The organism is Kitasatospora sp. NPDC042419 (assembly GCF_056437345.1).
Genome location: NZ_JBWKAW010000006.1, coordinates 1 through 114,886, shown reverse-complemented (window position 1 = coordinate 114,886; position 114,886 = coordinate 1). Strand labels below are relative to the sequence as shown.

The window sequence follows — 114,886 nt, the reverse complement described above, 5'->3', positions numbered from 1 at the left end:
AAGCTGTACGCCTGGATCATGTACGGCATCGACACCGACAACGGCGGCATGTACGAGGAGGGCAACCCGGCCCAGGCCGGCAACCAGGCCCGCTTCATCGCCCACGAGGCCGACTGGCTGCGCCCGAGCTTCCAGATCTGGAACCTCAACCACGAGTACACCCACTACCTCGACGGCCGCTACAACATGGCCGGTGACTTCGAGGCCGGCATGACCACCCCGACCATCTGGTGGGTCGAGGGCGTCGCCGAGTACATCTCGTACCACTACCGCAACGAGCGCAACGCCGGTGCCATCGCCGAGGCCGGCAAGAAGACCTACAAGCTCAGCGAGCTGTTCGACACCGTCTACGACCAGACCCCCGACGCCGACGTCAACTCGACCCGGGTCTACAAGTGGGGCTACCTGGCGGTCCGCTACATGCTCCAGTCGCACCCGGCGGACGTCGACGCGGTGCTCGCCAAGTACCGCGCCGGTGACTGGAACGGTGCCCGCACCCTCCTCAAGAGCACCATCGGCACCCGCTACGACGCCGACTTCTCCACCTGGCTGACCGCCTGCGCGGCCGACAACTGCGGCACCCTGCCGACCTCCCAGGCCCCGCTCTGCACCATCGCCGACGCGCGCCAGTTCGACAAGAACTGCCGCCGGGACAACCTCGCGGCCGCCACCGGCAACTACAGCTACCACTTCCTGAACCTGCCGGCCGGCGTCAAGCAGCTGACCGTCACCACCACCGGCGGCACCGGCAACGCCGACCTGTACTACGGCGGCAGCAACTGGGCCACCACCGGCTCCTACCAGGCCAAGTCCACCAACGCCGGCAACAACGAGACCCTGACGATCAACAACCCGCCGTCCGGCTGGGTGTACTTCAGCCTCGCCGCGGCCCAGACCTTCGGCGGCGTCAGCGCCACCGTCACCTACCAGTAGACCGCCCCACCGGACCTCCGTGGTCCGCGTGACCACGGAGGGCCCCGCCGAACCGGCGGGGCCCTCCGTGCATGTGATCTGACAACGTTTCGGTTGCGGCGGCCGACAATCCGGTCCAAGGCCTTCCGGCGCGATGCGACATGTGCCATTTTACATGTCACACATCGATTGGCCGCGTGCCCCAACACGCGGTCACAACGGCCCCGGAGGCCCCCACAGATGCGTCCCTCCCGGATATCAACGGCCAACGTGCGCAGAATCCCTGCGCTCGGCGCGGCCTTCTTCATCGCGCTAGGCCTGTTCGCACCGCAGAGCCAGGCCGCTCCCGTCGGCGCCACGGCCCCGGCCGGTGCGAGCGCCGGCGGTCCGGCCGCCTCGACACCGCGGTCGATCCCGGTCCCCAAGTCCCCCGACGCCAGGAACAACACCCCCTACGAGCTCTCCTCGCAGGACTACGGCAAGCAGTCCACCGTGCCGGCGCCGCCGGTCGCCGCGCCCTCCAAGGCGGGCAAGCAGTTCTCCGCCGCCGCCGGCGAGGACCCCTGTACGGCCTGGCCCGACTTGATCAACGCCACGGGCAGCGCGTTGGTCCAGAAGCTCAAGGCACTTCCGTACGTCGACTGCACCTACTCCCTGTTCAACCTCAGGGGGGAGAACGCGGCGAAGGCCTTCACCGAGGCCAAGATGGTGACCGTCGCAAACGCGCTGCGCGACGCCTCCGCCACCTACCCGGGCGACAACAGCACCTCCGTCGGACAGCTGGTGCTCTTCCTGCGCGCCGGCTACTACGTCCACGAGGTCGACCAGGCCTCCGTCGGCACCTACGGCCCGACGCTGGAGAGCGCGTCCCACGCCGCGCTGGACGCCTTCTTCGCCGCCCCGCACAGCAAGGACGTCACCGACGCCAACGGCGCCACCCTCCAGGAGGCCGTCACGGTGATCGGCCAGGTCAAGGGCCTCGGCCGGTACCAGGGCGTCCTCAAGTGGATGCTGGCCAGCTACAACGACAGCTGGACCCCGCAGATGGACAAGTCGTTCAAGCACTTCAACTGGATCATCGAGGACGGCCTCGACCCCAAGACGGTCGACAACCAGGGCTGGAAGGCCGCCCTGCGGGCCGACTCCAGCATCCTCGACACCTGGTCCGACTTCATCACCCGTAACGAGGACCTGCTCAACCGTTCGGACATGGTCAGCAACCAGGGCCGCTACCTCGGCTACGCCCTCGCCGTGCCCGAGCTCAAGGCCAAGGTCCGGCCGATGCTCAAGGACCTGATCAACCGTTACCCGAACGTCGGCCCCACCGCCGCGATCACGATGAACCTGGCCTGGGCCACCCGCAAGTTCGACAAGGGCAACTGCGCGGCCTACGCCATCTGCGACCTGAACGCCCGTCTGATGCCGGTGATCCTGCCGATCCAGCACACCTGCAACCCGGACCTGAAGATCCGCGCCCAGGACATGTCGGCCGCCCAGCTGGCCTCCACCTGCAAGAGCCTGATCAACCAGGACGCCTACTTCCACAAGGTGATCGGTGACAAGGGCGCCGTCCCCGGCGACGTGAACACCAACCTTGAGGTCGTCGCCTTCGACGACTACTACAACTACTCGCTGTACGCCTGGTCCTTCTACGACATCGACGTGGACAACGGCGGCATGTACGAGGAGGGCAACCCGGCCCTGCCCGGCAACCAGGCCCGCTTCATCGCCCACGAGGCCGACTGGATGCGCCCGACCTTCCACATCTGGAACCTCAACCACGAGTACACCCACTTCCTCGACGGCCGCTACAACATGGCCGGCGACTTCGAGTCCAACATCGTCACGCCGACCATCTGGTGGGTCGAGGGCATCGCGGAGAACATCTCCTTCGGCTACCGCAACCTGCGCAACACCGACGCGATCAACGAGGCCGCCAAGAAGACCTACAAGCTCAGCGAGCTGTTCGACACCGTCTACGAGGAGGACGGCGACCCCGACGTCAACTCGACCCGGGTCTACAAGTGGGGCTGGCTCGCCGTCCGCTACATGCTCCAGGAGCACCGCGCCGACGTCGAGGCCGTGCTCACCAAGTACCGCGCCGGTGACTGGAACGGTGCCCGCACCATCCTGAAGCAGACCATCGGCACCCGCTACGACGCCGGCTTCGACGCCTGGCTGACCGCCTGCGCGAGCAACGACTGCGGCCCGCTGCCGGAGGCCCCGGTCGCCCCGACCACCCCGGTCTGCACCATCGCCGACCCGCGCCAGTTCGACAAGAACTGCCGCCGGGACAACCTCACCGCCACCGCCGGCAACTACAGCTACCACTTCCTGAACCTGCCGGCCGGCGTCCAGCAGCTGACCATCACCACCACCGGCGGCACCGGCAACGCCGACCTGTACTACGGCGGCAGCAGCTGGGCCACCACCGGCAACGCCCTGGCGAAGTCCACCAACGCCGGCAACAACGAGACCCTGACGATCAGCAACCCGCCGTCCGGCTGGGTCTACTTCAGCCTCGCCGCCGGGCAGCAGGCCTTCGACGGCGTCAGCGCCACCGTGCAGTACCAGTAGGCCCGTTCACCGGAACCCGATGAGGCCTTCGAGGACTCCTGAGGTCCCCGAGGTCCCTGAGGTCCGCTGAACGAGGAGGGCCCCGCCGCACCGGCGGGGCCCTCCGTCATGCCACGGCTCAGGTCCCGGCTCCGGCCCCGGCTCCGGGTCCGGCCGCGTCCCCGGCCGACCAGGCGATCACCGGCGGTCGGACCGCCCCGCAGAGCGGGTGCCCCTCGACGTCGGTCAGGCCGAGCCGGCCCACCAGCAGCCCGCCGGCCACCGCCGCCTCGGCGGTCGCGGGCGGGACGGCGTCCAGGAACAGCTTGGCGCGGCGGAGCAGTTCGGGGCCCTCCGGCCCCGGGGTGAGCCAGGAGAGGTAGACGAACCGGGCGCCCGGACCGCCCTGCACGAACGGGCCCAGCAGGTCCGGGCCGGCCGGCCCGGTCTTCACGGTGCACTCCACCGTCCAGACCGCCCCGGCCGCGTCGCCGGCCACCGGGTCGAGCAGCTCCCCCGGCCTGCCCCTGCGCTGGACTCCCACCAGGACGGCGGTGTAGCCGGGGAACCCGGGGACCGGGGCGCAGCTGCGGCCCGGCAGGTCGGTGGCCTCGATGCGGAGGCGGACGGTGCTCGTGGTCGGCATGGCCCCATCCTGCCCGCGCTCACCGACAGCGGCGGCTCACGGTTCCGGAACACACCGCCCGCGGCTCACCCGGCACGGCCGAACGGCCTCCGGCTCACCCGGCACGCCCGAACGCCCGCGGCTCACAGCTCCGCCTCCGGGGGGAGGCGGTGGACGCCCGGAAGGTGGGTGTCGAGCTCACCGGGCTCGAAGCGGCACATGCCGACGGCGTGCCAGAACTCGCCGGCCACGTCGCCCTCGCACTTGTAGGCGCCGGAGGGCAGCAGCGCCGCCCAGCCGTCGGGGGCGCCGAGCAGGGTGGCGAGGGCGGCGGGCCGGCCGTCGGCGTGGATGCGCCAGAGCCGGACGGTGCCGTCCTCGCCGCCGCTGGCCAGCAGCGAGCCGTCCGGGCTGAAGGCGACGGCGAGGATCCGGCCGGTGTGGCCGCGCAGCCGGGCCGCCTCCTCGCCGGTGCGCGGGTCCCAGAGCCGGACCAGCCGGTCGTCGCCGGCGGTGGCGAGCAGCGGCCGGGTCGGGTGGGCGGCGGCCGTCCAGAGCCGCCCGACGTGTCCGGTCAGCCGGTGCCGGACGATGCCGTCGCCCCAGATGAGCGCGGTGCCGTCCCAGGAGGCACTGGCCAGCCAGCTGCCGTCCGGGGCCGGCGAGACGGCGTACACCCGGTCGGTGTGGCCGTCGAGTTCGGCCTCGACCCGGCCGGTCCCGATGTCGGAGATCCGGACCCGACTGTCGTCGCAGCCGGTGAACAGCCGCCGCCCGTCCGGGCTGAACGCGATGGAGCGGACCCGGCCGCGGTGCTCGCGCAGGGTGGTGAGGTGGGCTCCGGTGCGGCGGTACCAGATGCGGACGGTGTCGTCGTCGTTGGCGGTGGCCACGAGGACGCCGTCGGTGCTGAACGCCTCGGCCCAGACGTGCTCGGTCTCGACGTCCATCTCCCGCAGGTACTCGCCGGTCCGGGCGTTCCAGAGGCAGAGGTCGCCGTCGTTGGTGGCGGTGGCCAGGATCGCCTCCTCCGGACTGAACTCGGCGGAGACCAGCCGGCTGCTGCGGCCGGAGAGTTCGCGCACCCGGCGGCCGGTGGACGGCTCCCAGAGCCGGATCACGCCGTCGTTGCCGCCGGCCGCCAGCAGGGTGCCGTCCCCGCTGAAGCTGAGCGAGCCGATCCGGCGGCCGTGGCCGCGCAGGAGCTGGCGGCTGCGGCCGGAGGCCGGGTCCCAGAGCCGGACCAGGCCGTCGTTGCCGCCGGTGACGAGCAGCGCGTCGGTCTCGGCGCTGCCCCGTCCGGCGCCGGGGCGGAACCGGCAGGCCCAGACCGAGCCGCGGTGCTCGGGCGGCTGACGGCGCAGCGGCACCACCTCGTGGCCGGGGCCGCGCACGGCCGGCCCGCCGCTCTCCGGCCGGCCTCCGCTCTCCGACCGCCCGCCGCTCTCCGTCCGTGCGCCGTTCTCCGGCCGCCCGTCGGGCTCCGTCCATCCGTCGGGCTCCGTGCGAGCGCCGCCGTCGGCCCTCGGGATCCGGGAGACCCGCCAGACCCGGACCCCGCCGTCGCTGTCGCTGGCGGCGAGCCTGGTCCCGGCCTCGTCGAAGGTGACCTGGTAGATCTTGCCGGTGGAGTCCTCGGGCCGGCCGGCGGGCGTGCCGTCGAGCGGGTTCCAGAGCCGGACCTGGCCCTCGGTGTCGCCGCTGGCGAGCAGGTCGCCGTCCGGGTGGAAGGCCAGCGTGTAGATCCGCCCGGCATGCCCGGACAGGGTGTGCAGCAGCCGACGGCCGGCGGCCTCCCAGATCCGCACCGTGCCGCCGCCCCCGTCCTCCCCGCCGCCGTCGCCGGTGGCGATCAGGGTGCCGTCCGGGCTGAACGCGGACCGGTAGACGGTGCCGCGGTGGCCGGGGAAGTCGGCGATCCGGCGGCCGGTGGCGGTGGACCAGAGCCGTGCCCCGCCGCCCTGGTCGCCGGTGACCAGCAGGGCGCCGTCCGGGCTGAAGACCGCCGTGTAGACGGGCGCGTCGTGGCCGGGCAGGCGGTGCAGCGGCAGGCCGGTGTCGGTGTCCCAGAGGGTGACGACCCCGTTCGGGTCGCCGGTGGCGACCAGCCGGCCGGCCGGCCCGAGCGAGACCGGCCAGACGCCGCCGGGGTGGACGTCCAGACGGTGCCGGCACTCTCCGGAGACCTGGTCCCAGAGCCGGACGGTGCCGTCGGCGCTGCCGGTGGCCAGCACGTCACCGGCGAACTTGACCGCGTAGACCCGGCCGATGTGGTCCTTGAGGGTCCGCAGGGCGACCCCGGTGACGGCGTCGCAGACCAGCACGCTGCCGTCCTCGCTGCCGACCGCGAGGAGCCGGCCGTCCGGGCTGAACGCGACCGGCTCGGGCAGCCGGGTGGAGCGCACGTCGAACCCGTACGGGACGCCGACCTCGGAGGGGCTGAACCCGGCCTCGACGGGCAGCCCGGGGGCGATCGCGGCGGCCCGCAGCTCGGGCGCGGCCAGCACCTCCGGGTCGGTGACGGCGGAGATCAGCGCGGCCCGCTGCCAGCGGCTGCCGCGCAGCCGGGCGGCGCGCAGGTCGGTGCGGACCAGGCGGGCGCCGCGCAGGTCCGCGGACCGCAGGTCGGCGCCGGAGAGGTCGGCGGCGTCCAGCCGGGCGCCGGCCAGGGTCGCGCCGCGCAGGTCGGCGCCGGACAGGTCGGTGCCGAGCAGGCGGGCGTCGGTCAGGTCGGCGCCGGACAGGTCGACGCCGGACAGGTCGCGGTGCGAGAGGTCCTCGCCGGCCAGGGTCGCGCCGCGCAGGTCGGTGTGGGCGGGCACCCGCAGCCGGTCCAGCACCTTGACGGCGTTGAGCCGGGCCGCCTCGCCGGTGTCGTGGGCGCCGTCCAGGACGGACCGGGCCCAGCGCTGGCAGACCTGGTGGTCGGCGAGGTCGCAGAGGAACTCGACGGCCAGCCGGCTGAGCGGGCCGCGGCCGAGCAGGTCGGTCTCGCCGCGCTCCAGCGCGGCCGCGGCGGCCCGGGCGACCAGCCACTCGACGACCGAGCCGTGGATGAAGTGGAACATGCCCTCGTCGGAGCGGATCAGCAGGCTGCCGGAGCCGACCGCGTGCGCGAACTGCGAGGTGGGCATCCGGTTCTCCGCCAGACCGCTCAGCACCCCGGCGATGTCCACGATCTCGTCCAGCGGCATGGCGGTCCGGCCGCTCTCCCAGAGGCGCAGCGCGAGCAGCGTGACGGCCTGCCAGAGCTGGTCCAGGTGCAGGCCGGGGGCGGCGCCCGGGCCGCCCTGGCCGCGCTGCTCCTCGAACCGCAGCCAGGAGGTGAAGACCTCCTGGTAGAGGCCGGCGGCGCTGAGCGCCCGGCCGGCGCCCGCCACGGAGCGCAGCCGGTCGTGGTCGAGGTCGGCGACGAAGCTGAGCAGGCGGGGGTTGCTGCAGAGCGCGAGCAGGTCCGGGATGGCCTCCAGCAGCCGCATCCGGCGGGCGGCGGCGTCCGGGTCCCCGTACCGGTTGGCGAGGTAGCCGCGGATCTGGTGCGGGGTGAAGTCCTGGACGGCGATCAGCCGGCGCTGCGGGAGCAGGCCGACCCGCTCGCCGAGCGCGGTGAGCACCTGCTCGTGCGAACTGAAGTGCTGGGTGCGGCTGGTGACGACGATCTTGGCGTTGTCGACGGCGGCGTCCAGCAGCACCTGGAGGTGGTCGGCGGCGCGCTCGTAGCTGACCCGGTTGACGAGCTCGTCGAAGCCGTCGAAGAGCAGCACGACGCGGCCCTGGCGGAGCATGTAGCGGAACGCCCGCAGGTCGAGGGTGTCGATGCCGTGCTCGGTCAGGTGGGCGGCGACCAAGCCGTCCAGCGAGTGCGCCTTGTCGAGTGCGTTCAGCTCGATGAACAGTGGTGCCAGGTGCGGGAGTTCGGCGGGGATGCGGCGGGCCAGCTCACGCAGGGCGAAGGTCTTGCCGCGGCCGAAGTCGCCGAGCAGCAGCACGAACCGGCCGTGGTCGGAGTCGAGCAGCCGGAGCAGTTCGTCGACCAGGCCGTCCCGTTCCCGGACGCCGGGGCGCTCGGCGTCGCGGTAGCGCTGCGGCAGGTAGAGGCCGGGCAGGTACTGGCTGTCGGCGCTGAGCCGCTCGCTCTGGGCGGCGACGTAGCCGCGCAGGTCCAGCAGGCCCTGGAACTCCAGGAAGCTGCGCAGCCGCACGCCCCGGCGCCGGGCCCGCTCGCGCAGGGCGCGGGGCGGCGGCGGGCCTTCGTGGACCAGCTCGGCGTCCAGGTTGGTGCCGTCGGCGTGCACCTCGTCGACGAAGCGGTCGACGTCCTCGACGGTCGGGGTGTGCACGCTGACGGCCACCCGCTGCTGGCGGACCAGGCCGGACTCGGCCCAGGTGACGAAGAGCTGCGGCGGGGTGCCGTCCACCGCGCGGATCTGGGCCCCCTGGTGGCGGGTGCGGCAGACCTCGGAGACCCGGGCCAGCAGGGCGTCCAGCGGCGAGGCCAGCGCCCGGGTCTCGCGCTCCGGCCCGGCGGCCGGGCGGGCCTCGTCCACCTGCGGCGGCTCGACGGTCGGGCCGGGGGCGGCCGGCTCGGGCACCGGGAACGCGCGTCCGGCCCGGCGCCAGGTGGCGGCCACCCGCTGGAGGGCGGCGTCCGGGGCGGACCAGCGGGTCAGGCCGTCGCGGGTGAGCTGGAGCAACTGGTGGCCGCCGGCGGCCGGGGCGCCGACCACGGTCACCTCGCCGGCCGCGGTGACCAGCTCCCCGACGGCGGTGCGGGCGGCGGCCGGACCGTGCAGCAGCAGGTGCAGCCGGGGCGCGGTGAGCCGGGTGAACCGGTCGACGTCGTGCAGCGGCTCGCCGTCCGGGCCGCCGCGGGCCGGGCGGGCGGCCGTCGACCGGGAGCCGGCGGCACGGCCGCCGGCGGTGTGCGGGGCACCCTGGTGGGCGCCTCCGGGCCCTGCTCCCGGGGAGGCGGCGACCGGGTGGCGCAGCGCCCCGATCCGCAGCCAGCCGTCGCTCTCGTAGGGGCGCAGCGCCTGGGCGAACCAGGCGGCCTGCTCGGGGCCCAGCCAGCCGTACCGGTCCTCGGGCCGGTGGGACCAGGCGATCGAGGAGTTGAGGCCCGCGACGACGGTGCCCAGCTCCGGGACGGGGAAGAGCGTCCAGGGCTGGGCGCTGTCGAAGACGACGTCCAGGCCCTGGTAGAACTCCTGGAACAGCCGGGCGTAGTGCCGCCACTTCGGCCAGTACGGCGGGGTGGGCCGCAGCTCGTCGGCCTCGCAGGTGGCGAAGTAGGCGCGCGAGGCGGCCTGGTTGACGTCCTTCCCGCCGGGGACGATCGCCACCCGGTGCGGCTCCAGGCCGAGCAGGGCGCGCATCGAGGTGAGGAAGGAGAGCGCCTGCTCGCACTCGCGGGGGCTGCCGGAGGCGGTCAGGTCGCCGGTGACGACGACCAGTTCGGGGGCGGGGGCGCCGGAGTCGGCCAGCTCCACCAGGTCGCCCCAGATGGCGGCCTGCAGGTCGACCGGGTCGTTCCCGCGGCCGAACTCGGGGCCGGCCAGGTGCAGCACGGTCACCGCCTCGCGTCCGCCGGACCGGGCCGCGGCGTGCGGGTAGTCGGGCTGGACGGCCGGCCTGCGCCGGCCCGCCCAGCCGGTGTCGCCGACCGCCCGGGGCCCGGGGACCTGCGTCCGGGCGGTCGGCGGGAGGACGCCGGGGGCGGGCGGGGCGCCGCCCGGGTAGCCGGGGCGCAGCTCGGGCCGGGACCGGCCGTCCATGGCGGCCGCGACCCGGGTGAGCAGCAGTTGCCGGGCGCGGGCGGGCTCGTCGACGCCGACCAGGTCGATGTAGGTGAGGGTGGCGAGCAGGCCGTCCACCGGGATGTCCTCGATCCGCACCGTCACCAGCCGGCGGTCCGGCGCGTCCGGGTCCGCGCGCAGGGCGGCCTGCCACTCCATCCGGCCGTAGCGCGAGCGCTCGTAGTTGCGCGAGAGCAGCGCGATGACGGCCGCCGACTCGGTGACCCCGCGGTCCATGAAGTCGACGAAGTTGGTGCCGGGGACGAAGTCCCAGGCCTGGAGGAACGCCCGGTAGCCGGCTTCCTCCAGCGTCCAGGCGATCCAGGCCGCCCAGCGTTCGTCGGCCGGCGAGTAGCTGATGAAGAAGTCGATCGGCCCGGGGCCACCCGGGGTCGCGTCAAGAGCCCCCATGGAGAGAGCTTATGACCGATCCGGACGTGCTGAACCCTCTTTGCCCGCAACGGTTTCGGGTGAGATCCGGCCGGATTCCCCGAACCCGTGACCGATCGCCGGCCGGGCGTTCGAGCGGCAGTCTCGACCCACGACGCCTCGTGTGCGACCCTGACGTCCGTGTTTGCGTACTGGCCCGCCGTCCGGCGACTCCACCCGCTCGACCTGCTCGCCGGCGGCCTGCTCGTCCTCGGCCTGCTCTTCCTCGCCACCGGGCTGCTCCCGGCGGACTCCGCCGGCGCGGCCGTGGAACGGGTCGCACCGCTGCTGGCCTTCCTGGGCTCGGTCGTCGTGCTGGCCGAGCTGACCAGCGCCGCCGAGGTGTTCGACGTGCTCGCCGCCTGGGTGGCGCGGGCCGGCCGGGGCAGCTACCCGGTGCTGTTCCTGCTCTGCGTGGGCTTCGCCGCGCTCACCACGACCGTGCTCAACCTGGACACCACCGCCGTGCTGCTCACCCCGGTGATGCTGGCGCTGGCCACCCGGGTGGGCATCGCGCCGCTGCCGCTGGCGATGACCACGGTCTGGCTGGCCAACACGGCCAGCCTGCTGCTGCCGGTGTCCAACCTGACCAACCTGCTGGCCGCCGACCGGGTCGCGCTCTCCCCCGCCGGGCTGGCCCGGGCGATGTGGGCGCCGCAGCTGGCCGCCCTGCTCGCCACCATGGCCTGCCTGTGGGGGTTCTACTGGCGGCGCGGGCGACGGGGCGCGGACGGCTACCGGCCGCCGGAGGCCCACCGGCCGAAGGACGGGGTGCTGTTCCGGATCTGCGCGCTCGCCTGCGCCGGGTTTCTGGTCGCCAGCCTGGCGGCCGTCGTGCCGCTCTGGGCGGCCTCGGGCGCGGCGGCCGCGGTGGTCGTGGCGGCCTTCGCCGTACGACGGCCGGAGGGGCTGCAGGCCTCGTTGATACCGTGGCGGCTGCTGGTCATGGTGCCCGGGATGTTCCTGGTGGTGCAGACCGTCGACGCGCACGGGCTGCACCGGCTGCTCTCCGAGGCGATCGGCACCGACGGCGGGGTGCTCGGCCTGTTCCGGGCCTCGGCGGTCGGCGCGGGCCTCTCCAACCTGCTCAACAACCTGCCGGTCTACCTGGCCGGGGAGGCCGCGGTGCCGGCCGGCAACCACCAGCAGCTGCTGGCCCTGCTGATCGGCACCAACATCGGCCCGCTGATCACTCCGTGGGCCTCGCTGGCCACCCTGCTCTGGTACGAGCGCTGCCGGTCGGCGGGGTTGCGGGTGCCGCTGCGGAGCGTGGCCGGGACCAGCGCCGTGCTCGCCGTCGGCGGCGTGGCGCTGGCCACCGCGGCACTCGCGGTGGCGGGCGGCTCCTGAGGCGTTCCGGTGGGGCGGGGGGCTTCCGGTGGGGGGCGTTCCCGTACGGCGGCGGGCGGCTACCCGGGAGGCGTCCCGGGTCCGGGCGGCTCGGGCGGGCCGCCCGGGAGACCCGCGCGGGCGACCAGGTCGAGCAGGTACGGCACCATCTCCGGGCGGCCCGCGACGTAGCTGCGGGCGGTGTCCGGCTGCCCGATCCGCGCGCTGAACGCGCTGCCGTCCAGCGCGCGGACCACCAGACCCGCCTCCGTCGCCAGCAGGCTGCCGGCGGGCAGGTCGATCTCCTCGGCCCGGTAGCCGACGAAGCCGTCGATCAGCCCGCAGGCCAGCAGCGACCAGGTGAGCAGCGGCGCCCACAGCTGGAGCACCCGGCGGGCGCCGCCCTCCAGCCCGTCCTTGAGCGCCCGGGCCACCGGGTCGTCACCCGCCACGCCGTGCCCCTGCGTCCAGCCGAGCACCGGCCGGACCGCGCCCGGCGGGCGGACCGGACTGCTCAGCCGCCCGCCCGGGCCGTACGCCCCGCCGCCGTGCACCGCCCGCCAGGTCCGGCCCGCCACCGGGTCGTGGACCACTCCGAGCACCGGCTCGTCGTCCACGCACAGCGCGATGCCCACCACGTAGGCGGGCAGGCCGATCACCACGTTGTTGCTGCCGTCCAGCGGGTCGACCAGCCAGGTGCGGCGGCTGCCCGGCCCGCCGGCCGTGGCCCCGCCCTCCTCCGCCAGGATGCGGTCGGCCGGGAAGCGCTCGGCGAGCCTCCGGGTGACCAGCTCCTCCGCGAGCAGGTCGAGTTCGGTGACGACGTCACCGTCCTCGCCCTTGACGTCCACCCGGAACGCGTCCAGGAATCGGGCGCGCAGCATGGCGCCCGCCTCCTCGGCGGCCCGCACCGCGACCTCGCACTCCTCCGCGAAGGCGGGCGGTCCGGAGCCCTCACCCGGTTCTCTCGTGTCCACTGATCCTCCTGGCTGCCTCTTCGGCGATCCGGGCCGTCCGGTCCGCGTCGCAGAGCCGCCGCACCACGCGGCGGGCGGTGCCGTCCACCGGCCCCAGCACCACGTCCACCGGCCCCGGCACGGTCCGGCCGAGGACGACGGTGGCGGCCGGCGCGCCGTCCGGCAGCACCGTGGCGTGGAACTCGCCGGCACCCAGGGTGTACGTCTCGCCGCGCGCGCTGGTCTGCTCGGCCAGCGGCTCCCAGCGGACCAGCCGCGGGGTCGGCCGGATCTCGTCCGTCCCCCCGGTGCTGTACACCTCGAACGCCCGGTGGGTCGGCCGGCCGGGCTCGTCGTACACCCCGACCCGCAGGTTGCCGACCCGGCCGTAGAGCACGCTGCTCTTCAGCTCCCAGCTGTGGCAGTGGATCTCGCGCTCGACCCCGGCCGCGACCGGGTCGAAGACGTGCACGCACACACCGTACGCGCCGTCGCGCAGCACCGGCAGGCAGTAGAAGCCCAGCGGGTGGGCGACCGCGCGCAGCGCCCGCGCGCCGGAGGCCACCTCGGCCAGGAGTCCGCCGACCAGGCCGTCCAGCCCCGGCTCGGCGGCGGTGCGCCCGGCGGCCCGTTCGAGTGTCGTGAAGAGGTTCATGGTCTCCCCCTGATCTCCCGCGCGGGCGCGGCGCGGCTACCGGCGGTACGGGTTCTCCGCGTGCAGCGCCCGGTCGATGATGTCGCTGACGTCCCGGTCCGAGAAGGCCGTCGGCAGTGGGATGCGCAGGTGCTCGAAGAGCCGCCGGGCCTCGTCCACCGTCGGGTCGTCGCCGAGCGGTTCGGTGTCCCGGAGGTCGAGCTTGACCGCCTGCTCCCGGTAGTGGTGCAGCTCGGTGACGTAGTAGTCGTACAGCGGGCGGCCGCGTTCGACGTAGATGCTGACCCGCCTCGGGTCGTCCTGGGTGATGATGAGGCAGGACGCGGAGACGTCGAACCGCAGCGAAGGGGCCACCTCCGAGAGGTGGACGTCGATCTCCAGGGTGTCCAGCCGCTGCCGGTACCAGGCGGCGGCCAGCACCGTCGCGTACGACTCCTTGCGAGTGCGCTCGACGCTCCAGCCGGCGTCGTGCGTGCCGTCCGGCGCCCGGCTGCCGAAGGTGCCCCGGAAGCGCGCGTACGCGGCGCAGGCCGCCTCGTCGCCCGGGTGCACGATGTCGATCTTGACGGTGAGCGCGCGGCGCCGCCGCCGCGCCTCCCGGACGCACTCGGGCAGGGTGACGGCCCGCAGGTACGTGCCGGTGCCGCCCTTGAACATCCACCGGTCGGTGTCCTGGCGGGCCTGCTCCAGCGCCCGCTCCAGGTCGACGCCGGCCAGCTCGCGCACCGACGCCAGGTTCTCCAGCGCCTGCCGGGCGCCGGCGGTCGCCTCCCGGATGTCCACGACCCGCCGCCGGCGCTCGGCCAGCGAGCCGTACACCACCGCGGCCAGCACCAGCAGCGTGGCGCCGGAGACGATGTTGTCGTCCAGGCCGCCGCCGAACAGGTCGAGCAGACCGACGGCCAGCGCCCCGAGCAGGGCCACCACACCGTCGGAGTTCCTGAGCACCCACGCGATCGCGCTCTCCAGCCGTCGGCCGGACCCCGCACCCCCGTACACCACGCCGGAACCTCCTTCGACCGTCAACATGTTAGGGGCGGTGAGAAGTTGACGGCCAGCAGGTTGCCGGTCGGGTTCGGGTCGTGAACCGGTCGCATCCCGGCAGCCCCCGGGCGCACGGGGGCGGTCCGGCGGCCGGCCACCAGGTCACCCCGCCACCTCACCACCAGGCCGCCCGGCCACCCGGCCGATCAGCGGAACAGCTCCGCGTGCTCCGCGGCCCACGCGCCCAGCGTGCGCGCCGGGGCACCGGTGACGTCCCGGACGGTGGTGGTCACCGGCTCGGGGTCGCCGATCCGGGCCTCGACGAAGTCCAGCGCCCCGTCCGCGACACCGGACGGCCACCTTCCGGCGAGCATCCGCACGAGGGCGTCCTCCCTGAGAATCTCCTCCCACCGGCCCGGGCGGCCGACCGCCTCCCCGATGATCCGCACCTGCTCGGCCTGGGTCGGCGAGGCCGGGCCGGTGAGGCCGTACCGGGCCCCGTCGTGCCCGTCCTCGGTGAGCGCGCGGACGGCGACGGCCCGTCTTCATCGCCCGCGGCGACGGCCACGCCCTCGCCGACCACCCGTCCACCCCGCTACTCGAACCCTCCTGCGACCCGCCGGACGACTCGCGCCGCGAACAGCGCTACGCCGCCCCGCCCGCGGGCCGGGAACGGCCGGGCGAGCAACCCGCCGCCGTCACCCTGTGCGGTGCCTACCAGCTCGACCCGGCGCGCGCCCACCCCATGCTCGGCGACCTACCGGACATCCTCCACCTGCCGGCCCGCCCGGGGCGGCACCCCGAGATCCAGGCGGCGGTCCGGCTCCTCGACGACGAACTGGAGCACCCCCGCCCGGGCGCGGACGCAGTCGTCCCCGCCCTGCTGGACATGCTGCTGCTCTTCGTCCTCCGGGCCTGGGCCCTCCCGCGGCAGCCCCCGGAAGGCGCCACCGACGGCCCGCCCCACGAGACCGCCGCCCACGGCGGGTCCCGCACCCCGGCCGACGGCCCACCCCGCGGATGGGCCGCCGCCCTCGGCGACCCGGCGATCAGCCGCGCCCTCGACGGCATCCACCGGCGACCGGCCCACCCCTGGACGGTGGCGGGCCTCGCCGCCCACGGCGGGCTGTCCCGCGCGGCGTTCGCCCGGCGCTTCACCGCCCTGGTCGGCCGGCCGCCGCTCGGCTACCTGACCTGGTGGCGGATGACCACGGCGGCCCGGCTGCTCCGCGGGACCGACGGACCGCTCAACGCCATTGCGGCACAGGTCGGTTACGGCTCGGAGTACGCCTTCGCGCACGCCTTCCGGCGCGAGTTCGGGCTCGCCCCGGGCCGCTACCGCCGGCAGGAGCGGACCGCCCGTCCGAGGGCCTCCCTAGACTGACGTCCACCGCCCCCGTCGACAGGAGAGTTCCGTGCCACCTGCAAGGATCGCAGTCGTGACCGCCCGCGCCGCCGCGGACTACGACGCCGACCTGCCACTGATCGTCGACGCCCTGCGGGCCGAGGGCCTCGCCGCCGAGGCGGTCGACTGGGACGCCGGGGACGCGGGGTGGGAGCGGTTCGACCTCGCGGTGATCCGCTCCACCTGGGACTACGCGGAGCGGATCGACGAGTTCCTGACCTGGGCGGACACCGCCGCGGACGCCACCCGGCTGTGGAACCCGGCGCCCGTGGTGCGCTGGAACAGCGACAAGCGCTACCTGTCGGCGCTCGCCGAACGCGGCGTCCCGGTCGTGCCGACCAGGTTCCTCGAACCGGGCGGGCCGTGCGACGAGGCGGACTTCGACCTCGCCGAGGGCGTCGTCGTCAAACCCGCCGTCTCGGCGGGCTCCCGGGACACCGCCCGCTACGAGGCCGGCCGGACCGCCGACGCCCTGCGCCACGCCCGCCTGCTGCTCGACCAGGGCCGCACCGTGATGGTCCAGCCCTACCTCCGGCGCGTGGTGGAGGGGGAACGCGCACTGGTCTTCGTCGACGGCGACTTCAGCCACGCCATCCGCAAGGGACCGGTCCTGACCGAGCCGGGAGTGATAGACAACCTCCGGGTGGCCCACCCCGACGTCACCCCCCACGACCCGACCGAGGCGGAACTCCGCACCGCCCGCGCGGCCCTCGCGGCCGTCCCCGCCACCGGGCCCCTGCTGTTCGCGCGAGTGGACCTCGCACTCGACGAGTCCGGCGCACCGGTGGTCATGGAGCTCGAACTGATCGAGCCGAACATCTTCCTCACCCACAGCCCGCAGGGGCTGGAACGTTTCGTCAAAGCCGTGACGGCGAAGGCCGCCGAGGCCGCGCGGGCTTCCTGAGAGGCCGGGCGGCACGGACGAGGCCGAACACCCGGAGCTCCGGAGCTCCGGAGCCTCCCGAAGCGGTTCCCGTACGGCTCGCGCACGGCTCGCGCACGGCTGACCCCCGGTGGCCGGGGCCCCGGCCGGGCGAAGTGCCCGGCCAGGGGGCCGGCCGGGAGTCGGGCCCGGTCCTGCCCCTGCCGCACCACCGCACCACCGCCGCGCGCCCGCCGCGCCCGGCGCCGGCGGTCAGGCCAGCCAGCGGCCGTCCCGCATCAGGGTGCGGTCGGACAGCTCGTCCACCTCGCGCCAGGCCTGGACGCGGCGCGGGGTGATGCGGAACCAGCGGTACGGCGTGGCCAGGGTGCGCGGGTCGAAGCCGGTGCGCTCGGCGAAGCGGTCACCCCGCTCCGGTGGCAGGGCGTCGATCTCCAGGACCTCGACGTCGCCCTCGATCATCGACACGTCGCGGGTGAGGCCCAGCCCCAGCCGGGCGACCCGGCCGGCGGCCAGGTTCCGGCCGGTGGGACTGTCCGCCGGGGTCGCGACCAGCAGCGCCCCACCGTCCCAGTCGAAGGACAGCGGCACCAGGTACGGCGTACCGTCCGCCGAGGCACTGGCCACCCAGACGTCGACGTCGTGGGCGAGCCGGTGCTCGGTGTCCCGACGGCGCCGGTCACGGGGACGCGGGCCGGCACCCGTCGGAGCAGTACCCGCCACTGCGGCACCCACCTCTGCGCTGCGCGTCTCCGCGGTACTCACCTCTGCGGTACTCACCTCTGCGGTCCTCGTCTCCGCGGTCCTCGTCTCCGCGGTCATCAGTCCTGGAGCAGACCGATGAGGTTGCCGTCGGGGTCGATGAGGGTGGCCACCAGGCGGCCGCCGCCGACGTCGTGCACGGGCTCCTTCACGACGGCGCCCGCGGCGCTCACCTCGGCCACCTTCGCCTCGATGTCCGCCACGTGCCAGTAGGCCAGCGACGCGGTCAAGCCCTGCGGCCCGCCGGCCGGCACCAGCCCGATGTGCTGGCCCCCGGCCTCGAAGCCGACGTAGTAGGGCGCGTCGGTCTGCGGCGGGACACCGAGCAGCGCGGCGTACACCGTCTTGGCCGCCGCGATGTCCGACACCGGGTGCAGCACGGTCTTGATTCCCTGGGTGGACGAGCCGGTCATGGTCACTCCCGTGGTCGCGGGCCGTGGTCGGCCCGGGCATTCCTTCGGCGTGTTCGCCGTGGTCACAGACTCTCCTGACCGGGGGTCGGCGCACCTCCGTGCTCACCACGGAAGGCACCACGGATAATGAGTGCGTGTCCAGTCCCGTGGTACCCGTGGTGTCGGCCCGTGAGGCCGAGGTGCTCGCACTGCTCGGTGAGCACCTGAGCAACGCGGAGATCGCCGCCCGGATGTTCATCTCCGTCCGCACCGTCGAGTCGCACGTCTCCTCGCTGCTGCGGAAGTCGGAGCTGGCGGACCGTCGGGCGCTCTCCCGCTGGGCACTGTCCCGGCGGGAGGCCGAGGCCGCCGCCGAGGGGAGCCCGGCACCGGCGCCCCGCCCGCCCGCACCCCGCCTCCCCGGCAGGCTCCCGGCGCCGCTGACGGCGTTCGTCGGCCGGGCGCGGGAGCGCGGCGAGCTGACCGAGGCGCTGAGGTCGCGCCGCCTGGTGACCGCCGTCGGTCCGGGCGGGGTGGGGAAGACCCGGCTCGCGCTGGCGGTGGCGGCGGAGCTGGCGGGCGAGTTCGCCGACGGGGCGTGGTTCGTCGACCTCGTCCCGGTCACGGATCCGGGGCGGCTGGCGGCGGCGGTCGCGGCGGCCGTCGGCGTGGGCGAGCAACCCGGACTCGGTGTCGACGAGGCCCTGGTGGCCGCACTGGCGGACCGTCAGGCCCTGCTGGTGCTGGACAACTGCGAGCAGGTGCGCGGCGGCGTGGCCCCCTTCCTGGAGCGGCTGTTGGCGGCCTGCCCCGGGTTGCGGGTGCTCGCGACCAGCCGGGCCCGGCTGATGGTGCCGTTCGAGTGGGTCTTCCCGGTCCCGCCGCTGTCGCGGGTCGGCGGCGCCGAGTCGGACGCGGTGGCGCTGTTCATGGACCGGGCGGCGGCGGTCGGCCGTCCGCCGGATCCGGCGGTGCGCGACCGGGTCGTGGCCGTCTGCGAACGGCTCGACGGCATGGCGCTGGCGATCGAACTGGCGGCGGCGCGCTGCCCCACCCTCGGGTTGGACGGACTCACCGCCGGGCTCTCCGACCAGCTGCGGATCCTGGCCGGCGGCCCCCGCGCCGACGACCGCCACCGGTCGGTGCGGGCGGTGCTGGACTGGAGCCACGAGCTGCTGGAACCGGAGGACCGGGCGCTGCTGCGGCGGGTGTCGGTGTTCGTCGTGCCGTTCACCGCCGAGGCGGCGGCCGAGGTCGCCGGGTTCGGCCCGCTGGACCCGGCCGCCGTCGCGGACGGGCTCGGCCGGCTCGCCGAGCAGAGCCTGCTCTCCGTGGTGCCGTCCGCGACCGGGACCCGGTACCAGGCGCTGGAGACCATCCGCCAGTACGGGACGGAGCGGCTCGCCGACGCGGGCGAGCCGGCGGACGTCCGCTCCCGCCACGTGGCGTGGTGCACGGCCGGTGCGACCGCCCTCGCGGCGGCCGACTCCGCAGGTGGCTACTCCGCAGGTGGCCATTCCGCAGGTGGTGGCCGAGCCGTCGGTGGCCCGGCCGGTGACGGCCCGGCCGGCGAGGGCGCGCCCGACCGGAACGCCCGGTTCGACGCGGTCGCCGAGGAGTTCCGCTCCGCCCTCGCCTGGGCCGCCGACCGTCCGGAGCTGCGGGCCGAGGCCCACCGCCTCGCCCTGCGCACGGCCGGACCGGCCTTCGGCCGCAACCTGCTCGGCGAGGCCCAGCAGCGGTACGAGCAGGCGGCCGCCCTCGCCGACGACCCCGCCGTCGGCGCCGACGCGCTCCGTCAGGCCGCCGGGGTGGCCGGTTGCCGCAGGCTCGGTGACGACATGTACCGCCTGCACCGCGCCGCCGCCGAGGCCGCCCGCCGGGCCGGGGACTCCGCCGGAGCCGCCCGCGACCTGGCGGCCGCCGCCACCGTCGCGTACCGCTTCTCCAGCACGTTCGCGCTGCTTCCCCCGGTGGACGAGGTGGCCGCCCTGCTCGCCTCGGCACGGGAGTCGACCGCGGGCACCGCACCGGGCGCCGCCGCACCTGGCGCCGCCCCCACCGGACCGACAGCCCCCACCCCCACCGCGCCACCCGCCGCCGACCCCGGCGCCGTGGCGGCGCTCGCGCTCGCCGAGGCGGCGGTCGTCGCCGACGCGTTCGGCGCGGTCCAGGGAGCCACGGACAACACCGTGGAGGAGACGGTCGCCTACGCCGAGCGGGCCGTCGAACTCGCCCGGCGCGCAGGCGATCCGGTCGCCGAGTCCGCCGCACTCGACGCGCTCTCCGGCGCCCGCAGCTGGGCCGGCGAACCCTTCGCCGCCGCGGCCGCCGCCCGCCGCCGGACCGAGATCCTGGCCTCGGCCCCGCCGACCCCGGCCACCACGCACGAGCGGGTCGACGCCCTCGCCATGGCCGCCGGAACCGCCCTCGGCGCGGGCGAGCTGCCCCGGGCCCGCCGGTGGGCCGGACAGCTCGCCGACCACCCGCTGCTCGCCGAGACGGGCCACCACGCCACGTCCTGGCTCCTCGTCACGGACGCGTTCGCCGGCCGTGCCGACGACGTGCTCGACGGCAGCGCCCGGTTCCTCGACGCCTGGGAGCGGAGCGGTCGGCCGCGGTCGTTCTCGCTCGGCCCGGCCGCCGCCTCGGTCGCGATGATCCACGGCCTGCGCGGCGACCACGACGCCCGGGCGGCCTGGCTCGCCGTGGTCGGCCGGGCGGGCACCGAGCCGGAGCACCGCCACGGCTACGGCGCCGTCCTCGACGCCCTGGTGCTGCTCCACCACGGGGACGCGGACGCGGCCCTGGCCCGGGTCGCACCGGAGCCGGAACAGGTGTGGAAGTGGGTCAGCTGGGTCTGGCTGCACTGGTACGCTGCACTCCGGGCGGAGTCCTCGGCGCTCGCCGGGCACCCCGACGCCCGGGCCCGGATCGACGCCGCCCGGGCCCTGGTCGCGGGCAATCCGGTCGCCACGGCCCAGGTGCACCGCGCCGAGGCGCTGCTCGACGGCGACCTGCCCCGACTGCTCGCCACCGCCGAGGCGTTCGCCGCCGCCGGCTGCCCCTACCAGTCGGCCCGCACCCTCCTCCTCGCCGGAGGCGACCACACCGCCGCGGGCGAGACCGCGCTCACCGCCCTCGGCCTCACCCCCTGAACGGGCCGGTGGCCCAGCTGTTCTGATAGCGTGTCGAACCTCGATCCGCAGCCGCCTTGCGTCCGTCGGGTACGGCGACTGCCGTCCGGCGCCAAGGGTCAGGTGCAAGATCTCCGCTCACGCGTTGGAGGTTCTTGCCATGGACAGGTTCGAACGGTTTGAAGAGGCACCGGAAGCCGGCGGCGTCTGCCTGCTCACCGTCGTCAGCCCGCGCAAGGGCGAAGGCACCAGCCCGACGGGGATCGTCGGCCGCCACCTCGCCCGGCAACTGCTCGCCGAGGGGCGGCGGGTGCGGGTGCTCGCCGAGCCGGACCAGTGCGCCGGCTGGCCGGACGCCGTCGAGGTCGTGACGGGGTCGATCACCCGGCCGCTGGAGTGCGCCCGGGCCTTCGACGGCCTCGGTGCCGTGTTCCTCGCCGGTGCCGACCCGCTGAGTGTCCAGGACGCCCTCCGCCTCGCACGGGACGGTGGCGCCGGGAAGATCGTCCTCCTGTCGTCCCACGGCCCGGAGTACGAGGTGGCGTACCCGCCGGAGACCTGGTTCTGGCTGGCGATCGAGAAGGCGGTGGAGGGTTCGGGCATCGCCTGGACGCACATCCGGCCGTCGGCCGTGATGGGATCCGTCATCGAGGGCACCTACCCGGCGACGGGAGCGGACTGGGCCGACACCGTCCGCGCCGACGGGACGGTCCGCGAGGCCTTCCTCGACGCGGGCCACTACCCCTTCATCCACGAGGCGGACCTCGCCGCCGTCGCGGCCGCGGCCCTGACCGGCGACGACCACACCGGGACGATCCTCGAAGCCGTGGGCCTGCCGCTGAGCACGCGCTCACGGATCCGGAGCATCGCCACCGCGCTCGGCCGCGACATCAGCACGGAGGAGCTGACGCCGGACGGGAGCCGGGCCGTCTGGCGGAGCCGGGGTTGGCCCGCCGGCGGGATCGACGTGACGCTGTTCGCACTGGAGGAGTACGGCACCCGCTTCGACGAGCTCGTCCGGTGGACCCTCGACCAGCGGCCGACCGTACGCGACATCATCGGCCGCCCGCTCCGCAGCTACGACGACTGGGTCCGCGAGAACATCCACCACTTCCGCTGACCGAGCCGGTCCTGGCGTGTGCGTCCGGGCGGAATCCACCTCCCGACCCGGGCACCGGCCGCGTGCCGCCCCGAGCCGGCCCCGCAGCGACAGCGAGGCCCCGCCGGTCACCGGCGGGGCCCCTTGACGTGCTGGCGGCTCAGGCGCTGCGTTCGGCCCGGAGGGTCCAGCGCTGGTTGTCCTGCAGGCCAGCGCAGTCCCAGATGCCCAGGCGGGTGCCCTGGGCCGTGGCCCAGCCCGGGAGTTCGAGGCACTTCCCCCCTGGGCTGTCCGCCGTGACGGTGGCAGGTATGAACAGGCGCCCGTCGGAACGCATGCTCCACTTCTGGCCGCTGTTGCCCGCACAACGGGTGAGGACGGTGCGAGTACCGTTGTCGAGCGAGTTGTCCCTGGTGGAGAGGCACAGACTTCCGCTGCGAACGGTCCCGTCACTGGCGAAGTTGAAGCGCTGATTGCCGGTTTCCCAGCAGCTGTAGGCAGCCAGTTCGGCACCCTCGCGAACACCGCCTTCAGCATCCGCGCACAGCCAGCCGACCAGGTTGGAGTGTATCGAGACGCTGGCATCGGCGTACCCGGCGAACGCCCAGGGACCGAAGCCGTCCACCTTCCCGACCGTCCCGCTGCTACTCATGCCGGGGAAGATAGCGAGCGCGTTGGTGCTGTCGACAGTCCAGAGGTCTGCGTAGCCGTCGTTGTTCAGGTCACCGGCCCCGACCAGCGGGTGGCTGCCGGAAGGCAGTTGGGCGCCGACGGAAAGGCGGATTCCCCCACCGGGATTGGTGAGCGCGGAGTAGTCGACGGTGCGATCGGCCTTCCACCCGAGCGGGTAACTGTAGAACTCGCCGGTGGAACGGTTACGGGCCCACAGGGTCGGCTGAGTGACTTCCTTGCCGTTGTTGGGGTTGACCGTCTTGCCGTTGGCAGCACCGGGGTTGATCAGTTCGAGGCCGGACCAGCTACCGGAGGACGTCGGGATGAGTGTCGCGGTGGCAACGTCGTTGGCCAAGCCGTTGGGCTGGAAGAGGTAGAGGTTGCCGCCTTCGAGGGTCAGCAGGGAGGTCTGCGTGGTGATGACCTGACGGTTGGGGTCCTTCGGATCGGAACCGACGGCCTCGCCCTTGGGTGTGCCGAGCGCTATCACCTGGTCGACGCCCGCCCAGTTCGCGCTGCTGTAGTCGGGGCAGGGGGCATTGGTGCCCCAGGTGGTGCACGAAAGGGGACGGGTGAGGACGCTCGGCGTGAGATCGTCGTAGCGGCCAGTGCCGTCGTTGGGGATCAGGTACACGTTGTTCCGCAGTTCTGCGGCGTTCGGCTTGGCCGGATTGGCGAAGTGGGCGACGATCTGGTCCACTGACTGGCCAAAGTTCAACGTGCCGTGATGGCTGAGCTGGAAGTCGGACCACGTCGTGCCGTACTCCCGGCTTCCGGGTGCGGCCGAGGCCGGTGCGGCGAGTGAGGTCGCCGGGTCGGCGCCACCCGCGGTGATGCGCAGGTTTCCGCTCCCGTCAGTGGTGACGATGTCGGCCTTCTGGTCATTGTCGACGTCACCGAAGATCGGCTGGGTTCCAGGCCGCCAGGGAACGTAGAAGTTGTAGACGGCGGGCTGGCTGTAGTTGCCGGCCACGTCCATCGCCCAGGCGTAGAGGGTGTTGATGCCCCACTTGCGCGGCTGGTGATAGTAGGGCTGCCCGGGAGCGATGGTGTCGGCGTCCTTGCAGCGCCAACCGACAACCGGGGTCGGATCGGTGCTGACTCGCACGCAGGCGACGCCCGAGGCCTGCAGGCCGCTGGCAGGGGCGGGATCCTCGGCGTTGATCCAGAACGTACTCCACTCGTTCATGTAGACGATCGGGTTGGGGTTCGGGGTGCCGGCAGGCGGATAGTCAGTGGAGCTGATGCCGACTCGCGGGTTCGTGCGGTCCACGCGGAGGTAGCACCATGCGCTTCCGTCCGACGTGAGAATCCCGTCGGCCGCCCCGGCATACCAGCCGTACTGGTGGCCGTCACTCAGTGGGCCGGGCGTTACGGCTTCAGCCGGGGAGTTGTAGCTCCCGCCCCAATTGCCGTACTTGAAAGAGAAGTTCGGGTCATTGTCGTCCCACATGTGGAATCCGGTGTACAGCGGAAGCCCGGTCGGCGACCAGCTGTTGCTGACGAGGTAGACGTTCTGGTTGCTGCCGATCCAGCCGGGGTTGTCCCAGGGGTTGGCACCACCCGTGTTGCACTCCGCACTTCCTCCGTCGCTGGAGAAGCTCTTCGCGAATCCGGGGGCCGGAGACGTACGCGGATGCCAGACGGTGGGAGTGATGTCGTACGTGGTGGTGATACTGGGTCGGCTGTCCAGATGGTGCCGATAGAGCTTTTCGCCCTCACCGCCCGTCGGCGCGATGCCGATCGTCCAGGTGGCCCACTTTCCGGCGGCCGCACGCTTCATCATGTCAGTGACATCGACGGCCAGTGGGCCGCCGTTGCCGGTAATGAGCTGACTGCCCACGAACGGGCAGCCTTCCATGACCACGCCCGGGTTCCGATAGCCGCAGGGCTGATCCTTCCAGTGACTGCGCTCGTGGATCGCCGTGGGAGCCGAGTAGATTCCGAGCTCGGTCGGCGTACTCGGGCTGGCCGAACTGGTCACCTGTCCGTTGACTGTGGAGCCGAACAGCACAGGCGGCGAGTTCGTGCCACTGACAACCGTGTAGATGGCGGGATTGACGGCGAACTGGAAGTAGGCACGCTGCCGGCCTTCCTTTCCGCAGTCCTGGTTCGGGTCGGGATTGTGGTAACCACAGAATCCGGTCGCGAGGCTGGTCTTCTTGTTGAAGTACTTGCTGTCCTCGTTGTTCTCCTGGACCTCGACCGAGCCCTGGATCCCGCTCGTCACTGCGGTGAGCGACGGGTCGATGTACCAGGGTCCCGTGCCGGACCCCAGGAGACTCTGATTTGGCGTCAGCTCGATCGCACCCCCGATGACCTTCGTGCCGACGGCGGCGACGTACGCACCGTCGCCCGGCGCCTCGGCGGTGGACGGCGCACCTTCACCGGCCGGCGAACCGGCGCTCTGCACACCGGCGGCTGAAGACGTCTTGGCGTTGACGGTCTGCGCGGTCACCGGGGATCGGGACGAGTCCCACTGGAGGGCGGCAGGCGAACGGAACCGCGCGGCTCCGTGATCGTCCTTGACGTCGATACCGCCCTGCGCATCCGTGCTGACGGTCAGCCCCTTGGCGCCGATCGGAAAGCGCAGGGACTTCAACTCGGGGAGGGCAGCGGCTTCGGCGGTGTGAACCACGAGAACATCGCGCCAGCCACCGACTGCCAGCGCGGTGAGCTGGAGATCGACACCGGGCAACACGTCCGGGTAGGTCGCGGTCGGACCGTTCAACCTGGGCTTCGGCAGCGGGAAGGGCGCGCTGACGGCCAGTTCCCTGCCGTCAGCGGTGGCCACCGTCGCCATCGGACCGCTGCCGCCGCCGGAGAACGTCAGCGGAGTCGAGGCGACCGCCGGACTGAGCGTCCCGTCGGAATTGGTCCGCAGGGCGGAGTCGATGTCGACCCACGCACCCCCGCGCTTCACGCGGACCACCTGCGCGTCGTCGGTGGTGCTCAGCTTTCCGTCCGGGCTCGCGACGGTCTTCGACACCTCGCTGGTCATGGCTTCCACGACGACGGACTTGCCGGTGGCCTTCGCCTTGGCCAGGGCATCGAACGCAGCCTGCTGTTCAGGCGTGCGCGGGGGCGCCGGCGTCCGGGCCTCGATCGGAGCGACGCCGCCCACGGGCCCGTGGGAAGGCCCGGCCGCAGGGCCGGACGCGAGCGCCGGCGGTGCGACCAGCAGACCCAGCCCCAGTGCACAGCTCGCTCCGAGCGCGGTCAACAGCACCGCACGACTGCGGGTGGATGAAGGTGGCGGTGGTGATGTGTGTACAAATGTGCGTGAGTTGGCGGACATGTCTCTTCTGTGTTCCCCTCCCCGGCCGAGCTCCCCTTCGGAGCGATGTTCGGGTCGGAACGATGCTGCCTCACAGCAGTGACGGTCAACTCCGTTTGAGGGCCCGGGTCGACATGTCCGGAAAGAGGCCGATCCCGTGGTCAAGAGTCTGTAAACATCGCGCGCACGGCGGAAGAACTCGCTGGCGGCGTGTCAGACCCATCACTTATCGTCACCTCGATCATGGGAGCACTCCGCTCATATGACGTTCTGTCGGCGCTGAACAAGGGGTGGCACGGTGGGGGTTCTACCTGCCCGCAAACGGGCTGGAAGATCGACCGGAGGCCGGTGGCGGTCACCGGCGACAGCGGCAGTCGCCGCGTTGATGCTGACGGGGGTGACGGTGCCGCCGGCAGCGGCGTGGACCTACCCGGAGCCGAAGGGCAAGGTCTGGACTCCGCCAGGCGCTCCCCCTGGCGACGGGGCGTTGTCGGTCGAGGGCCGCGACGTCCTTCCGCCCGGGCAGCCGGCGGCCTCCAAGCCTGCCGCGTGGCGACCTCTGACAGCACCTGCGGTTGTGACCGGAACCGAGACCGTGAAGCTCGGATCCGACAGTGTCGAGGCGCTGGCCGCCCGATCCGCGACAGGCGGGGCTTCGCCCGCCTCGGGCGGCGCAACCGGTGCCAAGGCCGGAAAGCTGGCCGTACGAGTCGCCCCCGGCAGCGCCGAAGGGGAGAGCGCTCGCACGGTCCAGGTTCGGGTGACCGGGCAGGACCAGGGCCGGGCGGCGGGCGTGACCGGCCCGTTGGTCGCGTTCTCGGATGCGGAGCCTCCGACATCCGACAGCGGTCGCAAGGCCAACATCTCCCTGGACCTCGAGGCCCTCCAAGCCGGCGGCTGGTCGGACCGTGCCGTACTGGTCGCACTGCCTCCGTGCGCGCTGACGACCCCGGAGCGACCCGAGTGCCGGACCCAGACGCCACTGCCGTCCCACCTGGACGGGCGCGGCTCGCTGACCGCCGAGGTGACTCTTCCGGCCAGTGCTTCGACGGTCGGCACAGCGAAGGCGAACAACCAGGCTCCGGGAGTCGGATCAGCTCCGGCCGCCACGCAGCCGCTGGTCCTGGCACCGGCGGCGGCGCCGTCGGGTGCCGGCGGGAGCTACGCCGCGACCTCGCTCTCGCCGTCCTCCGCCTGGAGTGCCGGTTCCCACACCGGCAGTTTCACCTACTCCTACCCCATCGCGGTCCCGCCGGCCCTCGGCGGCTCGGCACCGGCCGTCAACCTCGGCTACAACTCGGCTGCCGTCGACGGCAAGACGTCGGCGACCAACTCCCAGTCCTCGTGGATCGGCGACGGCTGGGTGTACGAGCCCGGCTTCATCGAGCGCTCCTACCGGAACTGTGCGAAGTCCGGTATCACCGGCTCGGGCGATCAGTGCTGGGGCGGTCAGAATGCCACCCTCGCCCTCGGCGGCCGGTCCGGCACCATCGTCCGGGACGACGCCACCGGGTCCTGGCACCTCCAGGACGACGACGGCTCCAAGGTCGAGCAGCTCAGCGGCGCGCCCAGGTACACCGGTGACACCGACTACCAGGGCATGGAGTACTGGCGGATCACCACCTCCGACGGTACTCAGTACTACTTCGGCCACAACCACCTGCCTGGCGGAGACGGTGCCGACCCGGCGGCAAACTCGGTGCTGACAACGCCGGTCTACTCGCCGAAGAGTGGCGACCCTTGCTACAAGCCGGCCACCGGGAACAACTCGTGGTGCCAGATGGCGTGGCGCTGGCAGCTCGACTACGTGGTCGACACGCACGGCAACCTCACCACGTACAGGTACGGCACTGAGGGCAACCGGTACAGCCGCGGCGGCGGCCAGAACGACCTCAACGGCACCCTCACCGACTACCAGCGCGCGGCCTACCTCAAGGAGATCGGTTACGGCCAGCGCCTCGACGAGCAACGGGCCGCGGGGGGTTCGCTGAACCCGGCTGCCAAGGTGGTGTTCAGCACCCAGGAGCGCTGCACGCCCTCCGAGTCGGTCAGTTGTGCCGAGGACCAGCGGACCGCGGCGAACGCGGCAGCCTGGCCGGACGTGCCGATCGACCAGATATGCGCGGGCTCCGGAGCCTGCACGAACTACGCACCGACCTTCTTCTCCACCAAGCGGCTGACCGCCATCACCACCCACGTCGTGGTGGGCGGCTCCTACCGCGAGGTCGACAGCTGGTCGCTGAACCAGTCCCTCGCTGACCCGGGCGACGGCACCAAGCGCACGCTGCAGTTGGACTCCATCCAGCGGACCGGTTCCAACGGACAGACACCGCTGAGCCTGCCCCCGGTGGCCTTCACGTACCGGATGATGGCCAACCGGGTGGACGGACTGGTCCCGCCGTCTCCGATGTTCATGCGCCCCCGGCTGCAGGGCATCACCAACGAGACCGGCGGGCGGATCAACGTCATCTACTCCGACCCGGAGTGCTCCCGGATCAACAACCGCATGCCGGCCTCCGAAGACGCCAACACCATGGCATGCATGCCCGTGAAGTGGTACCTACCGGGCCAGTCCTCCGAGACCCCCGTCAACGACTGGTTCAACAAACCGCTCGTCCGCACGGTCACCGAGCAGGACCTCGTCAGCACCCCGTCCATCGGCCGGACCACCGAGTACACCTACGGCGGCGGCGCGGCCTGGCACCGCAACGACGCCGAGTTCATCGACCCCAAGACCCGTACCTGGGACGGCTTCCGCGGCTACCAGACGGTGACCACCACGACCGGAAGCGGCTCCGCGGGCGAAGCGCCCAAGACCCAGCGGAAGGTCACCTACCTCCGTGGGATGCACGGCGACTACCTGGCCAACGGCAGCACCCAGCGCAACGTGCAGGTCGCCAGCCCCTTGGGTGGCACCGTCACGGACGAGGACTGGCTGACCGGCCGCGCCATCGCCACCGAGATCTACGACCGCGCCGGCGGCATCGTCCAGACGATCAGTGGCAGCACCTTCAGCGGACAGAAGGTCACCGCTACTCACGTCCAGAGCGCGGGCGCGCCGGAGATCAAGTCCCGCTACCCGGACTCACAGGTCACCTCGATCACCAAGGCCAGGCTGGCGGACGGAAGCTGGCGTACAGCCACGTCCACGACCACGACCGACCCGGCCCACGGCAACCGCGTCACCCATCTGAACGACAAGGGCGACGGCACCGCCGCCACTCCCGAGACCTGCACCATCACCAACTACGCCACCAGCACCGCTCCTCAGCTCCTGACGCTCCCGTCCGAGCAGGTCACCGTCCAGGGCCCCTGTTCCGATCCCACGGCGGCGAACACGCTGAGCGGCAACCGCACCCTCTACGACGGCAAGCCGTTCGGGCAGGCCGGAGCGGTCGGCGACGCGACGAGCAGCCAGGTCCTCGACCACTTCGACCAGTCCGGCAAGCCCGTCTACGCCCACAGCGCGAGCGCAGGCTTCGACGCGTACGGGCGAGGTCGGACCGGCACCACCACCGACGGGTCGACGTACGACTGGACCGGCACCCAGCTGACCGGCCCGTCCGTGACGCCCGCCGCCACATCCGTCGCCGTCACCCCGGCTTCCGGGGCACTGCCGACCGAAGTGGTCACGACGGGCCCGATGGGCGCGGACTGGACCACCACGGTCACCCTCGACCCGGCGCGCAGCCTTCCTCTGACCAGCCGGGACGCCAACAACAGGGTGGCCACGACGAAGTACGACGCGCTCGGTCGGCTCACAGCCGTCTGGGCGCCGGACCGGCCGACCGCCGGGCATCCGAGCCAGAAGTTCGGGTACTCGGTCAAGGGTCAAGCAGGACCGAGCGCCGTCACTACGGAGACACTCACCGACGACGGTGTCACCAACTCGGCGGTCATCGACATCGTCGACGGCCTCGGCCGGTCCAGGCAGAGCCAGAGCACGAGCGCCGCCAGGCCGAACGGTCGGCTGATCACCGACACCTTGTACGACACGCACGGCTGGGCGATCAAGACCTCCAACCCCTACTACGAGAAGACCTCGTTCCCGAGCGAGTCGATCTTCGTTCCGGTCGCCGACGGGCAGATACCCGGTCAGACCTGGAACTCCTATGACGGCAACGGGCGCGTGGTGCGTTCGGAGTTCCGTTCGTACGGCAACCTCCAGTGGGCATCCACCACCGCCTACCCCGGTGCGGACCGGACGGACGCGACCCCGCCCGACGGCGCGACGCCGATGTCCGTCGTGACCGATGCACGCGGCCGAACGACCGCGACCTGGCAGTACCGGACCACCACGGCCACCGGCAACCCGGCCGATGCCGACGTCACCGCCTACGCCTACACGGCGTCCGGGCAGTCCGCCGGTCACAGTGACAGCAGCGGCAACTCCTGGAGCTACACCTACGACCTGCGCGGGCGGCAGGTATCCGCATCCGACCCCGACACCGGGGTGACCCGGACCTCCTACGACGTGAACGACCGGGTCGATCACACGGTCGACGCCAAGGGCGGCGTCCTGGCCTACACCTACGACCTGCTCGGCCGTCGGACCGGCAGCTACAAGGACAGCGTCAGCCCCTCCAACCAGTTGGCGGGCTGGAGCTTCGACACCCTGGCCAAGGGACAGCCGACTTCCTCGACCCGCTACGTCGGCGGCGCCGGGGGCGCCGCGTACACCAAGGCCGTGACCGGCTACGACGCCGCGTACCGGCCCATCGGAACCTCGGTCACGATTCCCTCCGCCGAGGGAGCGCTGGCCGGCACCTACACGACCAGCAACACGTACAGTCCGGTCCTCGGCGCGCTGAAGTCCGTCAGCATCCCGGCGGCAGGCGGTCTACCTGCCGAGACGGTGTCCTTCGGGTACACGATCACCGGTCTCCTGGTCTCGTCCGCGAGTCTCGACGAGGCTGTGATCGCCAAGGTCTCGTACGACCCCCTCTCCCGGCCCCTGGAAGCCGTCGTCGGTGCGTACGGGAGCCAGGTGGCCTCGCTCCAGCAGCGCGACTGGGCGACCGGACGGTTGATCAACCGTTTCGTCTACCGGCAGACCGGCACGGTGGCCACCGACCAGACGAGCTACACCTACGCCCCGTCAGGCCGCATCACCTCGATCAACACGATCCAGGACGCCGCGGCCACCGATACCCAGTGCTTCACCTACGACTTCCAGGGCCGACTCACCAACGCCTGGACCGACACCGACGGTACCTCCACCACCGCCGACTGGACCGACTCCTCCGGGCAGGTCCACGGCACGGGCAGTTCCACCACCGTGCCGGGCATCGGCGGGTGCCGGAACACCAACGGCCCCGCCACGCTGAGCCCCGGCGGCCGCACGGTCGGCGGCCCGGCACCGTACTGGAACACGTACAGCTACGACGCCACCGGCAACCGTACGAGCCTCGTTCAGCACGACATCACCGGCAACAGCCTCAACGACACCACCACCACGCAGACCTTCGGAGCCGCGAAGAGCCGCAACACCCCCACCACGGCGCCCAACACCGGCGGCGGAACCGGCGGGCCGCACGCGCTGCTCACGTCGACCACGACCGGCCCTGGCGGAACCAAGGCCGTGAGCTACCAGTACGACGCCAAGGGCAGCACTACCGCCATCACCGACACCGCCGGCACGACGACGTTGACCTGGAACGGCGAGGACAAGCTGGACTCGCTGACCCAGACGGCCGGCGGCACCACCAGCTACCTCTACGACGCGGACGGCAACCAGCTGATCCGCCGCAACCCGGGCCGGACGACACTCAACCTGCCCACCGACGAGCTGACCCTCGACACCGGCACCGGTGCCACGAGCAACGTCCGCACCGTCGCCTCCACAAGCGGCCTGGCCTACACCCGGGTCACCGCACCCATCGGCGGGGGCACCGTCGTCATCCAGGCCGGCGACCACCACGGCACCGGCAGCCTGCAGATCAGCAACGGCGACGGCCAACCCGTCACCCGGCGCCCCACCGACCCCTTCGGCAACCCGCGCGGCGGCCAACCCGCGGCCTCGGACTGGGCCGGCACCAAGGGCTTCGTCGGCGGCAGCAAGGACGATGCCACCGGCCTCACCAACCTCGGGGCCCGCCAGTACGATCCGTCGACCGGCCGCTTCATCAGCGCGGACCCGATCCTCAACACCGCGAACCCGCAGCAGTGGAACGGGTACGCGTACAGCGAGAACGACCCGATCAACCGCAGCGACCCCAGCGGCCTCGCGACACCCGAATGCGGCACCCTCTACGACTGCACGGGCACCGGCGGCACCATCACGATGTCCAACACCCAGCAGACGAGCGAGTATCGCGACTACCGGGCGCAGGAGCGGTACTACGAGACCCAGGTAAACACCAGCTACGTCGCTAACAGGAACTACGTCCACGACCAGGTCTACAAGAACTACGGCCAGAAACCTCCGAAGGGCGGCGCCCGCGAGCTCCTCAAGAACCTCGTCAGGGCATCCAAGACGGCGGCCGTCGAGCTGACTCCCGTCGGCGACGTCGTGGCCTGTGCCGACAAGCCCGGAGCGATGTCCTGCGGCCTCGCTGCCACTTCGTTCGTCAAGACCAAGTGGATCAAACTCATCGGCGAGAAGGTCCTGAAGGACCTCCGCAAGGCTCCCGACACCCCACAGCCGAACACCACACCCCAGATCCCCAAGATCCCGTGCGAGCACAGCTTCCTCCCGAGCACCAAGGTGCTGATGGCAGACGGAAGCACCAAGGAGATCGGCGAGATCAAGCCCGGCGATGAAGTCCGGGCCACCGACCCCCAGACGGGCGAGACCTCGGCGAAGGCCGTCACCGAGAAGATCGTCACTCCGAACGACACCGATTTCACGGAGCTGACCCTCGCCCTCCCGAACGGGGACAGCACCTCCCTGGTCTCCACCTCGCACCACCCCTATTGGGACGAAACCGCCCAGCGATGGACGGAAGCCGCAGACCTACAGCCCGGCCACAACCTGACCTCCCCCGACCGCGGCCCCCTACTCCTCCTCGCCACACGCACCTACAAGACCACCCCCCAACGCGCAGACAACCTGACCGTCGACGGCATCCACACGTACTATGTCGTGGCCGGGGATACTCCGGTATTGGTTCACAATTCCAACTGCTTCGATCCTGCCGGGGCAGGTGCGGGGCTTCCTGAATATGCAGGCGGTGCAACATCCGGCACCGGAGTTGCAGCCGATGGGCGCGTCTACAATATTGTGAGCGGAAATAAGACTGCCGACGCCGACTTGCTCAAGATAGTCAACGACAGGCTCCGAGCTGCTGGGCGCCTGCCGGGAACAGTGACTTCGGCTCGCGCCAGCGATGCCGAACAGAAATTCGCGGCCACCATGATCCGGGATGGAGTCAATAACGCGGATATCGTAATTAACAACCCGGCAGGCCCATGCACGGTGATGCTCGGGTGTGACGATGTGTTGAGTACCATCCTCGGCGATAGGACGCTTACCGTACACTGGCCCGACGGAAGCGGGGGCTGGACGTCGCAGACATACGGAGGAGCCAGGTGATGAAGCATCGTATAGAGGCGCGGTATCGACGAGAGCATGGCAAGGAGCCGGTTGTGCTCAGTACCAGCGATGACGTCGATGCGCTAATCGAGGCGCTCCTTACGGGGCCGGCGTACCACAACCTCGCTCAACTGCATTCTTTGGAGCGCCCTCTTCTCCCGTCCGGATATCCTGATCATGAACTCCTGGTTGGGGTCGACAGAAATCTTCCCGTAGGTGTTCTCGCGTTCATGGATGCCGAATCAGGGAATCTGGTGACCCTCGGCTCATCGGAAGGACGAGGAGAGGTGCCCTATCTGATCATGGGCCAGATGACGGAATTTCCGGATGGCTCGGAACTGCCGATCGAACTTGTGCGCCAGGCTGTTACGGAGTTTCTGACTAGTGGGGGCGAGCGCCCGGCATGCGTTCAATGGCAGGTGCCAGAAGTTTGGTGAACCCGCGAGCCGTGTGAGCTTTCTTGGGATCGTCCATAGTATTCAATGGATTCTCGGATACGTGAACGAAGATCGCTTCCCTGAAGGCTTAGCGGAAAAATAGAAGTGGCCCCACCGGATCGTTTCCGGTGGGGCCATTTGGCGTCTTGACGGCAGTACTTGACGGCAACGTCAGCGGACGGGTGCTGCACAAAGCGGTGGATCGTCGCTGGCGTCGGGGTTGGTGGCGGTCTCCGAGGGCTTGCCGAGAGTGCGGCCGAGGAGGTCGATGGCGTCGCGCTGGAGGCGGAGGCGGACGTGTGCGTAGACGGTAGCGGTGACCCCGATGTGGGCGTGGCCGAGGAGTTCCTTGATGACGACGAGTTCGACGCCCTGTTCCAACAGGAGGGTCGCGGTCGAGTGCCGCAGGTCGTGGAAACGGATCTGCCGGAGGCGTGCTCGGCGGAGGAGTGCGTTGAAGTGGCGGGTGAGGGTGGCGGGTTCGATGGGGTGCCCGTCGGGCCGGGTGACGACGTGGCCGCTGTTCACCCAGGCCGCGCCAGCTTTCTCCTTCTCTTGGGCCTGCTCCTTGCGGTGGGCGCGGAGTGCGAGCAGGCAGGGGGCCGGGAGGGCGATGTGGCGCTCGGAGCTGACCGTCTTGATGGGAAGGGTGGTCAGGCCGCCGGTGCGGGTGCTCTGGAGGGTGCGGCGGATGCTGGCGGCTCCGCTGCCGTGGTCAAGGTCTTCCCAGAAAAGGCCGAGGAGTTCGCCCTTGCGCAGTCCGGTGCGGAGGGCGAGTTCGAACAGGGCGTGGAGGCGGTGGCCCTGGGCGGCGGCGAGGAAGGCGCGGGCCTCGTCGGCGGTGAGGGGTTCGAAGCGGCGAGGCCGGGGTGTGCCGGTGCGGACGTTGCGGGCGATGGTGCGCGGGTCTCTTCCTCACGGACGGCGTGCTCCAGGGCGGACTTGAGCGCAGAGTGGATGAAGGCAAGGCCAACGGGGGGAGTCGCTCGTGGCAGCACTTCCCGACGGCACAGGACTGCGGCTGGTCACAGGTGGCGTCGAGGCCGCTTGCGCAACACTGGCAGGTCGTGCGGAGTTGGTCGAGCCAGGTGCGGACGTCTTTGGTGGTGAGCTTGGCGAGCTTCTTCTTGCCGAGGCCTGGGATGAGGTAGTGGCGGGGGCAGGCGGTGGAGCGGATGTGGGTGTTCTCGAGGAGCCAGTGGACGGCGGCGGTCTCCAGCCAGTACGTCAGGTACGCCTCCAGGCTGCCCTGTGCGGTGGGTATGGGGACGCCGCGGTTGCTCGCGGCGATCTTCTCCGTGAGCTTGGACAGCGACTCATTGCGGGTGCCCCAGGCCGCGTTTCCGGTACTCGGCGACTTTTGCGAAGGAGACGCTCAGCGCCGTGCGGGCCGCCTTCTGGGTCAGGCCGGGCCGGGCGGCGATCTCACGGCGAAGGTAGATCGTGAAGCGCGCCCCCAGGGCTCCGGCGTAGGCGTCGAACAGCACCGCGCGCGGGTAGTCGTAGCTCCTCAGGGCCAGCGGCTCGCCGAGCGGCGCGTCCACGGGTTCGCGGAGCTTGCCGCAGCGGCAGGGCCGGAGGTCACCGCCCACGTCGGACTTCGGGCGATTGGGAAATCGCCCGAGTGGGAAAGTCGCAGAAACTGCAAAGCGCAAAGAATATCACCCGCGCCCTGGATGCAATGGAGGATAGTATTATTTACCTGAGGCCGAGCGCAATCATCTCTCAGCGGATGGATATCCGCGAGAGGCTGCCGTAGGCGGTATCGGAATGCCGATGCTCTGGCGCTGAAATTGCAGGCGCACCTGTCGATGTCCCTGCACACCAAGCCAACACCTGCCCCATTCCTGTCTCCGCTCCGCCCAGCGACGACCCCGCCGGACGGAGCACGCAGCACCAACGACCGCAAGGCAGCCTGCCTCTGGCGCCTTGTTCAGCGCAGGTCGAAGACCAGGCGGGCGGAGACCTTGCCGGAGAGGACCTCGTCGAAGCAGGTGTTGACGTCCTCCAGGCGGCGGGTCTCGCGGATGACGCGGGTGCGGCCGAGGGCGTGGAGGCGGAAGACCTCGGCGAGGTCCTCGCGGGTGCCGACGATGGAGCCGATCACCTTCGTCCCGTTCAGGACGGTGTCGAAGACCGGCAGTTCGAGCTTGCCCTCCGCCGGGAGGGCGACCAGGACGAGGGTGCCGCCGCGGCGCAGCGCGCCGTAGGCGGCCTCGAAGGAGGCGTTGCTGACGGCGAGGGCGATGGCCGCGTGGGCGCCGCCGAGCTTCCGGACCTCGGCGGCGACGTCCTGGGTGCGGGCGTCGAGGACGTGGTCGGCGCCGAGTTCGCGGGCCAGGGCGAGCTTGTCGTCGGTGACGTCGACGGCGATGGTCTCGGCGCCGCTGATCCGCGCGTACTGGAGGGCGAGGTGGCCGAGGCCGCCGATGCCGGAGACGAGGACCCGGGTCCCCGGGCGGGCGCCGGACACCTTGAGGGCCTTGTAGGTGGTGACGCCGGCGCAGGAGAGCGGTGCGGCGTCCAGCGGGTCGATGCCGTCCGGGACGGGCACGACGTAGTCGCCGTGGGCGAGGGCGTGTTCGGCGTAGGCGCCGTCGACGGAGTAGCCGCTGTTGTGCTGCCGCAGGCAGAGCGTCTCCCAGCCGGACACGCACTGGTCGCAGCGCCCGCAGGCGTCCGCGAGCCACGGGATGGCGACCCGCTCGCCGACTCCGACGTGCCGGACCTCCGCGCCGGCCGCCTCGACGATGCCGACGCCCTCGTGGCCGGGCACGAACGGCGGGGTGGGCCTGACCGGCCAGTCGCCGTGCGCGGCGTGGATGTCGGTGTGGCAGAGCCCCGACGCCTCCAGCCGGACCCGGACCTGGTGCGGCCCCGGCTCGGGGACCGGGCGGTCCTCGATGACGAGCGGCTGGGTGAAGTCGTGGACGACGGCGGCCTTCATCTCTGTGCTCCTGCCCCTTGGCGGTGCTTTCGGCTGACGGGCGCGGGTGCGGCCCCGGCCCGTCCACCTCCATCCCACGCCCGCCGCCCGGCACGCGACAGGGCCGGAGGGGCGGGCCTGCCGGGCCGATGGTCCCGCCCGCGCCGGGCCTTCCGGGCCGTTTCACCCCGGTGTCGCCGGAATTCGACCGAATGCGCCCACCCGGTGCTCCGTGGAGGACCCCGGTGGCGCCTGCGGACCGGCACTGCGCGGACGAGGCGGCCGGGGCCTCCGGTTCAGGGCTTCCCGGTGGCCGTCGCGAAGGCGCACACCACATTGGGGCGGTAGCAGTCGGCCGGCAGCTGGTACGGGCTCCCGGAGGGCGTGGGGGTCGTCTCCGACCAGAACGGCCCCGGGCCGCCCGGGCCGCCGCCGCCTTCGTCCCGGCCGTCACCGATCATCAGCACCACCGCCGAACCCACGACGACGAGGACCGCCCACACGGCCACGACGACGCGCTGCCACCGCTTCACTGCATCCCCCGGTTCCGCCCCACGACGCAGCCCGGCACGCCGCGCGCCCGCGCCACTTTATCCGGAGAGTTCGTCCACGTGGAGATCACACCGGCGATCCCGCAACTGCCCCTCCACCGAAGGGTTTCCCGGCGCCTACACTGCCCGCATGCCGAACACGAATCCCGTGGCCGATCCGATGGAGCGCCGATGGCCGTCGACGGCGGCCGATGACGAACTCCGGTTGCAGTGGGAGTTCCTGTCCTTCCTCCGCACCACAGCCGTCAACAAGATCGCAGGCCTGGACGCCGACCGGGCCGCGGCCACCCCGCTCCCGACGTCTCCGCTCATGAGCCTGACCGGCGTCGTCAAGCACCTCACCGCGGTCGAGCGCTTCTGGCTGTCGATCGTCGGCGGCGGATCGGACCTTCCCTCCCTTTGGGTGCCGGAGGACGTCGACGCGGGTTGGCGGCTGGGCGAACACGACACCCCGGCCCGCGTCGTCGCCGACTACCGGGAGGAGTGGTCCCGGTCGGAGCGGGCGTTGGCCCACAGGACCGCCGACGACCGCGCGGCGCGGAGCGTCGACGGCCAGGAGTTCACCGTGCGGTGGCTGCTCGGCCACGTCGTCCAGGAGACGGCCCGTCACGTCGGCCACATGGACGTGCTGCGGGAGACGGCCGACGGTGAGCGGGGCGAGTGAACCGCCCGCCGGGGCCCCTGGCCGCCCGGGCAGGCGGCGTCTCCGCCCGGACGGAGACGCCGCGGTGCGGTGCGCCGGTCAGTGGATGGGGAACTCGTCGGCGCGGACGGAGTCGACGAACGACTGCCAGGACGCGGCGGGGAAGGAGAGGACGGGACCTTCGGGGTCCTTGGAGTCCCGGACGAGCCGGCCGGGGCGACCGTCGGCCACCTCGACGCAGTTGCCACCGTTGTTGCCGCTGTAACTCGACTTTCGCCACGGCTCGGTCATGTTGCTGGGCATGGTATTGAGAAGTCCTTCCCTCACGCTGCGGATCAGGTCGGCACTCTCGCGCGGGGAGAGCGCATCCGCCTGGAGCAGATCATAGGTCCGCTGCTTGCGCTGGACTTCCCTCGGATCCTCGATGAAATGCCCTTGGTTCAGGCTTTCGGAGTAGATCCGCGTCTTGCCTTCCGGTGAGGTGACGAGGGACACGATCGTGCCGAACGGCACTCGTTCACCGAGACTGAACGGCGCCACCTGGAGAACGACGTTGGGCGACCGGCCCATCGTCAGCAGGTGCCCCAGTTGCTCGTACATCACCTCCGGGCCGCCCACCACGGAACGGATGGCCGCTTCCGAGTGCACCGCCATGAGGAGCAGCCCGTCCGGCGCCGTCAGTCGGTGCTGCCGCGCGAGCCTGGACGCGACGCGTTCCTCGATCAGGTCGTGGTTGCCGGCCGCGTCACCCGACGCGAGAAGTGCCCGCGCATAGGCCTCGGTCTGCAGGAGTCCCGAGACGTTGGCGATCTGGAACTCACGGATCTGCGAGGCCCGCTCCTCGAATCCCGCGTAGCGGCGGAACCAGTCCGGGTGTTCGACGCGTGCGTACCAGTCGATCTCCTTCCACAGGTCCATCAGCGCCCCGCCCGTGTTCAGCAGGGTGTCGACCCTGAGGACGAAGTCCTCCTGCGGGTTGCGGGTGCCTGCCTCGATGCGGGAGATGTGCGGGCGGCTGCACGGGACCAGGGTGGACAGTTCACCCTGGGAGATCCCGTGCGCTTCGCGGTGGCGCTTCAGCACGCCACCGAACACGGCGCTCGCGCTCGATCGCAGGTTCGGACTGGCGGACTTCTTCCGGGTCATGGCGCGTTCCCCCTGTGTCAGGACGTTCCCTGGAACCGGCCGATTCCTCGTCACCGGATTCGGAATGGCCGATGCTCAATCCTGAAACCGACCGGGCGTTCGCGCTAGTGAGTGCACGAAGCGCTGCGCCCGGCGTGCGACGACTCCCTTCACACCACGAGGTGGCGCAGCCATGCCCGGATCCCTTGACAACTCCCCGTCCGACCGGCTCGCCTCTCTTCCGCGCCACCTCTCCTCCGCCACCGCCGCCCGGATCCTCCTCCGGGGCTTCCTCGGTGACCTCAAGGACGGCGAACGGTACGCCGAGGCAGCCGAGTTGATCGTCACTGAGCTGGTCACCCACGCCGTACTGCGGCCGCGCGGACCCGAACACCTCCTCCTCGACGTGCTGTTCGAGCACTCCCCGCCCACCGGGCTGCGGATCGCCGTCCATGACACCGGGCTCCGTGATTCCCTTCGGACAGGGGATCCGGCGGGAGGTTCGGCGCTGTCTCTCGCCCTGGTCCGCACTCTCGCCTCCGCCTGGGGGCAGGAGTTCACCGAGGGCGACCTCACTGTCCTGAACCTCTGGGCGCATCTCGACCCACCGCCCTTCGGCGGAGCGTAGGGTGACGCACATTCAGCCGATCGGGAGGACGGTCACGGTGCCCGCCAGCGAGCGACTCGGGCGACGGATCCGGCGCGACTTCCCCTCCCCCGGGTCGGCGCCCGAGATCATGCGGCTGATCGACGCCTTGCCGGACACCGCCGGGTACGACCGGGAGTCGTTCCGGCAGGAGCGTCTGCAGGCGGCCGTCATCCTGCTCGCCGCAGGGAGCGTCGCACGCTTCCGCCAAGCCGTCGAACTCGCCCGTACCGACTGGCGGGACCTGCTGGTCGCGGCCGAACTCGCGCACGCCGACTGGCCGGACCGCCTGGACGCCGAACTCGGCCCCGCCGGGCCGGGCTCCGAGGAACCGGGCTCCGAGAGCTAGTGGCGTCTCCTACGGAGCCTGCCGGAACGTCCATGTGTACGCGCGGCCTTTGACGCCCAGGTGAGAACACGTGTCTGTCCGACGTGCCTGGCGCCGCACTGCGCGCCATGACCCCACCTGAGCTCGGCGACCTGGATCACCTCCGGGAGGTCGGGCTGGAGTCGGATGTGCCGCAGGCCTCGGCGGAGAGTGCGGGTGAGGCGGTCGTGGTCGGCCGCGTGCCGCTTCATGTCGATGGCCCGGTGGGTGTAGAGGTCGCCCCGGACCGGTACGACCGGCCCGCCGCGTTGGATCTGCGCTCGGACCGTGAGGCCGCGGTAGTCGGTCCGGGCGAAGCCCTTACGTGCGCCTTTCGACTGGCGTGTGGATGCGGCGACGAAAGCCTCAGTGACGGTGGGGTGTGCGCAGGGTGACCCAACTGCTGGCAGCGGCCGCGAGGATGACGACGGCGACGCCGGCTCCCGCCGCGAGGAGGTAAGGCAGGCTGCTGTCGAGGTGGTCCCCGTTGATCCGCAGATAGGCGATGCCGACAGCCGTGGAGGCGAGGGTGGCCAGGGCTGCGGTGACGGCTGCGGTGACGAGGGCTTCGGTGAGCTGGACGGCTGTCAGCCGGTTGCGGGGCATGCCGAGGGCGCGCAGGGCGAACCACTCCCGGCGGCGTCCGCCGTCCTCGGCAACGGCCAGCAGGGCGCCGAGGACGGTGACGGCGGCAGCGACGGTCAGCCCGAGTAGGACCCAGTTGCCGGTGCTGTCGAGGACTTCCGACAGCTGGTAGGAATTCTCCAGTCGGTAGGCGGGCGAAAAGGACACCACCCAGGTCCTGGCCTCCTCCCAGGCCGGTGCGTCCACGGCGATCCGCATGTAGGCGGCGCTCTTGAACGGGTCGCCCAGTTCGGCGAGGGCGGGGTCGTCGGGCGGCAGCACCATGACGGCCCCGACCGGCGTGTCCAGGTCGGCCGGCAGGTCGAGCGTTGCCGCGACGGGCGGGACGCCCGTCTGTCGGGTCCGGTCCGCAGAGCGTAGGAACAGGCCCCCGACCGCCTTCGGCGGCCCGCCCACGGCCGGTCCCCCGTCCGCTGTCGGCAGGCCGCCGGCCCGCAGCATCATCCGGCCGCCGACGCAGTCGGGAAGCGGCCGGGCGAAGAGCTCCTCCAGCTGACGGCAGTCGGCGACGAGCGCGGCATGAGCGGGCCGGGCGACCGGGTCCTGGCCTGGGGACCACAGGCCCACGGCGGGAACCAGGCCGTGCACGGCCGCCGGAGGATCCGCCAACCGCAGGGGGACGGCTTCCAAGGTTTCGGCCCTGGCCAGAAGGTCGGCGTGGCCGGCGGCGCGTGCCTGCGCGACCCAGGACAGGTTGGGCTGGGCCATGACCTGGGAGACCGGTTGGGCGGCGCCGACGGCGAAAACGGCGATTCCGACCATCCCGGCGACCCGGAAGCGCGACTGAGGGTCTGCCGCCAGCCGCCGCATCGCCAGCAGCCACACCACCCCCGCCTCCACAATCCCGAGCACCCGGGCCAGCCGCTGGCCCGCCCACGCGGCGGCGCTGGGCAGGCCCGCCCCGAGCAGCACGATCGCCGCCCACAGCAGCGGGTCACGCGGCTTCTGCCGGGAGTACGCCACGACCAGGAGCAGCAAGCCGACGCCGAACAGCAGAGCCACCCACGGACTCGTGAGCCGGACCGGCCGCAGGAAGCGCACCTCGCGCGAGGCACGGTCGGCACCCGAGGCAGTGGCCGCGCCGAGCACTCCGGCAAGGACGGCGACACCTCCGACGACCAGAGCCGCCTGCCCGGTCGGTACCCGCAGGTCGGCACCGAACAGCCAACGGCCGGTCACCGGGAGGGCGAACATGTCCGGCAGCAGGAACGGCCAGGCGAGCGCGGCCACCGACGCGCCCGCCGCAACCGGCGCGGCCGTCTCCACTGCACCGGCCAGCCTGGCGTGGGCGGCGGGCAGGCCGAGCAGGCGCAGTGCCTGGTAGCGGGTTGTGCGGACCTGGCGGCCGAAGCGGCTGGCGGTCAGTACGAGCGCGAAGGCGGGCATGACCAGGAAGAGCATTGAGCCGAGTGCCGGGTACCAGCCGAACCGGGGGCCGCCGGCCCCGCCGAAGCCCGTCAGCGGGCCCTGCTGGGTGCCCAGTTCCTCGGGCGTGACGCCGATGTAGGCGATCAGTTGGCCGGCACTGCCGACGGCGCTTGCGGGGAGGACCTCGGTGTCCGTCCGGGCGAACCAGTGTCCGAGGGAGGCGGGGGCGCTCCGGGTCAGCCGGTCGAGTGCGGGGCTGACCAGGGCGTGCCCGGGACGCGGCCAGGCGGTGATACCGGGCGGGAGCGGACCGCGGGCGTGCGGGTCGGCAACCCGCACGATCTTGATCCGGTGACCGCGGTAGTCGTGCTCCAGCTCGCTCCAGCCGGTCTCGACCACGCCGGGCCGGCTGAACACCGGGACCCCGCCGAAGCCGGCCTGCGGGCCGAACACCGGCACCATCGCGCCGGAGCGGGCGCGCTCGCGCTCCTTCACTGCCGCCGCGCCGGCCGTGGCGAGGATCCCGAGTGCGGCGACCGCCCCGACCAGGGCGAGCAGGACGACCCGCCGCCGCGCCTGACGGGACAGCACCGCTTTCCACGCGACCACCAACGCCGCCGGCACCGTGACTGTCGGGTTCACGCCGACTCCACCACCCGTCCGCCGGCCAGCACCACGGTGCGGTCGGTACGCGCCGCCAACTGCCGGTCGTGGGTGACCAGCACCACAGCCGCCGCGTGCTCCCGGGCCTGTTCCAGCAGCAGGCCGAACACCACCTCGGAGTTGCGGTCGTCAAGGGCCCCCGTCGGCTCGTCCGCGAACACCACGTCCGGACGGTGCACCAGCGCACGCGCGATCGCCGCCCGCTGCAACTCGCCCCCGGACACCTCCCCGACCGTCCGGAGCCCCAGCCCCCCGATCCCCAAGGCCTCCAACTGCTCGCCCGCCCGCCGCCGGGCCTCCGCGGCCCGCAGCCCCTGCAGGCGCAACGGCAGGGACACGTTCTCCAGCAGGGTCAACTCCGGTACCAGATCGCCGAACTGGAAGACGAAGCCGAAGTGCGAGCGGCGCAGTTCGTCGCGCTGGCGCACGGTCATCCCCTCGACCGGCCGGTCACGGAAGAGGACGCTGCCGGTGTCGGCGAGCAGGAGCCCGGAGAGGCAGTGCAGCAGGGTGGTCTTCCCTGATCCGGAGGCCCCCACCACTCCCACCACCTCTCCGGGATCGACGCTCAGATCGACGCCCGCCACCGCGGCCGCCGGGCCGTAGCTCAGTTGCAGGGCCCGGGCTTGCAGTACTGGTGGCACGCGTTCGCTCCTTGCGAGGACTGGCGAAGTGGTCGGTCAGCCGTTGGTGGTGGCAGTGACCCATCCGGAGCAGATGTCCGGGTCGTCCTGGCGTTCCTTGCAGACGTGGAAGTAGATGTACTGTCCGGTCACCGTGACACCGTAGTAGCCCCAGTTGGTGTTGACGTCCTGCTGGCGGGAGATCCGGCTGGTGCCCGAGTGGTTCGAGTTGAACGAGTAGTCGACGTAGCAGTAGTCACTGTCGTTGTTGTCTGCGTCGCGGATGCCGAACCAGTTGTTGCCATCGAGCCACTGGGCCTGGCACTGGCCGCTGGAGGCGTTGATGACGCCGCTGTCGGCGGCGACCGCCTGACCGGGCATCATCCCCAGCCCCAGGACCAGTGCAGCCGCTCCGACGGCACCTCGCCGCATCCAGCGGCCGGCTCGCTTAGCGCTCTTCATGTACACCCCTCCGAAAGTCGCCCATGTGGTTCATGGGTGTGTACACACGCTATGCAGCAGCAAGGGCAACTACAGGCGGCCTTCAGGACGTTACGCAAAGTTATTTCGAATGCGGATGAAGCATGCATAAGAGGGATTCATCCGGTCCGAATCACTTACTGGAACCCCCCTGGCCGTTCGAAAGGATGCTCCCTGGACCTGGCCACGGCAGCGGACCCGGCAGGTTCCGAGCAGTGCCGCCTATGGCTTGAATCCGTAGTCTTCGCGCAGCGGCCGCCGATCGGCAACCGCCGCGGGCAGGGTCCGAACCTGGTGTCGCTGTCGAAGGCGGGAGTCGTCCGCCGTCACAGCCCTTGCGGTTGCGGTTGGCGATCCGGTCGACGGACTGCGGGATCGCAACCCGAGTGCCCCGCCACCGAAGACGGCCGCGGATGCCCTTCGACGAGTAGGGCTTGCCGGCCAGGACCACGACGGGGCGTGTGCGTGGTCGGCCGACCGCCCCGGGGGCTCGAATGTCGGCCGAGACGTGCTCGAAGTCGGGTGCGTCGTCGGCTTGGCCTGGCACGAGGCGGAAGCACAGCGGCCGCCGCCGGCCGGGCCTTCTACCGCTGGGGGCGTGACTCCGCAGCCGGGCCCGCGACGAGTGGCCCGGCGACCGTGAGCGTTCCCACCCACTGCGGCCGTTCAGCCCGTTGCCCCGTCGCCGACCCGTCGCCGGCGGGGCTGTGGGCGGTCAGGCGGTGGCGGGAACCGGGGTCTCGGCGGGCCGGTCGTGTGCGGCGGGCTCCGGGGTGGGGTTCGGGCGGCGGGTGCGCTCCGCCCATGCGGCGACCGGCGGACCGCTCGGCGCCGACGAGCCGGACATCCGCAGCCCGGCACTCATCCTGATCATGCCAAATAGGCTGACAGCGGCCCTCCGGGCACCCCCTGCACGGCCCGGACCTGCACAGGTGCTCGCGCCCGGCAGCTCGGAAGCGCGGCGGCCCGGCGGCCCGGCCGTGGGACGGTCCCGTTCGTGGGCACCGGGTGCGGCGGACTCGCAGGCCGCCACGAGGTCACCGTTCTTTTGACGGTCCGTCAACCAGCGGCCGTGGCGTACTGGTCCGACGTCAGCTCGAAGACCCGCACCCGCCGACCGCAGGTGGGGTTGACGGTCTCGCGGACCGGACGCATCCCCAGTTTGGTCATGATCCGTTCGGAGGCGTCGTTGCCCACCTGGGCGATGCTGACGATCCGCTCCAGCCCTCGCTCCTCGAACCCGAACCGCACGGCGGCCGCAGCGGCCTCGGTGGCCAGACCCCGCCCCCAGTGGGAGCGTCCCAGCCGCCAGCCGACCTCGACCGCCGGCAGTACCTCCGGCAGGAAGCCGGGCACCGAGAGGCCGGTGAACCCGGCCAGTTCGCCGGTGGACCGGATCTCCACGGCGAACAGGCCGAAGCCCCGCGACTCCCACTCGCTCTCCCATGCCCGGATCCCGCCGCGGGTCTGCTGCTCGTCACGGACGCTGCCGTCGCGGATCCACCGCATGACCTCGGGGTCGGCATGGACGGCGGCCATGGGCGCGACGTCCTCCTCACGCCAGCGGCGCAGGATCAGACGGGGAGTCTCAAGCGTGACCATCCGATCATTCTGGACCGCCGGTGGGCTCGCCGCCATCCCCGCCGGACCGGATCCCGCCGACGGCCGCGCGCTGCCCACCTGCCCGCACCCGACCTGCCTGCACCCGACCTGCCCGCAACTAGCTTGAGGGCTCGCGGTGGACGATCCGCCGGACCAGGTCCGGCACCCACTCCACGTACTCGACCTCGGCGCCGTCGGCGTGCCGGGCGTAGAGGAACCGGCCGGTCGGGGAGGCGGTCTCCGGTGTGGTGACGACGGCTCCGGCGGCGAGCAGGGTCTCCGTCAGCTCGTCGAGGTCGGAGACGACCACCGTCGCCGAGGCGTGCGCGTACCTGGCCCGTTCGGCGGGCGGGCCGGCGATGACCAGGAAGTCGCCGATGGCGGCCAACTCGATCTCGTGGAACCGGAAGAGGAGGTCGGGTTCGGCCCCGGTCAGGGTGCGCAGCAGGGGAAGGGCCTGGTCGAGGCCGTCGGCCCAGAGTCGGGCGTAGGTCTTGAGGATGGTCATCGGTGATCCCTGGTAGCCGGCGGTTACCGGATCACCGTATGCGGGTGAACTCCCGGGCAGAAGAACGCACTTTGGGGTGCGTGGGGTGCCGTCCGGGGACCGGGCCGGGCCGGCCCTGCCTCGGACCGGCCCTGCTGGTGGTCCTCGCCTACGGATTCGGCCTGATGTCGTCCTCAGGCCGACGGACGCGGGCGCGGTCACGGGCGCGGTCACGGGCGCGGGCGCGGACGTCGGCCTGGGACGCCGTCGCCGCCGCCGCCGGGCCCTCGGCCACGGGCCGGTCCAGGCTCAGCTCCCGGTCGGCGTTCCAGGCGATCAGCATCCGCAGCGCGTCGTCGGACGGGCTGCCCCGCTCGGCCGTGTACGTCACCAGCGCCTGGTCCTGGTCGTCCGCCGAGCGCAGCGTCTCGTAGACCAGCTCCATCCGGCCGACCAGCGGGTGGCGGAACCCCTTCAGGCCGGAGGTCTTGTCGCGTACCGGGTGCTCCGCCCACCAGCGGCGGAACTCCGGGCTGCGCATGGACAGTTCTCCGATCAGCTCGGCGAGCTTGGGGTCGTCGGGCCGGCGTCCGGCCTCCAGGTGCAGGAAGGCCGCGTTCTCCCGCGCGCAGCCGACCCAGTCCTCGTACAGCTCGCGGGAGGCCGGATCGAGGTAGGTGATGCGGGCGATGTTCCGCTCGGCCGGGTCGAGTGCGCCGTAGTCGCCGAACAGGGCGACGGCGGGCCGGTTCCAGGCCAGGATGTCCATCCGCCGGCCCATCACCACCGCCGGGACGTCGATCATCGCGTCGAGCAGCCGGGCGAGCGTCGGCCGGACCCGCTGCGGGGCCGCGGCGGCGCTGGCCGCCGACGCGCGGGCCGCCGGTGCGCCGCCGGTGCGGGAGCCGCCCGGCCTGGTCCGGGCGAGGCGGTGGAGGTGGCGGGCCTCCTCCTGGTCCAGGAGGAGTGCCCGGGCCACCGCGTCGAGCACGGCGTCCGAGGGGTTGCCGACCCGGCCCTGTTCGAGCCGGGTGTAGTAGTCGACGCTCACCCCGGCGAGCTGGGCGAGCTCCTCGCGGCGCAGCCCGGACACCCGGCGGCGGCCGCCGAAGTCCGGCAGGCCGACGTCCTCGGGCCGGAGCCGGGAGCGGCGGGTCCGCAGGAACTCGTTGAGGCTGATCGCTGGGCTGCTCATACGACGATTCTCTCCGCTCGGGGCCCCGCCAGCCTGGCCCTGGCAGGACCAGGCAGGCGGAGGCGGCAGGACCGGCCCCGCCGGGCGGCCGGCGCCGGGCTCACCAGCTGCCCGCGACCGCCACCACGCCGCCGTCCACCACGAAGTCCTGCCCGGTGATGTAGGAGGAGCGCGGGGAGAGCAGGAAGGCCACCGTCTCGGCGACGTCCTCGGCCTCGCCCAGCCGGCCGAGCGGCACCTGCGCCAGCACGGCGTCCCGCTCCGACTGCTCGGTGATGACCTCGTCGAACATCTCGGTGACGATGTAGCCCGGGCTCACCGAGTTGACCCGGATGGCGCGCCGGGCGAACTCGTTGCCCAGGGTGCGGGCCAGGTTGTGGACGGCCGCCTTGGTCGCCGCGTACACCGGGGCGTTGGGCAGGCCGCGGTGGAGCGTCCAGGAGGCGTTCAGGACGACGGACCCGCCGCCCGCGGCCTCCAGCAGCGGCAGGGCGTGCTGGACGGTGAAGAAGACGCCCTTGAAGTTGACGTCCACGGTGTGGTCGAAGGACTTCTCGGTCACCTCGGCCGGCAGCTCGAAGACGCCGACGCCGGCGTTGGCGAACACCCCGTCCAGCCGCCCGTGCCGCTCCCCCACCAGCTCGGCGAGGCGGGCGAGGTCGGCCGGCTTCGCCGAATCGGCGCGCACCGCGAACACCCGGTCGCCGGCGTCGAGCGTGGCCTCGGCGCGGCGCAGCCTGGCGTCGTCGCGGCCGGTGATCACCACCTCGGCGCCGGAGGCGAGGAGGCGGCGGGCGGTGGCGAGGCCCATCCCGCTGGTTCCGCCGGTGACGAGCACGGTCTTCCCGGCGAACTCACCGGTGAATTCGGCGCCGAGGCCGGCGGTCCGGGCGGCGTTGCGGTCGGCGTTGCGGTCGGTCTTGGTCACGTTGTTCTCGGTCATGGGTCAACCTTCGCGGCCGCCCGCAGGCGCCAACCAGGCCCGATCCGACCCTGGGTCCGGCAGGACCCCCCTCGGCCGCCGGGCCGCCGCGCACCACCCCTCCCCGGCTCCCCGGCCGGTCCGTTCGCATCCACCCCCAGGCCCCAGGGCGTGTCTTGTGGATCAGGTCGGACCCGGGCTGATCCACAAGACACGCCCTAAGGGGAGCCCCCACGCCGGCCCTCCGGGGCCGTTCGTCCGCGCGGACGGTTTGCGCGCGGTCCGGCGGGCCGCCGGAACCCGGGGCCCCCGCCGGCCGTCGACCTGTCCAGGGGCGGGGGACGAGGGCTACGGACCTCAGGAGATGCACATGGCTGGGCGAAAGGCGCTTCGGCGCGGCGTCGGCGCCGCGGTGGTGGCCTCGGCGGTGGTGGTGGGGACGGCACTCCCGGCGATGGCCACCGGCGCCGGACCGGGCGGGCCGGGCGGGCCGGGTGGGCCGGGGCACTCCGGTACGAGGGCGGCGATGGACGCGGCCCTCCGGACGGAGGGCCTGCCCGGGATGATCGCCACCGTAAGCGGAGCACACGGCAGTTGGACGGCCGCGACCGGGACGGCCGACACCGCCACCGGGCAGCCGCGATCACCCCGGGAACGGTTCCGGATCGGGAGCGTGACGAAGATGTTCGTCGCGACCGTGGTCCTCCAACTCCAGGCCGAGGGACGGCTCGACCTGGACGACACGGTGGAGAAGTGGCTGCCCGGGGTGGTGAGCGGGAACGGGAACGACGGCTCGGCGATCACCGTCCGGCAGCTGCTGAACCACACCAGCGGGCTGACCGCCTACGACGACGATCCCGGCATGGCGGCCCTGCTGTTCACGCCACAGTTCCTGAGTCATCGTCATGACACCTACACACCCGACCAGTTGGTCCGGATCGCCGTCTCGCACCCACCGGCCTTCACGCCGGGCGCGAAGCGCGAGTACTCCAACACCAACTACATCCTGGCCGGGATGATCGTCGCCGAGGTGACCGGGCACCCGTACGGCGCGGAGATCGAGCGGCGGATCATCCGGCCGCTGGGCCTGGACGGCACCAGCGTGCCCGGCACAGCCACCACGATGCCCCGGCCGCACGCGCGCGGCTACTCGAAGCTGTTCGGCGGTTCGCCGACGCCCGTGGACACCACCGAGCTCAACCCGTCGATGGCCGGCGCGGCCGGGGAGGTCATCTCCACGACCGACGACCTCACCCGGTTCCTGTCCGCGCTGATGCGCGGACGGCTGCTCCCGCAGGCCGAGTCGGACGAGATGCTCACCACGGAGGGCCCCGGCGGGCTCGGCATCGGCGGCGGGACGCTCTCCTGCGGGGTCACCGTCTGGGGCCACGACGGCGGCATCCACGGGTCGTCGACGCTCGCGCTGACCACCCGGGACGGCCGGCACGCCGCCGCGTTCAACACCAACGGCGACTGGTTCACCGGCAAACTCAAGCTCGCCGAAGCCGAGTTCTGCGGCTGACCCGCGTACGGGACGGCCGGTCGGCCGGCGGACCGGGGCGGCCCGGCCAGCCGGCCGACTGCGCGGCGGACGACCCGGCGCCGGACAACCGGGCGCCGGACAACCGGGCGGCCGGGGTGACGCACGTGGTCGCCGCCCCGGCTGTCCGGTCGCCCGGCGCCCCGGCCTCACGCCACCCGGCGAGCCCCCTCCGAGGGGATCGCGGTGTGGATGTGCGGCTCGGCGTACCCGGCGGCCGCGAACGCCGCGGTGACCTCCTTGGCCACCGCCTCCGCGGCGCCCGTCTCCACCAGCGCGATCACCGAGCCGCCGAAGCCGCCACCGGTCATCCGCGCCCCGAGCGCCCCGGCGGCGACGGCCGTGGCGGCGGCGAGGTCGGTCTCGGCGCAGGAGACCCGGTAGTCGTCGCGCAGCGACGCGTGGCCGGCGGTGAGGATCGGGCCGAGGGCGGCCGGGCCGTGGCGGCCCAGCTCGGTGACGGCCTGCTCGACCCGCTCGTTCTCGGTCACCACGTGGCGGACCAACGGGCGCAGCTCCTCCGGGAGTTCCGGCAGCGTGACCGGCAGCTCGGCGACCGAGAGGTCGCGCAGGGCCGGCACCCCGAGCAGGACGGCCGCCCGCTCGCAGCCCGCCCGCAGCGCGGCGTAGGCGCCGTCGGCGAGGTCGTGCTGGACGCGGGTGTCGATGACGAGCAGGGCCAGGCCCGCGCCCGCGAGGTCGAGCGGGACGTACCGCGCGGACAGGTCGCGGGCGTCCAGGTGGAGGGCGGTCCCGGCCCGGCAGGCCATCGAGGCCATCTGGTCCATGATCCCGCAGGGCACCCCGACGAACGCGTTCTCCGCGCGCTGGGCGAGCAGGGCGAGGCCGGGCGCGTCCAGGCCGAGCGCGTACAGGTCGTTGTAGGCGATGGCGACGGCGCACTCCAGCGCGGCGGAGGAGGAGAGGCCCGCACCCGCGGGCACGTCGCTGTCGACCGTCAGGTCGGCGCCGCCGACGGGGTGGCCGGCCTGCCGCAGGGTCCAGACGACGGCGGCGGGGTACGCGGCCCAGCCCTCCACCCGGCCGGGGGCGAGCTCGGCCACGTCCAGCTCGACGACCTCGCCGGGGGTCCGGGAGGAGTGCAGGCGGAGCACGGTGTCGGAACGGCGGCGGGCCTGGACGCGGACGGTCTGCGGCAGGGCGATCGGCAGGACGAACCCGTCGTTGTAGTCGGTGTGTTCGCCGATCAGATTGACCCGGCCGGGGGCCGCCCAGACGCCGTCGGGGGCGTGGCCGTACAGCTCGGTGAAGGTGGTGGCGGTCGTGGTCATCACTGCTCCCTGCCTGCGGTGGTCGCGACCTCGCGCAGGCGCCGGGCGGCGTCCTCCGGGGCGACGTCGTTCATGAAGGCCTCCATGCCGGACTCGGTGCCGGCCAGGTACTTGAGCTTGTCGGCGGTCCGCCGCACGGTGAACAGCTCCAGGTGCAGGGCGAGTTCACCGCCGTCGACCGCCGGGGCCTGGTGCCAGGCCGAGATGTACGGGGCCGGGACGCGCCGTTCCCCGTCGTCGAAGAGGCGGTCGAAGCGGCGCAGCAGCTCCAGGTAGAGGCCGGGGAGTTCGGCGCGCTCGTCCTCGCTCAGGCGGGTCAGGTCGGGGACGCGGCGGTGCGGGTGGAGGTGGACCTCGTAGGGCCAGCGGGCGGCGAAGGGGACGAAGGCCGTCCAGTGCTCGCCGGCGAGCACGACCCGTTCGCCGTCGGCGCGTTCGGCGGCGAGCAGGTCCTCGAAGAGGTTGCGGCCGGTGGCGGCGCGGTGCCGGGCGGCCTGGTCGATCATGCGGGCGGTCCGCGGGGTGGTGAACGGCAGGGCGTAGATCTGGCCGTGCGGGTGGGCGAGGGTGACGCCGATCTCGGCGCCGCGGTTCTCGAAGCAGTAGACCTGCCGGACGCCGTCCAGCGCGGAGAGTTCGGCGGTGCGGTCGGTCCAGGCGTCGAGCACCAGCCGGGCGCGGTCCTCGTCGAGGTCGGCGAAGGAGGCGTCGTGGTCGGCGGTGAAGCAGACCACCTCGCACCGGCCGGTCCCGGGGCGGGTGGTGTGCAACGGGTCACCGGAGCTCGGCTGCACGGGGTGCGTGGCGGGGTGTCCGGCGAGCGAGGGGAAGCGGTTCTCGAAGACCGCGACCTGGTAGTCGGAGGCCGGGATCTCGCTGAGCCGGCCGTCCTGCGAGGGGCAGAGCGGGCACTGGTCGGCGGGCGGGTGGTAGGTGCGGACCTGGCGGTGCGCGGCGACGGTCACCCAGGCGCCGGTCAGCGGATCGAGCCGCACCTCCGAGGACGGCTCGGCGGCGTCCAGCGGCCGCAGGTCGACCGCGTCCCGGCCGGCGGGGGCCGGGCCGCGGTCGAAGTAGATCAGTTCACGGCCGTCGGCCAGCTTCGCAGCGGTCCTGGTCGTCGAGCCGGCCAGGCCGGCCGCCGTGGTCACCGTTCCGGCCATGTCCTGCTCCCTTGCATGGTACTCCCTCTCAACAACATGAACAAACAATATCGAACATTTACCAACACGGCTGCCACTCATCGTCGCACGGCCCGCCCGGCGCCCGTCAGTACGCCGGAACGGCGACCGGCGGACGGGACACCCGGCACCACCGGAGACCATGGCGGAGATGTTCGGCCCGAGAAGGCGTCGGGGAAGAGACGTCCGGCCCGACGAAGGCCTCGACAGCGAGACGCTCAGCGCGGCAGGGACGCCCCGGATGCGGACCGGCGACGACGCACCGGACGCGCGGGCGCGGCGGCGTGGACTCCCTCGACGGGACGAGCCGCCACCGCGGGGCGCGAGGCCGGGCCGGGACGGGAAGCCGCGTCGGGGCGCGAGGCCGCGTCGGGACGCCAGGCGCGGGTCGCCAGGAGCGCCGAGCCGAAGGCCAGGACCCCGAGGGCGACGGTGGCGGCCGGGAGGCCCGCGGTCGCGCCGAGCCAGCCCGCCAGGGGGTAGGCGAGCAGCCAGCAGCCGTGCGAGAGCGAGAACTGGGCGGTGAACGCGGCGGGCAGCTCCGCCGCCGGCACCGCGGCCCGCAGCAGCCGGCCGCCGGGGGTGAGGATCAGCGAACCCGCCGCACCGAGGCCCGCCCAGACGGCGAGCAGCGCGGGCCACCGCCAGCCACCGCCCCCCGTCAGCGTGAGGACGGCCAGGGCGGCGAGCAGCGCGGCGATGCCGAAGGCCGCGGGGAGCATGACGCCGCGGTCGGCCACCCGCTCCAGGACGCGGGGCAGCAGCAGCGCGACCACCATGGAGCCGCCGCCGTACGCGCCGAGCGCGAGCGGCACGTCCGCGGCGGGGCGGCCCAGCTGGTCGCGGACGTAGACGACGGTGTTGACGATCACCATGGCGCCGCCGGCGGCGACGGCGAGGTCCAGGGCGAGCAGTGCGCGCAGGCGCGGGACGGACAGGAACAGCCGCAGTCCGTCGAGCGACCGGGCCGCGACGGACGGCGTCCGCGCCCCGCCCGCCGCCACTCGGGCCGCTGCTCGGGCCGTGGCGGTCGGCAGGACCACCGAGACCACCAGGACCGCCGAGGCGAGGAATCCGACCACCGTCCCCCAGAACAGCCAGCGGTAGCCGACCAGGGCGAGCAGCCCGGCGGCGAGCGCCGGGCTGACCAGGCTCTCGGTGTCGTAGGCGAGTCGGGACAGCGAGAGCGCCCGGGTGTAGTCGCGCTCCTCGGGCAGCACCTCGGGGATCACCGACTGGAACGCCGGGGTGAACGTCGCCGAGGCCGCCTGCAGGACGAAGATCAGCAGGTAGACCTGCCAGACGCTGCCGACGAAGGGGAGTCCGAGCGCCACCCCGGCGCGGGCCAGGTCGGCGGCGACCAGCAGCCGGCGGCGCGGGATCCGGTGGGCGAGCGCGGCGACGACCGGGGCGATTCCCACGTACGCGACCATCTTGATCGCCAGGGCGGTGCCGAGCACCGAACCGGCCGCGGGACCGGCCAGGTCGTAGGCGAGCAGGCCGAGCGCCACGGTGGCCAGGCCGGTCCCGGCGAGGGCGACCACCTGGGCGGCGAAGAGGTGGCGGTAGGTGCGGTCACGGAGCACGGAGAGCATGGGGACTCCGATCGACTCGGCGCGCGGTGGGCGCGAACCAGGGACGTCCCCTTCAGGGTAGGACAATATGTGCATACGTGTGCACCTATTGAGCCTGGATATCCGCAGCGCACACCGACCTGGCCGGTACCCCGCACCGGCGCCGGGCCGCCCGACTGCGCGGCGGGGCAGCTCAGCCGTGCGGGACAGCTCAGCCGTGCGAGATCACCCGGAAGCGCCGGGCCACCCGACTGCGCCGGGTCGTTCAGCCGGCCCGGGTCGCCCAGCCGGCCCGGGTCGTTCAGTCGTGCGGGGGCAGCCCGCTGATCTGGTGGTCGGCGACGTTCAGCGCCTCGTGCACCAGTCGACGCAGGTGGCCGTGGCGCAGCGTGTACACCACCCGCCGGCCGTCCTTGCGGGTGCTCACCAGACCGGCCAGCCGCAGCTTGCTCAGGTGCTGGCTCACCGACGGCCGGGCGGCGCCGCAGAACTCGGTCAGCGTCGTCACGTCGGCCTCGCCGTCGCTCAGCCGCTGCATCAGGGCGAGCCGGGTCCGGTCGGCGAGCAGGGCCAGGATCCCGGCGGCCACATCCAGCCGCTCGTCCGCACCGGACTGCTGCGAGATGTGTGCACCTGATACCTGGAGGCTCCCGCTCATGGCCTCATCGTAAGGGGCGCACGCCCCACACTCACCCGCCGGGAACCCACCGATTCGCGCCGTACGACACCATTGCACCCCGGCTGCCCGCCGGACTCGCACCGGCCTCGCGCCGGATCCCACACCGGGCTCCGCACCGGCCTCGCGCCGGGCTCCGCACCGGACGCCGCGCCGGACCTCGCACCGGCCTCGCGCCGGACGCCGCACCGGACGCCGCGCCGGACCGGCCGACGAGGCCGGGGCCCTCCCCCGCAGGCCCCCGACCAGCACGGGAGCCCGCCGGGCTGATTGGATGCGTGGATGGAAGACGACCTCCACCCGGAATCGGGCCTCGCCAAGAGCGTCTGGGGCGACGCAGACTTCGAGGACATGGGCTGGCACGACGCCACCGTCCACGGCCTGTACCTCCAGCCGACCGACCTCCTGCCGCGGCTCCTGCTCGACCTCGACTACATCGTCCGCTGGGTCCACCCGGACCGGTCCTCGAAGCCCTTCTCCTTCTGGGTGGCCCCGGCGACGCTCGTCTTCGAGGAGGTCTGGGACTTCGAGGGCGGCCTCGACCTCAAGGGGGCGATCCCGGAGCTGGAGATCGCCGACCTGCACCGGCTGGCGCCGGACGACGGCCGGGAGGACTCTCCGCTCTGGCACGTCGAAGGCCAGGGGTTCGACCTGAGGTTCCGGGCGGACGGCTACCGCCAGTACTTCCGGCAGGCCCCGCGGCACGTCCCCGGTCAGGCGCTGTCGCCGGCGGAACGCGGCGGGTGCGCGTTCACCGAGGCCGGTTTCGGCGGACGGTGACGCGGCGGCCCGCTCACCCCTCCCGGAGGTCGGCGATCCGGCGGATCTTGCCGACCGACCGTTCCAGGCCGTACGGGTCCACCACCTCGACGTCCACGCTCACCCCGACCCCGTCCTTGACGCCGCGCGCGATCGCCGCGACCGCAGCCTCCCGCTGCGCGGGCCCGGCGTCCGGCCGCGCCTCGACGCGGACGGTCATGTGGTCCAGACGGCCCCGGCGGGTCAGCCGGAGCTGGAAGTGCGGCGCGACGGCCGGGGTCCGCAGGACGATCTCCTCGATCTGGGTCGGGAAGACGTTGACCCCGCGCAGGATGATCATGTCGTCGCAGCGCCCGGTGACCTTGGCGATCCGGCGGAAGGCGGGGCGGGCGGTGCCGGGCAGCAGTCGGGTGAGGTCGCGCGTGCGGTAGCGGATGACCGGTAGCGCCTCCTTGGTGAGCGTGGTGAGGACCAGTTCACCGCTCTCGCCGTCCGGCAGCACCCGGTCCGTGAACGGGTCCACCACCTCCGGGTGGAAGTGGTCCTCCCAGACGTGCAGGCCGTCCTTGGTCTCCACGCACTCCTGGGCGACGCCGGGGCCCATCACCTCGGAGAGGCCGTATATGTCGACGGCGTGGATGTCCATCCGCCGCTCGATCTCCGCGCGCATCTCCTCCGTCCACGGCTCGGCGCCGAAGATGCCGACCCGCAGCGAGGTGGTGCGCGGATCGACGCCCTGGCGCTCGAACTCGTCGAGGAGGGTGAGCAGATAGGACGGGGTGACCATGATGATCTCGGGCCGGAGGTCCTGGATCAGCTGGACCTGACGGGCCGTCATGCCGCCCGAGGCGGGGATCACCGTGCAGCCGGCCCGTTCGGCGCCCGCGTGCGCGCCCAGTCCGCCGGTGAACAGCCCGTAGCCGTAGGCGATGTGCACCGTCTGGCCGCGCCTTCCGCCGGCCGCCCGGATCGAACGGGCGACCAGTTCGGCCCAGACGTCGAGGTCGTGCTCGGTGTAGCCGACCACGGTAGGGCGGCCGGTGGTGCCGCTGGAGGCGTGGATCCGGCGCACCCGCTCCTTCGGGACGGCGAACATGCCGAACGGGTAGGTGTCGCGCAGGTCGGCCTTGGTGGTGAACGGGAACCGCGCGAGGTCGGCGAGGGTCCGGCAGTCCTCGGGGGCCACACCGGCGGCGTCGAACTTCAGGCGGTAGAGCTCGACGTTGTCGTAGGCGTGGCGCAGCGTGGCCCGGAGGTGCTCGATCTGATGCTCCCTCAGTTCTCCGACGGTCATCCGCTCGCCGGAGTCCAGCAGTTCGGCCGGGAGCGGATCCCCCGTGCGCGGGCGCGGGGCACCTTGTCCGGTCGCACTGCTGCTGCTCATCGAGGCTCCTTCGCACCGTGACGCCCACCCGCCCGGACCACCGACCGATCATTCGGTTCCCGCCGGGCAGGGCCATTGACTCAGTACCCGAACCACCTGTCAAGGCCCGCCGCGCAGGTCGGCCGGGACGGCAGAGACGGCAGAGACGGCAGAGGTGGCTAGGACAACAGGGACAGCAGCAAGTGCGACGGACAGGGCAGGCGGCCGGGGCGAGGCGGCAGGGCGGGCCGGGAGCTTTCGCGCGCCGATCTCTGCCGAACGGCAGATGGCAGCGGCCCGCCGGTCCGGAAGGCTCGACCCCGTCACCTTCCACCCCTCGCACCGGCCGGGAGAGCGGAGCCCATGCCCCACCTCGAAACCGAACCAGCACTCGACCTGATCGACGTCACCAAGGTCTACCGGGGCGGCAAACGCGCCGTCGACGGCCTCTCGCTCCGGCTCCGCCCCGGACTGCTCGGCCTGCTCGGGCCGAACGGCGCGGGCAAGTCCTCGCTGATGCGGATCGTCGCCACCGTCACCCGGCCCACCAGCGGCCGCGTGCTCTACCAGGGCGCCGACGTGCTCGCCGAGCCCGACCTGCTACGCCGCGAACTCGGCTTCCTGCCGCAGGACTTCGGTACCCACCCGAACCTCACCGCGCCCGCGTTCCTGGCCTACCTGGCCGCCGCCAAGGGCCTCCCGGCCCGCGCCGCGCGGACCCGGATCGACGAACTGCTCGCCCTGGTGAACCTCACCGAGGCGGTCCGGCGGCCGCTCGGCGCGTACTCCGGGGGCATGCTGCGCCGCGTCGGCATCGCCCAGGCGCTGCTCGGCGACCCCCGGGTCATCGTGGTCGACGAGCCCACCGCCGGGCTCGACCCGGAGGAGCGGGTCCGGTTCCGGAACCTGCTGAGCACGCTCGCCACCGACCGGGTGGTGCTGCTCTCCACCCACATCGTCTCGGACGTCGAGTCGGTCGCCGGGGACATCGCGGTCGTCGCGGGTGGCCGGCTGCTGCGCCGGGGCACCCCCGAGGAGCTGCTGGGCGACCAGGCCGGCCGGGTCTGGGAGGTGGTCGCCGACCCGGCGGCGGTGCCCGCCGTCCAGGAGCGGTACGTGGTGAGCCGGATGGTGCGGACGGGCGACGGCCGCCTCCGGCTGCGGCTGCTCGCGGACGGCGCGCCGTCCGCCGACGCCGTGCCGGTCGCGCCGGACCTGGAGGACGCGTACCTGGCCCTGGTCCGGTCCCCGGGCGGCGCGGGCGCTTCGGTCGCGGGCCGGGGTGCGGTCGCGGGCCCGAGCGGCTGGGAGGTGCGGCGGTGACGGGGCGCGTGCCCGCCCGGGGCCGGTCGGCGCTCACGGCACGGACCGCGCCCAGCGGGCCGGACGGACGCGAGAGCCCGGACGGGCGCGGAAACCCGAACGGTGCCGGCGGGCGCGGCGGGCCCGCCGGACGGAACCATCGCCGCCGGCGGAGTGGCCCGGCCGGTCCCGGCACGCTCGCCCGGCTGGCCCTGGGCGACTTCCGGGACCGGGTCCGGCGCCCCGCCTACGCGGTGACCCTGCTCGCCGCGGTCGGCCTCGGCCTGCTGGCCGTCCCGGCCGCCGACGGGCACTGGGCGATCCTCGCCCTCGGCCGGTACCGGGGCACGTACAACAGCGCGTACGTCGGCACGGCGACCGCGCTGGCCGGCGCGCTCTGGCTCACCCTCGGCGGGTTCCACGTCGTCCGCAAGGGCCTCGGCCGCGACGAGGAGACCGGGGTCGGCCGGATCCTCGCGGCCACCCCGCTGCGGACCGCCGACCTGCTGCTGGCGAAGTTCCTCGGCAACCTGCTCGTCCTCGGCTCGATGCTCGGGGTGCTCGCGCTCACCGCGCCCGCCCTGCAACTGATCCGGGGCGAGGACCGGACCGTCGATCCGGTCGCCCTGCTGACGCCGTTCCTGGTGCTGACGCTGCCGCTGCTGGCGGTGACGGCGGCCGTGGCCGTCCTCTTCGAGACCGTGCCACTGCTGCGGGGCGGTCTGGGGAACGTCGCCTGGTTCGTCGTCGCACCGACGCTGCTGATCGCCGGCGAGGCCCCCGGTGCGCCGTTCGGCGGGCTCGGCCTCGGCCCGGCCGCCGCCTCGCTGAGCGACGGCCTGGCCGCGCGCGGCGTCGAACTCGGCGGCGAGGAGTTCAGCCTCGGCCTGACCAGGGTGGACTCGCCGCTGGAGCCGTTCCCGTGGGACGGCACGGCGTTCGGGGCCGGGTTCCTGCTGCAGCGGCTGCTGCTGGTCCTGCTGGCGGTCGGGCTGGCGGCGCTGCCGGCGCTCTGGTTCCACCGGTTCGACCCGGCGCGGGCCGCGGGCGGAGGGGCGGACCGGGGCGGGTGGCGGACCGTCGGCACGGAGCCGGCCCCGGTCGCCCCGGCCGTGCTCGCGGCGGCTCCGGCCGTGTTCCCCGCCGCCCCGGCCCCGCTCCCCCGGCCCTGGCCCGCCCCGGGCGGTGCTTCGGAAGGCGGACCGGGCGGTACTTCGAGGAGCCGGTTCGGACGCGGCTTCGGGCGGCTGCTCGCCGGAGAGACGCGGATCCTGCTCGGCGAGGCCTCGCGCTGGTGGTGGCTGGGGACCGTCGGGCTCGCCCTGGCCGGGCTGGCCGTCCCGCCGGAGACGGGCACGGGCGCGCTGCTGCCGGCCGCCTGGGTCTGGCCGGTGCTGCTCTGGTCCCGGCTGGGCAGCCGGACGGCCGAGTACGGGCTGGAGGTGCTGCTCGGCGCCTACCCGGCCGCCCGCTCGCGGCTGCTGGCCGAGTGGGCCTCGGGGGTGGTGCTCGCCGCCCTGACGGGCGCGGGGGTACTGGTCCGCCTCGTCGCGGCCGGCGACACCGCCGGGACGGCGGCCTGGGCTGCGGGCGCCCTGTTCGTACCCTCGCTGGCCGTCGCCCTGGGCGTGCTCTCCCGCACCCACCTGCTGTTCCAGGCGCTCTACCTGCCGCTCTGGTACCTGATGGTGAACCAGGTCGCCGCCCTGGACTTCATGGGAGCCGTCCGCCGTGCCGGACAGCCGGCCGGGCCGTCCCCGCTGCTGGTCACGGCGGTCGCGGTGATCCTGCTGGGCGCCGCGCTGCTGACGGCCTCGGCCCGCCGCGCCGCCCGCGCCTGATCCGGGCGGCCCTCCACCCCCACGGAGGGCCGCCCCACGCAGGGCCGCCCCACGCAGGACCGCCCCACGCAGGACCGCCCCACGCAGGACCGATCCCTCGCGCCCGGCCCGGCCCGACCGTCGGAGCGGGAGCACCGGAAGCACCGGGCACACCCGGGGACACCGCCCGGGCCGGGTCGCCGCACCGACCGCCCCCGCTCACCAGTCCCGTGCCGCCTCCACCAGCCGCTCCCGAACCCGCGCCACCGCCGGGCCCACCACACCCGGGCGCTGCACGAGGTAACCGGTGTTGATCGGCGGGTCCTCGGGCTCGTCCAGCAGGACGAGGGCCCCGGACGCCAGTCCGGCCGCGCCCAGGTAGCGCGGCACGACGGCGAAGCCCGCGCCCGCCGTGACGGCGGCGATGACACCCCGCAGGTCGGGCACGGTGAGCGCGGCACGGCAGACGAGGCGGCGGTCGAAGACGTGGCGCCAGTACCGGCGCACGATGGGCAGGTCCTCGGCGTAGGCGACCAGCGGCACCTCGTGCAGCGCGGCCGGTCCCTCGGTGGCGAGCCGGCCGGCCAGACGGTCGGCCCAGACGGGTGCCGCGACCAGCACGAACTCCTCGTCGGCCAGCGGCACCGCGGTCAGCGCACGGCCGCGCGGGCGGTCGGTGGCGATCACCAGGTCGTGGCGGCCGGCCCGCAGTTCCTCCAGCAGCGGCTCGGTCAGCCCGGGCGTCACCCGCAGCCGGATCCCCTCGGCCACCAGCGGGGCGAGGGCGGGCAGTGCCAGTGTGCCGAGCAGTTCGGCGGGGCCGGCCAGGTGGACGGGTTCGGCGGCCTTCGGCGGCCGGGCGCCCGGGCCGGTGACGGCGACGAGCGCGTCGAGCGGGTCGGCGATCCTGGCGGCGAGTTCGTCGGCGGCGGGTGTCGGGGTGACGCCGCGCGGCTTCCGTTCGAACAGCTCGCGGCCGGTCTGCCGCTCCAGCGCGCGGATCTGCGAGGTCACCGTCGACTGGGAGAGGCCGACGAGTCGGGCGGCGGCGGTGAACGAGCCGGAGCGGTGGACCGCGAGGAAGGTGCGCAGCAGGTTCAGGTCGGCGGGCACCGCGGGGGCGCCTTGGGGGCTCTGGCTCACGCCGCCAGCCTATGCCCGCCGCCCCCACCCCCCTCCGCGTCCGGATCCGCGTCCGCGCCCCGACCCCCGTCCGCGTCCGCATCCGTGCGATGGCAGGGCCTCCTGGCGGGCTCGACGGCCGGCTGCGCGCCGAGCGGCCGGCCAGGAGGCCCTGCTGTCACTCTCCTACGCTCCCGTCATGCCGGTCGCCCTACGCTCCCGCCGCCGCCGGGCGCGCGAACCGCTGCGGAGCGTCGAGCGATCCGACGTGGCCCGGCGCCGTGCGCGCGTCGGTCGGAGCGCCGAGGAGCCTCGGATGGCTCACGGCCTCGACGGTGACGGTCCCGCGGACGGCGAACTCGAAGTCCTGCTGCGCCTTGGCGCCCAGGGCCGGCGGGAGGTGGATGCGCCCGTCGCCGACCATGCGTCGGACCTCGTTGCGGCTGACGCCGAGCCCGAGCATGAGCAGCCGTTCGACGCGGACCGGTGCGGGCAGCTCGAAGCCGACCTGGACCCTGAGGGGCGTCGGGTCGTCGAGCGCGTAGAGGGGCGTGCGGGCCTCCAGTTCCCAGGTGCCGGTCCAGTCGAGGCGGTACCCGTTCTTCGTGGCGAGGGACGCGCTCATCGTCAACTCCCCCACTACGGCGGAGTCGTTGGTCTCGTACGCCACCAGGCGGGCGGGATCCAGCGAGGAGACGTGGGCGCGCTCGTGGACCGGCACCTTCGACGTCCGGTCGCACGCCGCACAGCTCAGGAGGAGCCAGACGTCGAGGAGCTTGCCGCTCGCGTTGACGCGGACCTTGCCCGAGGGGCGGTGCCGCTTACCCGGGCAGTCCGGGCAGGGTCGCACGACGGTGGGCAGCGCGGACTGACGCACGGCCCACAGGGCCTTGCGGTCGGTATTCATGAATGTGGTTGCTTTCAGGACTGAGCAGGAGCCCTCGCAGGCAGGCTGCGGCTCCTGGGATCTGACGGATGCACACGTGGGCGCGAGTCATCGCCTCGGGGCCGAGTCGTCAGACTCCGAGGTCGACCGCGCGACGGGCGGTTCTTGCTACGTGGCAGCCGTTAAAAGTCCATGCGGCCGATCATGATCGGGCCGCGCCCCGCAGGCAACCCATTTTCCCGCCCTGGGCCCCCGCCCCGCGCCCCGTCGCCGTGTTCAGCCACGGCGGTCCCGCCGCACGGCGGCCGGTCCCGTGGGTCACAACCACCGCGCCAGGTCCGCCGCGCCGCCGCTGACCACCGCCGTGACCGGGATCCCCGCCGCCGCGAGCAGGCCGGCCGCGACCGTCGCCCGCCGGCCCCGGCCGCAGACCGTCCAGTACTCCCGCTCCGGGGACAACTCGGCGATCCGGTCCGGCAGTTCGGTCAGTGGTACGGCAAGGGCGCCGGGCAGCGGAGGGTCCGGCGCGGGGCGGACGTCGAGGACCTGCACCGGTCGGCCGGGGACGGCCGCGCGGGCGCCGGGCACCTCCGAGACGTCCGCCGTCCGCAGGGCGGCGAGCGGCCGGCCGGACGCCCGCCAGCGCTCCACCCCGCCGTCCAGCTGGCCGACCAGGCGGGCGTCGTAGCCGATCCGGAGCAGCTGGATGACGGCCTCCCGGGCGGCGTCGGCGGCCGGCTCCGGCAGTACCAGCACCAGTGGCGTGCCGAACGGGACGACCTCGCCGATCAGGGCCGCGAAGGAGCCGTCCAGTTCGTCGCCGAGCGAGCCCGGGAGATGGGCGTCGGCGTACGTCCGGCGGTCGCGCGCGTCGACCACCGTCGCGCCCCGCCACATGGCCTCCTGGACCTCCTCGGCGGTGAGCGGCAGCAGCGGCGGCGGGCCGCCGAGGACGGGCGGGCCGGACCGGTTCAGCGGGCCCATCCGCCGGTAGTAGGCGGGCGGCGGGGGCAGTCCGCGCAGCCGGGCGGCCACGAACGCGTCCTCGTCGGCGGCCAGCAGGGCCGGGTTGGCCCGCAGTTGGTCGCCGACGGTGCTGGTCCTCGCGGTCCCGGACCGCGCGGCGGACGGGGGCGGCGCCGCGCGGTCGCCGGAGGGTGCGGTGTCCCCACCGGCCGGGGGCGCGCCGATCGTGCACGAGCTGCCGGCCCCGTGGGTGGGCAACACCCGGGTCTCCCCCGGTAGTCGGGAGAGGCGGCGGATCGACCGGTACTGGGCGCGGGCCAGTTCGACGGTCCGCTCGGGGCCGGACAGGTCGGTGCGGCCGGCGCTGCCGACCAGCAGGCTGCCCCCGGTGAACACCGCCACCGGGCGGCCGCCTTCCGGGCCGTCGTCGAGCACCAGGTAGGCGGTGTGCTCGGCGGTGTGGCCGGGGGTCTCCAGCGCCTGGACGCGCAGGCCGCCGACGGTGACCTCGTCGCCCTCGGCGAGCGGCAGGTGGTCGAAGCCGTACCGGGCGCGCGCCGGCCCGGCGACGGTGGCGCCGGTCGCGGCGCGCACCTCCAGGGCGCCGGAGAGGTAGTCGTTGTGGACGTGGGTCTCCAGCACGTACCGCAGCCGCAGGCCGCGCGCCTCGCAGGAGGCGAGCAGCGGCCAGCAGTCCCGCTGGGGGTCGACCAGCACCGCCTCGTCGCCGGATGTCAGCAGGTAGCTGGTGTCGCCGAGGGCGGCGGTGGTGACCGGTTCGACGGTGTTCCCGCTCATCGGCGCGGCCCTCCTCGTTCCGCGGGCGGCCTGCCGCCCCTGGCCCCGTTGCCGGTGCCGGTGCCGTTGCCGGTGCCGGTGCCGTTGCCGTTGCCGTTGCCGTTGCCGCCGTTGCCGATGCCGCTCGCGCTCGCACCGACGCCGCCGGGCCCATCCCCCGACCGCCCTCCACCGGAAGGCCGTTCGGCCGACGGCCGATCCCCGTCCGGCCCGTCCACCGGCCCGCCGTCCGGCTCGCCCACCGACCCGTCCACCGGCTCGCCGTCCGGAGCAGCCACGACCTCCACCGAGACTCCCGTGACCGGGTTGCAGCCGTACCCCTGCTCGTTCCACGGCGCCCGCATCGGCTGGGTGTGCCCGTCGGCGTCGGTGGCCCTCGCCTGGAGGAGGCGCCGGCCCGGCACCCGCGGGGTCCACTGGTACCACCACTCCGCCCACGCGTACCGTCCGGCCGCCGGTACCAGTACGGCCTGCCGCCAGTCGGCGCCGCCGATCCGCACCTCGACCTGCCGCACCTGCGCGCCGCCCGACCAGGCCCGCCCGCGCACCACGCAGGCGACCCCGGCCGGCAGCCGGGAGTCCGGCGCGGGCGCGGTGATCAGCGACTTGACCCGGATCTCGCCCACCGGCCCCTCCGGCGTGCCGTCCGGCATGCCGCGCGAACCCCGGTAGAGGTACTCCTCGGCCTGGAACGGCCCGTGGAACGGCTCGCCCACCGCCCGCACGCCGACCAGCCACTTGACGTCCGCCACCCCGTACCGGCCGGGGACCACGAGGCGGACGGGCGCACCGTGGCCGGGGCTGAGCAGGGCGCCGTTCATCCGGGTGGCGAGCAGGGTGTCCGGATGCCTGGCGAGGTCGACCGGAAGGCTCCGCTCGAAGGCGGTGCGGCGGCCGTGCAGTTCGCCGAAGTCGGCGCCGGTGAAGACCAGTTCGACCGCCTCCGGGCGCACCCCCGCCCGGTCCGCCAGCACCGCGAGCGGCACCCCGGCGAACCGGGCGCAGCCCACCGCCCCCTGCTCCCACGGCAGTCCGGGCGGCCGCGGCGTCATCAGGCTGCGGCCGTTGCCCGCGCACTCCACCACCACATCGAGCTCACGGACCGGAAGGGCGGCCAACTCGTCGTAGCTGAGTGAGAGTTCACGCTCGACCAGGCCGTGGACGTGCAGCCGCCAGCGTTCGGGGGTGAGCCGGGGGACGCCGAAGTGGTCGCGCACGAAGAACGCGGCGGTGGGCGTGAGCGGTTCGGCCAGTGCGGCCGGCGGGGTCTGCGCGTTGTACGGCCGCTCGGTGACCGTGTCCGGCCTCCACCGCGTCCGGCTCCTGCTCATCGCGTCCCACCACCCGTCCGGACGACCGGCCCACCCGAAACACCCGAAACGCCGGAAGCACCGCCCGAAGCACCGGAAGCCGCAGACACGCCATGAGCGCCAGCAGCGCCAGCAGGACCATGAGCGCCAGGAGCGCCGCCCCCGAGCCGGGCGAGCGCGCGGTGCGCACCGAGCGCCTCGAAGACCGCCGCCGCCTCGGCCCGCAGCACCCGGTCCGCCTCGGCCGGACCCGGGTGGGCGGCCAGCGCCTGGGCCTTCTCCCGGGCCGCCCAGAACGGCTGCCGCGCCCGCTCGTACAGCGCGGCCGCCGCCAGGTGGCGGACCCGGGCGCCCCGCGGGTCGCCCCGCGACGCGGCCAGCGAACCGAGCGCCGACTCCGCCATCGCCCGCCACGCCGAGCTCTCGGACCGGGCCGCCACCCGCCGGGCCGCCGCCGCGTGCTCGGCCGCGCCCGCAGGGTCGCCGAGCGCCGCGAACGCCTCGGCCGCCACCGGGTAGAGCGGCGCCGTGCAGCTCGGGCACTCGCCGCGCAGGGCCGCCGAGGCGGCGGCGGCGTGTGCCGCGCGGACGGCCTCGCCGGGCTCGCCGCGTTCCACCGCGTCCAGCGCCGCCGTCGCGTACAGCCGGCCGAAGGCGTGCCGGGCCGCGGCGGGCGGTGCGGCCCCTGCGGCGGCCGTGCCCCACCCCAGGTGGGCGGCCGCCTCCGCGCTGTCGCCCCGCCCGGCCGCGTACTCGGCGAGCCGCTGCCGGGGCAGCGCGCCGGAGCGGCCGTCCAGCTCCTCGTACAGGTGGGCGCTGCGCTCCAGGCAGCCGGGCGCCTCGTCCCAGCGGCCGCGCAGCAGCAGCGACTCACCGAGCAGGCACCAGGCGAAGGCCTCGGCCCGGCGGGCGCCCCGGGCGTTCGCGAGGTCCAGGGTCCGCCGGGCGAACTCCTCGACGCCGGCGCTCGGCCCGTCCCCGTACAGCTGGTACTGGCCCAGGCAGGAGTGGATGTCGAGGGCGCGGGCCGTCCGGCCGTCCGCGTCGGCGGTGGCGCCGAGCCGTTCGATCTCCCGGTGCAAGCCCTCCCGCCAGGTGCCCCGGGCGTGGTGGACGGCGGCCAGCGCCTCCCCGGCGGCGGCCAGGTCCTCGCCGTCGCCGTGCTCCCCGGCGAGGGCCAGCCCGGCCTCCGCCGCCTGCTGCGCCTCGCCGTGGCGGCCGGACCTGCGGAGCCAGTCGGCGCGTGACCGCAGCAGCCGGCCGGCCTCCGCCGGGTCACCGCCGACGGCCGCGAGCGCGCGCTCGGCGGCGGCCAGGTGCGGTTCGGCCGCGGAGGCCTCGCCGCCGGCCAGCAGGGCGCCGGCGGCCTTGCGGTGCAGCCGGGCGGTCCGCAGGCCGGCCCGTCCGGCCGGCGGGGTCAGCACCCCCGGGGAGGCGGGCAGGTCGACCACGGCCGGCTCCAGTGCCGACCCGTACGCGACGGCGGCGCCGGCGGTGTCCCCGGAACGCATCCGCCGGTCGCCGACGCCCTCCCAGAGTTCGCCGGAGAGTTCGGCCCGGACCTGTCCGCCGGTGCGCACCTGCTCGTGCAGCCGCTGCGCGGCCGGCCCGGGCCCCTCGGTGCCGTCCGAGGCCTGTTCCAGCGCGGCGGCCAGCCGGTCGTAGGCGTGCAGCGCCTCGTGCCGCCGGCCGGCCAGCGCGTGGACCCTCATCAGCGCGAGCGCGGCCTCCTCGTGCAGCGGGTCGGCGGCCACCGCGCGGCGCAGCGCGGCGGCGGCGCCGTCCAGTTCGGCGTGCGCCTCGTGCAGGCCGCCGAGTTCGACCAGCAGCGCCAGGTACTCGGCGTGCAGGGCCTGTTCACGGTCGGCCACCCACTCCTCGTAGCGCTCCTCGGGCAGCAGGTCGCCGCCGTACCGGGCGACCGCCCGCTCGTAGGCGTTCGGGTCGCGGGCGCGGCGGGCGTGCAGGGCGGCCTGTTCGAAGTCCTCGACGTCCACCCGGAGCGGGGCGCCGCGCAGGGTGAGCAGCCCGCCGCCCGAGTCGAGGTGGGCGCGGGCTGCTGCCGGGTCGGTCCCGAGGGCGCGGCGGGCCTCGTCCAGGGCCCGGCGGAGGCGGTCGGCCCCGGCCTCGGGGGCCTGGTCCGGCCAGAGCCGGCCGAGCACCTGTTCGCCGTGGAGCCGGTGCCCCGGCGCGAGTGCGAGCAACTCGACGAGGTTCCGGGACTTCCGCAGGCGCCATCCGCCGTCGGCGATCTCCCGGTGGCCCACGCGGACCCGGAAGCCGCCGAGGAGCCGGATGCGCAGTGCGTGCATGCGCCGGTGCCTTCCCCGTGCGGACACTTCGAACGTACGTCGGCGGCCGCCCGTCGGCGACTTCCGGGCGGATCGGGGCGGGGGGACGGCTCGGAAGAACGGCGCAGGCAACGGCGCGGGGAACGGCGCGGGCGGGCCCCGCGGGCGGGCTGCGGCGCGGTCCGGCGCGCGGTCGGAGCCCCGGCTCACCTTCCCCGGATGGTGCTACTGTCACTAGCACCATGTTGCTGAAGCTGGACGCCGGGGACTCCCGCCCGCTGCACGAACAGGTCGCGGGGGCCATCCGCCGCGCCGTCGCCGAGGGCGAGTGCGCGGCCGGGGAGCGCCTGCCTCCCGCACGGGAGCTGGCGCGGGCGCTGGGCGTCAATGCCAACACCGTGCTGCGCGCCCTGCGGGTGCTGCGCGACGAGGGCGTGCTGGAGTTCCGCCGCGGACGCGGGATCACGGTCGCCCGGGGAGCCGACCGGCGCTCCGAACTGCTCGACGCGGTACGGCGCCTGGTCGCGGACGCGGCACATGCCGGCTACAGCAGGGAGGAGCTCGTCGAGATGATCAGGGGGCTGGAATGAGCGGCGGCGCGAACGGCGGGAGCGGCTCGGACGACTCGGACCGCGCGAACGGCGGGAGGCGCGGAGCCGGGAGCCGGGCGACCGTCGCCGCAGCGGCGGCCGGGGCCGGCGCGGTCGCGGTGCTGCTGCTCGCGCTGCCCTGGGCGGCGCGCGGTCGACTGCCGGACCCGCTGGCCACGCACTGGAACGGCACAGCGCCCGACGACTCGACGTCCCTGGTGGCGGCCGCCGTCGCCCCCGCGCTCTGCTGGCTGGCCCTGGTCGCCGCGGCGGCGGTCGCCCGGTGGCGGGCCGGGGAGCCGGCCCGGACCTGGACGGGCGCCGGCCTGGGCTTCGGCGGCGCCATGCTGCTCGGCGCACAGGCCGCGATCGTGCGCGCCAACCTGGACCGCCCGGACTGGCAGCACGCGCGCCCGCTGGGTCTGGAGGTGGCGGTGGCCCTGGCGGCGGCGGTCGCGACCGGCCTGCTGGGCTGGTGGCTCGCCCGCCGGGGCGGCCCGGGGCCCCGGCCGGTGACGGCGACCGACGGGCCGACGCTCGACCTGCCGGACGGGCAGCGGGCGGTCTGGCTCTCCCGGACGGTCAACCCGTGGCTGGGCCTGCTCGCCGGCGCCTTCGGGCTGGGCGCGGCAGGGGCCGCGCTGGCCGCAGCACTCGGCGGACTGGGCGGCCCGGGGTGGGCGCTGTCCGCCCCGCTGGCGGTGGTCGCGGTCACGGTGGCCGGCTGCTCCTCGGTGCAGGCCCGGGTGACCGAGCGGGGTCTGGACGTGGCGTTCGGCCCGTTCGGCTGGCCGGCCCGGCACTGGTCGCCGGCGGACGTCGCGGCCGCCCGGGCCGAGGAGCGCACCCCGGCCCAGGTGGGCGGCTGGGGCTACCGGCTGAGCGGCCTGGGCACGACGGTGATGCTGCGGCGCGGCGAGTGCCTGGTGGTCCGCCCGCGCCGGGGCGTCGAGTTCGCGGTCAGCGTGGACGACGCCGAGCGGGGCGCCGCCCTGCTGAACACCTTGGCCGCCCGTCGGTCCGACTGACCGGCGCACCCGCCGGAAAGCCGTCGTCCCGACGGCCCAACCGGCAACCGGGCACAGCAGGTTGACGCCCCGCCGGCTTCCCGGAGGAGCCCCTCCGCGAACGGGACACTACCGGAGGACCGCCGCCGGGTGAAGCCCTAGATGAAAGTGATTATCAACGCTACTCTGCCTCCGGGCTCGCCACATGACGGTGAGCAGACAGGACTTGCCGCGCACCCCGCGGCGAGCGGGCTGAGGGGCGGTCACCGTGGTGGAGACGAGTCTCGGCAGCGTCCGGAAGGCCCCGGCACCGCAGGCGGCGACCTCGCCACCGCGCCGGGGCACCGGCCTGCTGACCGGAGCGCTGGTCGTCGCGGCGGTCACCGCCCCGGTGCTGGCCTGGACGTGGGACTCCGGCGGCGTCCGCGCCTGGCGGACCCTGCTGGTGGCCATCGTGGTGCAGGGACTGCCGTTCCTGGTGCTCGGCACCGTCGTCTCCGCGGCGATCGGCGCCTTCGTCCCGGCCCGGGTCTTCGCCCGGCTGCTGCCCCGCAACCCCGCACTGGCCGTCCCGGTCGCCGGGGTGGCGGGCGCCGTCCTGCCCGGCTGCGAGTGCGCGTCCGTCCCGGTGGCCGGGAGCCTGATGCGGCGCGGGGTGGCGCCGGCCGCCGCCCTCGCGTTCCTGCTGTCCGCGCCCGCCGTCAACCCGGTCGTCCTGGTGTCCACCGCCATCGCCTTCCCCGACGCCCCCGAGATGGTCCTCGCCCGACTGGCGGCCTCACTCGGCACCGCGCTCGTCATGGGCTGGCTCTGGGTGGCCTTCGGCCGCCCCGACTGGCTGCGCCTGCCCAAGGGACCGGCCGAGCGCGGCGCCGGCCGCAACCCGCTCGACGAGTTCCGGCGCGGCCTCCAGCACGACTTCCTGCACGCCGGCGGCTTCCTGGTGGTCGGCGCGGCGGCGGCCGCCACCTTCAACGTGCTCGTCCCGCCGTCCGTGCTGCGCACCTTCTCGGACTCCCCCTGGCTGGGCGTCCCGGCCCTCGCGGTGCTGGCCGTCGTCCTGGCCGTCTGCTCGGAGGCGGACGCCTTCGTCGCCGCCTCGCTCACCGGCTTCTCCCCGACCGCCCGGCTCGCGTTCATGGTCGTCGGCCCGATGGTCGACCTCAAGCTGATCGCCCTGCAGTCGGGCTCCTTCGGCCGCGCCTTCGCCGTGCGCTTCTCCTCCGCGACCTTCGTGGTCGCCGTCGTCGCCAGCCTCGTGACCGGGGCGGTCCTGCTCTGACCCGGGTGGCGCCGGGCCCGCCCCACGGCACCGGCGCCGCCCCGGTACCGACGCCCCGCGCGGGGTCCGGTGTGCGGTCGGCGGCCCGTCGACCGCACACCGGACCCGCCCGCCCACCCGCCCACCGTGAACACCCGGCCCGTCCGCGAACACCCAGCCCGCCCGCGCCGGAGAAGCGCGCCGGCCCGTCGTGGCGGGCCGGCGCGGCACCGGCCAGATCCGACAGGAGTACCGAAGGTGCACACCATCGCCCCACCGGGCCGCACCGGCCCCGGCCCGCGCCGACACCCCCGCAGCCCGCTGCACCGCCTCCCGGCGCCGGCCGGCGCCGCCCTTCAGCCCCGCACTGTTCTTCATCCCCCGGTTGCCCTCCACCCCCGGGTTGCCCTCCAGCCCCGGCCCGGAGGGCCGGACGCCCGGGGAGGACGGAGGTGAACGCCGCCGCCCGCACGCTGCGAGCCCGGGTCCTGGCACTCGCACCGTCCCTGCTTCTCGCCCTGGTCGGCACCGCCGTGCTGCGGATCACCGTGGGCAGCGACGTCTTCCTCCAGTACGTCAAGGAGGAACTGCGGATCCCGCTCGTCGCCACCGGCCTCATCCTGCTCGCGCTCGGCATCGCGGGAACGGCGGTCCGGCTGACCGAGGGGCGGCGGGAGCCCGTCCTGGAGTTCCGCCGGGACGCGGAGGGCAACGCCCAGTGGCACCGGCCGGCCGCACCCGCCGGCCACGACCACGACGGTGAGGGCGACACCGGGCACGGATCGGGACACGACCACAGCCATGAGCACGGGCCCCGGGTGGCCTGGCTGCTCACCGTGCCCGCCGTGCTGCTGCTCTGCTTCACCCCGCCCGCGCTCGGCTCGTTCACCGCCTCCCGCGAGGGCACGGACGCCGCCGTCGACACCGCCGCCTACGCCTCGCTCCCCGACCGGCCGGCCGCACCGGCGGCGGTGTCCGTGCCGACGGCGATGGGCCTGGGCGAGTTCATCGCCCGCAGCCGCGACCCTCAGCGGGGGCTGGCCGACCGCCCCGTCCGGCTGACCGGGTTCGTGACCGCCGGCGCCGCCCCCGGCGAGTGGTACCTCAACCGGCTCGTCGCCAGCTGCTGCGCCGCCGACGCCCGGCGGCTGCGCGTCCTGGTGCACGCCGACGGGCCGACCCCGGCCACCGACAGCTGGGTCGAGCTGACCGGCGTCTGGCACCCCACCCCGGACGCGCCCGCCACGGCGGCCCCACGGCTCGACGCCCGGGAACACCACGGCGTGCCGCAGCCACGGGCACCGTACCGGGACACACCGCCCTCCGCGGAGAGCTGAGGCGCCACGGTCAGGGCAGGGGTGGCCTCGCCGGGCCGGCGTCGGCGGGGCCACCCCTGTTCCGGCAGCCCTCACCTCCGGCCCCCACCGCCCACCCCCGACAGGCCGACCCGGCGGCTCGGCTCCTGCATTCGGCCCTCCCGCCCCGACCGCTCAGCCCTTCCGTCCCTCCACCCCTCCGCCCCGACGCATCAGGCCCACGCGTGTTTGCAAAGCCGCGTCGGACCAGGCCCCGGCTCCCCCGGCCTCCGGCCGGGAGGTACCCCCGCTTCGCGCCCGGCCGGGCGTGCGCCCGGATCGTCCTCGTACTGGGCCGTACTCGTTGGGCTCTACTTGGGCGATTCGGGCGTGCGTCCAGGTGGGGCGCCTCCCGGCCGGAAGGCCGGGAGCGCCCGGCGTCGCGGACCCGGCGGGGCTTTGCAAAGTCTCCCACTTTGCAAAGTGGGAGACTTTGCAAAGACGTCAGCGCTCAGCCCTTGTGCTCAGCCCCAGCGCTTCTCAGCCCCAATGCTCAGCCCTCGCGCTTCTCAGCCCTTGCGCTTCGGCCGGCCGCGCCGGGCCGCCCCGGCACCGCCGCCGGACGCCCCGCCGGAGCCACCGCGCGGACGCCCGCCGCCGGCCCGGTTCCCGGCCGTCTTGGCGCCGGTCCTGCCCGCACCGGGCTTCCCACCTCCGGACTTCCCGCCGCCGGCCCTGCCTCCGGCGGCCTTGCCCCCGCCGGACGGCTGCTTCGCGGGCGCGGCGGCGGGAGCGGCGGCCTGGCCACGGCCGCGCGAGCTGTTGACCGTCCGGCCCCGCACGATCCCGATGAACTCCTCCACCAGGTCGGTGGTCTGCTCCTCCGGCCACGACAGCGCCACCCGGGACTGGGGCGCGTCCGTCATGGGCCGGAAGGTGAGGTCCCGGCGGTGGTGCAGCCGGGCCAGCGACTGCGGGACGAGCAGCACGCCCACCCCGGCCGCCACCAGCTCGATCGCGTCCGCCGTCGTCGCGGGCCGCTCGATGGCCGGGCGCCCGGGCAGCTCCTCCCAGCCGAGGGTGTCGTCCAGCGGGTGGAAGACCACCTCGTCGGCCAGGTCGCCGAGCGCCACCTCCTCCGCGGCCGCCAGCCAGTGGTCCTTCGGGAACACCACGACCGTCACCTCGGTGTACAACGGAATGGCGCTGAGGCCGGTCCGGTCGACCGGCAGCCGCACCAGTCCGGCGTCCGCCCCGCCGGTCCGCAGCGTCGGCTCGGCCTCGGCCGCGTCCACCGCGACCAGGGCGAGCGGGACGTCCGGCAGCCGGTCCGCCCAGACGCGCGCCCACTTGCCGGGCGTCACGCCCGGGACGTACGCCAGCCGGAACGAGGGTGTCACCTGCATCTCTGTCACCCGGGTAAGGCTACCGACCGTGAAAGGCGGTGCCCTCCGCTCGCTTACCCTGGTGACCATGACATCGCTCAAGCAGAAGACCACGCAGACCATGAAGCCGGCGACGGCGGCGAAGAAGCTCGGGGTCTACCTCGGCGCCACCCCTGCCGACTTCCAGTCGGGCGTGATCTCCCGCGAGGAGCTCAGCGCCCTGCAGACCGAGCCCCCGCAGTGGCTCCAGGACCTGCGCCGCAACGGCCCGCACCCGCGTTCCGTGGTGGCCAACCGGCTCGGCGTCTCCGTCTCGGGCCTGGCCCGCGGCGGCGTCACCGACGCACTCACCACCGAGCAGATCGACGCCCTGCGCGAGGAGAACCCGGACTGGCTGCAGCGCGAGCGCACCATCCAGGCCGAGGTTCGCCGCGAGACCGTGCGGGTCAAGGAGAAGCACGAGAAGGAGGAGAAGCAGCGGCAGAAGGCCGAGGCTGCCGCCCAGCGCGGCCAGGCCCGCTGACCGGACGGCGCTCCGCCCGTTCCCGTCGCCCCTCCGTCCGACTGCTTCGCGTCGCTCGTCCGGCCCTGGCCGTTCGGCCGGTCCCTTCGCCCGTTCGGCCCTGGCCGTTCGTTCGACCCGGTCGCCCGACCGGCCATCGCCGCCCGTTCGGCGACCGCCTTCCCCCGGCCCTCCGGCGTTCGCGCCGGAGGGCCGTCGCATGCCCGGAGACGACACCGCCGGGCCCCTCCCGTCCGCCCGGACGTTCGCACAAAGGTGACCCACCGGTCACCGCCACGCCGCACCACCTGCCACGGACGGCTCCGGCGACCCGACCGGGGCGGGCGAAAGGACGGCCGGTCGAGTGGCGGCGCAGAGCCGGTCGGGTGACCCGCCCGACGTGTCGGCGACGCCGTGGCGGCCCCGGCGTGCGTCGGTGGGAACGCGCCGCTCCCCAGCGGCGTGCGCCCCCTGTCCCCGGACCTGAGAGCCGCCGATGCCCCCCACCGCGCAGCTGCGCCGCCTGCTTCCCACCGCCGTGTGCACCCTGGCCGCCGTCCTCGCCGCCCCAGCGGCGCACGCCGCACCACCGGGTCCGGGAGGCGCAACGAGCGCGAACCGGGGGGCCGGCATCGACTGGGACCGCGTGGCGGCCTGCGAGAGCGGCGGGAACTGGCACATCAACACCGGCAACGGCTACTACGGCGGCCTCCAGTTCGACCAGCCGACCTGGCGGGAGAACGGCGGCCTCGCCTACGCGCCCCGCGCCGACCTGGCCACCCGCGAGGAGCAGATCGCCGTGGCCCACCACCTCGCCGGGAAGCGCGGCCTCGCCCCGTGGCCGGTCTGCGGGGCCCGGGCCGGGCGCGACGGCCAGCGCCCGCCCGTCGCCGCCAAGACCGAGCCCGCCCCCGCCTCCGCCCCCACCTCCTCGGACTCCGCCGAGCCGGCCGGTTCCGCCGACCCCACGGACTCCGCCGTGTCCGACACCGGCGCCGCGTCCGGTGCCGACCTCGGCTCCGCCCCCGCTACCGATTCCGGCCCCGGCGCCGACGCGGACGCCGGAACCGCCGCGACGTCCGCCGGACCGCCCCCGGCCGACCGGCCCGCCACCTGGACGGTGCGCGACGACGACACCCTCGACACCATCGCCGACCTGCTCCGACTCCCCGGCGGCTGGCCGGCCCTGTACGAGCGGAACCGCGCCGCACTCGGCAACGACCCGGACCTGATCCAGCCCGGCCAGGAACTCGTCCTGCCGCTCTGACGCCCGGCACACGGCCGGCGCCCCTCCCCCGGGGCGCCGGCCGTTTCCGCTGCCCGGGGCCCCCACCCCCGCCGGACGGCCGGCGCGCCGGGTCCTGCGCCGGCCCCGACCCCAACCGGCCCGGTCGCGGACCGCCACCCACCCGGACGACCGGCCCCGGACCGCTCGGCCCCGGACCGGTCGTGGCCTCAGCCCCGGACGGTGCCGGCCAGGACCGTGGTCACGGTCCTGTGGACGGCTCCGTTCTCCGGTGCGGCGCCCGTCCGGTCGGCGAACAGCATGTGCGCGGCCCCGATCAGCGTGGGAGCGAGCGTGTCGACGTCGGCGTCCGCCGCGATGCGGCCCAGTCCGCGCTCGGCGGCGAGGTAGGCGGCGATCACGGCGGCGGCGTCCGTCAGGACGGGAACGCCGGTCGGCCGGGCCAGCCGGAGCCGGGCCCGCAGTTCGTCCCGGGAGGTGACGAGGCCGACGATCGCGACGGCGACCGAGCCGAACAGGTCGGCGAGCGCGCCGGTGAGGTTGTCGGCGACGGTGCCGGTGCCGGCGAGGTCGCGGAGGGCGGCGCCGCTGCCCTCGATCCGGGCGACGCGGTCCAGGACGAGTTCGGCGAGGAAGCCGTCGAAGTCGGCGAAGTGCCGGTGCAGGACGCCCTTGGCGCAGCCCGCCTCCGTGGTGACCGCCCGGCTGGTCAGCGCGCTCGGGCCGTCCCGGAGCAGGACGGACTCGGCGGCGTCGAACAGCTGCTCCCGCACGTCGCGGATGGCTACCCCTGTCGGCACGGTTCGCCGCCCCCTTCGGTCCGTCCGGACCCACCCGATTGACGAGTGGGCATGTGCCCACTCATAGTGGGCACATGCCCACTTTACCGTTCCCCGAGGGTGAGTCGCATCGACACCGCCGGGCGGCGGAGTCGTTCGGCACGGACGCCGAACGCTACGACCGCGCCCGGCCCCGCTACCCCGACGCCCTGGCGGAGGCGGTCATCGCCGCAAGCCCCGGCCTCGACCTGCTGGACGTCGGCATCGGCACCGGCATAGCGGCCCGGTCGTTCCGGGCCGCCGGCTGCCAGGTGCTCGGCGTCGACCCCGACGCCCGGATGGCCGCCTTCGCCCGACGTCGCGGCCTCGACGTCGAGGTCGCCACCTTCGAGGCCTGGAACGCGGCCGGCCGCACCTTCGACACCGTGACGGCCGGCCAGACCTGGCACTGGATCGAGCCCGTCGCGGGAGCGGCCAAGGCCGCCGAGGTCCTGCGGCCCGGCGGTCGGCTGGCCGCGTTCTGGAACGTCTTCCGCCCCTCCCCCGAGACGGCGGCGGCCTTCTCCGAGGTCCACCGCCGGGTCCTGCCCGACGCGCCGCTCAACCCCTGGGCCAGGCCCCCGATCGAGGGGTACTCGCCCCTGTTCGCCAAGGCCGCCGACGGAATGCGGCGGACCGGCGCGTTCGGCGAGCCGGAGCAGTGGCACTTCGACTGGGAACGGGCCTACGGCCGGGACGAGTGGCTCGACCAGCTCCGCACCGGCGGTGACGCCGGCCGGATCCCGCCGGCCGGGCTCGAAGCACTGCTGGCGGGCACCGGAGCCGTCATCGACGCGCTGGGCGGCACCTTCACGATGCGGTTCACCGCGGTGGTGGTCACGGCGGCACGGAACCACGACGACCCACCGGGCCCGCCGGCCTGACCGGCCGACCGACCCCCCTGCCGGACCCGCGGACGGCTGACCGGGGGCGGCTCAGGCCGCCGGCAGTGGTCCGAGCTCGGCGGCCCACTCCGGGTCTCCGGGTGGAGCGCAACCTTCTCCTCGTGCAGGGCGAGGGTCTCGCGGGCCGGCGTCGGCGTCATGTCGTCGGACAGGTCCGGTCCGATGGCGGTCCCGGCCGGATGGTTGCATGATCTGCGGGTCACCGGCCGGGCGAACCGGGTCGTACATGGAGCGCCGCAGGGCCGGCGGGTCGGCGATGCCCACGCAGTAGGCATGGCTCCCCGTGAAGCGTCGCCGGGATCACCGCGGTCCTGACCCACCGTCGAGAGCGACACCGACTCGACGGAAGCGGCGCGCCGCATCGCGGTCCCCTTGAACGCAAAGCGCCGCACATGGACGATCACGCCGTCTCCCCCATTCGATTCGACTGAACCGGCTGGTTCGAAAATCCGCTCCGATTGGTTCGACACTGGACTGAACCCATGGGTTCGGAAGTGTCAACCGGGGCCGGGCGCAAGGCTCGTGGACGGATCGAGCGGCGTCAGGCGATCCTGGACGGCGCGTTCGCGGTGTTCGCACGGCGTAGCTACGCGCAGGAGTCGGGTGTCGCCAAGCCGACCGTCTCTACCGTCACCTCGACGACAAGGAGAGCCTCCACCGCGAGGCCGTCGGGGCCGTCGAGGCCGTCGGGGCCGTCGGGGCCGCCTCCGACCGGGTCGGCGCCCATGATCTCGCCGTCGTCGAGCAGCCTCGCGGGGCCGCCCGGGACGGCGATCCGCGCGCCCCGCCCACGGCCGCGGCCCGCGGCCTGCTGCGGTCGTTCAGCAGCGAGGACGCCTGCGCCGTGCGGCAGTTGACCTCCGCCCAGGCCGTACAGTTCCCCGACCCGGCGACGAGTGTGCACGAGCGCACCGCCCTGCGCGTACGCTCCGCCCTCGCCGGCCGCCTGGGCCCGTGCGACCCGGAGCTCGCCGCCGAGCACTTCCCCTCCCTGCTCACCGGACCGCTCGCGTACCGCCCCGACGCCGGCCCGGACACCGTCGCGGACTCCGCCGTCGACGTCTTCCTGGGTGCCTACGGTCAGTGCCCCCGGCCGCCGGGTACGGCGCCGCACGCCCTCCCGCCCCGGGCGACAGGGCGAGGGCGGCGATCCACCACGGCGGCGCCGATCCCCTACCCCACCCGCCCGGCCCGCCGTCAGGCCGCCGCAGGCTGCGAGGCCTGACGGCGGGCCGGGCGGGTGGCCGGCTGGGCGGCGAAGGAGACCGCCTCCATCAGCCGCCGGTGCCCGGTCTTCTGGACGGCGGCGATCCGCCAGGCAGACGTACCGTCCGCCGCCCCACCCCCTCCCACCGCACCGCTCGTCCGCTCGCGGACCAGGGTGTAGGTGGCGACCTTGCCGAGCCTGCCCGGGCGGCCCTTGTAGGTGTCCCCGACGGTGACCGCCACGGCCGTGTCGGGTCCGTAGAAGCGGATCTCGGCGACCTCCAGCGCCAGCCGGGTGCCCTTGAGGAAGCTCTCGAAGAGCGCCTGGTGGGCGCGCCCGATCTCCGGACCGCCGTGGTAGACGGTGCCGACGTAGGTGACGTCGGTCGCGTCGGCGGTGAACAGCTCTCCGTAGGCCGTCCCGTCGCCGCGGTCCCACGCCTCGCGGGCGCGCTCCAGCAGGGCGCGGATGCCGGCCCGGTCGGCGGCCTCGGCACGACCGGCCTGGGTGTCGGTACCGGCGCCGGTGCGGATGTCGGTGTTCATGGGTCCCCTCCCGTGACAGTTCCCTGAAGGAAGTTACTTCCTCAAGGATTTATCTTCTCTAAGGAAGAGATTAGGCAGAGGGGTTCCGCCCGTCAACCCACGGCCGGACGAACGGGCGGTTCAGGTGCGCGGTGGCGAGGACGGCTCCGGTGCGGCGGGCGTCGTCGAGGAGCCGCTCGCGGCTACGGCGGGCCGTAGCCGGATCCGCCTCGAAGGCGTAGCGCACCGCCGGGACCGCCAGCTGGACGGCGTGGACCAGCACGTCCCCGGTGACCAGCAGCCGCTCGCCACCGCCCTCGACCAGCACCGACTGGTGGCCCGGGGTGTGCCCGGGCGTGGGCAGCAGGGCGACGGCGCCGCCGGGACGGCCCCCGCCCCTGCCCCTGCCGGAGCCACCGCCGGAGCCACCGCCGGCGAGCACCGTCCGGCCGTCCGCCTCCTGCAGCAGACCGGCCCGGCGCAACGGCTCCACGACGTACGTCATCGCCGTCCGGGTCGGGGCGAGCGCGGCGATCTCGGCGCGCTGCACCACGTACCGGGCGTTCGGGAAGACCGGCACGCCGTCGGGCATGACCGACCAGCCGTAGTGGTCCTCGTGCAGGTGGGTCAGGACCACCGCCTCGACGTCCGCCGGCTCGATCCCCGCGGCGGCCAGGGCCCGGGGCAGCCGGCCGGGGACGGGCGCCCAGCCCGATGCCGGGCTGCCGACCGGTCCGACCCCGGTGTCGACCAGCGTGACCCGGCCGCCGGGCCGGCGGACGGCGAAGCAGCGGAAGTCCAGCTCCCAGGTGTCTCCCGGTCCGAAGGCCGCCGGGTCGATGTCCCGGGCCCGCTCCCAGTCGGCGGGCGAGGCGTCCGGGAAGGCGGCCTGGCGGGTGCCGGGGAACGGGCCGTGCGCGTCCAGCAGGGCCAGCACCTCGTACCGGCCGAGCCTGCGGACAGCCGTCCCGCCCCGGGCGGACGGCTCCGCGGCGTGCGCGGGCGGACCGGTGAGCGGCAGGAGGGCCGCCGTGCCGGCGACGGCGAGGGCGCCGCGCAGCACCTGGCGGCGGGCGGGACGGTCGGACAGATCGTTCACCGGTACTCCTCGGAACTCCGGGCGGACGAGCAGGGCGGGCGTGCGGGGCAGGGCGGGCGTGCGGGGCGGGCGTGCGGGGCAGGGCGCGGCGGGCTGGGCACGGCGGGCGGGGCACGGCGGGCGGGACGGGACGGGAACGACCGCGCGGGGCGGGCCGGCGCCCTGACCCCCGTCCGGGGCGCCGGCAGGACCAAGGCTCCCGCCGCCGCCCGCCCCGCGGCTTGTCGTTTCTTGCGCGATCCGCCCGCGCCCGCGCAACCGGCGACAGCCGCCCCCCGCGCGAGTAGGGTGCGGCGCATGCCGGTCGACCGCACCTGCCTGCTGAACGGCGACGACCTGTACGTCGCCGACGTGCACTGCCAGGACCCCCCGCACGGCTGGACGGAGTTGCGGCCGGCCACCGTGTTCGGCCTGGTGATGGTGCGCCGGGGGCTGTTCCGGGGCCGGATCGACGGCGTCGAGCAGCTGCTCGACCCGGCCAGCGTCTACGTCGAACGGATGGGCAGCGAGCAGCAGTTCGCGCACCCGTGCGGCGGCGACGCCTACACCGAACTGGTGCTCTCGGAGCCGCAGGTGGCGGCACTGCTGGGCGGCGACCCGGAGGTTCCGCAGGGCCTGGTGTTCACCACACCGCGGACGGCGCTGGCGCAGCGGCTGCTGACCGCCCGCGCCCGGGACGGCGCCGACTCCTTCGAACTCGCCGAGCGCGCACTGACGTTGGCCGCAGAGGTGCTGGCGGCACTGGCCCCGGCGCGGGTGGCGAGCGGCCGGCCGGTCCGGGACGCGGACCGGCGCCGGGTGGTGGACGCCGCGCGTGCCGCGCTGGCGGCCGACCTCGGGCTGGGCCTGGACCAGCTCGGGCGGGTGGTCGGCTGCTCGCCGTACCACCTCAGTCGGATCTTCCGGGCCGCGACGGGCGAGGGCCTCGCCCGCTACCGCAACCGACTGCGGGTCACCCTGGCCCTGGAGCGGCTGACCGAGGGCGAGACCCGGCTGTCGGTGCTGGCCCAGGAGCTGGGCTTCGCCGACCAGGCGCACCTCACCCGGGTGGTCGGGCGCAGCGCCGGCCTGCCGCCGGGGCGGCTTCGGACGCTGCTCGGGCCGGTCGGCACGGTCGGCACGGTCCCGTCGATGTCGGCGGGCTGACGGACCGACGGGCCGACCGGGCTGACGGGCCGACCGGGCCTCCGACGCAGGCCCGGGACCGGGGCCGCAGGCCGGGGCCGGGCCTGACTGTCAGTGGCCGGTGGCAGGATCCTCCCGAACGACACGAGGAGGCCGTCATGGGCACCTGGGGCATCGGTCCCTTCGAGAACGACACGGCCGCGGACTTCTCCGGCGACCTGGACGAGACCCCGGCGGGCGGACGGGAGGAGCTCGTCCGCCGCGCCCTGGCCCGTACGGCCGGCACCGGCGCCGAGGACTACCTCGACTGCGACGAGGCGGTGGTGGCCGTGGCCGCGGCGGCCCTCGTGGCAGCGCAGTGCCCGGGCGGTGAGCCGGTCAGTACGAGCTACGGCCCCGACGAGGCGCTGCCGGTGTTCGCGGCGGACCTCCGGCCGCTGGCCGTCGACGCCTTGGACCGGGTCGTCTCCGAGGAGTCGGAACTCGCCGAGCTCTGGGACGAGACCGAAGAGGGCCCGGACTGGCGGCAGGACATCGGCCGCCTCCGGGCGGTGCTCGATCCGGCGCCGCCCGCGCCGCCCGTACGGGAGGAGCCGCTGCCCGGCGTCTGAGGTCGTGGTCCGCCGGTGCCCGCCACGGGACCTCCCGGCCACCCCGGGCCGCGCGGTCGGCGGGGGCGGCCTGCGGGGGCGGGCGGTGGGGAACGGGCGGACGGCGGGCCGCCCCGGGCGCGTAGGCTCGGCGGATGTCCACGATGCCGCACCCGCTGACCCGCCTGCACGACCGCGAGGCGCTCGCCGCCCGGTTCCGCCACGACCCGGAGCTGCACCTCTTCGAGCTCGGTGACCTCGACGACCCGTTCTGGCAGCACACCACCTGGTACGCCCTCGCGGACGGCCCGGAGAGTGCCCCGGAGGGCCCGGTCGCGCTGCTGTACGGGGTCGGTGAGCTGCCGACCCTGCTCGGTCTCGCCCGGCCGGAGCGGGACGGGCAGCTCGCGGAGCTGCTGCGGGCGATGCGGCCGGTGCTGCCCGGCCGGTTCCTGGCCCACCTGACCGGCAGCGGGACGGAGGCGCTCGCGCCCGATTTCCGCGTCGAGCACCGGACGGCGATGCTGCGGATGGCGCTCACCGACCGCACCGCCCTCGGCTCCGGGAGCGGCTCCGGGAGCGGCGCCTGGCAGGTCGAACCGCTCGGCGCGGCCGATCTGGCGGACCTGCTCGCCCTGTTCGCCGCCGGCTACCCCGGCAACTGGTTCGACGAGCGGATGCTGACGAGCGGCCCGTACGTCGGTGTCCGGGACGCGGACGGCCTGCTCGTCGCGGCCGCCGGCGTGCACGCCCACTCGCCCGTCCACCGGGTCGCGGTGATCGGCAACGTCACCACCCACCCGGAGTTCCGCGGCCGGGGCCTGGCCGCCGCCTGCACCACCCGCCTCTGCGAGGTCCTGTCGCGGACCGCCGACCACATCGGCCTCAACGTCCGCGCCGACCACCGGACCGCGCTCCCCCTCTACCGCCGCCTCGGCTTCACCACCGTCACCGCCATCGACGAGTGCGTGATCGCGGCAGCCTGACCCCCACCCGCTGTCCGCTGCCCCCGCGCAGGAAGTCGGCCGGTCCGACTTCCTGTGCGGGAGCGGTCCCGGGCGTCACGGGGTCAGCGGGTGACCGGCCAGGAGAGGGTGGCGGTGAGCTTCGTCCGCAGGGCGGGGTCGATGACGGCGGGCGTCGGGTCGGTGGCGGTGGCGGTGAGGGTGTGGACGCGGCCGCGCGGGCCGGGGAGCGGGACGGTGGCGAGGTTGACGGCGGTGCGGCCGCGCAGCTGCGGCAGCTCGCGGCCGTCCAGGGTCCAGCGGACGGTGGTGCCGGCGACCGGGAGGTCGAGGGTGAGCCGGTCGGCCCGGGTGAGCGGGGTGCCGGCGGGGGTGGGGCTGGTGAGCGGGACGGCGTGCCGGTAGAAGCCGGCGATCATCGCCTCGCGGCCGGGCAGGTTGAACTCGCGGCCGAGCGACCGCATGATCGAGTTCTCGGTGGGCCGGTAGAGCCCCTTGGGGTAGTACCCGCCGCCCTCGTAGGCGCCGACGACGCCCCCGTCGGGCGAGGTCCGGCCGAGCCAGCGGTACCACTTGGCGTGTTCGCGGGCGAGCCGGTCGGCGGGGTACGTGCTGATGTTGGGCTCGCCCGGCTCCCCCTCCTCGGCCGGGTAGGTGTCGGAGCCCTCGTAGAAGTACTCGTCGGCGAGCTTGCCCAGCGAGTGGCCGGTCTCGTGGACGGCGATCTGCCCGGACTTGGCGTTGCTCCCGGCGACGGTGGCGATGCCGTCGTAGCCGAGCGGGGACGCCACGTTGTAGCCGGCGCCGCCGTACTTGGCGGTGTTGGCGACGACGAGGACGAGGTCGGCCTGCGGCGCCTTCGCGGCGTACTTCTCGACCGCCCCGGTGTCGACGCAGAGCAGGCGCTCGATGTCCTCGCACCAGAAGTAGGAGCCCAGCGCGGTGTTGCGCACGGTGGCGCGGTCCGGGTCCCCGGTGATGCCGGACTCGGTGGAGACGGTGGCGACGGCCCAGACGTTGAAGAGGCCGCGGTAGGTCGCGTACGGCTCGACGGCGCTCGTCTCCTGCCACTTGGCGGCGGCGTCGGCCCGGAACTTCTCCTGTTCGGCGGCGGTGTAGCCGTCGCCGATGACGACCACGTCGAGCTTGCCGGCCGTCGGGCCGTTGCGGAGGATCGGGGTGACCTCGCCGTCCCCGGCGGCGGGCAGCAGGCCCGGCCGGGCCTCGGCGAGGTACGGGGAGGCGTCGGGGACGGTGGTGTGGCCGGCGGGGCCGTCCTCGCCGAAGACCTCGACCCGGTGGCGCGCGCCGGCGCCCGGCTCGGCGGCGGAGCTTGCGGCCGGGACGGCCCCGAGGGCCGCGAGGGCCAGGGCTCCGGTGAGGACGATCGAGCCGAACCTTCGGTTGCGCACGGGAGTTGCTCCTCTGAGGGGGGAGGGCCGGTGATCCGCCATGCTATGCACCTGACAACCCGTCGGCACAAGACCCGCGCACGTCCCGGCCGTCGGTCCGCCGGACGGGCCCGCAGCCCCGCGGCGGCGCCGGGAACGCCGGCCGACGTGAACGCCGGCCGACGTGAACGCCGACCGTCGGGAACGTCAGCCGACGTGGACGCGCGGGCGCCGGGAGCGGTCGGGCTCGGCCTCCCGCAGCACCTCCCGGGTGACCGGCGCGACCTCGCCCTGCCCGAACAGGAAGAACCGGAGGAACTGCGCGAACGGGTTGCCCTCGGTCCACTCGAAGTAGATGTGCGGCTGCTGCCCGGTCCGGTCCCGGGCGGTGAGCAGCAGGGCGGCCAGCGCGTTGGGCACGCTGGAGCTCTCCAGGGTGAGCACCCGGTAGCGGTCGTGCAGCACCTCGCCGTGGACGGTGAGCACGGACTCGAACTCGGACGGGTCACGGACCGTCACCTCGACGAAGACCAGGTCGTCCTCGGCGGGGATGTCGTTGTCGGTGCGGATCTGCCGCTTCTTCTCCTGGTACTCCGTGAGGTCCCGGGAGTGCGGCTCGTTGGCGATCAGCCGCATCGGGCGGTGGGTGTAGTCGCGGACGAAGCGTTCGGCGGCCTCGTCGAGGACGACGTCGGTGACCCGGAGTTCGAAGGCGCGCTTGAGCCGGGAGAGCAGCGAGACCAGCACGATCGCGGCGATGAAGCACGCGCCGATCTTCACGCCGTCGGGCCGCTCGGCGATGTTGAGCGCCGTGGTGTAGACGAAGACCGCCGCGATCACCGCGAACCCGATGGTCCAGCCGCGCTCGCGGGCGGCGTGGGCGGCGATGGTGACGGCGATGGCGGCGGAGCTGATCAGCACCAGCACGCCGGTCGCGTACGCGCCACCCTGGGCGTCCACGCTCGCGTCGAAGATCCACGTCACCAGGAAGGCGATCAGGGTCAGCACGATCACCATCGGGCGGACGGCGCGCGCCCAGTGCGGGGCCATGCCGTACCGGGGCAGGTAGCGGGGCAGCAGGTTGAGCATGCCGGCCATCGCGGAGGCGCCGGCGAACCAGAGGATGAGGATCGTCGAGAGGTCGTAGACGGTGCCGAAGGCGCTGCCCAGGTTCTCGTGCGCGAGGTAGGCGAGCGCGCGGCCGTTGGCCTCGCCGCCCGGTTCGAAGGCCTCCTCCGGGATCAGCAGGGTGGTGATGAAGCTGGTGGTGATCAGGAAGACGCTCATGATCAGCGCCGCCGTGGTGAGCAGCTTGCGGGCGCCGCGGATCCGGCCGGTGGGGCGCTCCTCGGTGTCGTCCGGGTCTCCCTCGATGTGCGGCATGACGGCGACGCCGGTCTCGAAGCCGGAGAGGCCGAGCGCCAGTTTGGGGAAGGTGATCAGCGCGACGCCGACCATCGCGACCACGTTGCCGTGCTCGGCGGTGAGCGCGTCCGCCCAGTCGGTCACCAGGTGCGGGGACTCGACGACGTGGTAGAGGCCGTTGACCACGACGACCACGTTGAGCGCGAGGTAGACGCCGACGAGGACGACGGCCAGCCCGATCGCCTCGCTGAAGCCCTTCAGGAAGACGCCGCCGAGCAGGGCGACCAGGACCAGCGTGACCAGCACCTGCCGGTCGGCGAGCGTGCTGGTCAGGTGCGGGTTCTCGACCATGTGGGCGGTGGCGTCGGCGGCGGACAGCGTGATGGTGATCATGAAGTCGGTGGCCGCGAAGCCGAGCAGGGCGAGCACGAAGAGCTTGCCCTGCCAGAACGACAGCAGCCGCTCCAGCATCGCGATCGACCCCTCGCCGTGGGGGCTCTCCCGGGCCACCCGGCGGTAGACGGGCAGTGCGCCGAAGAGGGTGACGGCGACCAGCACGACGGTCGCGACCGGGGAGAGCAGACCGGCCGCGAGGGCGGCGATGCCCGGCTGGTAGCCGAGGGTGGAGAAGTAGTCGAGGCCGGTCAGGCACATCACGCGCCACCAGCGGCGGCCCTGCTCGACGGGGAGCTGGGCGTGCGGGCCGGGGTGCTGCTTGGCCCGGTCGGCGAGCCCCTCCAGCATCCAGGACCGGAACCGCTGCCGGGCCGACGGCGGTGCCCCCGGCGTCCCCGGCGTCCCTGGCCTCCCCGGCGCTCCCGCCCTTCCCGGCACGGCGCGCCCCGCACCCGAGTCGCCCGCCTCACCCGCACCCGACGAAGCCACCTGCACTCCTGTCCACGTCCCCGAAGTCGCGTGCCGCCGGGGCGACGGCAAGGCGCAGGCTATGCGACCAGGGCCGCCACCAGCGGGAACGTCTCCGGCGGAGTCCCCTCGTCGGGCCAGTCACGGACGGCCGCCGGCCCCTTCGCGCCGGAACCGGGTGGTTCCGGCGCGAAGGGACCGGCGGCGGAGTCGGCGGGCCGGGCGGGCCGGGGTGCCGGGGCCGGGGCGTCCGGGGCCGGGCCGCAGGCCCGACCGGGTCAGCGGAAGGTGCGGAGCCGGAGGCTGTTGCCGACCACGAAGACCGAGGAGAAGGCCATCGCCGCACCCGCGATCATCGGGTTGAGCAGACCGGCCGCGGCCAGCGGGAGCGCCGCCACGTTGTAGCCGAACGCCCAGAACAGGTTCCCCTTGATGGTGCCCAGGGTCCGGCGGGAGAGCCGGATCGCGTCGGCCGCCGAGCGCAGGTCGCCCCGGACCAGGGTCAGGTCGCTCGCCTCGATGGCCGCGTCGGTGCCGGTCCCCATCGCCAGGCCGAGGTCGGCCCGGGCGAGCGCGGCGGCGTCGTTGACCCCGTCGCCGACCATGGCGACGACCCGGCCCTCGGCCTGGAGCCGCTGGACGACGGCCACCTTGTCCTGCGGGAGCACCTCGGCGATCACGTCCTCCGCCGCGATGCCGACCTCGGCGGCGACCGCCTCCGCGACCGCCCGGTTGTCCCCGGTGAGCAGGACGGGCCGCAGACCGAGCGACCGCAGCCGGGCGACCGCCTCGGCGCTGGTCGGCTTGACCGCGTCGGCGACCTCCAGGACGGCCCGCGCCGCACCGTCCCAGCCGACCGCGACGGCGGTCCGCCCGGCCGCCTCGGCGGCGCGCTTCGCCTCGGCGAGCGCGGGCGGCAGGTACTGCGCCCATTCGGCCAGCAGCGCCTCCCGGCCCGCGACCACCGCGTGGCCGTCCACGACCCCCTGCACCCCGAGCCCCGGCACGTTCTCGAAGCCCTCGACGGCGGGCAGCGGGCCGACCCGCTCGGCGGCCGCGGCGGCGACGGCGGCGGCGATCGGGTGCTCGGAGGCGTGCTCCAGCGAACCGGCCAGCCGCAACGCCTCGTCCTCCCCGGTCCCGGCCGCGGTGTGGACGGCGAGCAGGGTCATCCGGCCGGTGGTGACGGTGCCGGTCTTGTCCAGCACGACGGTGTCGACCCGGCGGGTGGATTCGAGCACCTCGGGCCCCTTGATCAGGATGCCGAGCTGGGCGCCGCGCCCGGTGCCGACCAGCAGGGCGGTCGGGGTGGCCAGGCCGAGGGCGCACGGGCAGGCGATGATCAGCACGGCGACGGCGGCGGTGAAGGCGGCGGTCCAGCCCTCACCGGTGCCGAGCCAGTAGCCGAGGGTGGCCAGCGCCAGGGCGATCACGATCGGCACGAAGACGGCGGAGATCCGGTCGGCGAGCCGCTGGGCGGCGGCCTTGCCGTTCTGCGCGTCCTCGACCAGCCGGGCCATCCGGGCCAGCTGGGTGTCGGCGCCGACCCGGGTCGCCTCGACCACCAACCGGCCGCCGGCGTTGACGGTGGCGCCCGTGACGGCGTCGCCGACCGCGACCTCCACCGGCACCGACTCGCCGGTCAGCATCGAGGCGTCCACCGCGGAGGCGCCCTCGACCACCACCCCGTCGGTGGCGATCTTCTCGCCCGGGCGGACCACGAACCGCTCACCGGCCGTCAGCCCGGCGGTCGGGACGCGGACCTCGACGCCGTCGCGCAGCACGGTGACGTCCTTGGCGCCCAGCTCCAGCAGCGCCTTGAGCGCGGCCCCCGCGGAACGCTTGGACCGGGCCTCGAAGTAGCGGCCCGCCAGGATGAAGGCGGTGACCCCGGCGGCGGCCTCCAGGTAGATGTTCGACGAACCGTCGCTGCGGGCGATGGTGAACTCGAAGCCGTGCCGCATGCCGGGCATTCCCGCGTGGCCGAAGAACAGGGCCCAGAGCGACCAGAGGAACGCGGCGCCCGTGCCGAGCGAGACCAGGGTGTCCATGGTGGCGGCGCCGTGCCGGGCGTTGGTCCAGGCGGCGCGGTGGAAGGGCCAGGCCGCGTAGGTGACGACGGGCGCGGCGAGGGTGAGCGAGAGCCACTGCCAGTTGTCGAACTGGAGGGCCGGGACCATCGCCATGGCGATCACCGGAACGGCCAGCGCGAGCGCGGTGACCAGGCGCCGGCGCAGCGGTTCGAGTTCGTCCGCCTCCTCGGCCCGGCCGGCCGGCTCGTCGCCCGCCCCACCGGGCGCCCCGCCCGTCGTCCCGTCGGGCCGCGGCTCGGTGCCGGCGGGGCGGGGCAGGACGGCGGTGTAGCCGGTGGCCTCCACGGTGGCGATCAGGTCGGCGACCGCGACGCCGGGGCCCTCGACGGTCACCCGGGCCTTCTCGGTGGCGTAGTTGACGGTGGCGGTGACGCCGTCCATCCGGTTGAGCTTCTTCTCGATCCGGGCGGCGCACGACGCACACGTCATGCCGCCGATCCGGAGTTCCACCGCGGTGGAGGCGGGGGCCTGGGTGGTCATCTGGGCTCTCCTCGTGGTCGTGGAGCGGTGTGTGCGCGCGTCGAGCGGTGTGGTCGCCGAGCGGTGTGGTCGTCAAACGGTGTGGTCGCCGGTCGGCGTCGCCGTCGATCGGGGGTGAGGGCGGGACCGGGCGGTGGTCGGCCGGGCGGCCGGCCGGGGGCGCCTCATACCCCAGGGGGGTTGCCCCGCCCCCGGCCGCGGGACGTGCGCGGGGTCAGACCCGGCCGGTCAGCTCGTAGCCCGCGTCGTCGACGGCGGCGCGCAGGGCCTCGTCGTCCACCTCGGTCTCGGCCGAGACGGTCACCAGGCCGGCCGGGACGTCGACGCGGACGGCCGTGACGCCGGGAAGCGCGGCGACCGCCTTGCCGACCGCCTGCTCGCAGTGGCCGCAGGTCATCCCGGCGACCGCGTAGACGGTGGCAACGGGCGCCTTGTCGATCGCGACGGTGGCGGTGGCGGCGCCGGTCGAGCAGGTGCCTTCGGTGGAGCAGCACATGGGGTTCCTCCGGTGGTATCGGTCGCCGATACCCAGTGGGGGTATCGGTCGGCGGTGATTCCTTTATACCTACGGGGGGTATCAGCCGCAAGCTCTCGACCCCTCTTGATTCATACCCCTAGGGGGTATCTAATGCAGGCGTCGAAGACGTCGGAGGACCGGCTCGACCACGGGCCGCCCCACCGGCCGCCCCGGTCGGCCGTCGCCGTCCGCCCGCCACACCCCCGAGGAGCCCGCCATGAACACCGCCCTGAAGATCGCCGCCTTCGTGACCGGCGTGACCACCGTCTTCGGCGCCGCGTACGGCGTCGGCCACGCCACCGGCGACGGCGCGCCCCAGCCGCGTCCGGCCGCGGCAGCCCAGGGCCCCCACCCGGGGCACGCGACCGCCGCACCCACGGAGCCCGCGCCCCCGGCCCCGCACCCGACCCCGGCCGCGACTCCGACGCCGACCCCGACCCCGACGCCGACCCCGGCAGCCGGTGACCGGGCGCCCGGCGGCCTCCAGATCTCCGAGCGCGGCTACACCCTCAGCCTGGAGAACCCCTTCGTCACCACCGGCACCCCCACCGACCTGCGGTTCCGCGTGCTCGGCGCCGACGGCCGACCGGTCACCGAGTACCGCCCGGCACACGAGAAGGAGCTGCACCTGATCGTCGCCGCACGCGACCTCTCCTCATTCCTGCACCTGCACCCCGCCCGCGCCGCCGACGGCACCTGGAGCGCACCCGTCACCCTGCCCGCGGCCGGTGCGTACCGGGTCTTCGCCGACTTCACCCCGGCCGGCGCCGCCGAGGGCCTCACCCTCGGCGCCGACCTGCACGCCGCCGGCGAGCTGCGGCCGGCCCCGCTGCCGCCGACCGGGCGCAGCGTCACCGTCGACGGCTACACCGTCACCCTGGACGGAGACCTCACGCCCGGGCGGGACTCGCGGCTCACCTTCGCCGTGAGCCGCGACGGCGCGCCCGTCACCGACCTCCAGCCGTACCTCGGCGCGGCCGGCCACCTCGTCGCGCTGCGCGCCGGGGACCTCGCCTACCTGCACGTCCACCCCGACGGCGCCGCCGACCGGCCCGGCATCGCGTTCACCACCAGCGCACCGAGCGGCGGCGAGTACCGGCTCTTCCTGGACTTCAAGCACCGGGACACCGTCCACACGGCCGCGTTCACCCTCCCGGCCGCCGACGGCGCGGGTGCGACCGCCGCCCCGGCACCGACCGCCGCCGCCGCACCGACAGCTCCCGCCACCCCGGCTCCCACCGCCCCGGCTCCCGCCACCCAGGGCGAGGAGCACCGGCACTGAGCCGGCAGGCACGCGGAGCAGGGGAGGGAGCGCGGCAGGGCGGGAGCCGCCCCAGGCGGCACGGCACGACGGAGCCCCGGGCCGGAGGCACTCCCCCGGCCCGGGGCTCACAGGACGGACGGGGTCAGCCGAAGTACCCCAGCGCGCCGACCGCGCAGAGACCGCCCGCGCCCATGAAGACCGGCATCAGCACCTTCAGCTCCACCCAGCTGCCGGCACGGAAGCGCATCCCCTTCGGCGGGCCCAGCGGGTACCAGCGCTTGCGCGCTATCGGGATCGGCCAGAGCACCGGGCAGCCCGAGACGGTCAGCGCGTCGCCCAGGCAGTGCACCAGCGCGCCGAGGGTGATCGGCAGGCCGATCCACAGGTACTCCTGCCCCGGCTGGTCGAACAGCCAGAGCGAGCCGTTGCCGGGCTTGTCGAGCACGTACGTCAGCATCCACGCGCTGGTCGCCCCGAGCAGCCAGACCAGGACGTCGCTGGAGACGCGGGCGTGCCGCCACAGCAGCCCCTCGATCGCCAGCACCATGTGCACGAAGAGCACCGCCAGCACGCCCCACCGCCCGCCGTACACGGTGACGGCGGACGCGCCCGCGCCGCACAGCACCGCCCAGAGCCACGTGTGGGTGAGCGTCCGGTGACCGCCGGAGCGGCGCGGGTCGTGCTTGCTGCGGGTCGCCTTGTAGACCGCGTACGAGAGCTTGTCGATCACCTCGCAGAGGATCCGCGACACCGGGCCGAACGCCCGGGATATGGTCGCCGCCTTGTGGTCGAGGTCCGGCGCCAGTGCGGCGCCCGCGCAGATCAGCGCGCCCGCCAGCAGCACCGGCCACGGCATCGGCTCACCGAACCCCGCCGCGATCGCTCCCGCGCCCAACCACGCCGCCGCGCCCGACAGCGAATGCGCCGGTCCCATCATCTTCTGGCTCCCGCCCTCGTTCCGAACCGCCCGTCGCGAGGGCTTCGCGAGGGCTTGACGGGGCGGCAGCTTAGTCGCCCATGATCGGAACCACGCGGTCGCGCGACCCCCTCCGGCCCGCCTGCGGGCCGTGCGCTCGGGACCGGGCCTCCTGGCGGCGGGCCGTGACGGAACGTCACCCCGTGGACGGCCCCCGACGCCCGGGCGGGTCGCGGCCGGGCGGGTCGCGGCCGGAAGGCAGGGGCCGGGCGGCAGGGGCAGGACGCCGCACGATGGGACGAACCGGCCGGGCGGCGCTCCCGAGCCGGCCGGGTGGCGGCGCAGCCACCACGCGGGCGCGGACCCGGTCGGCGAGGAGGTCGGCACGCCCACCCTCCACATCGACGGCACCGCGTTCCTCGGGCCCGTTCTCCGTTCGGTACCGCGCGGGGAGGAGGCCCTGCGGGTCTTCGACGGGTGCGGCTGCCGGCCGGCCACCCCGCCTTCTCCGAGCCGAAGCGCACCCGCACGGGGCCGTTCGACTTCAGCTGAGGCGCTCTGGGCCCGCCGCGGCGGCCCCGGTCGTCGCCTCCGTCGCTTCCGTCGCCCCCGTCGCCCCCGTCACTTCCCCCGACCCCGGCGACCCCGCCGCTCCGGCCGCCATCGCCGCTCCTTCCGCCGCACCGCGCCAGCGCGGCCGGGAGAGCGTGGTGACCGCGCGCAGCAGCCACTCCACCGGCCCGTACGGGTGGCGGGCCAGCCACCAGCGGCAGCACACCGCCTGGGCCGCGAACAGCGCGACACCGATCAGCGCGACACCCGGCGGCGGGACCCTGCCGACCAGCCCGGCGCCGACGCCCGTGAACACGAGGACGCAGACCAGCGACTGGGTCAGGTAGTTGGTCAGGGTCATCCGCCCGGCCGGCGCCAGCGCCGCGACCATCCGGCGGCCGTGCCGCCCCCGGGCGGCCCGCAGCACGGTCGCCGCGTAGGCGGCGGCCAGCAGCGGCGCGGTGATCACGTCCACCCCGAGCGCGAGCACCTGGGCGGCGGCGCCGGGGTGCCGGAGCGCCGAGTACGTGTACACCGCCGCGCCGAGCAGCCCGAGCGGGAAGCCCCAGGCCTGGATCCGGCGGAGCGTGCGGTCGTGCCGGCCGAGGTCGGCCAGCGCCCGGTGCCGGCCGGCGGCGAGCCCGAGCAGGAAGGCCGCGAGTGCCGCCGGGGCCTGGAAGAAGACCAGCAGGAGGACGACGTCCGGCAGCTGGTCGAGGTGGGCCCCGATCACCGAGCCGAACCCGCCGCGCAGGGCCTCGGTGGCGCGCTGGGCGTCGGCTGCCGTCGCCGCCCGGTCTCCCCCGTCGGCGCCCCGCAGGGCGAGCGCGAGCAGCGCGTACGCGGCCGAGGTGACGGCGAAGAGGACGACGGCGGTGCGCACGGCGGTCCTCGGCCGGATCCGGTGCAGGGCGAGCAGGATCAGCCCGAGCACGGCGTACGTGGTGAGGATGTCCCCCGGGAACAGCACCACCGCGTGCAGCGCCCCGAGTGCGAACAGCCCGGCCAGCCGCCGCAGGAAGCGCGGGGTGAAGCGGGCGCCGCGCCGTTCGGCGGAGTCGAGCTGGAGGGTGAAGCTGTAGCCGAAGAGGAACGAGAACAGCAGGAAGAACTTGGCCTCGAAGAGCAGCGCCACGAGCAGCCGGACGCCGGTGTCGAGCGGTGAGTCGAACCCCGGCTCGTCCACACCGGTGCCGTGGTAGGCGGAGGCCAGGTAGGTGATGTTGACGGTCAGGATGCCGAACAGCGCGAATCCGCGCAGCGCGTCGACGTCGGCCAGCCGGGCCGGTCCGTTCCGGCTCCCGCCCTCCCCCTCCACCGCGCGGCCGACGGTGCCACCCCTGCGCTGACCCATGGGATCCCCTCCAGAGCTATCGCTTGAAAAACGCTCGTTTCGAGAATGAACGTTATAGGATCGATCGCGCAAGCTCGACCAGCCGGACGAGAACCGGCGAGAACCGACGAGACCCGACGAGAGGGGCGCAGCGTGACGCCGAACGACAGGGACCCGGCAGACGACGGCCGCCCACCGGTGCCGCCGACGGTGCTCCGCGCCGTCCCGGCCGGCAGCGAACGACAGGTGGCGGCGCTCTACTGGGAGGCCTTCGGCCGCAAGCTCGGCCCGGCCCTCGACCCGCCCGAGGCCGGACGGGCCTTCATCGCCGGACACCTCCACCACGACCGCGGCATCGTCGCCCTCCACGGCGGGCAGGTCGTCGGCGTGGCCGGCTACCAGCTCGGCGGGCGCGGCCTGACCGGCGGCGACGTCGGCGACGTCCTCGCCGCCTACGGCCTCTTCCGCGGCCTCCCCCGGCTCGCCGTCCTCGCCCTCTTCGAGCGCACCCCCGAACCGGGCGAGCTCGTCATGGACGGCATCGCGGTGGACGCGGCCCGGCGCGGCCTCGGCATCGGCAGCCTGCTCCTCGCCGAGGTCGTCGCCGTGGCCGCCGGGGCCGGCTGCCGGCGCGTCCGGCTCGACGTCATCGACGTCAACCCGCGCGCCCGCGCCCTCTACGAACGGCACGGTTTCGCCGCCGCCCGCACCCAGCGGACGCCCTACCTGCGCACCCTGCTCGGCTTCGGCGCCGTCACCACGATGTACCGGCCCGTCACGGCGGCCGACCGGGCGGAGAGCGGCACGTGGACGCCTGGGACCGCCCGCGAGGCCGAGGAGACGTCCGGGGAGCGCGGGCACCGGTGATTGTCACAGGTGGTTGCTACCGTCCTCGGGTTACGAAGATCCTTGACCCGGGGGGTTGTTGTGGGCGACGACGGCATGCGCGCGTTCGGTACCGGCCTGTTCGACCAGTGGACGGCCATGTGGAACGGTGACCTCGGTCTCGTCGACGAGATCATGGCGCCCGAATTCGTGCTGCGTTACGCACAGGCGGGCACCGACGCCTTCGACGGGATCCGCACCCCGCCGCAGCTCGCCCGGACCGTCGCCGCCTGGCACGAGTCCCACGCCGGGCTCCTCTTCGCCGCGGAGGGGACCGCCGTCGTCGATCTCACGTCTGCCGACGGCGCACCGACCGGACTTGTCGCGCGCCCCTACCACGCGAGCTTCGAGACCGAGGACGGCGGGAAGGTCGCCAGGAGCGGAGTCGACGTCCTCAGGGTCTCCGGCGGGTTGATCGTCGAGGTCTGGTCGGTCTCGTCCGGCGCCGCCGGACGGACGTTCTACCGCTGAGAGCGTGACTGCGCAGCCGGGGGCCGCGGCCTCCACCGGAGCGGACGGCCGCGGCCCGGCGGCGGGTTCAGCGTCGAGGGCTCACCGGTGAGTTCACCGGTGGACCCACCGGTGGGTCCGGAGGACCGGCGGTGGGCTCAGCGGCACAGGGCCGAATCCACCAGCGCGTCCACGTGCTCGTCGGTCTCGCGGGTCGGAAGGACGGTCACCGCGATGCTGACGGCCCGTCCGTCGTCCGTGACGCCGCCGCCGGTCCGGAAGCCCGGGATCGTCCCGCCGTGGCCCCAGGAGACGCCGCCGCAGGACAGCGGCCTGCTCACCAGGCCCAGCCCGTAGCCGACGCCCGGGCCGACCTCGGGGGCGGGCACGGTGGTGCGCATCTCGGCCAGCTGCGCGGGGGCGAGGAGGCGGCCGCCGATCAGTGCGGTGAAGAACCGGTTGAGGTCGCCGTTGGTGGAGACCATCGCACCGGCGGCCCAGCCCCAGGAGGGGTCCAGCTCGGTGTAGTCGCGCAGCGGCCCGGTCTCCGTCGCCCGGGCGTAGCCCTTGGGGTGGGGCTCGCGGATCGTCCTGTCCCCCGGGACGGGGAAGTAGGTGTGGCGCAGCCCGATCCGCTCGGCGACGCGCCGGTTGATCTCCTCGCCGACCGGACGGCCCGTCACCTTCTGGACGATCAGGCCGGCCAGCAGGTAGTTGGTGTTGTTGTACTCCCACTTCGCGCCCGGTGCGAAGTGGGCCTTCCCGGCGAGGGCCCGGTCGAGCAGGTCGCGGGGCTCGGAGTAGCGGTCCTTGTCCGTGAGGGCGGCCTCGCGGTCCACGTACTCGGGGAGGCCGCTGGTGTGCTGGAGCAGCTGGCGGACGGTGATGTTCCGCCCGTCGATCCCGTCGCCGCGCACCAGGCCGGGCAGGTAGGTGTCGACGGACGCGTCGAGCGCCACCTTGCCCTCGCCGACCAGCTGGAGCACCACCACCGCGGTGAACGTCTTGGTGTTGCTGCCTATCCGCACCTGCCCGTCGACGGGCACCTTCGCCTTGGTGGCGAGGTCACCGACCCCGGCGGTGTGGTTGCGGGTGCGGCCGTCGCGGCCCCTGACCGCGGCCAGGACGCCGGGTACGCCGTCCTCGCGCACCAGGCGCTCCAGGCCCCGCTGGACGGTGTCCGGCCGGGCGGCGGCCGAGACGTCCGCCGGCGGGGCGCTCGCGGACGCCGAGGGCGCGCTCGCGGACGCCGGCTGGACCAGCGTGCCGGCCGTCATGGCGGCGGCGGCCACGACGACCGCCGCCGCGGCCGTCCTGCGGTGCCCTCCCGGTCGCTGCCGGGGCGGGGCGGACCGGTGCGCTGCGTGCTCGTTCACGGGACGTGGCTCCTGTACTGGAAGGCTTTCCGGGGTTCCCCGGCCGGTCTCCAGAGGACCATGTGACGACCCGTCGGCACGTCCGCGCGCAGGACGACCCCGCCACCGGGAGCCGGGTCCGGTCCGCCGCCGGGCCGGGACCGTGCTCCCGGCCCCCTGGTCCGTTCCCGGGGCCGCCGCCACCCGCTCCGTTCCCGGGGCCGCCGTCACCCGCTCCGTCACCGGCTCCGTCACCGGCTCCGGCTCCGGAAACGGACCGCCGAGGGGCCGTCGAGGGCCGTCGAGGGCCGTCGAGGGGCCGTCAGTTCAGCGCGTCGCCGTACACGTGCTCGACCTTGAGCACCATCAGCACCCGCCGGTCGGACACCATCACCGACCGGTACTCGTCCCAGTCCGGGTGCTCGCCGGCGGCCCGGCGGTAGTAGTCGACCAGCGCCGCCACCTCCGGCCCGTGCGGGTCGGTCCCCGGCCCGAACAGCGTCACCGTGCCCTCGGCGGTGGCCCAGGCCCAGCCGTCCGCCCGGGTCACCTCCAGCGCGGCACGCGGGTCGCGGCGCAGGTTCACCGTCTTGGCGCGCCCCTCCGTCATCGACACGTACAGCAGCTCCGCCTCCCGGTCGTAGTAGGGCATCACGGGCGACAGCTGCGGGCGGCCGTCGGCCTTGAGGGTCGCCAGCACGCCCAGGCTGCTCGCCGCGAGCAGCGCGCGCGGGTCGAAGGGCGCCGCCGCGGGCGCCCCGGTCGTCGCGGCCTGCTCGGCCTGCGCGGTCGCTTCCGCGAGCCCGGCCGTCTCGGCGTGCGCGGCGTGCTCGGCGTGCTCGGTCTGCTCGGTGTGCTCGGTGTGCTCGGTGGTCATGGCAGTATCGTGAACCTTCATACCGGTGTGAAGGTCAAGGGGGAAACGCAGGTGCTGATCGGGGAGTTGAGCCACCGGACCGGGGTCCACACCCACCAGCTCCGGTACTACGAGGCCCAGGCCCTGCTGCGGCCCGGCCGCGGTCCCAGCGGCTACCGCGAGTACGCCGACGCCGACGTGCTGACAGTCACCCAGATCAGACGGCTGCTCGCCGCCGGGCTCTCCACGCAGGAGATCGCCTTCCTGCTGCCCTGCGCCGTCGGCGCCGTCCCCGCCTTCGAGCCGTGCCCCGAGCTGCTGGACACCCTGCGCGCACGCCTGCACGGGCTGGACGACCACATCGACGCCCTCACCCGCTCCCGCCAGGCCCTCCGCGCGTACGTCGAGGCCGCGGAGCGGCAGGTGTCGGGGACCGGGCCGGACCGCGGCGACCGCGAGCCCGCGGCGGCGTGACGGCACGCCGGTCGCCGACGGACGTCCGTCGATGGACCGGCTCCGGGACGCGCGGGGCCACCGGGCCGCGGTGGGTCCGGAGCCGGCCGGCTGACCGGTTCGGTGCGGCGGTTCACGGACGGGGCGGGGCGGCCGCCGACGGCCTGAACGTCCGCCCCGCGGGACCGGGGCATCGCCGAACGGCGCGCCCGGGTGATCGAATTGGAGGAGGCGGACGTCCGCCGGGGTCCGTCCGGCGAGGCTCCGTCGGGTGCTGCGAACGGGCGGTTCGGCCGCCGGCGGGGCGGCGTGGCGAGGAGCGGCGCGGGCGGCGGTCGCGGGGCGTGGGGTTAGGTGACCGTGGTCCCCCTTCCTCTCCCCAGGAGTCGCCATGACCGTCCAGGAACAGCTCCCCGCCGGCACGATCCTGCTCAGCGACTCGCAGGCCTTCAGCTGTGCCGGGGCGGTGTTCCGTGTCGACCCCGCCACCGGTGCGGTGCGCCTGCTCTCGGTGGCCGGCGACCTCCAGGGGGCGACCGGGATCGCCGTCGGGGCGGGCGGCGACGTGCTGGTGACCAAGGACCGGCCCTTCCCGGGCGGCGGCGCCCTGCTGCGGATCTCGGCGGTCTCGGGGAAGCAGACGGAGGTGTCCGCGGACGGCCGGTTCGCGAGCCCGGTCGGTGTCGCCGTCGAGGCGGGCGGCGGCGTCCTGGTCGCCGACCTCTTCGCGACCGGTCCCGGCGCCGTGCTCCGCGTCGACCCCGCCACCGGCGGGCAGAGCGTGCTGGCGCCGGGCGACGCCGGCGGCAACCCGCCGCAGCGGCCCGCCGGCCTCTGCGTGGCACCGGACGGCTCGGTCCTCGTCGTCGAACAGGCCGGCCCCGCCGCCGAACGGGACCACGCGGCCCGGGTGGTGCGGATCGACCCGGCCAGCGGCGCGCGGACCACGGTGGCGGAGGGCGGGGAGCTGCGCAGCCCCGTGGACGTGGCGGTCGACGGCTACGGCGGGATCCTGGTGGTCGACGCCAACGCGTTCGACGGCTTCGGCGGCGGCGTGATCAGGGTGGACCCGGTGACGGGTGCGCAGAGCGTGGTGGCCTCCGGCGGCGGCTTCGTCGCGCCGGGTTCGCTCGCGATCGAAGCCGACGGCAACCTGCTGATCACCGACAACGAGGCGCTGGACGGCATCCGGGTCCTCTTCCGGGTCGACCGGGCGACCGGTGAGCAGCAGGTGATCGCCTCGGGCGGGGACTTCCGGGCCCTGAGCGGGGTGGCGGTCGTCCCGGCGGCCCCGTAGGTCCGGGCGCGCCCGACGCTTCAGGGGCCGGGGAGCCCGGGGTGCCCTGGGCGGGGACCCGGACACCGGGGAGTCCGGGGAGCCCTGGACGAGGGCCCGGGCGCCCGGGGGGGCTCCACGAGGACGGCGCCCGAACGGGTCGCGTCCGGGCGCCGTCGGCGCCGCCCTCGCAGGGGGCAGTCGGGGGGCGGCCGCCGGAGGTGGCGGCCGGGAGCGGCGGCCGGGAGCAGCCGCCGGGGGTCAGTCGGCCGCGTGGACCAGCGTCCCGCCGACGTACGTCCGCAGGACCCGGGCCCGGGCGATCTCCTCGGCCGGGGCCGTGAAGACGTCGCGGTCGAGGACGACCAGGTCGGCGAGGTGGCCGGCCCGCAGGCTGCCGGCGTCGTCGTGGCCGTTCACATGGGCCGCGCCGGCCGTGTAGGCGGCGACGGCGGAGGCGAGGTCGAGCCGCTGCTCGGGGAGGAACACCCGGCCGTCGGTCGCCTCCGGCTCCATCCGGTTCACGGCCACGTGGATCCCGGCGATCGGGTCCGGGCTGCTCACCGGCCAGTCGCTGCCCGCCGCGAGGGTGGCACCGGCCCGCTGCAGCGCGCCGAACGGGTACTGCCAGGCGGCGCGCTCGGGGCCGAGGAAGGGGATGGTCAGCTCGTCCATCTGCGGTTCGTGGGCGGCCCACAGCGGCTGGATGTTGGCGATCGCGCCGAGCCGGGCGAAGCGGGTCAGGTCGTCCGGGTGGACGACCTGGAGGTGGGCGAGGTGGTGCCGGGTGCCGCGCCACCCGTTGGCGGCGCGGGCGGCCTCGACGGCGTCGAGCGCCTCGCGCACCGCGCGGTCGCCGAGCGCGTGGAAGTGCACCTGGAAGTCGAGCGCGTCCAGTTCGGTGACGTGGGAGCGCAGCGCCACCGGGTCGACGAAGCTCAGGCCGCTGTTGCCGGTGGCGCAGCCGCAGCCGTCGAGGTACGGGCTGGTCATGGCGGCGGTGAAGTTCTCCGCGATGCCGTCCTGCATGATCTTGACGGCCGTGGCCCGGAAGCGCCCCCGGGTCAGCTCCTCGCGGCGGGCGACCAGCTCGGGGATCTGCTCGGCGCCCCGGTCGCGCTCCCACCAGAGCGCGCCGGTGACCCGGGCGGTCAGCGAGCCGTCGCGGGCGGCGGTGCGGTAGGCGTCGGAGGGGTCGGGCTGGCCGTTGAACGCGCCGAGCAGCGCGTCCTGCCAGCCGGTGATGCCGAGGGAGTGCAGCAGCCGCTGCGCCCGCAGCAGGCCGGCCAGCCGGTCGGCGGCGGTCTGGGGCGGGACGAGCCTGGCAACCAGTCCGGTGGCGCCCTCCTGGAGGACGCCGCTCGGGGTGCCGTCGCCGTCGCGCTCGATCCGGCCGTCGGCCGGGTCCGGGGTGTTCCGGTCGAGGCCGGCCAGTTCGAGCGCGCGGCTGTTGACCCAGGCGCCGTGGTGGTCCCGGTTGGTCAGGTAGACCGGCCGGTCCGGGACGACGGAGTCGAGGAGCCGGCGGTCGGGCAGGCCGCCCTCGAAGCTCTCCAGGGACCAGCCGCTGCCGGTGATCCAGGGCCGGTCGGGGTGGGCGTCGGCGTACTCGCGCACCCGCCGCAGGTACTCCTCGACGCCGACCGTGCCGGTCAGGTCGCACTCGGCGAGTTCCTGGCCGCCGCCGACGGCGTGGATGTGCGCGTCCTGGAACCCGGGGAGCAGCAGCTTGCCGGTCAGGTCGACCACCTCGGTCCCCGGTCCGATCAGCTCCCTCACCTCGTCGTGGCCGACGGCCGTGATGCGCTCGCCGGTGACGGCGAGGCTGGTCGCGCGGGTGCGGGCGGGGTCCCCGGTGTGGACTGGTCCGTGGGTGAAGAGCAGATCGGCCTTGGTCATGGATGGTGCTCCAAGTCGGTTTCGTGACGGGCCGGGGGTGCCCGGCCGGGGTGGGGCTCGGCGGCCCGCGGCGGCCTGCGGACGGGCCGCCGCCGGCCGCCGCGAGCGCCGGACGGGTCAGCGGACGGGTCAGGTGGTGCTGCCGGTCCCGGTGCTGCCGGTGCTGCCGGTGGAGGCGGTGGCACGGGCGGTACCGGTCGGGCCGTCGGCCGGGAGGTACGCCGCGGCGCCGTGGACCGCCGTGCCGTCGAGCGCGGTGCCGTCGGCCCCGCCGGACTGCGGGAAGAAGTACGGGGATCGGCGGTACCAGCGGGACCAGGCGGCGGCGACCAGTCCGGAAGCGATCATCAGTCCGGGCACCAGCAGGTTGAACCAGCCGTTGTCGGGGGTCGCCTCGAAGTGGTCGGCGGAGACGTAGAACGTCCGGACCAGGTACCCGCCGACGGCCAGCAGGACTGCCGCGCCCACCAGTGGCGCCACGACCGCGCGCAGCCCCTCCGCCGGAGCGGTCCGCAGCAGGTGCCGGAAGCGGACGGCGGCGGCGATCGCCGTGAGCGCGTACGAGAGCGCCACGACGATGCCGATCGCGTTGACCGCGGCCGAGATCAGGTCGCCGACGACCGGGATGCCCACCGACAGCAGGGCGAGCACCACGGCGATGGCGGTGATCAGCAGGGTGGCGACGGCCGGGGTCCCGTGCTTCGGGTGCAGCCGCATCCAGACCGGGCCGAGCGTGCCGTCGCGCCCCATCGCGTACATCCCGCGGGCGGTCGGGATGACGGACGCCTGGAGCGAGGCGATCGCCGAGAAGGTCAGGGCGATCAGCGGGAGCGCCGCGAGCGGCTGGTCGGCGAGCTTCTCGCCGAAGTACGTCAGGCCCTGGGCGCCGTTGTCGGCCAGTTCCTCGACGGGCAGCACCCGCTGGAAGGCGGTGCCGGCGAGCAGGAACAGCCCGAGCATCATGGCCAGCGCGATGAATCCGGCGCGGGACGCCTCGCGCGGCTCGCGGACCTCCTCGCCGACGCTGAAGACCGATTCGAAACCCCAGTAGCAGAACACCGCGAGCACCATCCCCTGGGCGAGCGCCTCGGTCGACGGGATGTCGAAGGGGTTGAACCACTGGAGGGAGAACGGCTGATCCCCCGCGAACAGGCCCCAGAAGCAGAAGGCCAGCAGCACCGCGTACTCGAAGACCAGCAGGTACTTCTGGAGGCGGGCGGCGAGGTCCAGCCCGCGCACCGCCACCAGCGCGGCGGCGACCAGGACGACCAGGCCGATCAGGGTGCACTGGAGGGTGGAGTCCGGGTCGAGCCGCAGCCCGGCCACGCTGCGCACGCCGGCCTGGTCGGCCAGCTGGACGAGCGCCGAGCCGGTCACCGTCGTGGTGTAGGCCATGAAGACGATGGTGCCGAGGGTGTTGACCCAGCCGGAGAGGAAGCCCAGCCAGGGGTTGAGGGTTCGGCCGATCCAGCTGTAGCTGCTCCCCGCGTCGGGCTCGACGCGGTTGAGCCGCCCGTAGGCGCCGGCGATGCAGAGCACCGGGAGGAAGGCCAGCAGCATGATGGCCGGCAGGTGCAGGCCGACGACGCCGGCCGTCAGACCGAGCCCGATGCCGATGCTCGTGGTGGCCGCGGTGGTGGTCGCCGCGATGGTGACACTGCCGCCGATGCCGATGGAGCGGCGCATCGCCGCGGGGGCACCGGGGGCGCCGCTTCTCGGACCGTTGCCCGTGTCCGTGGACGTGCCGGCCAAAGGATCACCACCTTGCTCGTGGGGGGATGCGTACGGGACGCGTGGAGGGTTCGCGAGGGGACGCGAGGAGACGCGGGTTCGCGAGGAGACGCGTGGGGGGCCGTGCGGAGATCTTCGTGGGAGGGGTGTTCGTGGGGGATGCGGGGGGGTGCGTGGGGGCGTTCGTCCAGGATGCGGCCGAACGGCCGGTTGGCGAGCCATGAAACCCTTGAGCCCGTTCACACGTCAATGCTGTTGTCATAAGCTCCCGCCATGGCCGAGCGAGTTGTCCCCGAGCCGCAGCGGCGGCGCAGAAGACCCACCAAGCAGGGCGTCGTCCTGTCCGAGGAGTTGATCGTCGAGACCACGTTGCGGCTGGTCGGCCGCCACGGCGCCGAGGCGCTGACCGTCCGGCGACTCGGTGCCGCCCTCGGCGCCGACCCGAGCGCGATCTACCGCTACTTCCACAGCACCGACGACCTGCTGCTGGCCCTCGCCGACGAGTTCGTCGGCCGTGCCCAGAAGGGCTGGCAGCCCACCGGCGACTGGCGCGCCGACCTGCGCGACATCGGCCTGCGCCTGCACGCGTCCTACCAGGCCCACCCCCAGGCCGCGATACTCGCCGCCCACCGGACCACCGGGCGCGAGCACGAGATGCGGGCCGTCGAGCGGATCCTCGGCGTGCTGCGCGGGGCCGGCTTCCCGGACGCCGAAGCGGTCCGGATCTACCACGCCTTCGTCGACCAGGGCCTCGCGTTCGCGGCGCTCGACGCGGCGGCGCTCGCCCTACCGCCCGCGGCGCAGGCGGCCGACCTGGAGGTCTGGCAGGCGCGGTACGGCCGGCTGGACGCCTCCACCCACCCGAACATCGCCGCGACCGCCGGCCTGCTGGCGCTCGACATGCGGCGCAGCGGGTACCCGTTCGCGCTGGAGCTGCTGCTGGAGGCGGCGGCCGCCCGGCTGGCGGCGACGGGCGGGGGCGGCGGTACGGGCACCGGCGCGGGCACCGGCGCGGGCGGCGGGGACGGCGGGAGCGGCAGGGGTACGGGCGGGGGCGGTACGGGCGTGGGCGGCGCCGGTACGGGCAGGGGCCGGGGTGCGGGCGGGGCCTAGAACCCGACGTCGGAGGGGGTGCGGGCGGGCCCGCGTCGCGCCGGCGAGGCTTATGTCAACGCTATTGACCTAGTGGTGGACCCGAAGGTCTCATGGCGGGAACCGGAGGCCCGCCCCCTCCCAGCACCAGAGGAGTTCCCCCATGGACCCCGTCCGCGCCCTCCAGGACGCCCTGCCCACTCCGTTCTGGCTGGACGGCCCCGACCGCCCCCGGCCGCTCCCCGCCCTGGTCGGCCCCACCCGGTGCGACCTGCTGGTCGTCGGCGGCGGCTACGCCGGCCTCTGGACCGCCCTGATCGCCAAGGAGCGCGACCCCTCCCTCGACGTCGTCCTGGTCGAGGGGCACGAGGTCGGCTGGGCCGCGTCCGGGCGCAACGGCGGCTTCTGCGAGGCCAGCCTCACCCACGGCCTCGGCAACGGCCACCAGCGCTGGCCCGGCGAGCTCACCCGCCTGGAGCGCCTCGGCGCCGAGAACCTGCAGGCCATCGAGGACACCCTCACCCGCCACGGCATCGACTGCGACTGGCAGCGGTCCGGTTCGATGACCGTCGCGACCGAGCCGCACCAGCTCGACGAGCTGCGCGAGTACGCCGCCCTCGCCGCCCGCCACGGCACCGAGCTCACCCTGCTCGACACCGACGCCGTCCGCGCCGAGATCGACTCCCCGACCTTCCTCGGCGCCGCCTGGGACCGCGACGGCGTCGCCATGGTCGACCCCGCGCGCCTCGCCTGGGGCCTCAAGCGGGCCTGCCTGGACCTCGGCGTCCGCATCCACGAGAACACCCGAGCCCTCTCCCTCGCCGAGTCCGGCCCCGGCGTCGCGGTCCGCACCCCGTACGGCCGGGTCCTCGCCCGGCGCGTCGCCCTCGCGACCAACGCCTTCCCGTCGCTGCTCCGGCGCCACCGCCCGTACACCGTGCCGGTCTACGACTACGCGCTGATGACCGAGCCGCTCAGCGCGGAGCAGCTCGCCGCCGTCGGCTGGCGCAACCGCCAGGGCTTCGCCGACTCCGCCAACCAGTTCCACTACGTCCGGCTCTCCGCCGACAACCGCATCCTGTGGGGCGGCTACGACGCGGTCTACCACTACCGCGGCCGGGTGCGCGCCGAGCACGACCAGCGCCCGCAGACCTTCGCCACCCTCGCCCGGCACTTCGCCCGCACCTTCCCGCAGCTGGCGGACGTGCGCTTCACCCACGCCTGGGGCGGCGCCATCGACACCTGCACCCGCTTCTCCGCCTTCTTCGACCTCTCGCACCGCGGCCGGGTCGCGTACACCGCCGGCTTCACCGGCCTCGGGGTCGGCGCCACCCGGTTCGGCGCCGAGGTCATGCTCGACCTGCTGGCCGGCGAGCACACGGAGCGGACCGGACTGGAGATGGTGCGCCGCAAGCCGCTACCCTTCCCGCCCGAGCCGGTGCGCTGGGCCGGCATCGGCCTGACCAAGTGGTCCCTGGCCAGGGCCGACGAGCGCGCGGGCCACCGCAACCTCTGGCTCAGGAGCCTGGACCGCCTCGGTCTGGGCTTCGACAGCTGACCCGGCCGACCCGCTCGACCTGCTCGACCCGCTCGACCCGGCTGCCAGGGCTCCGCGCCGCCTGCCACCCGCCACCGCCCCCACGTCACCAAGGAAGCACCCCATGACCGCCAGCTTCGCCGTGAACATCCCCGACGCCGACCTGGAGATCGAGCCCCTCGACCCGGCGCAGATCGTCTCCGGCACCCCGCAGATCACCGGCAAGGTCCTCCGGGAGTCCGCCGACGGCCGCCAGATCCAGGGGATCTGGCAGATCACCCCGGGCGTCGTGACCGACACCGAGGCGGAGGAGCTGTTCGTGGTGATCAGCGGCCGGGCCACCATCGAGTTCGAGAACGGCCCGACCCTCCACGTGGGCCCCGGCGACGCCGCGATCCTCCACGAGGGCGACCGCACCACCTGGACGGTGCACGAGACGCTCCGCAAGGCGTACAGCATCACCCTCAGCTCCTGAGCCCTCGGGTTCCGGACCGTCGACCCCGGGCCCTCGCCCCTGCTCCTCCCCCGGCATCCCGTGTGCCGGGGGAACCGGGCGGCGAGGGCCCGGGGCGCGCCCACCGGTGGGCGACGGCGTCCACCTGCCCGACCTCCTGCCGTCCCGGGACGGTGTGGTCACCGAGGGCCGCACCGACTCGCCCGTACCGATGACGTCCCGTGCCGACTCGCCCGTGCCGTTGACGTCCCGTGCCGTTGAAAGAGGAGAACCGTGTCCGAGACCGAAGAAGCGATACACCGGTTACTGGTGGACTCCGCTCAGCCGCCCCCGGACGGCCTGGTGGCGGATCTGGGGTGCGGACGCGGACCCACGCTCGCGGCCTTCGCCCACCGGTTCCCCGCCGCCCGTCTGATCGGGTTCGACCGGTCGGCCGCCGCTGTCGAGGCCGCCCGGACCGTGCTGGCCGACCACCCCGGCGGCACCGACCTGCGGGTGGCCGACCTCGACGAGCCGCTCCCCCTCGCGGACGGCAACGTCGACGCGGTGGTCTCCTACAACGTCCTGGAGTGCCTGGCGGATCCGGCCGCGCTCCTGCGCGAGGTGGCGCGGGTGCTGCGGCCGGGCGGACGCGCGGTGGTGGCCCACATCGACTTCGACTCGCTGATGATCGCGGGCGCGCCCCGGGAACTGGACCGCCGGGTCTGCCACGCCTTCACCGACGACCAGCAGCCGTGGATGGAGAACGTCGACGGCCGGATCGGCCGCAAGCTCCCCGGACTGCTCGGGGCCTCACCGCTGGCGGTCGAGGCCGTCGTCCCCCTGGTGACCACCTCGGCCGAGCTGTCCGGCCATGCCGCCCGCCGGGTCGGCCACATCCGCGAGGCGCTGGCGGACTCCGCGTCCCGGGGTCGGAGTCCGGTCTCCCCGGCGGAGATCGCGGACTGGGACGCGGCCCTCCGGCAGGCGGCCGCCGAGGGACGGTTCTTCTTCGCCGAGACGGCCGTGGCCGTCGTCGCCCGGGCGCGCTCCTGACGGGCCTGACGGACCTGACGGGCCGGACCCGGCGCGCGGACCTGGTGGCCCGAGCCGGGCAGGACGACCCGGTCCGGCTCCAGACGGTCCCGCCGGACTCGCCCTTGCCGCGCTGGTCCGGGGCGACCGCCCGCCCCTCGGCGCCGCCCCCGGCGCTCCGAACGTCGGCGTCCGCCGGTCCGCGAACGGCACGTGAGCGTGCTGGTACCTTCTGCGCATGGCTGACTTCGACGCGGTGGCCGACGCCTTCGTCCGGCACTACTACGGCGCCTTCGACGGCGGCCCCGAGACGCGGGCCGGGCTGGAGGACCTCTACCGGCCCGAGTCCGTGCTCACCTGGGAGAGCCGGCGGGTACAGGGCGCCACCGGCATCGCCGCAGCCCTGAACAGGCCCGAACTGGCCGCCGTCAAGCACCGCATCAGCACCGTGGACGCACAGCCGTCACCCGGGGGCGGCGTGCTGGTGACGGTCGTCGGCACGATCGCGGTCGACAGCGCCTTCGACAAGCCGATGCTGTTCAGCGAGGTGTTCAACCTCCTGCCGATCCCCGGCCAGGAGGGCGGCTTCTACGTCCACAACCAGATCGCGCGTCTCATCCTCGGCTGACGGCTCGCCACCGACAACCAGGACCGACGCCCGCCGACCGACGCCCGCCGACCGCCGACCGACCACGGCGGCACCGGGTGGCTCTTGACGATCAGTTCGTCGATCTCGGGCAGCAGCGCGCCGGCCAGGGTACCCGCCGCCGCAGAGCCAGACGTCCTGGCCCTCCTCCTGCTTGAGCGCGCGAACCGGCGCGAGCGGGTCCGTGCCGACGACGGTGACGGTCACGGTGCCGGTGCCGGTGCCGGTGCCGGCCGGATCGGAGTGCACGAGCTTTCGCATGCACTTCCTTCATCTGTAGTACTCTGACCGAAGTAGTTGAAACGTAGTACTACGACTGGAGTGGTGTCAGTGGCGCGCAGGAACGCCGAGCGACGGGCCGCTCTGGTCGACGCCGCGATCGAGGTGCTGGCCAGGGAGGGCGCCCGCGGGCTGACCTTCCGGGCGGTCGACGCCGAGGCCGCCGTCCCCGTCGGCACCGCCTCCAACTACTTCGCCAACCGGGACGACCTGCTCACCCAGGCCAGCGCCCGGGTCTACGAGCGCCTCCGCCCCGACGAGTCGGCCATCGCCCGCCAGCAGGCGGGCGCGACGGACCGGGAGTCGTACGTGGCGTCGATGCACGAACTCGTCGACCGGGTCAGCGCGTTCCGCACCGGCTACCTGGCGCTGCTCGAACTCCGGCTCGAAGCGACCCGCCGCCCGGACCTGCGGGCCGTCCTGACCGAACGGGTCCGCGCCGACCTCGACGCGAACATCGCCTACCACATCGCCTCCGGCCTGCCCGGCGACGAGAACACCGTCCGGCTGCTCTACCTGGCGTTCAACTGGCTGATCGTGGAACAGCTCACCCTGCCCGAGGTCCTCTCGGAAGCCGAGCGCCACGAACTCGTCAACGCCGCGGTCGACCGCCTCGTGACGGACTGACCGGACCGTGACGGACTGACCGGACCGACCGGACCGGCCTCCCCGCGGCGGCTCGGCGGTCGGCGAATCACAACAGGGGATACCAGGAGGCGCTGGAAACCTCGTCGATGGCAGCCTGGTCCTCCGTCACGTCGCGCGCGACGAAAGCCGGGTTCCTCGTCTGAGGATCCGGCCCGTGCAGGTACCAGGCGCGGTGGAACTTGTCGATCTCGCCGAGGTGGTTGGCGGTCACGTTTCCGATGTCCCTGCTCGGGACGCTGAGCCCCGGCTCCATGAAGATGTTCATGGCGACCTGCCCGTGGGGGGTGAATCCCGTCCCCGCGAGCGTGAAGTCCGTGCTCAGCTGGGTTCGTTCCTTCGTGTGGGAGAGGTTGAGGTTCAGCGGGTTCTTCGCCCGGACCTCGGGATGCACGTCGAACCCGCGGCGCGAGTCCCACACCACCTCGTACTCCCGCCCGGCGTCGTCCAGGAACACGCCACGGAGCCTTGCCCCTTGGCCGGTCAGGGCGCCGGTCACCGTCTGGATCTCCGGGGGAAGCCTGACACCTTGCTGCTCGAAGAACGAGCGGCCGCCTTCACGCGCGCCGCGTGCCATGGCCTCGTCGTCGCGCAACCGGTCGAGTAAGGACAGAAGCTTCTCGTCCCGCCCGAGCGACAACAGGACGGTGTGGATCCTCAGCTCGTTGTTGAGGTTCCGAAGCTCCTCGTTGATGCAGTCAACGCGATGCGCATGCTGGCGGAGGTCGCTCTCCAGCCTTCGGCGTTGTTCATCCGGGGACAACATGTGGTCCGCAACCTTTCCCGCACCCTTCCCTCCCCGCCCTCGGGTGCGATTCGAGCAGTTCCCCGCGTCCTGCGGCCGTTCGAACAGCGGACGCCGGCGTTCTCGGTACTCGATTTCTCCCAAGCTATGCCCGGGACACGACGTACGCCACTTGCGTCGGTCGCTCCGGCGTGGAGCCGCGACGGGCCGGGGGTCGGACACGGAGGCTTCCGGGGAATGCGCCGGCTGTGCGCCTCCCGACGGTCCGGCCCGTCGAACAGTCGAGACGTCAGTCAGTCGACGGGTCGGACCTGTCCGGGGAACCGCTCATGAACATCATCACCGTCAGTCGACGACAGGGTCGTCGAGGACTTCGGTGAGGACCCGGGCCTGGAGACCCTCGGGGTCGGGGCTGGAGAGGCCGGCCATCGTCGCCAGCGCCTTCCACAGCGCCCACCCGCGAGCCCGCCGCCAGGCGTCGTCGGGGAGGCCGACGGCCTCCCGGAAGGCCTTCCGCTCGTCGCCGCCGAAGTACGTCCAGGCCATGACGAGGTCGCAGGCCGGGTCGCCGACGCCGCAGGTGCCGAAGTCGATGACGGCGGAGAGCCTTCCGCCGCCGGTGAGGAGGTTCCCCGGGGCGACGTCACCGTGGAACCACACCGGGGGCAACGGCCAGGCCGTGGTCAGGGCGCTCCGCCAGACGGCCGTGCAGGCGGCGGCGTCGACGGAGTCCCCGAGCAGGACGAGGGCGCGCTCCACCTCGTCGGCGTAGGCGCTCGGGTGGCAGCCCCGGAAGTACGAGTGGCGGCCGCCGGCCGGTCCTCGCTCGGCCGGAACCGCGCGGAGGGCGGTCAGGAACGCGCCGAGGTCGTGGGCCAGTCGGACACGGTCGACGGCGCCGGAGCCCGTGGCGGCCGTGGCGGCCGTGGACGCCCCGGAGGCCGTCGGGGCCGCGGCGGCGTCGACGGTGTCGCCCGGCAGCCAGCGCCGGACCGACCACGGGAAGGGGTAGCCCTCCCCCGGGCGGCCGGACGCGACCGGCTCCGGCACGGGCACCGGCAGGTGCGCCGCCAGGAGCGGGAGGCAGCGCTCCTCCTTCTCGACGGCGGCGACGTAGCCTTCGGCGCTCGGCAGGCGCACGGTCAGGTCGTCGCCGAGCCTGAAGGTGCGGTTGTCCCAGCCCTGGCGCGCGACCGGCCGGACCGGAAGGGCGCCCCACGCGGGGAACTGCGCGGAGACCAGCGCACGGACGAGTTCGGCGGTGATGTCGGCCACCGGCGGAGTGTGTACCCGACCTTCCGTGCGCCGCAACCGAATTCCGGGCGGAGGATCTCACCCCCGCCCGGAGGCGGCGTGATTGACGTCGCGTCAGAATCACGCCGGACCAACGGACTTGCGGACGTCAGGCGTCCGGGTTCGCGCCCTGCTGGACGCGCTTGATCCGCTCCGCCTGCAGCGTGCTGAACTGCTGCAGGGTCTTGTGGTCGGCCTCGTCCTCGTCGAGCTCGATCAGGGCCACCACGGTGCCGACCCGCATCACCATGGACGAGGCGACGACCCCGCTCGCGGAGTCGGACGAGTCGGCGGGCTCCTCGAAGCCCTGCGACTGGTCGGCGGCCACCTTCAGCTTGATCGCACGCGTGTCGCTGTCGTCCTTCTCCACCGACGCCGCCAGCGCCTCGTAGACGGGGCCGGCGTTCTCCACGGAGTCGAAGGTCAGCAGGGTGAAGCGGATGTCGTTGTCGGTGTTGGAGGACTGCTCGTAGCGGACGGAGCCGCCGAGCTGGAGACCCGCGCAGCTGATCGACAGCTTCTTCCGGCAGGTGCTGGACGCCTCGGACTGCTCGATGACCTGCGGCGGCTTCGCGCCGGAGGAGAGCCCCCACCCCGAGGGGAGCGAGGCCTTGCTCGGCATGGCGTCCCGCACCTGGTCCGGCTCGGACAGCGCCACCGCGGCCCGGACCGCCGCTCCGCCGCCCGAACTGCACGCGCCCGCCCCCAGCGCGAGCGCGGCGACCGCCCCCGCCAGTGCGAGACTGCGCCCGTGCCGCTTCAACTTGTCCATGTCGGTGCCCCGTTTCGTTCTTCACCTCAAGATCAGCAGCGCACATCAAACCACATGATCACCTGATGGTTTCGGCTCGTCATCGACGCCGGGGTGCGGTCCTGACCGGGCCGAGCGGCCTCCCCCGGGGCCGCCCCGGCCGGGCTTCCCAGGACGCCGAACCGTGCGCGCCCCGACTGATTCACCGTCCGTCCACACCCCCCGCACCACGCACCACACGCCGCACACCATCGGTGGGTGTCGGCCGCGCCGGCAGATCCGCCCGGTCGCACAACGCCGGCCACCGCACCGCCTGCACTGCCTGCACCACCTGACGCCGAATCGGATCCGGCCGGACCGTTGATCGGCGCGTCCGGACTTCCTAGGCTCACGGCCATGAGCATGAGCGGTCGGTATCTGCGGTTGAGCCCGAGCCAGTTGCAGCGCGCGGCGGCGGAGCCCGACTGGGCATGGGAACGGGTCGCCGAACTGGACGAGGACGAGGCGGCCGCCCGGGGTCGGCTGCACGAGACCGGGCGGGCCGGGCCGGTGCTCGAATTCCTGCTCCGCCGCCACGGCTTCCCCGTCGACGTCATCCACGGCGAGGAGGAACTCACCACCGCCGGGGACTGGGGCTACGGCCCGCCGCGCTGCCTCACCCCCGACCGGGTCGGCGCCGCCGACGACGCGTTCGCCGCGCTCGCGCCGGGCGCGCTGGTCGACGGCATCACCCCGGCCGAACTCGCCGCCGCCGTCCCGCTGCCCGGCGGCTGGGCGGTCGACGACTCGCTCCACCTGGCGTCCGGCCACTACCGGGCCCTCGCCGACTTCCTCCACACCACGGCCCGCTACCGGCACGCGGTCCTCGTCTGGACCACGTAGGCCCCGCCGCCCGGGCAGGGGGGGCACGCGGCGCCGTCCGTCCGGCCCCCGGTACCCCGGCCCTCGGCACCCGGCACCCCGGTTCCGGCGGACGGGCGCGGCCGGGTCAGGTCACCAGGCGGAGGTCGCCGCCCACGGGTCGGTGATCTTGTCGACGCCGGCGAGCGCGGTGAGCGTGGTCACCGGGCTGCCGCCGTCGGTGGTGGTGCCGTGGTCGAGCCGGCCCGTCACCCGCACGCATGGGCACCCGCACGCCCGTCCACCCGCCCGCCCGTCCACCCGCCCGCGCGCCCGCGCGCCGGTGTGTAGGACACCCGCTGTCCGCCATCTCTGCGACGGTGGACACCGCGCCGGGCAGATCCGGAGCACTCCCCCCGGCAGGCACCCATCCGATCCGACACGAGGAACGACCCGCATGACCGTCCTGGACACCCGCGCCCTCAACCGGGCCACCCTCGCCCGCCAGTACCTGCTCGCACGCGAGGACACCCCCGTCCGCGACGCCGTGGCGCACCTCTGCGGGATGCAGGCCCAGGAGCCCCAGGAGCCGTTCACCGGCCTGTGGTCCCGGCTGCACGCCTTCCGGCCGCAGGACTTGGACGACGCGCTCACCGGGCGCACGGTCGTACGCACGCACCTGATGCGCCGCACCGTCCACCTCGTCACCGCCGACGACGCGCTGGCCTGGCGGGCCCGCCACGACGCCATGCTGCGCCAGCGGGCCGCGGCCGTCTACCGGCGCGAACTCGCGGACGTCGACCTGGACGAGCTCGCCGCCGCCGGCCGGGCGGTCATGGCCGACGGGCAGCCCCGCACCATGGCCGAACTGGTCCGCCAGGTCGAGGACCGCTGGCCCGAACCCCCGCGCCGCGCCCTCGGCGAACTGCTCGTCGCCGCTCTCCTCCCGATGGCCCAGCTCCCGCCCCGCGGCCTGTGGCGAACCAAGGCCGGCGTCCGCAACCTGCCGCTGGCCACCTGGCTGGGGCAGGACGTCGCACCGCTCGCCGACGACGAGGGCGATCCCGTCGGACGCCGGCTCGTCCGGCGCTACCTCGCCGCCCACGGCCCCGCCGCCACCGCGGACATCCGCGCCTGGAGCGGCCTCGCCGGACTGCCCGCCGCCGTCAAGGCCGTCCGCGGGGAACTCGTCGCCTTCCGCGACGAACGCGGCCGCGAACTGCTCGACCTGCCCGACGCACCGCGCCCGGACCCGGACACCCCCGCACCCGTCCGGTTCCTGCCGGCCTTCGACAACGCGATCCTCGGCTACAACGACCGCAGCCGCATCATCGACGACGCCCACCTCGGCCTGTCCGTCGCCGGCCGGCGCGCCGTCCTCGTCGACGGACGCGTCGCCGGCACCTGGACCCTGCACGGCGAACAGCTCACCGTCACACCGCTGCGCCCGCTGTCCGCCCCGGAACGGGAGGAGGTCCACGCCGAGGCGCAGGCCCTCGCCGCCTTCCACACCGCCGACCCCGGCCGCGTGCGGATCACCGCCGAGACCGCCTGAGGGCCGGTGCTACGGCGCGGGCGGGCACACCAGGGTGGCGAAGGAGGTGGGCGAGGCGATGGGCGGCAAGGACTCGTAGACGCCCTGGCCGTACTCGTAGTAGACGTACGACAGGTAGAAGCCCACGCTCGTGGCCCAGGTGCAGTCCGCGTCCGGCACGAACCGGAAGGACACCGTCACGGTGCGGCTGTCCCCGGGCGCCACGGGGGCCGCCGGCGTGGTCAGGTTGTAGCTCATGCCGAACTGGTTGGATTCGCACCAACTGGCGGCGGTGCACCCGGTGAACTCGTGGCGGGCCACCCCGGAGCCCTCCGGAAAGAAGAAGTCGGGACTCACCGACGCGAAGAGGAAGTTCACCGGGGTGGCCTGGCGGTTGGTGAACGTCACGGACACGGTGACGATCTGACCCGGTGTCACCGTCGTACGGTCGGCGCTCATCACGAACTGCGGCGGCAGCGGTTCGGACGCGGGCGCGGGCGCGGGCGCGGCGAAAGCCTGCCCGCCGAAGCCCAGCAGGGTGAGGAACAAGGTCAGTGCGGCGACGAGGCGTACACGCCTCATCGCGGAGGCGGGTGTGGACATGGTCGCCCAGCGTAGGCGCCCACCCCCCGCCCGTCTGCCCCGCACTCCGGAAACCGGCCATGATCGAGCGCGCACGCACCGCACCGGTGACGAGGCTGTTTCGACGCCGGCACGAACGTGAAGTGGGACCTTTCCGATCCGCCGCTGAGGCTCAGGCCGCCTTCTCCCCTGAGCCCTGAAGCGCTGCATGCCGAAACACATGATTCATCCGCCCTCCCCGCTACGGCCGCCGGTCGGGACCTCCGGCGCCGGAGTCAGAGGGGCCCGAACTCCTCCGACCGAACCGCGGCAACGAAAGAACGCCAAGCCTCCACCGAGAAGACAAGCGCCGGACCCTCGGGATCCTTGGAATCGCGGACGGGGACTATGCCGGAGAGATCAGAAGCCGCCTCAACACAATCACCACCCTGCCCACTGTGGGAACTCTTGCGCCACCGGGCACCCGACAGGTCAACGTCCATGGCGTTCAGAGTCCTTCCAGACGGCGCGGGACCGGATCCTGCCTCCAATATCCCCACCCGAAGCACATCGATGCAGCCAACGAACATCGGCACCCTCCACCCCAGGATCCCGGTCGGGGCCACAGATACCGAGTCAGCCCGACCCGAACTCCTCCGACCGAACCGCGGCAACAAAAGAACGCCAAGCCTCCACCGAGAAGACAAGCGCCGGACCCTCGGGATCCTTGGAATCGCGGACGGGGACTATGCCGGAGAGATCAGAAGCCGCCTCAACACAATCACCACCCTGCCCACTGTGGGAACTCCTGCGCCACCGGGCACCCGACAGGTCAACGTCCATGGCGTTCAGAGTCCTTCCAGACGGCGCGGGACCGGATCCTGCCTCCAATATCCCCACCCGAAGCACATCGATGCAGCCAACGAACGTCGACGTCCTCCATCTCACACACGGTGGCCCCGACCAGGATCCCGGTCGGGGCCACAGATGTCCGAGTCAGAGGGACCCGAACTCCTCCGACCGAACCGCGGCGACGAAGGAACGCCAAGCCTCGACCGGGAAGACGAGCGCCGGACCCTCAGGGTCCTTGGAGTCACGGACGGGCATCACACCCTCATGGCCGTCCGCGACCTCGATGCATCCGCCCCCACCATCGCTGTGTGAACTCTTGCGCCACTTGGCGCCCGACAGGTCAACGTGCATGGCGTTCAAGTTCCTTCCGTACCTCGTGGATCACGGCCAGGCTGTCCGCGCGGGGAAGTGCGTCCACCTGTAGCCGATCGTACTTTCTCGCCCATCCGGTGACCGTCTCGGCGTCCTGCTCCAGAAATCCCCGCTGAAGCGTCTCCGTGTAGCCGACCATCGCGCGATTGGGGAGGGTCAGAAGAGTCACCGCGTGCGAGAGGGGCCGCTCCTCAGCCAGGCTGTACGGGGCGATCTGGAGGACGACATTCGGCCGGGACGAGAGCTCGTCGAGGTGTGTCAGTTGCCGGGCCATGACGGACGTGCCACCGATCGGACGTCGGAGAACGCCTTCGTCCAGGACGGCGTGGATGGTCACGGCCCGCCCCAGCAGCCGTTGCCGGACGGCGAGAAGACTCAGTCGCTCCTCCGCCTGAGCGAGCGTAGCCTCGCCGCGACGGACGATGGCGGCCTCGTACGCAGCGGAGTAGTCATGATGCTGCAGAACGCCTGGCACCAGTCCTGTTGCGAAGAACCGTATGGCGATCGCTTCGCGCTCCTTGGCCGTGTACTCCGGGAAGCCGGGAATCAGCGCCCCGTTCTTCCAGCTCCACCACAGCAGCTCAAGCGCACCGCCGGCAGCCAGCGCCTCGTCGGCTCGCTGGACGAACTTTAAGCTCGGGGCTTGCTTTGCCCGCTCCACGTTGGAGATGTAGACGCTGGAGTATCGAACCAACGTGCCAAGCCCGACCTGAGTCAGCGATCTGTTCATTCGTGACCTGCGAAGTTGAACAGCGAAAGCCGCCAGCGGAGATGACGTTGGGTCAAGTTCTGGGCAGTTCAAGATCGCTCCACTTAAAGCCCGGCCGACTAGAGAGTTGAAGCCCTTCCGATCGTAGCCCCTCCCACCCCACCATGGATACGCGTCGTAGTGATCCAGACGCACAGCGCAACCAGTGGAGCCAACATGCCCAGCTGCCCCCGCATTCCCGCCTACACCCCGGCCGTCGGCGAGGTCGTGCGCGACCTCGGCCACCGTGCTCCCACCGGCGGGGTCGTCGAAGGGGTCTACATGGACACCCTCAACGGCCTCGCCTACCTCCGGCACGAGGGCGGCGGCTGCGAGTGGACCACCAAGCCCGAGCACGTCCA

95 protein-coding genes and 5 pseudogenes (1 of these 100 cut by a window edge) are annotated in these 114,886 nt (G+C 73.9%); 43 read left to right on the top strand and 57 right to left on the bottom strand.

Features of this window, described 5'->3' with window-relative positions; all coding sequences use genetic code 11:
* Positions 1-933, top strand: the 3' end of a protein-coding gene (locus AC067J_RS14885) for a M9 family metallopeptidase (protein WP_478299150.1). It extends 1,389 nt beyond the left edge of the window; 933 of the gene's 2,322 nt are visible here — the last part of the coding sequence; its start codon lies beyond the left edge, outside the window; its stop codon occupies positions 931-933.
* A 249-nt stretch (positions 934-1,182) separates the two neighbouring features.
* A complete protein-coding gene (locus AC067J_RS14880; protein WP_478299148.1) occupies positions 1,183-3,489 on the top strand; it encodes a M9 family metallopeptidase in 2,307 nt (768 codons plus the stop codon).
* 118 nt (positions 3,490-3,607) lie between these two features.
* On the opposite strand, the gene AC067J_RS14875 is transcribed toward AC067J_RS14880, so the two are convergent.
* Both AC067J_RS14875 and AC067J_RS14870 read right to left on the bottom strand, forming a co-directional pair.
* Positions 3,608-4,114: a DUF5990 family protein gene (locus tag AC067J_RS14875; RefSeq protein ID WP_478299146.1), complete on the bottom strand. Its 507-nt coding sequence runs from the start codon at positions 4,112-4,114 to the stop codon at positions 3,608-3,610.
* Positions 4,115-4,236: 122 nt separating this feature from the next.
* Positions 4,237-10,299, bottom strand: a complete 6,063-nt coding sequence (locus AC067J_RS14870) for a WD40 domain-containing protein (RefSeq protein ID WP_478299144.1) — start codon at positions 10,297-10,299, stop codon at positions 4,237-4,239.
* Positions 10,300-10,458: 159 nt separating this feature from the next.
* On the opposite strand from AC067J_RS14870, the gene AC067J_RS14865 reads away from it, so the two are divergent.
* Positions 10,459-11,667, top strand: coding sequence for an ArsB/NhaD family transporter (locus tag AC067J_RS14865; protein WP_478299142.1), 1,209 nt, complete (start codon positions 10,459-10,461; stop codon positions 11,665-11,667).
* Between the two features lie 59 nt (positions 11,668-11,726).
* Here AC067J_RS14865 and AC067J_RS14860 read toward each other — a convergent pair whose 3' ends face one another.
* The 4 genes from AC067J_RS14860 to AC067J_RS14845 form a co-directional block, all read right to left on the bottom strand.
* A complete protein-coding gene (locus tag AC067J_RS14860; protein WP_478299140.1) occupies positions 11,727-12,623 on the bottom strand; it encodes an inositol monophosphatase family protein in 897 nt (298 codons plus the stop codon).
* Positions 12,601-13,257 carry a hypothetical protein gene (locus AC067J_RS14855; protein WP_478299138.1) on the bottom strand — a complete coding sequence of 219 codons (657 nt, stop codon included), beginning with the start codon at positions 13,255-13,257 and terminating at the stop codon, positions 12,601-12,603. The genes AC067J_RS14860 and AC067J_RS14855 overlap by 23 nt, the downstream gene beginning before the upstream one ends.
* A gap of 36 nt (positions 13,258-13,293) precedes the next feature.
* Positions 13,294-14,259 (bottom strand): hypothetical protein, encoded by a 966-nt coding sequence (locus tag AC067J_RS14850; RefSeq protein WP_478299137.1) that lies wholly within the window; start codon positions 14,257-14,259, stop codon positions 13,294-13,296.
* Between the two features lie 188 nt (positions 14,260-14,447).
* Complete coding sequence (locus AC067J_RS14845; RefSeq protein ID WP_478299135.1) at positions 14,448-14,690, bottom strand: hypothetical protein; 243 nt, start codon at positions 14,688-14,690, stop codon at positions 14,448-14,450.
* Positions 14,691-14,782: 92 nt separating this feature from the next.
* Here AC067J_RS14845 and AC067J_RS14840 point away from each other — a divergent pair.
* Both AC067J_RS14840 and AC067J_RS14835 read left to right on the top strand, forming a co-directional pair.
* Positions 14,783-15,625 (top strand): annotated as a pseudogene (locus AC067J_RS14840) (helix-turn-helix transcriptional regulator); the annotation flags it as partial.
* A gap of 55 nt (positions 15,626-15,680) precedes the next feature.
* A complete protein-coding gene (locus AC067J_RS14835; RefSeq protein WP_478299133.1) occupies positions 15,681-16,550 on the top strand; it encodes an ATP-grasp domain-containing protein in 870 nt (289 codons plus the stop codon).
* A 231-nt stretch (positions 16,551-16,781) separates the two neighbouring features.
* Here the strand turns inward: AC067J_RS14835 and AC067J_RS14830 are convergent, their stop codons facing one another.
* A complete protein-coding gene (locus tag AC067J_RS14830; protein WP_478299542.1) occupies positions 16,782-17,252 on the bottom strand; it encodes a pyridoxamine 5'-phosphate oxidase family protein in 471 nt (156 codons plus the stop codon).
* 98 nt (positions 17,253-17,350) lie between these two features.
* Complete coding sequence (locus AC067J_RS14825) at positions 17,351-17,704, bottom strand: VOC family protein (protein WP_478299131.1); 354 nt, start codon at positions 17,702-17,704, stop codon at positions 17,351-17,353.
* Positions 17,705-17,838: 134 nt separating this feature from the next.
* Between AC067J_RS14825 and AC067J_RS14820 the strand changes: the two genes are divergently transcribed.
* Positions 17,839-20,841 (top strand): ATP-binding protein, encoded by a 3,003-nt coding sequence (locus tag AC067J_RS14820; protein ID WP_478299129.1) that lies wholly within the window; start codon positions 17,839-17,841, stop codon positions 20,839-20,841.
* A 139-nt stretch (positions 20,842-20,980) separates the two neighbouring features.
* The gene (locus AC067J_RS14815) at positions 20,981-21,940 is read left to right on the top strand and encodes an SDR family oxidoreductase (protein ID WP_478299127.1); all 960 of its coding nucleotides are present in this window, start codon (positions 20,981-20,983) and stop codon (positions 21,938-21,940) included.
* 139 nt (positions 21,941-22,079) lie between these two features.
* Here the strand turns inward: AC067J_RS14815 and AC067J_RS14810 are convergent, their stop codons facing one another.
* Positions 22,080-25,820: a ricin-type beta-trefoil lectin domain protein gene (locus AC067J_RS14810; protein ID WP_478299125.1), complete on the bottom strand. Its 3,741-nt coding sequence runs from the start codon at positions 25,818-25,820 to the stop codon at positions 22,080-22,082.
* A 643-nt stretch (positions 25,821-26,463) separates the two neighbouring features.
* Between AC067J_RS14810 and AC067J_RS14805 the strand changes: the two genes are divergently transcribed.
* Positions 26,464-33,402 (top strand): polymorphic toxin-type HINT domain-containing protein, encoded by a 6,939-nt coding sequence (locus AC067J_RS14805; RefSeq protein ID WP_478299123.1) that lies wholly within the window; start codon positions 26,464-26,466, stop codon positions 33,400-33,402.
* The gene (locus tag AC067J_RS14800) at positions 33,402-33,839 is read left to right on the top strand and encodes an Imm1 family immunity protein (protein ID WP_478299121.1); all 438 of its coding nucleotides are present in this window, start codon (positions 33,402-33,404) and stop codon (positions 33,837-33,839) included. Before AC067J_RS14805 ends, AC067J_RS14800 begins: the two co-directional genes overlap by 1 nt.
* Positions 33,840-34,010: 171 nt before the next feature.
* Here the strand turns inward: AC067J_RS14800 and AC067J_RS14795 are convergent.
* The 4 genes and pseudogenes from AC067J_RS14795 to AC067J_RS14780 all read right to left on the bottom strand — a co-directional run.
* Positions 34,011-35,166 (bottom strand): annotated as a pseudogene (locus tag AC067J_RS14795) (tyrosine-type recombinase/integrase); the annotation flags it as partial.
* Complete coding sequence (locus tag AC067J_RS14790) at positions 35,156-35,383, bottom strand: replication initiator (RefSeq protein ID WP_478299540.1); 228 nt, start codon at positions 35,381-35,383, stop codon at positions 35,156-35,158. The pseudogene AC067J_RS14795 and the gene AC067J_RS14790, both read right to left, overlap by 11 nt.
* 389 nt (positions 35,384-35,772) lie before the next feature.
* Positions 35,773-36,786 (bottom strand): alcohol dehydrogenase AdhP, encoded by a 1,014-nt coding sequence (gene adhP, locus AC067J_RS14785; RefSeq protein ID WP_478299120.1) that lies wholly within the window; start codon positions 36,784-36,786, stop codon positions 35,773-35,775.
* A 275-nt stretch (positions 36,787-37,061) separates the two neighbouring features.
* Positions 37,062-37,298 (bottom strand): hypothetical protein, encoded by a 237-nt coding sequence (locus AC067J_RS14780; RefSeq protein WP_478299118.1) that lies wholly within the window; start codon positions 37,296-37,298, stop codon positions 37,062-37,064.
* 148 nt (positions 37,299-37,446) lie between these two features.
* Between AC067J_RS14780 and AC067J_RS14775 the strand changes: the two genes are divergently transcribed.
* Entirely contained in the window at positions 37,447-37,980 is a 534-nt protein-coding gene (locus AC067J_RS14775) for a DinB family protein (RefSeq protein ID WP_478299116.1), read from the top strand.
* Between the two features lie 78 nt (positions 37,981-38,058).
* Here AC067J_RS14775 and AC067J_RS14770 read toward each other — a convergent pair whose 3' ends face one another.
* The gene (locus tag AC067J_RS14770; protein ID WP_478299114.1) at positions 38,059-39,105 is read right to left on the bottom strand and encodes a Scr1 family TA system antitoxin-like transcriptional regulator; all 1,047 of its coding nucleotides are present in this window, start codon (positions 39,103-39,105) and stop codon (positions 38,059-38,061) included.
* A 172-nt stretch (positions 39,106-39,277) separates the two neighbouring features.
* On the opposite strand from AC067J_RS14770, the gene AC067J_RS14765 reads away from it, so the two are divergent.
* Together AC067J_RS14765 and AC067J_RS14760 are read left to right on the top strand one after the other, a co-directional pair.
* The gene (locus AC067J_RS14765) at positions 39,278-39,712 is read left to right on the top strand and encodes an ATP-binding protein (RefSeq protein ID WP_478299112.1); all 435 of its coding nucleotides are present in this window, start codon (positions 39,278-39,280) and stop codon (positions 39,710-39,712) included.
* 1 nt (position 39,713) lies between these two features.
* The gene (locus tag AC067J_RS14760; protein WP_478299110.1) at positions 39,714-40,079 is read left to right on the top strand and encodes a hypothetical protein; all 366 of its coding nucleotides are present in this window, start codon (positions 39,714-39,716) and stop codon (positions 40,077-40,079) included.
* A 384-nt stretch (positions 40,080-40,463) separates the two neighbouring features.
* On the opposite strand, the gene AC067J_RS14755 is transcribed toward AC067J_RS14760, so the two are convergent.
* The 5 genes from AC067J_RS14755 to AC067J_RS14735 all read right to left on the bottom strand — a co-directional run bounded on the left by AC067J_RS14755 (position 40,464) and on the right by AC067J_RS14735 (position 45,478).
* The gene (locus tag AC067J_RS14755; protein WP_478299108.1) at positions 40,464-42,752 is read right to left on the bottom strand and encodes a hypothetical protein; all 2,289 of its coding nucleotides are present in this window, start codon (positions 42,750-42,752) and stop codon (positions 40,464-40,466) included.
* Positions 42,749-43,417 (bottom strand): ABC transporter ATP-binding protein, encoded by a 669-nt coding sequence (locus AC067J_RS14750; protein WP_478299106.1) that lies wholly within the window; start codon positions 43,415-43,417, stop codon positions 42,749-42,751. Before AC067J_RS14750 ends, AC067J_RS14755 begins: the two co-directional genes overlap by 4 nt.
* A 36-nt stretch (positions 43,418-43,453) precedes the next feature.
* Positions 43,454-43,858 (bottom strand): hypothetical protein, encoded by a 405-nt coding sequence (locus AC067J_RS14745; RefSeq protein WP_478299104.1) that lies wholly within the window; start codon positions 43,856-43,858, stop codon positions 43,454-43,456.
* Between the two features lie 733 nt (positions 43,859-44,591).
* The gene (locus AC067J_RS14740; protein WP_478299102.1) at positions 44,592-44,750 is read right to left on the bottom strand and encodes a hypothetical protein; all 159 of its coding nucleotides are present in this window, start codon (positions 44,748-44,750) and stop codon (positions 44,592-44,594) included.
* 185 nt (positions 44,751-44,935) lie between these two features.
* Positions 44,936-45,478: a GNAT family N-acetyltransferase gene (locus AC067J_RS14735; protein WP_478299100.1), complete on the bottom strand. Its 543-nt coding sequence runs from the start codon at positions 45,476-45,478 to the stop codon at positions 44,936-44,938.
* On the opposite strand from AC067J_RS14735, the gene AC067J_RS14730 reads away from it, so the two are divergent.
* A complete protein-coding gene (locus tag AC067J_RS14730; RefSeq protein ID WP_478299098.1) occupies positions 45,471-45,605 on the top strand; it encodes a hypothetical protein in 135 nt (44 codons plus the stop codon). The two genes, AC067J_RS14735 and AC067J_RS14730, sit on opposite strands and share 8 nt — an antisense overlap.
* On the opposite strand, the gene AC067J_RS14725 is transcribed toward AC067J_RS14730, so the two are convergent.
* From AC067J_RS14725 to AC067J_RS14715, 3 genes are all read right to left on the bottom strand, one after another.
* The gene (locus AC067J_RS14725; RefSeq protein ID WP_478299096.1) at positions 45,597-45,986 is read right to left on the bottom strand and encodes a VOC family protein; all 390 of its coding nucleotides are present in this window, start codon (positions 45,984-45,986) and stop codon (positions 45,597-45,599) included. The genes AC067J_RS14730 and AC067J_RS14725 overlap by 9 nt on opposite strands.
* A 148-nt stretch (positions 45,987-46,134) precedes the next feature.
* Positions 46,135-47,160 carry a helix-turn-helix transcriptional regulator gene (locus AC067J_RS14720; RefSeq protein ID WP_478299095.1) on the bottom strand — a complete coding sequence of 342 codons (1,026 nt, stop codon included), beginning with the start codon at positions 47,158-47,160 and terminating at the stop codon, positions 46,135-46,137.
* A 100-nt stretch (positions 47,161-47,260) separates the two neighbouring features.
* Positions 47,261-48,103, bottom strand: a complete 843-nt coding sequence (locus tag AC067J_RS14715) for an SDR family NAD(P)-dependent oxidoreductase (protein WP_478299093.1) — start codon at positions 48,101-48,103, stop codon at positions 47,261-47,263.
* Between the two features lie 349 nt (positions 48,104-48,452).
* Here AC067J_RS14715 and AC067J_RS14710 point away from each other — a divergent pair, with 349 nt between their 5' ends.
* On the top strand, positions 48,453-49,604 hold the full coding sequence (locus tag AC067J_RS14710) for a serine hydrolase domain-containing protein (RefSeq protein ID WP_478299091.1): 1,152 nt from the start codon (positions 48,453-48,455) through the stop codon (positions 49,602-49,604).
* 167 nt (positions 49,605-49,771) lie between these two features.
* Here the strand turns inward: AC067J_RS14710 and galK are convergent, their stop codons facing one another.
* The 4 genes from galK to AC067J_RS14690 all read right to left on the bottom strand — a co-directional run bounded on the left by galK (position 49,772) and on the right by AC067J_RS14690 (position 54,327).
* Positions 49,772-50,914 carry a galactokinase gene (galK, locus tag AC067J_RS14705; RefSeq protein ID WP_478299089.1) on the bottom strand — a complete coding sequence of 381 codons (1,143 nt, stop codon included), beginning with the start codon at positions 50,912-50,914 and terminating at the stop codon, positions 49,772-49,774.
* Positions 50,914-52,077, bottom strand: a complete 1,164-nt coding sequence (galT, locus tag AC067J_RS14700) for a galactose-1-phosphate uridylyltransferase (RefSeq protein WP_478299087.1) — start codon at positions 52,075-52,077, stop codon at positions 50,914-50,916. The genes galK and galT overlap by 1 nt, the downstream gene beginning before the upstream one ends.
* A gap of 236 nt (positions 52,078-52,313) precedes the next feature.
* Complete coding sequence (locus AC067J_RS14695) at positions 52,314-53,690, bottom strand: MFS transporter (RefSeq protein ID WP_478299085.1); 1,377 nt, start codon at positions 53,688-53,690, stop codon at positions 52,314-52,316.
* Between the two features lie 280 nt (positions 53,691-53,970).
* On the bottom strand, positions 53,971-54,327 hold the full coding sequence (locus AC067J_RS14690) for an ArsR/SmtB family transcription factor (protein WP_478299084.1): 357 nt from the start codon (positions 54,325-54,327) through the stop codon (positions 53,971-53,973).
* Positions 54,328-54,627: 300 nt separating this feature from the next.
* Here AC067J_RS14690 and AC067J_RS14685 point away from each other — a divergent pair, with 300 nt between their 5' ends.
* Entirely contained in the window at positions 54,628-55,125 is a 498-nt protein-coding gene (locus AC067J_RS14685; protein WP_478299082.1) for a hypothetical protein, read from the top strand.
* A gap of 13 nt (positions 55,126-55,138) precedes the next feature.
* On the opposite strand, the gene paaK is transcribed toward AC067J_RS14685, so the two are convergent.
* Positions 55,139-56,488, bottom strand: a complete 1,350-nt coding sequence (gene paaK, locus AC067J_RS14680) for a phenylacetate--CoA ligase PaaK (RefSeq protein ID WP_478299080.1) — start codon at positions 56,486-56,488, stop codon at positions 55,139-55,141.
* 342 nt (positions 56,489-56,830) lie between these two features.
* Here paaK and AC067J_RS14675 point away from each other — a divergent pair, with 342 nt between their 5' ends.
* Together AC067J_RS14675 and AC067J_RS14670 are read left to right on the top strand one after the other, a co-directional pair.
* The gene (locus AC067J_RS14675; protein ID WP_478299078.1) at positions 56,831-57,790 is read left to right on the top strand and encodes an ATP-binding cassette domain-containing protein; all 960 of its coding nucleotides are present in this window, start codon (positions 56,831-56,833) and stop codon (positions 57,788-57,790) included.
* Positions 57,791-57,975: 185 nt separating this feature from the next.
* On the top strand, positions 57,976-59,610 hold the full coding sequence (locus AC067J_RS14670) for a hypothetical protein (RefSeq protein ID WP_478299538.1): 1,635 nt from the start codon (positions 57,976-57,978) through the stop codon (positions 59,608-59,610).
* Positions 59,611-59,640: 30 nt separating this feature from the next.
* Here the strand turns inward: AC067J_RS14670 and AC067J_RS14665 are convergent.
* The 6 genes and pseudogenes from AC067J_RS14665 to AC067J_RS14640 form a co-directional block, all read right to left on the bottom strand.
* Positions 59,641-59,745: pseudogene (locus tag AC067J_RS14665) on the bottom strand (pentapeptide repeat-containing protein); the annotation flags it as partial.
* A 63-nt stretch (positions 59,746-59,808) separates the two neighbouring features.
* The gene (locus tag AC067J_RS14660; protein WP_478299076.1) at positions 59,809-60,732 is read right to left on the bottom strand and encodes a LysR family transcriptional regulator; all 924 of its coding nucleotides are present in this window, start codon (positions 60,730-60,732) and stop codon (positions 59,809-59,811) included.
* 190 nt (positions 60,733-60,922) lie between these two features.
* On the bottom strand, positions 60,923-61,618 hold the full coding sequence (locus AC067J_RS14655; protein ID WP_478299074.1) for a DUF1062 domain-containing protein: 696 nt from the start codon (positions 61,616-61,618) through the stop codon (positions 60,923-60,925).
* Positions 61,619-61,915: 297 nt separating this feature from the next.
* A complete protein-coding gene (locus AC067J_RS14650; protein WP_478299072.1) occupies positions 61,916-63,361 on the bottom strand; it encodes an MBL fold metallo-hydrolase in 1,446 nt (481 codons plus the stop codon).
* A complete protein-coding gene (locus tag AC067J_RS14645; protein WP_478299070.1) occupies positions 63,358-64,692 on the bottom strand; it encodes a sulfite oxidase in 1,335 nt (444 codons plus the stop codon). Before AC067J_RS14645 ends, AC067J_RS14650 begins: the two co-directional genes overlap by 4 nt.
* Positions 64,689-66,983 (bottom strand): BTAD domain-containing putative transcriptional regulator, encoded by a 2,295-nt coding sequence (locus AC067J_RS14640; RefSeq protein WP_478299068.1) that lies wholly within the window; start codon positions 66,981-66,983, stop codon positions 64,689-64,691. The genes AC067J_RS14645 and AC067J_RS14640 overlap by 4 nt, the downstream gene beginning before the upstream one ends.
* 221 nt (positions 66,984-67,204) lie before the next feature.
* Here AC067J_RS14640 and AC067J_RS14635 point away from each other — a divergent pair, with 221 nt between their 5' ends.
* The 4 genes from AC067J_RS14635 (at position 67,205) to AC067J_RS14620 (ending at position 71,157) form a co-directional block, all read left to right on the top strand.
* On the top strand, positions 67,205-67,552 hold the full coding sequence (locus tag AC067J_RS14635) for a GntR family transcriptional regulator (RefSeq protein ID WP_478299066.1): 348 nt from the start codon (positions 67,205-67,207) through the stop codon (positions 67,550-67,552).
* A complete protein-coding gene (locus AC067J_RS14630; protein WP_478299064.1) occupies positions 67,549-68,580 on the top strand; it encodes a DUF1648 domain-containing protein in 1,032 nt (343 codons plus the stop codon). Before AC067J_RS14635 ends, AC067J_RS14630 begins: the two co-directional genes overlap by 4 nt.
* A gap of 247 nt (positions 68,581-68,827) precedes the next feature.
* Positions 68,828-69,841 (top strand): permease, encoded by a 1,014-nt coding sequence (locus tag AC067J_RS14625; RefSeq protein WP_478299062.1) that lies wholly within the window; start codon positions 68,828-68,830, stop codon positions 69,839-69,841.
* A 431-nt stretch (positions 69,842-70,272) separates the two neighbouring features.
* The gene (locus AC067J_RS14620) at positions 70,273-71,157 is read left to right on the top strand and encodes a TIGR03943 family putative permease subunit (RefSeq protein ID WP_478299060.1); all 885 of its coding nucleotides are present in this window, start codon (positions 70,273-70,275) and stop codon (positions 71,155-71,157) included.
* A 527-nt stretch (positions 71,158-71,684) separates the two neighbouring features.
* On the opposite strand, the gene AC067J_RS14615 is transcribed toward AC067J_RS14620, so the two are convergent.
* Positions 71,685-72,530 carry a LysR family substrate-binding domain-containing protein gene (locus tag AC067J_RS14615; RefSeq protein WP_478299058.1) on the bottom strand — a complete coding sequence of 282 codons (846 nt, stop codon included), beginning with the start codon at positions 72,528-72,530 and terminating at the stop codon, positions 71,685-71,687.
* A 58-nt stretch (positions 72,531-72,588) separates the two neighbouring features.
* Between AC067J_RS14615 and AC067J_RS14610 the strand changes: the two genes are divergently transcribed.
* Together AC067J_RS14610 and AC067J_RS14605 are read left to right on the top strand one after the other, a co-directional pair.
* Positions 72,589-73,023, top strand: coding sequence for a DUF5997 family protein (locus tag AC067J_RS14610; protein ID WP_478299056.1), 435 nt, complete (start codon positions 72,589-72,591; stop codon positions 73,021-73,023).
* A gap of 475 nt (positions 73,024-73,498) precedes the next feature.
* Positions 73,499-74,269: a transglycosylase family protein gene (locus AC067J_RS14605; protein ID WP_478299054.1), complete on the top strand. Its 771-nt coding sequence runs from the start codon at positions 73,499-73,501 to the stop codon at positions 74,267-74,269.
* A gap of 188 nt (positions 74,270-74,457) precedes the next feature.
* On the opposite strand, the gene AC067J_RS14600 is transcribed toward AC067J_RS14605, so the two are convergent.
* Complete coding sequence (locus AC067J_RS14600; protein ID WP_478299052.1) at positions 74,458-75,048, bottom strand: TetR/AcrR family transcriptional regulator; 591 nt, start codon at positions 75,046-75,048, stop codon at positions 74,458-74,460.
* 74 nt (positions 75,049-75,122) lie between these two features.
* Between AC067J_RS14600 and AC067J_RS14595 the strand changes: the two genes are divergently transcribed.
* A complete protein-coding gene (locus tag AC067J_RS14595) occupies positions 75,123-75,950 on the top strand; it encodes a class I SAM-dependent methyltransferase (RefSeq protein WP_478299051.1) in 828 nt (275 codons plus the stop codon).
* A 607-nt stretch (positions 75,951-76,557) separates the two neighbouring features.
* Here the strand turns inward: AC067J_RS14595 and AC067J_RS14590 are convergent.
* Entirely contained in the window at positions 76,558-76,875 is a 318-nt protein-coding gene (locus tag AC067J_RS14590; RefSeq protein WP_478299558.1) for a hypothetical protein, read from the bottom strand.
* Between AC067J_RS14590 and AC067J_RS14585 the strand changes: the two genes are divergently transcribed.
* Positions 76,816-77,196, top strand: coding sequence for a TetR/AcrR family transcriptional regulator C-terminal domain-containing protein (locus AC067J_RS14585; protein WP_478299049.1), 381 nt, complete (start codon positions 76,816-76,818; stop codon positions 77,194-77,196). The genes AC067J_RS14590 and AC067J_RS14585 overlap by 60 nt on opposite strands.
* Here AC067J_RS14585 and AC067J_RS14580 read toward each other — a convergent pair.
* Together AC067J_RS14580 and AC067J_RS14575 are read right to left on the bottom strand one after the other, a co-directional pair.
* Entirely contained in the window at positions 77,169-77,723 is a 555-nt protein-coding gene (locus tag AC067J_RS14580) for an SgcJ/EcaC family oxidoreductase (protein WP_478299047.1), read from the bottom strand. The two genes, AC067J_RS14585 and AC067J_RS14580, sit on opposite strands and share 28 nt — an antisense overlap.
* A 70-nt stretch (positions 77,724-77,793) precedes the next feature.
* Entirely contained in the window at positions 77,794-78,801 is a 1,008-nt protein-coding gene (locus AC067J_RS14575; RefSeq protein WP_478299046.1) for an MBL fold metallo-hydrolase, read from the bottom strand.
* Between the two features lie 297 nt (positions 78,802-79,098).
* On the opposite strand from AC067J_RS14575, the gene AC067J_RS14570 reads away from it, so the two are divergent.
* The 3 genes from AC067J_RS14570 (at position 79,099) to AC067J_RS14560 (ending at position 81,502) form a co-directional block, all read left to right on the top strand.
* Complete coding sequence (locus AC067J_RS14570; RefSeq protein ID WP_478299045.1) at positions 79,099-79,947, top strand: helix-turn-helix transcriptional regulator; 849 nt, start codon at positions 79,099-79,101, stop codon at positions 79,945-79,947.
* Positions 79,948-80,084: 137 nt separating this feature from the next.
* Positions 80,085-80,537, top strand: coding sequence for a DUF4259 domain-containing protein (locus AC067J_RS14565; RefSeq protein WP_478299044.1), 453 nt, complete (start codon positions 80,085-80,087; stop codon positions 80,535-80,537).
* A 134-nt stretch (positions 80,538-80,671) separates the two neighbouring features.
* A complete protein-coding gene (locus tag AC067J_RS14560) occupies positions 80,672-81,502 on the top strand; it encodes a GNAT family N-acetyltransferase (protein WP_478299043.1) in 831 nt (276 codons plus the stop codon).
* 83 nt (positions 81,503-81,585) lie between these two features.
* On the opposite strand, the gene AC067J_RS14555 is transcribed toward AC067J_RS14560, so the two are convergent.
* From AC067J_RS14555 to AC067J_RS14540, 4 genes are all read right to left on the bottom strand, one after another.
* Positions 81,586-82,893, bottom strand: a complete 1,308-nt coding sequence (locus AC067J_RS14555) for a M64 family metallopeptidase (protein ID WP_478299042.1) — start codon at positions 82,891-82,893, stop codon at positions 81,586-81,588.
* 186 nt (positions 82,894-83,079) lie between these two features.
* The gene (locus AC067J_RS14550; RefSeq protein ID WP_478299040.1) at positions 83,080-84,981 is read right to left on the bottom strand and encodes an APC family permease; all 1,902 of its coding nucleotides are present in this window, start codon (positions 84,979-84,981) and stop codon (positions 83,080-83,082) included.
* A gap of 398 nt (positions 84,982-85,379) precedes the next feature.
* Positions 85,380-87,674, bottom strand: a complete 2,295-nt coding sequence (locus AC067J_RS14545; protein WP_478299038.1) for a heavy metal translocating P-type ATPase — start codon at positions 87,672-87,674, stop codon at positions 85,380-85,382.
* A gap of 214 nt (positions 87,675-87,888) precedes the next feature.
* Positions 87,889-88,170, bottom strand: coding sequence for a heavy-metal-associated domain-containing protein (locus tag AC067J_RS14540; RefSeq protein ID WP_478299036.1), 282 nt, complete (start codon positions 88,168-88,170; stop codon positions 87,889-87,891).
* A gap of 238 nt (positions 88,171-88,408) precedes the next feature.
* On the opposite strand from AC067J_RS14540, the gene AC067J_RS14535 reads away from it, so the two are divergent.
* On the top strand, positions 88,409-89,473 hold the full coding sequence (locus tag AC067J_RS14535; RefSeq protein ID WP_478299035.1) for a hypothetical protein: 1,065 nt from the start codon (positions 88,409-88,411) through the stop codon (positions 89,471-89,473).
* A gap of 124 nt (positions 89,474-89,597) precedes the next feature.
* Here AC067J_RS14535 and AC067J_RS14530 read toward each other — a convergent pair whose 3' ends face one another.
* Positions 89,598-90,392 (bottom strand): metal-dependent hydrolase, encoded by a 795-nt coding sequence (locus AC067J_RS14530; protein WP_478299033.1) that lies wholly within the window; start codon positions 90,390-90,392, stop codon positions 89,598-89,600.
* A 316-nt stretch (positions 90,393-90,708) separates the two neighbouring features.
* Here AC067J_RS14530 and AC067J_RS14525 point away from each other — a divergent pair.
* A pseudogene (locus AC067J_RS14525) lies at positions 90,709-90,923 on the top strand (mycothiol-dependent nitroreductase Rv2466c family protein); the annotation flags it as partial.
* On the opposite strand, the gene AC067J_RS14520 reads toward AC067J_RS14525, so the two are convergent.
* Positions 90,916-92,277 (bottom strand): DUF418 domain-containing protein, encoded by a 1,362-nt coding sequence (locus AC067J_RS14520; RefSeq protein WP_478299031.1) that lies wholly within the window; start codon positions 92,275-92,277, stop codon positions 90,916-90,918. The pseudogene AC067J_RS14525 and the gene AC067J_RS14520 sit on opposite strands and share 8 nt — an antisense overlap.
* Positions 92,278-92,409: 132 nt before the next feature.
* On the opposite strand from AC067J_RS14520, the gene AC067J_RS14515 reads away from it, so the two are divergent.
* Both AC067J_RS14515 and AC067J_RS14510 read left to right on the top strand, forming a co-directional pair.
* Entirely contained in the window at positions 92,410-93,123 is a 714-nt protein-coding gene (locus AC067J_RS14515; RefSeq protein ID WP_478299029.1) for a GNAT family N-acetyltransferase, read from the top strand.
* 75 nt (positions 93,124-93,198) lie between these two features.
* The gene (locus AC067J_RS14510) at positions 93,199-93,612 is read left to right on the top strand and encodes a nuclear transport factor 2 family protein (RefSeq protein WP_478299027.1); all 414 of its coding nucleotides are present in this window, start codon (positions 93,199-93,201) and stop codon (positions 93,610-93,612) included.
* A 137-nt stretch (positions 93,613-93,749) separates the two neighbouring features.
* Here the strand turns inward: AC067J_RS14510 and AC067J_RS14505 are convergent, their stop codons facing one another.
* Together AC067J_RS14505 and AC067J_RS14500 are read right to left on the bottom strand one after the other, a co-directional pair.
* Complete coding sequence (locus AC067J_RS14505; RefSeq protein ID WP_478299025.1) at positions 93,750-94,967, bottom strand: serine hydrolase domain-containing protein; 1,218 nt, start codon at positions 94,965-94,967, stop codon at positions 93,750-93,752.
* A 301-nt stretch (positions 94,968-95,268) separates the two neighbouring features.
* Positions 95,269-95,670, bottom strand: a complete 402-nt coding sequence (locus AC067J_RS14500) for a PPOX class F420-dependent oxidoreductase (protein WP_478299536.1) — start codon at positions 95,668-95,670, stop codon at positions 95,269-95,271.
* A gap of 204 nt (positions 95,671-95,874) precedes the next feature.
* Between AC067J_RS14500 and AC067J_RS14495 the strand changes: the two genes are divergently transcribed.
* The gene (locus AC067J_RS14495) at positions 95,875-96,276 is read left to right on the top strand and encodes a MerR family transcriptional regulator (RefSeq protein ID WP_478299534.1); all 402 of its coding nucleotides are present in this window, start codon (positions 95,875-95,877) and stop codon (positions 96,274-96,276) included.
* Between the two features lie 370 nt (positions 96,277-96,646).
* Positions 96,647-97,552, top strand: a complete 906-nt coding sequence (locus AC067J_RS14490) for a Vgb family protein (RefSeq protein WP_478299023.1) — start codon at positions 96,647-96,649, stop codon at positions 97,550-97,552.
* A 240-nt stretch (positions 97,553-97,792) separates the two neighbouring features.
* Here the strand turns inward: AC067J_RS14490 and AC067J_RS14485 are convergent, their stop codons facing one another.
* Together AC067J_RS14485 and AC067J_RS14480 are read right to left on the bottom strand one after the other, a co-directional pair.
* Positions 97,793-99,430, bottom strand: a complete 1,638-nt coding sequence (locus tag AC067J_RS14485; protein WP_478299021.1) for an amidohydrolase — start codon at positions 99,428-99,430, stop codon at positions 97,793-97,795.
* Positions 99,431-99,559: 129 nt separating this feature from the next.
* The gene (locus tag AC067J_RS14480) at positions 99,560-101,116 is read right to left on the bottom strand and encodes an APC family permease (protein ID WP_478299532.1); all 1,557 of its coding nucleotides are present in this window, start codon (positions 101,114-101,116) and stop codon (positions 99,560-99,562) included.
* A 318-nt stretch (positions 101,117-101,434) separates the two neighbouring features.
* Here AC067J_RS14480 and AC067J_RS14475 point away from each other — a divergent pair.
* The 6 genes and pseudogenes from AC067J_RS14475 to AC067J_RS14450 all read left to right on the top strand — a co-directional run.
* Positions 101,435-102,130, top strand: a pseudogene (locus tag AC067J_RS14475) (TetR/AcrR family transcriptional regulator); the annotation flags it as partial.
* Positions 102,131-102,416: 286 nt separating this feature from the next.
* On the top strand, positions 102,417-103,811 hold the full coding sequence (locus AC067J_RS14470; protein ID WP_478299019.1) for an NAD(P)/FAD-dependent oxidoreductase: 1,395 nt from the start codon (positions 102,417-102,419) through the stop codon (positions 103,809-103,811).
* A 103-nt stretch (positions 103,812-103,914) separates the two neighbouring features.
* Positions 103,915-104,265 carry a cupin domain-containing protein gene (locus tag AC067J_RS14465; RefSeq protein ID WP_478299017.1) on the top strand — a complete coding sequence of 117 codons (351 nt, stop codon included), beginning with the start codon at positions 103,915-103,917 and terminating at the stop codon, positions 104,263-104,265.
* Between the two features lie 252 nt (positions 104,266-104,517).
* Complete coding sequence (locus tag AC067J_RS14460; RefSeq protein WP_478299015.1) at positions 104,518-105,279, top strand: methyltransferase domain-containing protein; 762 nt, start codon at positions 104,518-104,520, stop codon at positions 105,277-105,279.
* Between the two features lie 217 nt (positions 105,280-105,496).
* Entirely contained in the window at positions 105,497-105,886 is a 390-nt protein-coding gene (locus tag AC067J_RS14455) for a nuclear transport factor 2 family protein (RefSeq protein ID WP_478299014.1), read from the top strand.
* A gap of 348 nt (positions 105,887-106,234) precedes the next feature.
* Positions 106,235-106,810, top strand: a complete 576-nt coding sequence (locus AC067J_RS14450; RefSeq protein ID WP_478299012.1) for a TetR/AcrR family transcriptional regulator — start codon at positions 106,235-106,237, stop codon at positions 106,808-106,810.
* Between the two features lie 67 nt (positions 106,811-106,877).
* Here the strand turns inward: AC067J_RS14450 and AC067J_RS14445 are convergent, their stop codons facing one another.
* The 3 genes from AC067J_RS14445 to AC067J_RS14435 all read right to left on the bottom strand — a co-directional run bounded on the left by AC067J_RS14445 (position 106,878) and on the right by AC067J_RS14435 (position 109,638).
* Positions 106,878-107,594 carry a hypothetical protein gene (locus AC067J_RS14445; RefSeq protein WP_478299011.1) on the bottom strand — a complete coding sequence of 239 codons (717 nt, stop codon included), beginning with the start codon at positions 107,592-107,594 and terminating at the stop codon, positions 106,878-106,880.
* Between the two features lie 324 nt (positions 107,595-107,918).
* Positions 107,919-108,848: an aminoglycoside phosphotransferase family protein gene (locus tag AC067J_RS14440; protein ID WP_478299009.1), complete on the bottom strand. Its 930-nt coding sequence runs from the start codon at positions 108,846-108,848 to the stop codon at positions 107,919-107,921.
* 127 nt (positions 108,849-108,975) lie between these two features.
* Positions 108,976-109,638 carry a hypothetical protein gene (locus AC067J_RS14435; protein WP_478299008.1) on the bottom strand — a complete coding sequence of 221 codons (663 nt, stop codon included), beginning with the start codon at positions 109,636-109,638 and terminating at the stop codon, positions 108,976-108,978.
* Between the two features lie 375 nt (positions 109,639-110,013).
* On the opposite strand from AC067J_RS14435, the gene AC067J_RS14430 reads away from it, so the two are divergent.
* Positions 110,014-110,499 (top strand): DUF1877 family protein, encoded by a 486-nt coding sequence (locus tag AC067J_RS14430; protein WP_478299006.1) that lies wholly within the window; start codon positions 110,014-110,016, stop codon positions 110,497-110,499.
* Between the two features lie 111 nt (positions 110,500-110,610).
* Here AC067J_RS14430 and AC067J_RS14425 read toward each other — a convergent pair whose 3' ends face one another.
* Complete coding sequence (locus AC067J_RS14425) at positions 110,611-110,736, bottom strand: hypothetical protein (RefSeq protein WP_478299004.1); 126 nt, start codon at positions 110,734-110,736, stop codon at positions 110,611-110,613.
* A 178-nt stretch (positions 110,737-110,914) separates the two neighbouring features.
* Here AC067J_RS14425 and AC067J_RS14420 point away from each other — a divergent pair, with 178 nt between their 5' ends.
* The gene (locus tag AC067J_RS14420) at positions 110,915-112,012 is read left to right on the top strand and encodes a winged helix DNA-binding domain-containing protein (protein WP_478299002.1); all 1,098 of its coding nucleotides are present in this window, start codon (positions 110,915-110,917) and stop codon (positions 112,010-112,012) included.
* 9 nt (positions 112,013-112,021) lie between these two features.
* On the opposite strand, the gene AC067J_RS14415 is transcribed toward AC067J_RS14420, so the two are convergent.
* From AC067J_RS14415 to AC067J_RS14395, 5 genes are all read right to left on the bottom strand, one after another.
* Complete coding sequence (locus tag AC067J_RS14415) at positions 112,022-112,594, bottom strand: hypothetical protein (protein ID WP_478299000.1); 573 nt, start codon at positions 112,592-112,594, stop codon at positions 112,022-112,024.
* 254 nt (positions 112,595-112,848) lie between these two features.
* Positions 112,849-113,055, bottom strand: a complete 207-nt coding sequence (locus AC067J_RS14410) for a DUF397 domain-containing protein (protein WP_478298998.1) — start codon at positions 113,053-113,055, stop codon at positions 112,849-112,851.
* A 133-nt stretch (positions 113,056-113,188) separates the two neighbouring features.
* Entirely contained in the window at positions 113,189-113,395 is a 207-nt protein-coding gene (locus tag AC067J_RS14405) for a DUF397 domain-containing protein (protein ID WP_478298996.1), read from the bottom strand.
* A gap of 153 nt (positions 113,396-113,548) precedes the next feature.
* On the bottom strand, positions 113,549-113,755 hold the full coding sequence (locus tag AC067J_RS14400; protein ID WP_478298994.1) for a DUF397 domain-containing protein: 207 nt from the start codon (positions 113,753-113,755) through the stop codon (positions 113,549-113,551).
* Positions 113,745-114,680: a helix-turn-helix domain-containing protein gene (locus AC067J_RS14395; RefSeq protein ID WP_478298992.1), complete on the bottom strand. Its 936-nt coding sequence runs from the start codon at positions 114,678-114,680 to the stop codon at positions 113,745-113,747. Before AC067J_RS14395 ends, AC067J_RS14400 begins: the two co-directional genes overlap by 11 nt.
* A gap of 21 nt (positions 114,681-114,701) precedes the next feature.
* Here AC067J_RS14395 and AC067J_RS14390 point away from each other — a divergent pair.
* A partial coding sequence (locus AC067J_RS14390; RefSeq protein WP_478298991.1) for a hypothetical protein occupies positions 114,702-114,886 on the top strand: 185 nt, incomplete at its 3' end.

What these genes read in the sequence shown, in the direction of transcription:
- AC067J_RS14875 (WP_478299146.1), bottom strand. Translation starts at nt 4,114, where the DNA reads ATGCCGACCACGAGCACCGTCCGCCTCCGCATCGAGGCCACCGACCTG.
- AC067J_RS14870 (WP_478299144.1), bottom strand. Translation starts at nt 10,299, where the DNA reads ATGGGGGCTCTTGACGCGACCCCGGGTGGCCCCGGGCCGATCGACTTC.
- AC067J_RS14855 (WP_478299138.1), bottom strand. Translation starts at nt 13,257, where the DNA reads ATGAACCTCTTCACGACACTCGAACGGGCCGCCGGGCGCACCGCCGCC.
- AC067J_RS14825 (WP_478299131.1), bottom strand. Translation starts at nt 17,704, where the DNA reads ATGACCGGCTCGTCCACCCAGGGAATCAAGACCGTGCTGCACCCGGTG.
- AC067J_RS14815 (WP_478299127.1), top strand. Translation starts at nt 20,981, where the DNA reads ATGGACAGGTTCGAACGGTTTGAAGAGGCACCGGAAGCCGGCGGCGTC.
- AC067J_RS14800 (WP_478299121.1), top strand. Translation starts at nt 33,402, where the DNA reads ATGAAGCATCGTATAGAGGCGCGGTATCGACGAGAGCATGGCAAGGAG.
- adhP (WP_478299120.1), bottom strand. Translation starts at nt 36,786, where the DNA reads ATGAAGGCCGCCGTCGTCCACGACTTCACCCAGCCGCTCGTCATCGAG.
- AC067J_RS14775 (WP_478299116.1), top strand. Translation starts at nt 37,447, where the DNA reads ATGCCGAACACGAATCCCGTGGCCGATCCGATGGAGCGCCGATGGCCG.
- AC067J_RS14770 (WP_478299114.1), bottom strand. Translation starts at nt 39,105, where the DNA reads ATGACCCGGAAGAAGTCCGCCAGTCCGAACCTGCGATCGAGCGCGAGC.
- AC067J_RS14765 (WP_478299112.1), top strand. Translation starts at nt 39,278, where the DNA reads ATGCCCGGATCCCTTGACAACTCCCCGTCCGACCGGCTCGCCTCTCTT.
- AC067J_RS14745 (WP_478299104.1), bottom strand. Translation starts at nt 43,858, where the DNA reads ATGAAGAGCGCTAAGCGAGCCGGCCGCTGGATGCGGCGAGGTGCCGTC.
- AC067J_RS14740 (WP_478299102.1), bottom strand. Translation starts at nt 44,750, where the DNA reads ATGATCAGGATGAGTGCCGGGCTGCGGATGTCCGGCTCGTCGGCGCCG.
- AC067J_RS14735 (WP_478299100.1), bottom strand. Translation starts at nt 45,478, where the DNA reads ATGGTCACGCTTGAGACTCCCCGTCTGATCCTGCGCCGCTGGCGTGAG.
- AC067J_RS14725 (WP_478299096.1), bottom strand. Translation starts at nt 45,986, where the DNA reads ATGACCATCCTCAAGACCTACGCCCGACTCTGGGCCGACGGCCTCGAC.
- AC067J_RS14720 (WP_478299095.1), bottom strand. Translation starts at nt 47,160, where the DNA reads ATGAGCAGCCCAGCGATCAGCCTCAACGAGTTCCTGCGGACCCGCCGC.
- AC067J_RS14715 (WP_478299093.1), bottom strand. Translation starts at nt 48,103, where the DNA reads ATGACCGAGAACAACGTGACCAAGACCGACCGCAACGCCGACCGCAAC.
- AC067J_RS14710 (WP_478299091.1), top strand. Translation starts at nt 48,453, where the DNA reads ATGGCTGGGCGAAAGGCGCTTCGGCGCGGCGTCGGCGCCGCGGTGGTG.
- galK (WP_478299089.1), bottom strand. Translation starts at nt 50,914, where the DNA reads ATGACCACGACCGCCACCACCTTCACCGAGCTGTACGGCCACGCCCCC.
- galT (WP_478299087.1), bottom strand. Translation starts at nt 52,077, where the DNA reads ATGGCCGGAACGGTGACCACGGCGGCCGGCCTGGCCGGCTCGACGACC.
- AC067J_RS14695 (WP_478299085.1), bottom strand. Translation starts at nt 53,690, where the DNA reads ATGCTCTCCGTGCTCCGTGACCGCACCTACCGCCACCTCTTCGCCGCC.
- AC067J_RS14690 (WP_478299084.1), bottom strand. Translation starts at nt 54,327, where the DNA reads ATGAGCGGGAGCCTCCAGGTATCAGGTGCACACATCTCGCAGCAGTCC.
- AC067J_RS14685 (WP_478299082.1), top strand. Translation starts at nt 54,628, where the DNA reads ATGGAAGACGACCTCCACCCGGAATCGGGCCTCGCCAAGAGCGTCTGG.
- paaK (WP_478299080.1), bottom strand. Translation starts at nt 56,488, where the DNA reads ATGAGCAGCAGCAGTGCGACCGGACAAGGTGCCCCGCGCCCGCGCACG.
- AC067J_RS14675 (WP_478299078.1), top strand. Translation starts at nt 56,831, where the DNA reads ATGCCCCACCTCGAAACCGAACCAGCACTCGACCTGATCGACGTCACC.
- AC067J_RS14655 (WP_478299074.1), bottom strand. Translation starts at nt 61,618, where the DNA reads ATGAATACCGACCGCAAGGCCCTGTGGGCCGTGCGTCAGTCCGCGCTG.
- AC067J_RS14650 (WP_478299072.1), bottom strand. Translation starts at nt 63,361, where the DNA reads ATGAGCGGGAACACCGTCGAACCGGTCACCACCGCCGCCCTCGGCGAC.
- AC067J_RS14645 (WP_478299070.1), bottom strand. Translation starts at nt 64,692, where the DNA reads ATGAGCAGGAGCCGGACGCGGTGGAGGCCGGACACGGTCACCGAGCGG.
- AC067J_RS14640 (WP_478299068.1), bottom strand. Translation starts at nt 66,983, where the DNA reads ATGCACGCACTGCGCATCCGGCTCCTCGGCGGCTTCCGGGTCCGCGTG.
- AC067J_RS14635 (WP_478299066.1), top strand. Translation starts at nt 67,205, where the DNA reads ATGTTGCTGAAGCTGGACGCCGGGGACTCCCGCCCGCTGCACGAACAG.
- AC067J_RS14630 (WP_478299064.1), top strand. Translation starts at nt 67,549, where the DNA reads ATGAGCGGCGGCGCGAACGGCGGGAGCGGCTCGGACGACTCGGACCGC.
- AC067J_RS14610 (WP_478299056.1), top strand. Translation starts at nt 72,589, where the DNA reads ATGACATCGCTCAAGCAGAAGACCACGCAGACCATGAAGCCGGCGACG.
- AC067J_RS14605 (WP_478299054.1), top strand. Translation starts at nt 73,499, where the DNA reads ATGCCCCCCACCGCGCAGCTGCGCCGCCTGCTTCCCACCGCCGTGTGC.
- AC067J_RS14595 (WP_478299051.1), top strand. Translation starts at nt 75,123, where the DNA reads ATGCCCACTTTACCGTTCCCCGAGGGTGAGTCGCATCGACACCGCCGG.
- AC067J_RS14580 (WP_478299047.1), bottom strand. Translation starts at nt 77,723, where the DNA reads ATGAACACCGACATCCGCACCGGCGCCGGTACCGACACCCAGGCCGGT.
- AC067J_RS14570 (WP_478299045.1), top strand. Translation starts at nt 79,099, where the DNA reads ATGCCGGTCGACCGCACCTGCCTGCTGAACGGCGACGACCTGTACGTC.
- AC067J_RS14565 (WP_478299044.1), top strand. Translation starts at nt 80,085, where the DNA reads ATGGGCACCTGGGGCATCGGTCCCTTCGAGAACGACACGGCCGCGGAC.
- AC067J_RS14560 (WP_478299043.1), top strand. Translation starts at nt 80,672, where the DNA reads ATGTCCACGATGCCGCACCCGCTGACCCGCCTGCACGACCGCGAGGCG.
- AC067J_RS14550 (WP_478299040.1), bottom strand. Translation starts at nt 84,981, where the DNA reads ATGCTGGAGGGGCTCGCCGACCGGGCCAAGCAGCACCCCGGCCCGCAC.
- AC067J_RS14545 (WP_478299038.1), bottom strand. Translation starts at nt 87,674, where the DNA reads ATGACCACCCAGGCCCCCGCCTCCACCGCGGTGGAACTCCGGATCGGC.
- AC067J_RS14540 (WP_478299036.1), bottom strand. Translation starts at nt 88,170, where the DNA reads ATGTGCTGCTCCACCGAAGGCACCTGCTCGACCGGCGCCGCCACCGCC.
- AC067J_RS14535 (WP_478299035.1), top strand. Translation starts at nt 88,409, where the DNA reads ATGAACACCGCCCTGAAGATCGCCGCCTTCGTGACCGGCGTGACCACC.
- AC067J_RS14530 (WP_478299033.1), bottom strand. Translation starts at nt 90,392, where the DNA reads ATGATGGGACCGGCGCATTCGCTGTCGGGCGCGGCGGCGTGGTTGGGC.
- AC067J_RS14520 (WP_478299031.1), bottom strand. Translation starts at nt 92,277, where the DNA reads ATGGGTCAGCGCAGGGGTGGCACCGTCGGCCGCGCGGTGGAGGGGGAG.
- AC067J_RS14510 (WP_478299027.1), top strand. Translation starts at nt 93,199, where the DNA reads ATGCGCGCGTTCGGTACCGGCCTGTTCGACCAGTGGACGGCCATGTGG.
- AC067J_RS14490 (WP_478299023.1), top strand. Translation starts at nt 96,647, where the DNA reads ATGACCGTCCAGGAACAGCTCCCCGCCGGCACGATCCTGCTCAGCGAC.
- AC067J_RS14485 (WP_478299021.1), bottom strand. Translation starts at nt 99,430, where the DNA reads ATGACCAAGGCCGATCTGCTCTTCACCCACGGACCAGTCCACACCGGG.
- AC067J_RS14480 (WP_478299532.1), bottom strand. Translation starts at nt 101,116, where the DNA reads ATGCGCCGCTCCATCGGCATCGGCGGCAGTGTCACCATCGCGGCGACC.
- AC067J_RS14470 (WP_478299019.1), top strand. Translation starts at nt 102,417, where the DNA reads ATGGACCCCGTCCGCGCCCTCCAGGACGCCCTGCCCACTCCGTTCTGG.
- AC067J_RS14465 (WP_478299017.1), top strand. Translation starts at nt 103,915, where the DNA reads ATGACCGCCAGCTTCGCCGTGAACATCCCCGACGCCGACCTGGAGATC.
- AC067J_RS14455 (WP_478299014.1), top strand. Translation starts at nt 105,497, where the DNA reads ATGGCTGACTTCGACGCGGTGGCCGACGCCTTCGTCCGGCACTACTAC.
- AC067J_RS14445 (WP_478299011.1), bottom strand. Translation starts at nt 107,594, where the DNA reads ATGTTGTCCCCGGATGAACAACGCCGAAGGCTGGAGAGCGACCTCCGC.
- AC067J_RS14435 (WP_478299008.1), bottom strand. Translation starts at nt 109,638, where the DNA reads ATGGACAAGTTGAAGCGGCACGGGCGCAGTCTCGCACTGGCGGGGGCG.
- AC067J_RS14430 (WP_478299006.1), top strand. Translation starts at nt 110,014, where the DNA reads ATGAGCATGAGCGGTCGGTATCTGCGGTTGAGCCCGAGCCAGTTGCAG.
- AC067J_RS14420 (WP_478299002.1), top strand. Translation starts at nt 110,915, where the DNA reads ATGACCGTCCTGGACACCCGCGCCCTCAACCGGGCCACCCTCGCCCGC.
- AC067J_RS14415 (WP_478299000.1), bottom strand. Translation starts at nt 112,594, where the DNA reads ATGTCCACACCCGCCTCCGCGATGAGGCGTGTACGCCTCGTCGCCGCA.
- AC067J_RS14410 (WP_478298998.1), bottom strand. Translation starts at nt 113,055, where the DNA reads ATGGACGTTGACCTGTCGGGTGCCCGGTGGCGCAAGAGTTCCCACAGT.
- AC067J_RS14405 (WP_478298996.1), bottom strand. Translation starts at nt 113,395, where the DNA reads ATGGACGTTGACCTGTCGGGTGCCCGGTGGCGCAGGAGTTCCCACAGT.
- AC067J_RS14400 (WP_478298994.1), bottom strand. Translation starts at nt 113,755, where the DNA reads ATGCACGTTGACCTGTCGGGCGCCAAGTGGCGCAAGAGTTCACACAGC.